This is a genomic window from Microbispora bryophytorum, assembly GCF_043197435.1.
Taxonomy (GTDB): Bacteria; Actinomycetota; Actinomycetes; order Streptosporangiales; family Streptosporangiaceae; genus Microbispora; species Microbispora bryophytorum.
Genome location: NZ_JBICTF010000003.1, coordinates 776,975 through 890,343 on the forward strand (window position 1 = coordinate 776,975; position 113,369 = coordinate 890,343).

Sequence of the window (113,369 nt, forward strand, 5' to 3'; positions counted from 1 at the left end):
CGGCGGCGTCGTCGTCCCCGTCCTCCTCGACGTGCCCCTCCAGCAGGCGGGCGTGCAGGGTGGAGGTGTCCAGCCACAGGCGGGTCGGCGCGCCCGGCAGGATCTCCTTGTGCCCGGCCAGAGTGCGGGGACGGCCGTCGGCGTCCCAGAAACGCAGGCGGTAGCACATGCGCCGCTGCCCGGCCGTCTCCCCGGGGACGAACAGGTTGAACGAGCCCCCGGCGATCGGCCGCCTGCCTCCGCACAGGTCGGCCTCGATCCAGCCCTCCGCCCTGGCCTCGTGCTCGGGCTCGGTCAGGAAGCGGTCGATGTCGTCGATCGTGATCGTGATGCGGAAGGCCATGGGGCGTCCGCCGGCTCCACTTCGGCGGGCCGCACCGCCGGGCGGGACGAGCGTCAGGAGCCCCCGCATCTCCTCCACGAACCACAGCGAGGTCCGGCCCTCGAACACGCTCGGCTCGTCCGCGCGTCCGGCCGCGAAGGGACGGCCGCCGGAGACGGCCTCCGTTCCCATCGACACGGTCTCCGCCCCCATCGGCACGGCCTCCGTCCCCACCTCGATCGGCGGCACGGCGGGCAACTCCACTGACTCGACCCCCACTGACTCGACCCCCACTGACTCGACCCCCACTGACTCGACCCCTGCGGCCCCGACCATCACGGCCCCGACCCCCGCCAAAGGCGTGGCGAGGGACGTACGGGACTCCAGGATCCGGGTGCTCATGCGGTCGGCGAGCGCGGCGATGGTCAGCGACGGATTGGCGCCGACCGGCCCCGGCAGGGCCGCGCCGTCCGCGACGTACAGCCCGGGGAAGCCGAAGACCTCTCCGTACGGGTCGCAGACCCCCTCGCCCGGATGGCGGCCCATCGGCGCGCCGCCCAGCGGATGCACGGTCATGACCCGCCTGCGCCACCACGGCGGGCTGTCGGCGTACTCCGCGCCGAGCACGTCGCCGATCCTGCGCATGATGGAACGCAACCGCTCGTAGTAGTCCTCGCTGCTCTCGGCCGTCCAGTCCACGTCGAGGCGGCCGTCGCGCAGGCGCAGCCTCCCGTCGGGGACGTCCCGGCCCATGCCGAGCAGCGGCAGCGAGGTGCCCGACAGCTCGCCCCGGCCGATCAGGTCGGCGAACTCCGCCGACAGGTTGGTGTCGTGGGTGAGGATGTTGCCCATTCGCCGCAGCAGGAACCGGGCGACCCTGCCCGGCCTCATGTCCGCGCCCTCGACCAGGTAGTCGACGAACTCGGGATAACCGCCGTCCTCGATGTAGGCGCCGCGCCCGTCCGCGCCGTCGTCGAGCCGGATCGCGCTGGTGATGACCGGTCCGCGGCTCGCCCGGATGGGCCGGGTCCTGCTCCGGTCGGTGGCCCGCAGCAGGAACGCCAGCATGTCCCCGTTGCCGCAGAAACGGCTGCCGATCGTCGCGCTCAGGCCGGGGAAGGCCGCCCGGTTCTTCAGCAGCAGGTAGGACGTGCCGTACGTGCCGGCGGCCAGGACGAGCCGGTCGCAGCTGATCGTGTGCGGCCCGGTCCGCCGGGGCGGCCCGTCGCCGTCCTCGCCCGCCTCGTCCTCGCGCGGCATGTGCTCGACGTACTGCACGTCGTAGCCGCCGCCCACGCGCGGCCCGATGCGCCGCACCTCGTGCAGCGTGCGCAGGTCGGCGCCGTGGTGCCGGGCGGCTGACAGGTAGGTGTGGTCGAGACTGTTCTTCGCGCCGTCGTTGCAGCCGAGGTCGCACTCGCCGCACAACCGGCACGTACGGCGCGGCACGCCGTGCAGGTTCCCGTACGCCGCCGCGGCGAGCGGCGCCCCCTGGGAGGGCTGCGCCCCCGGCGACGGCGCGAAGCTGACGGCCAGCGGCGGAAGCCGCCAGTCGAGCCCCAGCTCGGCTGCCGCGTCCCGCATGGCGAGAGTCTTCAGCGTGTCGTCGAAGCCGGGACTGGTCAGCGGGTAGGGCGAGACGCCGATCATGCGCTCGACCGCGTCGTAGTGCGGTTCGAGGTCGGCCCTGGTCACCGGCCACGACTCGTAGCCGCCGCCGGGCAGCGCCTGCTCGTGGACGAACCAGTCCTCGTCCTTGCGCAGCATGACGTTGGCGTAGACGAGCGAGCCGCCGCCGAGGCCGCTGGAGACCACCGAGTCGCAGCCGGAGAAGCTCCAGATGTCGAACATCCCGTACAGGCCCTCGGCCGGGTCCCAGAAGGCGCGGCCGAGCTGGGCCGGGCCGCGCGGGAACTCGCCCGGCGCGTACGCCCTGCCCCGCTCCAGCACGACCACGGACAGCCCCGCCTCGGCGAGGCGGCAGGCGGCGACCGCGCCGCCGAAACCCGAACCGACCACGACCGCGTCGACGTGTTCCATAAGTGGATGTCTCTCAGTGACGCGGTCAGCGACCGCTGTGCCGCTTCAGGAAGTCGAGGATGTGCGGGAAGACGTCCCGGTGCGCGTTCGCCCCGATCAGGGGGTCGATGTGCCCGTAGCCGGGCAGGATCCGCAGCTCGTGCCGTCCCGGCGCCGCCTTCGACAGCACGCGGTGGCAGACGATGTTGGAGTCGGTGAAGACCTCGTTGCGGTCGCCGGTGAGGAACAGGATCGGCGTGTCGACGTCGGCCGCGTTGACCAGGTAGTCGTCCGGCAGCGCGGCGTACCGCGGGTCGCCGACGTCGGACTTCACCGCCCGCCCGGCCGCCACCATCTTCCGCACGTGACGGTAGTAGTGCAGGTCGCAGGCGCCGTTGAGGTCGGCGAGCCGCTCGTGCACGTGCGTCCTTCGCGCGAGGTTGCGGTGGCGGTACATCGCGGGCCTGCCGCTGCCCCACATGAAGCTCTGCATGTGGCAGGCCGCCTCACGGCACTCGGGATGGAAGTAGGAGACGGCGCGGGCCAGCAGCCACCGCCGCGTCAGCGGGGGCGCGTCCCTGAACCGGGGGTCCAGGTAGGACAGGCCCGTGCCGTACTCCAGCAGCGCGGGACCGAGGGTGAGCTTGAGGCGGGCCCAGGGGTGCACCCGGGGCGTCAGCGCGACGCTGTTGGCCACCACGCTGGCGATCTCGCTCACGGCCCCGGAGAACAGGCTCATGTGGAAGGTCACCGACCCCAGGCAGTGGGCCACCACGTGGATCCGCCGCGCCCCCACGTGGCGGCGGATCTCGCGTAGTGCTGCCGGGTGGTCGTACTGGGCGATGTCGTCCAGCGTGTGCCTGCGAGTCTCCAGCGTGTACGGGAACCTGTTGCTCATCCGGAAGTCCAGCGCCCACACGTCGCCGAACCCGCTGTCGTGCAGGAACCTGACCAGGTTCGTGTGCTCCGGCATGATGAACATGTCGCTCGACGAGGTCAGGCCGTGCACGAGCAGCACGACGTCATCCTGCGCCCCCTGCGCCGGCGTGTGGTCGCGGCGGAACCGGGTGAGCTGCAACCCCAGCTCGTCCTCGGTGGCGAACGGATGGACCGTGACCTCGGCGTCCCGCACGCCGTCAAGCGTGAACCGGGGTATGCGGTGTTCCATCCGATCGCCTTTCTGCCGGGGCAACGATCCCAGGACCACCCATAGCGGCGGCATCGTGGAAAACCCGTACTTGTCGGCACTCAGCGCGTGAGGGCGGTCGCCACGCCGACCCGGGAGGTGACCTCCAGCTTGGTGAAGATCCGCGACAGGTGCGTCTCCACGGTACGGACGCTGAGGAAGAGCCGCTCGGCGACCTGCTGATTGGTCAGCCCTTCGGCCACCAGCTGCGCCACCTCAAGCTCCCGGGGCGACAGCCCGAACCTGGTCGCCTGCCCGCCCGGGGCCGTGGTCGCGCCGCCGCCCACCCGTACGCCGAGGCGGCGCAGCTCGCGCTCGGTGCGCGCCTTGAGCCCGCGGGCGCCGCAGGCGTCGAAGACCTCGGCCGCGGCACGCAGGTTCTCCCTGGCGCGGCTCCGGCCGCCGGGCGTCCCGAGATGCGCGAGCCCGGCGGTGAGCAGGGCCCGGCCCGCGTCGAGCCGCCGCTCGCCGGCGCCCAGCAGCCGGGCCGCCTCCTCCGCGGCCGCGGCCGCCGAGGACGGGTCCCGGCGAGACAGCGCGTGCGCGCGGGCGAGCGCGGCGAAGCCGCAGTAGGCCGGCAGGCGTGGATCCTCCAGCCGCACGGCGAGCGCCGCCCACTGCGCCGCCCGCGCGGACGCCTCCGTGTCGGCCCCTGCGCCGGTCCCCGTGGCGATCCCTGTGCCGATCCCTGTGCCGGCCTCCGTGCCCGTCTCCCGGGAGGCGTCCGCGTAGGCGAGCGTCTCGGACGCCTGGAGCAGCGTCCCCGGGTCCACACGGGGCGACTCGAACCGGTTGCACGCGTCCAGCACCGCCTCGACGCCGTCGGCGAACCGGCCCGCGTTGACCAGGGCCTGTCCCCGCGCGTAGCGGGCCGTGGCCTCCCAGGTCTCGCCCGCCCCGACGCCGCACCGCACGGCCTCCTCGCCGGCGCGCAGAGCCGCCTCGTCGTCGCCGCTCCACGACTCGGCCAGGCAGAGCTGGGTGAGCGCGAAGACGAGCTGCTGGCCGGAGTCGAGCAACCGGGCGCCCTCCACCGACTCCTCCGCGGTGGCCCTGGCCTCCGCCAGCCGACCCGTCGCCACCAGCGTCTTGGCCCGGCCCGCCAGCAGGTTGGTCAGGATGTAGGTCTGCCCGGTCGACCGCGCGACGGACGCCGCCCGGTCGAAGTGGCGCAGCGCCTCGCCGTACCGGCCCAGGTAGGACTCGGCCCAGCACAGCCACGCGATGGCGTCCAGCCACTCGGACAGGTGCTCGTCCGGGGCGTCGGCGAGCAGCTTGCCGGCGATCTCGGCGTAGCGCAGCGCGTCGTCCGTACGGCGGGCGGCCAGGGCGGGCATCGGGCGCAGCGCCGCCACCGCGACCGCGAGCCCGGGCTCCCAGTCGTCGGCATTGTCGGGCATCAGATCGAGCACCGCCTGGGCGGCCCGGAAGTCCACCCGCATCATGCTCTCGGCGACCAGGCGCATCCGCATCGGCACCGCGGCGGCCGCCCGCGGGTTGGGCAGTCGGCTCAGCTCGTCGAGCAGCAGCGCCCTGGCCTCCTGCGGGCGGTCGAGCTGGCGCTCCATCAGCGCGCAGACACGGGCCGCGCGTCCCCTGCGGGGGTAGTCGTCCTCGGGAAGCATGCGCAGCAGCTCGCGAGCGGTGTCGCGGCCCTCGGCGAGCCTTCCGCTGATCCCCTGGGCCCAGCTCAGCTCCAGCATCAGGGCGAGCCGATCCTCCCGGGCCCCGGCGTCGTCCGGCATGAGCCGCAGCGCCGCCTGCAGCCAGTGCGCCGAGGTGGCGGGCGCGTGCGCGGTCACCGCGCGGGCCGCGGCCACCAGCACCTCCACCGCCGGCAGGTCGCCGAACGACCCGGAATGCTCCACGTGGTGGGCCCGCACGGTCGCCGGGGCGCCCAGCTCCGCCAGGCGGGCCGCGATCCTGGCGTGCGCGCCCAGGCGCCAGCCCGCCGCCGCCGACTCGTAGACGGCACGCCGCACGAGGGGGTGGCGGAAGCGGAACCGCGCGCCCGCGCTGCGGACGATGTCGCGCTCGACCAGTTCGTCCAGCGCGGCCAGCGTGGCGTCGGGCGGCAGCTCGGCGGCCACGGCGGCCACGGCCGGCTCGAACTCGTCGGCGGCGACCGCGGCGGCCTGGGCCACCAGCAGCGCGCCGGGGGACAGGTCGCCCAGCTCGACCTGGAGCGCGGCGAGCACGGTCGGCGGCAGCTCGGTCACGTCGGTGCCGCCCATCCGGGCCAGCGCCTCCAGATAGAACGGGTTTCCGCCGCTGGCCTCGTACAGCGCCGTGCCGCGTCCCCTGCTGACGTCGGGGCCGAGGAACTGCCGGACCTCGGCCGCGCTGAGCGGACCGACCACGACCTCGTGCCCGCGCGGGCCGGCCGCCGCGGCCAGCGTGGCCACGCGCGGGGCGGCCTGGGCCGGACGGTAGGCCACGGCCATCAGCACCGGGCCGGCGGGCGGGTGCCGCACGACGTGGTCGAGGAACTCGAGCGTGCCGTCGTCGGCCCAGTGGACGTCGTCGAGGACCAGCAGCAGGCCGGTGGGCTCGGCCAGCGCGCCCACCAGGTGCCGTACGGCCCGGTAGAGCCGATATCGGGCCAGGCCGCTGCGGTCGTCGGCCAGCGCGGGCTCGTCGCCGGCTGGCGCTCCGCCGGCGGCCAGCCCGGGGAAGACGCCGGACAGCAGGGTGGCCTGCCCGGACCCCACGGTCCGGACGACCTCCTCCCGGCGTGCGTCGAGATGGTCGTCGAGCGCGTCCACCAGTGCGCTGTAGGGAAGCATCTGCTCGTACTCGGCGGCGCGTCCCCACAGGGCGGTGAAACCGTTCTCACCGGCCATCGCCGCGAGCTCGCCGAGCAGCCGCGTCTTGCCCGCGCCCGGCTCGCCGGCCAGCGCGAGGAACTGGAAGCCGTCGCGGTGGCTCGCGGCCATCGCGCCCCGCAGCGCGGTCAGCGCGTCCCGCCGTCCGACGAGTGGCACGGACATGCCCGTGACGACCGGACCGGCCGTGCGTCCGTCCATTCGCACCCCACACGCGAACACGCGGGCCGTCCCCGCCGGTCGCGCCGACAACACCCAGTAAATGCACCTTACAGATCACGAGACCCGGACAGGGGGCGGGTCCGGCATTGACACTCTATGGAAAGTATTCGAAAAGGGACCGGTCAGTTCGGGCGATTCCGGGATCAGAAGCGCATGGCACCGGGTACGGGACGCGTCGTTCACACATCGTCACCGCGGAGGTGCCAGGTGCTGGACCGGATCGCCGATCCCAGGGGGCGGCGCACGCCGTACGGACCTCCCGACGCGGTGGAACGGCTGGCCGCGGCCCTGCCGAGCCACATGCGCGACGCGCTCCCCCCGGTCATCCGCCTCGGCAGCCCCTGGCCGGTGCGTGTGGACGCGTTCCCGGAGGACGGCGTCGCCGAGCCGGACGTCGAGCGCTGGGTTCCCGCGGTCTCCGCGGCGGGTTCCAACGGAGACGCCCTCGACGTGGCCGTTCGCGGCGGACGGGTGGTGGGCGTGCGCGGCCGGGCCGGTGACCGCGTCAACCACGGCAGGCTCGACCCCCGGGAGTGGCACGCCTGGCAGCCGCGCGCGGCGCGGCTGACCCGCCCTCTGGTCCGGGAGGACGGGCGGCTGGTGGAGACGACGTGGGACGTCGCGATGAACCGCGTCGCCGCGAGGTCGCGGCAACTGCTCGCCCGCCCCGGCGGCTGGGGCAGCCTCGCCTTCCACACCGGCACGCGGCTGTTCCTTGAGGAGCACTACACCCTGGCCGTCATCGGCAAGGCGGGCATCGGCACCCCGCACATGGACGGCGACACCCGCTGGGGCGCGGCGGCGGCCGCGGCCGCGCTCGCGGCGAGCTTCGGCACCGACGGCCAGCCGGGCTCGTACACCGATGTGGACCACTGTGACGCGCTCGCGCTGTGGGGGCACGACTGCGCCGCCACCCATCCCGTGCTGTGGGAGCGCATGCTCGACCGGCGGCTCGGCTCCAGGCCGCCCGCCATGATCGCGACCGGCCCGGAGGGGACGGCGGCGGCCAGGGAGGCCGACGTCCACCTCGCCGTGCGTCCCGGCACCAACGTGGCCCTCCTCAACGGCCTGCTGCACGAGCTGATCGCGGGCGGTTGGTACGACACGGCCTACGTCGCCGCGCACACCGTGGGGTTCGAACGGCTGTGGCGCGTCGTCGAGGCGTACCCCGCCAAGCGGGCGGCGGAGATCTGCGCGGTTTCGGTCGCGCAGATCGAGCAGGCCGCCGAGATCCTGGGCGCCGCCGAACGGCTGGTGTCGACCGTGGGCCCGGCCCTCCTGGGCTCCAACCAGGCGACCGCCGCCGCCTGCCAGGTCAACAACGTCCACCTGCTGCGCGGCATGCTCGGCCGTCCGGGGGCGGGGCTGTGCCAGCTCGGGGGGCCCGGATGCGACGCGCTGGAGGCGGGGTCGGCCGCGGACCTGCCGGGGCTGCGCAACTGGGCCGACACGGGGCACGTGCGCGAGCTGGCGGACCTGTGGAACGTCGACCCCGCCGTCATCCCGCACTGGGGGCCGGCCACGCACGCCACCCAGATCCTCAGGTACGCCGAGGAGGGCTCGGTCGGGCTGTTGTGGATCACGGCGTCCGATCCGGCGGCCACGATGCCCGGTCTCGACCGGATCCTCGCGCGGGAGGACCTGTTCGTCGTTGTCCAGGACCCGTACCTGACCGAGACCGCGCGGCTGGCCGACGTGGTGCTCCCGGCGGCGGTCTGGGGTGAGAAGACCGGCACCGTCACCGGCGCCGACCGCACGGTGCACCTGTGCGAGAAGGCGGTCGAGCCGCCGGGGGAGGCCAGGGCGGACCTCGACATCCTGCTCGACTACGCGCGGCGGATGGATCTGCGCGACCGGGACGGCCTGCCGCTCCTGCGCTGGACCGACGCGGAGTCGGCGTTCGAGGCGTGGAAGGCGTGCTCCCGGGGCCGTCCGTGCGACCACACCGGGATCACCTACGACCGGCTGCGGGCCGGCGGCGTCCCGTGGCCCTGCCTGCCGTCCAGTTCCCACGGCGTCGAACGTCTGTACGCCGGCGGGCGCTTCAACACCGGGCCGGAGGACTGCCAGACGTTCGGAGCCGACCTCGCCACGGGGGCCGAGTACGGCGAGGAGCGGTACCGCGCGGAAAACCCCCGGGGACGGGCCTTCCTCCACGCGGCCGAATTCGAGCCGTCTCCCGAGGTCGCCGACGACGAGCACCCCTTGGTCCTCGTCACCCGCCCGGGGCCGTGCCGCTTTCCGGCCCGGCCGGCTCGTCCCGGCGACGCCGCGTCCGAGCCGTTCGCGGCCGAGCCGTGTCTGGAAGTCCACCCCGGCGACGCCGCGGCGCTCGGCGTCGAGGACGGCGACCTCGTCCGGGTCGAGTCGCCCCTCGGCGCGCTGGAGGCCGTCGCGCGTCTGTCGGGCGCATGCCCGGGGGCCGTGGTCCTGCCGCTCGACGGACAGGGCGAGGCCGTGGCGCGGGCGGTCGCGGAGTTGACGTTCACCGCATGGGACCCGGTGTCCCGCCGGCCGCTGTGCACGGCCGCGGCGGTCCGGCTGGTGAAGGCCGGGCGGCGCGGGGAGGCCGCCCTGGAGGATGGCCTGGAGGAGGACCTCTACTCGGCCGCCGCCACACGGCTCGGCTGCGGTGTGACCGCGCGGCCCGAGGTGACGGCCGTACCCGGAGGAGGGGAGGCGCCGGAACGATACGAGGAGGTCTGACGTCCGCGATCGCCGGAGACGAGGTGGGTCGGCCTACCGGAAGGAAGCGACGAAATGATCCTTGCAGGCACACGCACCGCTTGGGGGGACGCCGCCCGCGGGTGGGACGATCTGTGAGCGGGCATCTGGCGCGCTATCTGGAGACGCTGTCCCGCACGCAGCATGCGCTGTCGTCCGGGTTCCACGCGCTGCGGCGCGGCCATCCCCGTGAGTCCGACCTGTGCGGCGTCTGCGAGCGCCTCGCCGCGCAGTGCCGCGATCACGCCGAGCGGCTGGAGCCCTTCCTGCGGAGGTACCGCTCCGGGAGCCTGCGCGATCCGCGTCCCGCGCCGTCGCGAGCGCCGGGGAGGCCGCCGGGGCTGGAGGTACCGCGCCGTGAGGCCTCCGGTTTCGACGCGGCGGGTTTCGACGCCGGGGGTTTCGAGGGCGGGGCATTCCAGGCCGGGGGTTTCGAGGGTGCGGGTTTCGAGGGTGCGGGTTTCGACGCGAGGGGAATCGACGCCGGGGGTTTCGACGCGGGGGAATTCGACTCCGGGAGGTTCGATGCAGGAGGGCGCGATACCGGCGTCTTGGACACCGGCGGCGTGAATACCGGGGGCTTCGACAGCGGGGGTTTCGACAGCGGGGGTTTCGACGCGGCGGGTCTGGAGCCGGCGGACCTCCAGCGGGTGGTGCGCGGGGCCGTGGAACGGGAGCGGGCGGCTGCGGAGGGTGCGGAGGGTGCGGACTCCGGGACGGCGCGCCACCCCGGAGTGACGCCGGGCCTGGGCGGCGGGAATGGGAGCGGCCTCGCTCTGCTGCGAGACCTGCACGGGCTGTACCTTCTGGGCACCGAGTGCGACTTGTCGTGGAGCGTGGTCGCGCAGGCCGCGCGCGGGCTCAGAGACGACGACCTGCTCGGTCTCGCCCGGCACTGCGCCCCCGAGACGGCCATCCAGTTGCTCTGGCTGCGCACCCGGATGCACCAAGTCGCACCGCAGGTTCTCGTCGTCCCGTCCTGGTAGTTCAGAAAAGGTCGACAAATCCCGTCATTAAGAGGAAATCTAGACAAGAGACGTATGATTTCCGATTAAATGGATTGTGGCCGCGTGAGGGTAATTGATAGAAGATTATCTCGGCGCCGGCGACCGGCAGGTGGCGGCCGTGGCCCATCGTGATACCGGTGCTCTTGGCGGGGGCGCATCGGTGGTGGCGGGAATGCGTCGCCGGTAAAGGCGAGTGCAGTGCCGCGATTTCACGGGGGCGCCGGCCGTTTTCGGCTGCCGGCGCCCTTGTGGATCACACGACGCCCTGAGGACGGATGCCGCCCCGTCCCCCTTGTGCCGGGCCGGGTCTGGCCGCGCCGGACCGCGGCTCGCCGTCGACCGCCGCTTGGGCGCGCCGGAGCTCGGCGATCCGTTGACCGTGCCGGTCGAGCGATCGAGAGGCGACCGGCTCCATGACGATCCCGGGGGCCGTTCAACGCCGGACCCGCGTCCGCCGGACGCGACCAGACGGAGAAACGACGAAACCCCGGCCGCGGCCGGGGTTTCGGTGGGTGGTGGACGATACTGGGATTGAACCAGTGACCTCTTCCGTGTCAGGGAAGCGCTCTCCCGCTGAGCTAATCGTCCGTGCCCGGATCTCGTCCGGACTCCGAGCGGAAGACGGGATTCGAACCCGCGACCCTCACCTTGGCAAGGTGATGCTCTACCACTGAGCCACTTCCGCAGCCATCGCTCGGGTTTCCCCGGCGACGCGTGAACAACTCTAGCGGATTCCCAGGGGTGCCGGTGCCAACCGGCCTCGATTCCGCACGCGGACGCGCGGCCGTGACCGAAGCGGGCCGAGACGTTGACCTGCCGGGGAGGCCGCGCGCAGGATGAGGCCGCGACCATAAGAAGGAGGGGTTCCGTCATGGCGAAGGTGCTCATCATCACCGGTGACGCGGCCGAGGACCTGGAGGTGATGTACCCGTACCAGCGGCTCCTGGAGGAGGGCTACGAGGCGCACATCGCGGCGCCGTCCGCCAAGAGGCTCCAGTTCGTGGTGCACGACTTCGTCGAGGGGTTCGACACCTACACCGAGAAGCCGGGCCACACCTGGGCGGCCGACGTCGCCTTCTCCGATGTGAACCCGGACGAGTACGCCGCGCTGGTGATCCCCGGCGGTCGCGCCCCCGAGTACCTCCGCGGCGACCGGGACGTGCAGGAGATCGTCCGCCACTTCGCCGGCGCCGGGAAGCCGATCGCCGCGCTCTGCCACGGGCCGCTGGTGCTCGCGGCGGCCGGAGTGCTCAAGGGACGGGAGAGCAGCGCGTACCCCGCCTGCGCGCTCGACGTGGAGAACGGCGGCGGCACGTGGGTCGACAGCGAAGCCCACGTCGACCAGAACCTCGTGACCGGGCGGGCCTGGCCGGACCACCCGGCGTGGATGCGCGCGTTCATGAAGGTGCTGCGCGCCGTGGCCCCGGTGGCCTGATCATCGCACCGACCGGACGAGGGGCGGATCCGTTCGCTTATCCGCCCCGGCCCGGCTCGCACCCCACGACGAGGCGGCGGACGATCACGATCGGGAGCATGGTCGCGGGCGACTCCGCCCGGCCCTTCCGGCGGTGCGCGGCCCGTGAGCCGAGGGACTAGAGTCGCCCGCCGTGACCGAATCCGCTTCCTATCTCACCGCGACGGCGGAGGCCTACGACGCCGTCGCCGATCTCTACGCGGAGCTCTTCCGGGACTCGCTCGGCCGCCTGCCGCTGGACCGCGCGCTGCTCGACGCGTTCGCCGAGTCCGTACGGGCCGCCGGCGCCGGGCGCGTGGCCGAGGTCGGCTGCGGCCCCGGCTATGTGACCGCGCACCTGCGCGACCTGGGACTGGACGTCTTCGGCGTCGACCTGTCGCCGAGGATGATCGAGATCGCCCGTGAGGCCTATCCCGATCTGCGCTTCGAGGTCGGGTCCATGGACGCGCTGGACCTGGCCGACGGCGAGCTGGGCGGCATCCTGTCCTGGTACTCGGTCATCCACACCCCGCCGCGGGAGCTGCCGGCGTACTTCGCCGAGTTCCGCCGCGTCCTGGCCCCCGGCGGCCTCCTCCTGCTCGGCTTCTTCGAATCCGAGGGAGAACCGGTGACGGAGTTCGACCACAAGGCGGCGCCGGCGTACCGCTGGCCGATCGACGGCCTCGCCGAGCTGGCCCGCGAGGCGGATTTCCGCGAGATCGGACGGATGCTGCGCGCGCCTCTCGAAGGCGAGCGCTTCCGCCAGGGCCGTCTGCTGATGCGCCGACTCTAGATCCTCGTAGCCGGCCGGTCCGAGCCCGGCCGGGCCGGCCGCCGCTTCGGTCGCGCAGGCCCGCCCGGCGACTGTCGGGATGGCGCCGGGTGACTTTCGGGACTGATCCTGCCCGAAAACGGGCAGGAAACTTGTTAGTCGGCATCGGCACTGCGTTAGGGTCCTGCTCTGTGTCCACGGCACGGCATCCCTTCGAGGACCTGATCGGTCACCTCACCCGGACCACATCGCTGGGACCGGGAGAGGCGGCCCGCGTGGTGGCCGACGTTCTGGCGTACTTCGGCGAGCCCGCGGAAGAGTACGTGCGGCGCCGCCACGGCGAACTCAAGTCGAGGGGGCTGACGAACGACCAGATCTTCCCCAGAATCTCCGCCGAGCTCGCGGGAAGACGTGTCGCGGCACCGGAGCTGACCCTGCGCCAGCTCCGGCGGATCGTTTACGGATAGGAGCGGTTATGTGCGGAATCGTCGCTTATGTCGGACCGAAGGACGCGGCGCCCATCCTGCTCGAAGGTCTCCAGCGGCTGGAGTACCGCGGCTACGACTCGGCCGGCCTCGCCGTCGTGAACGCCAAGAGCCTCAAGACGCGCAAGGTCAAGGGCCGGGTCGCCGACCTGGCGGCGGCGGTTCCCGCCAAGTTCAAGGGCACGATCGGCATCGGGCACACCCGCTGGGCCACCCACGGCGCGCCGAGTGACGTGAACGCGCACCCGCACATCGACCAGGAGCAGCGCATCGCCGTCGTGCACAACGGCATCATCGAGAACGCCGACGAGCTGCGCCGCCGCCTGGAGGGCGAGGGCGTGAAGTTCGAGAGCGAGACCGACAGCGAGGTGCTCTCGCAGCTCATCGGGCGGATGGTCAAGGAGACCGAGTCGCTGCGGGAGGCCGTGCTGCGGGCGCTGAAGAGCGTGGTCGGCACGTACGGCATCGCCGTGATCGACGAGCAGCGCCCCGGCGAGATCGTGGTGGCCCGCAACGGCAGCCCGATCGTGCTCGGCCTCGGCGAGAAGGAGATGTTCGCCGCCTCCGACGTCGCCGCGCTCATCCGCTACACGCGCCAGGTCGTCCACCTGGAGGACGGCGAGCTCGCGGTCATCAAGGCCGACGGGTTCAACACGTTCACCAGCGACGCCAGGGAGACGGCCAAGGAGCCGTTCACCGTCGACTGGGACGCCGGCCACTACGACAACGGCGGCTACGAGCACTACCTGCTCAAGGAGATCTCCGAGCAGCCCGACACGGTCGCCCGCACGCTGCGCGGCCGAATCGACGACCGCTTCCACATCGCCCACCTCGGCGGCCTCAACATGGACGCCCGGGAGACCCGCTCCTTCCGCCGAGTGAAGATCATCGGCTGCGGGTCCGCCTACTACTCCGGGCAGATGGGCGCGCAGCTCATCGAGGAGCTGGCCCGCATCCCCGCCGACGCCGAGCCCGCCTCGGAGTTCCGCTACCGCAGCCCCGTCGTGGAGCCCGACACCTTGTACGTCGCGATCAGCCAGTCGGGGGAGACCTACGACACGCTCGCCGCCGTGCAGGAGCTCAAGCGCAAGGGCGGCCGGGTGCTCGGCATCGTCAACACCGTCGGCAGCGCCATCGCCCGGGAGACCGACGGCGGCATCTACCTGCACGCCGGTCCGGAGGTCTCGGTGGCCTCCACCAAGGCGTTCATCTCCACTGCCGTGGCGTTCGCGCTGCTCGCCCTGCACCTCGGCCGCGTACGCGACCTGTCGCCGGCCGACGGCCGCAGGATCTGCGAGGGCCTGCGCCGGCTGCCCGAGCAGATCAAGGAGATCCTCACGCTGGAGGACCGGATCAAGGAGCTGGCGAAGAAGTACGCCGACGCGCCGGGCATGATGTTCGTCGGCCGGGTGCGCGGCTACCCGGTGGCCCGCGAGGGCGCGCAGAAGCTCAAGGAGATCTCCTACGTCCACGCCGAGGCGTATCCGGCGAGCGAGCTCAAGCACGGCCCGCTCGCGCTGATCAGCCCCGAGCTGCCGACGGTCGCGATCGTCCCTGACGACGAGCTGCTGGACAAGAACCTCACCACGCTGGGCGAGATCCGGGCCCGGCACGGGCGCATCCTCATGGTCGGCCACCGCACCTCCGAGGCGGCCGACGACTGCATCGTGGTGCCCAAGAACGAGGTCGAGCTCGACCCCATCTTGCTCACGATCCCGCTGCAGCTGTTCGCCTACCACGCCGCCGTCGCCCTGGACCGCGACGTCGACCGCCCGCGCAACCTCGCCAAGAGCGTGACGGTCGAGTAGCCCTTGTTCCTCCCGTACGGCCCGCGCCCGCCCGGCGCGGGCCGTACGGCGTCGCGGCCCGGGTCTGCAGGCGGTGGTCAGCCCGAGGACGCCACATGCGTCCGGATGGCGGCGACGACCTCGCTTGTGTTCAGGCAGGCGATGCCCATCCCGGCCATCTCGCGGTCCGCGTCAGCGGTCCAGCCGGACAGCGCGTCGCGAACGGCGACGGCGCGCAGGTCACGTTCGGTCGCGTCGACGAGCGTGGCTCGCGGGCAGTTCGGGTAGTTGCAGCCGGCGACGACCACCGTGCTCACCGCGCGTTCGGCGAGGCGTTCCAACAGCCGGGTGCGGAAGAAGGCGCTCCAGCGGGGTTTGTACAGGATGTGCTCGTCCGGGCGGATCTCCTGCGCGTGTCCCGCCAGGAGCAGGTCCGGGTCGAGCTCGCTTTCCGTTAGTCCGTCGGCGAGCTGGGAACCCGGCGAGTGCGGGTTGACCTTGCCACGCAGCGTGCGCCGGCACAGGTCGGCGTTGCCGCCGTCGGGCAGGTACAGGCGCACGACATGCACGATGGGCCGCCCCGCCCGGCGGAACGCGTGCGTCAGGCGCCGGACGGCCGGCAGCGCCTCGGCGGTGCCGGCGATGTCGGCGACGAAGTCGCGCTGCAGGTCGATGGTGAGCAGGGCGCTGCGGGAGAACTCGGGGCTGGTGTGTTCGTCCACGCCGGAGACGTTAGGCGGGCGAGCCGCGCCGGTCTTGTACGTCGTTGCGCGCGAACCGGCCCGGGGTGGCCGCGAACGTGCGGCGGAAGTGACGGTGCAGGTGCGCCTGGTCGTAGAAGCCGCTCTCCGCGGCGGCGCGCGCGACGGTGTGCCCGGCGGTCAGGAGCTGCTGGGCACGGCGCAGGCGCAGCTGGAGCAGGTAGCCGTGCGGGGTGACGCCGGTCTCGCGGCGGAAGGCGCGTAGCAGCCGGAATCGCGGCAGGCCCGCCACCTCCGCGAGCTCGTCCAGGCTCGGGGTGAGCCGGAGGTCTTCGGCCAGGTGCCGCTGCACCCTGCGGACGGGTACCGGCGGCGCCGGAGCGATCCCGCGGCGCGTGTAGCGGACGAGGATCTCGGTGCACAGCGCTTCGAACTCCTCCTGCGCGGCCAGGGAGTCCTGGTCCCGGCGGCGGTGCAGCCGGATCAGGCGCGCGGCCAGCCGGGGGTCGTACGGAGTCGGTACGCGAAAGGTGGGCCGGTGCCCGGCGAGTTCCGCCAGCAGCACCGGCGGGAGGTAGAAGACCCGGTAGTCCCAGCCCTCGGCGATGCCGGGGCGGCCGGCGTGGATGGTGTCGGCGTCGAGAAGGAGCAGGCTGCCCGCGTGCGCGTGTTCGGTGGCGCCGCGGTAGCGGACGGCCTCCACCCCGCGCTCGATGGCCGCGACGGCGTACTCGCTGTGCGCGTGAGGAACGAAACGATGCGTACGGAAGGACGCCTTCACCAGCCGCATGTCGTCCCGGCCGTAACGGTGCTCGACGACATCGTCCATGGCTGCCTTTGTATCTGACGCCGTCCCGGATCCGGATCCACGGGTGTTGCGCAGGATGGACCACTCGCGCAAGAGCAGTCGCGTGTCGTCCGTCCGGATCCTCATTCTCGGCGCCCTGTGCGAGCGCGGCCCATGCACGGCCACCAGTTGCGCCTCCTGTTCGAGGAGGGGCGCCAACGCGCCCATCGATCGCCGCAGTCGTAGCGTCCGTTATGTGGTGACTTGGGGTAGTTGCTCATAGTCTGTGCGTGTAAGGGGCTCTTCGGGTAGGAGGGTGCCGACATGCGACGCCGTTCGGTCCTCGCGCTGGGAGCCCTGGCCCTGGCGGGCGCGTGCGGTGTTCAGGCGCCAAGACGCCGCGGGGAGCTCTCCCTGGCCGTCCCGGGCCCGCCCGGAGGCTGCGGGGATGACGTCGCCGCCGGGTTCAAGTCGCTCATCGAGGGGCGTGGGTGGGCCCGGGCCGTACAGATCAGGCGGGAGGCCCGCGACGGCGGGACGGCTCTCGCCCGGCAGGGCGGGCCGCGGGCCGACCTGGTGATCGCCGATCCCGCGCTGCTCGCCGCCTGCGCGCGGGCCCGCGACCCGCTCCTGGTCGCCAGGGCCGTCCCGCTCGCGCGGCTGACGGGGGAGTGGGAGGTGCTGGTCGCCTCGCCCGACTCGGGTTACCGCACGTTCGAGCAGTTCGCCGCCGCGCTGCTGCGCGACCCCGGGGGGCCCAGGGTCGCGGGCGGCGCCGACCGCGGCTCCGAGCACCTGCTGCTCGGCATGACCGCGCGGGGACTGGGGGCCGATCCCCGTCTGCTCGACTACGTCCCGTTCGGCAGCAGGGCGCAGGCCGTCGCCGCGGTCCTCGACGGCCGGCTCCCGCTCGGGTTCGGCAGCAGGCGCGAGGTCGCCCCCCACGTGCGCGCCGGACGGCTGTGGCCGCTCGCGGTCTCCTCCGCCGAGCGGCTGCCCGGGGTGGACGCGCCGACGCTGTCGGAGTCGGGCGTCCGGGTCGTGTACGCCGACTGGACGGGGCTGATCGCCCCGCGCGGCACACCAGGGCAGGACGCCCTGCTCGACCTGTGCCGGGCCGTCACCGACACTCCGGGCTGGCGGAGCCTGTGCGACCGCAACGACTGGACGCCGATGTGGCTCGACGGCGACGACTTCAGCCAATGGCTCGTCGGCGAGGCACGCCGTACGGCCCTGCTTCTCAATGATCTCGGAGTTCGGTGAGAAACACAACTTGTAGGGGTGCTTGCGGGAAGGGCCACAAGATGTAGGATCCATCGCGTTGCTGGTTCACCTGGGGTGAGGCAAGAGGGAACCCGGTGCGAATCCGGGACTGCCCCGCAGCGGTGAGCGGGAACGACCGCCGTCACACGGCACTGTGCCTCAGGCACCGTGTCGGCAAGCACTGGGCGCGAGCGCGCCCGGGAAGCGACGGCCAGTAGGACCGGCGGGCGCGAGCCCGTCCGGACGCCCGCGAGTCCGAAGACCTGCCAGTGACGCGCGCGCATGGGCGCGCGCCCCGCGCCGGGCCCCGAGGGTGGGCTCGCCGCTTCGTCACGGCACGGTTCCCTCTCGTGCGCGTGCGCCGCGGCATGCCTCCCCTCCGGTCCGGCCGGGACACGCAACGACGAGGAGAGGCATCATGACCATCACCGACCCGGCCTCCGCGTCCGCGGACCCCGCGTCAGGGCAGCGCGGCGGGCCGCGGGCTTCGGCGGGAGATCCCGGACCCGGCGCCCCGCGCCGCGCCGCCTCCGTCTCCGTAGCCTCTGCCCCTGCCGTACGGCAGGCCCACTCCCAAGCGGACGGCGCGGTGGACGCGGCGGGCGTCCGGCAGGCGATCGAGGAGGCGGCGGCGGGGGTCATCGCCGACCCGGAGAACTCGCGCCGGGCGGCCCGGCTGCTGAGCGGTCTGATCGCGGAGGAGGCCGCGGCCGAGGGGGTGCGCACCTTCTCGGAGTCGGTCGCCGCCGCCCACGCCGCCGGGCTGCTGGGCGATGCGATCGCCGCGTTCGTGGCCGGCGAGGCCGATGCGCTCGACGCGTTGATCGACCCGGCGGCCGACGACCGGTTCGAGTACTTCGGACTGCGCACGGTCTACGACCGTTACCTGCTGCGCCACCCGGTCACCCGGCGCGTGCTCGAACACCCGCAGCACTTCCTGCTGCGCGTCGCCTGCGGCCTGTCGGACACGGTGGCCGAGGCGGCCGAGCTGTACGGCCTGATGTCCACGCTGGCCTACCTGCCCAGCTCGCCGACGCTGTTCAACTCGGGCGCGCGCCGGCCGCAGCTGTCGTCGTGCTTCCTGCTCGACTCGCCCCGCGACGAGCTGGAGAGCATCTACGAGCGGTACGGCCAGGTGGCGCGGCTGTCGAAGTACTCCGGCGGCATCGGCGTCGCCTGGACGCGGGTGCGCTCGCGCGGATCCCTGATCCGGGGCACCAACGGCCTGTCCAACGGCATCGTCCCCTGGTTGCGCACGCTCGACGCGTCGGTGGCGGCCGTCAACCAGGGCGGCAGGCGCAAGGGCGCCGCGTGCGTCTACCTGGAGACCTGGCACGCCGACGTCGAGGAGTTCCTGGAGCTTCGCGACAACACGGGCGAGGAGTCGCGCCGCGCCCACAACCTCAACCTGGCCAACTGGGTGCCCGACGAGTTCATGCGCCGGGTCGAGGCGGACGGCACGTGGTCGCTGTTCGACCCCAAGGAGGCCCCCGAGCTGACCGACCTGTGGGGCGAGGCGTTCGACGCCCGCTACCGCGAGCTGGAGGCCGCCGGGCGGCACGTCCGGCAGGTGCCGGCCCGCGCCCTGTACGCCCGGATGATGCGCACGCTCGCCCAGACCGGCAACGGCTGGATGACGTTCAAGGACGCCGCCAACCGCGCCTCCAACCAGACCGCGCGCCCTGGAAACGTCATCCACCTGTCCAACCTGTGCACCGAGATCCTGGAGGTCACCAGCGACGGCGAGACCGCCGTGTGCAATCTCGGCTCGGTCAACCTCGCCGCGCACCTGACCCCCGAGGGCGACGCCGTGGACTACGGCAGGCTGCGCGCCACGGTCCGCACCGCCGTACGGTTCCTGGACCGGACGATCGACCTCGGCTTCTACCCGACCCCGGAGGCGGAGGCGGCCAACCGGAAGTGGCGGCCCGTGGGGCTCGGCGTCATGGGCCTCGCCGACGTGTTCTTCGCGCTGCGCCTGCCGTTCGACTCGCCGGAGGCGTTGGCGCTGTCGACCCGCGTCGCCGAGGAGATCGCGCTCGCGGCGTACGGCACCTCGGCCGACCTGGCCGCCGAACGCGGGCGCCACCCCGCCTACGAGGAGACCCGGGCGGCGGACGGCGTCCTGCACCTCGACCACTTCCCGTGCGCCCCGGCGCACCCCGAGGAGTGGGCCGCGCTGCGGGCCAGGATCGCGCGGACCGGGCTGCGCAACTCCCTGCTGGTCGCGATCGCGCCGACGGCCACGATCGCCTCGATCGCGGGTTGCTACGAGTGCGTCGAGCCGCAGGTGTCCAACGTCTTCAAGCGCGAGACGCTGTCGGGGGAGTTCCTCCAGGTCAACCGGTATCTCGTGCGGGATCTCCAGGCGCTCGGGCTGTGGACCAAGCCGATGCGCGACGCGATCAAGCTCAACGACGGCTCGATCCAGGACATCGCCGCCATCCCGGACGCGCTCAAGACGCTCTACCGCACCGCCTGGGAGCTGCCGCAGAAGGCGCTGATCGACCTGGCCGCCGCGCGGCAGCCGTACGTCGACCAGTCGCAGTCGCTCAACTTCTTCATGGCCGCCCCCACCATCGGCAAGCTCTCCTCGATGTACGCCTACGCCTGGCGGTCGGGCCTGAAGACCACCTACTACCTGCGCTCCCGCCCGGCGACGCGGATCGCCCAGACGACCGTGCCGGCCATGGCGCCGGTCGAGGCGGTCGCCTGCTCACTCGAAAACCCCGAAATCTGCGAGGCATGCCAATGAGAACGATGCTGCTCGACCCCGGTATGGACCTGACCCTGCGCCCGATGCGCTACCCGGGGTTCTACGAGCGGTACCGCGCGGCGATCCGGAACACCTGGACGGTCGAGGAGGTCGATCTCTCCTCCGACCTCGCCGACCTCGCGGCCCTCGACGAGGGGGAGCGGCACCTGATCAACCGGCTCGTGGCGTTCTTCGCCACCGGCGACTCGATCGTGGCCAACAACCTGGTGCTGAACCTCTACCAGCACGTGAACGCCCCCGAGGCGCGGCTCTACCTCAGCAGGCAGCTGTTCGAGGAGGCGGTGCACGTCCAGTTCTACCTGACCCTGCTGGACACCTACCTGCCCGACCACGACGAGCGGGTCAAGGCGTTCGCCGCCGTCGAGCACATCCCGTCGATCCGCGACAAGGCCGAGTTCTGCTTCCGCTGGATCGACTCGATCAGCGAGCTGAGCCGGCTGGAGACCCGGGAGGACCGGCGGGCCTTTCTGCTCAACCTCGTCTGCTTCGCCGCCTGCATCGAGGGACTGTTCTTCTACGGCGCCTTCGCCTACGTCTACTGGTTCCGCTCGCGCGGGCTGCTCGGCGGCCTGGCGACCGGCACCAACTGGGTGTTCCGCGACGAGTCGATGCACATGGAGTTCGCCTTCGAGGTGGTCGACACCGTGCGCCGCGAGGAGCCGGACCTGTTCGACGACGAGCTGGTGGCCCAGGTGACGCGGATGATCGAGGAGGCGGTCGCCGCCGAGCTCGCCTTCGCCCGCGACCTGTGCGGCGACGGGCACGGCGTGATGAGCGCCGACAACATGCGGCGCTATCTGGAGTACGTCGCCGACCGCAGGCTCACCCGGCTCGGCCTGCCCGTGCGATACGGCACGGACAACCCCTTCCCGTTCATGGAGTTCCAGGACGTGCAGGAGCTGGCGAACTTCTTCGAGCGCCGGGTCTCGGCCTACCAGGTGGCCGTCGAGGGGGACGTCAGTTTCGACGAAGCCTTCTGACTCATCCGGTTTTCGGCGCTCCCCTAAAGGGCAAAGGGAACGCCATGACGACGACAGGGGGCGCCGTCACAGCGGCGGCGTGGAACTGGGCGACCGTGGCGATCGCCGTGGCCGCCGCGATCGTCGCGGTGGAGCTGGTCCGGCGGGTGCTGAAATCGCGCCTGATAGGGGAGCGGTGGGCGCTCGCCGGGCCGTTCGTGCGCAGGTGCACCTGGCCGGGCTTCGCCTCGGCCGTGGTGGGCACCGTCAAGGCGGCCTACGACCCCGGCATGCCCGGGTCGGACTCCCGCGGCTTCCAGCGCCTGCTCGCGCTGCTGCTCATCGCCGGCGTGACCTGGCTGATGATCCAGGCGGCGTACGCGGTGACCGATGTCGTGCTCGACCGGCTGACGCGGGTCGAGGGCGAGCGCAACCGCCGCGCCCGGCGCATCCGCACCCAGATCGCGCTGGTGCGCCGGGTGTCGGCGGCGGTCGTCGTGGTGCTCGCGCTGGGGGCGATGCTGTTCACCTTCCCGCAGGTGCGGGCGCTCGGCGCGGGACTGCTCGCCTCCGCCGGGATCGCCGGCGTGGTGGGCGGCATCGCGGCCCAGTCCACGCTCGGCAACATGCTGGCCGGGCTGCAGCTCGCCTTCAGCGACGCGCTGCGGCTCGACGACGTGGTCGTGGTCGAGGACGAGTGGGGCCGCATCGAGGAGCTGACCCTCACCTATGTGGCGCTGCGCCTGTGGGACGAGCGGCGGCTCATCCTGCCGGTGTCCTACTTCACCACCAATCCGTTCGAGAACTGGACGCGCCACGAAAGCCGCATCCTCGGCAGCGTGTATCTCCGGGTGGACTGGTCGATCCCGGTCGAGGAGGTGCGCACCGAGCTCTACCGGGCGCTGCGGAACAACCCGCTGTGGGACCAGAAGGACTGGACGCTCCAGGTCACCGACATCACCCCGGAGGGGCTGGTCGAGCTGCGCGCCCTGATGAGCGCGGCCGACTCGGCGAGCGCCTTCGACCTGCGCTGCGACATCCGCGAGCACCTGGTGACGTTCATTCGCGACAAGCACCCCGAGAGCATCCCGCGCCTGCGCGTCGAGACCCCCGCACGCCGATGAGCGCGGCCGCGACCGGACCGGCGGCTCTGACGGGTGTCAGGGGGCGTTGGACGGCCGCAGGAGCCTGCTCGCTCCGGCGATGAGAGCGGTGGCGAGGATCCAGCCCGCGGCGATCAGGCCGTTCGCCAGCCACTGGGTCCATCCGGCCGGCTCCCAGGCGCCCCGCTGCTCGAACACGCTCACCGGCACGAGCAGGTCGAGCGTGTAGACGAAGGCGTTGAAGTGGCGCGACTCGTCCAGCCCGATCTGGTGCGGCGGCCACTGCGTGAAGATCGCCGTGCCCGTGGCGAGGAGCAGCGCGGCCCACAGACCGGCGAGCCAGGGCCGGTAGCCGTAGCCGACGAGCCCGTCGAGCAGCCGGCCCCACAGCCGCCCGGGCACCCGCAGCGTCCGCCGCCGCGCCCGTTGCCTGGCCAGCAGCACCCGGCGCGCGTCAGGCTCGTGCCCGATACGCCGGTAGTAGGCGGCCAGCTGCTCGTACGGCTGGGGGAGGTAGCCTCCGGGATCGCGCCGCAGCCAGGAGAGCCGGTCCGCCAGGGTCGCGGGCCCGCGCAGCGACTCGTACGTCAGCCCGTTGAGGCGCACGTCGCCGGGGTAGCTGTCCGGACGGTCGAACAGCACACCGAAGCGGGAGTAGCCGAGGTTGACCTCGCCCTCGATCGACTCGGGCAGCAGGATGAGCTCGTCGGCCTGCATGTGGCTCAGATGCAGCACCCGGCCCCGCGCCCGCAGCACCGCCCCGTGGAACGACAGGACCCCGTCGATGCGCGCGCCGCGCAGCCGCACGGTTCCGTGGGCGGTGAGACCCGCGCCGAGCTCGGCCGCCGCGGCCTGCATGTGGTCGGCGTGCACGGCGGGGGTGCCGTCCGCGGTGACGACGGCACCCTGGAGGTAGAGCCCGCTGGAGAAGCGGGCGCCGATCAGCCGCAGGCCGCCCGTGGCCCGCATGTCGCGTAAGAAGGCACTGCCGTCCACGGCGAGCCCACCGGCCCACAGCGCGACCGACTCCCAGGTCCGCGGCTCCTCGGAGCCCTCGGGCCCGTTCCAGGAGGCCGCCTCCGACGGGTCCGCCCCCGGTTCCCGGTACGGCGCCTCGCCGGGGGTGCCCACCCGCGTGCCGGAGAGCCGGAGCTGCCCGGTCACGTGGGCGTTGTCCAGGCGCACCCCCGCGTGGACCGTCGATCCGTCGAGGTCGAGAAGCCCGTCGATCGTGGCCCGGCTGGCCCGGAAGCGGAGGATGTCGCAGCGCCGCAGCCGTACGCCCCTGGTCCTGGCGTCGTTGAGCGAGACCGTTCCGGCGATGTGGCAGTCGAGCAGGTGGACCTTCGCCTCGATCGTGGCGTCGGAGAGGTTGAGATCGCCGATGATCCTGGCCCCGGCGAGCCGGACGCCCGGCACCCGGGCCGATCCGCCGACGCCCCGGTCGAGCACCAGGGCGGAGATCACCTCCGCCCGGACCACCCGGGAACGGCCCCAGGAACCGCCGGAGGAAGGGTCCACCTCGTGGCCCTCGCGCAGGTCGACCCAGGCGCCGGTGGGATAGGCCTCCCACAGCCGTCGCTCGGCGGAGGTGAGCCGGTGGAAAGGAGGCCGCGATCTTGCCATGGGGCCGACCATATATGTGCGCGATCTTCGGACGCGATCGAATCGGGCGCGATCGAATCGGCTGCGGCACCGGGCCGCTTCCGGAGATGACCCTGTCCGAAAACGCGGGGAGGGCGGGCCCGTTGTGGGCCCGCCCTCCTCGACCGTCAGGGGTGTGACCGGTTACTGCTGCGGCAGCGCGATCTTCCAGACGCTGCGGCCGAACGTCGCCGCGTACAGCGTCTTGCGGTCACCGGTGATCGTGATGTCGAGCACCGGCGTGTTGGGCAGGCCGGCGCCGAGCCGCTTCCAGTTCTTCTTGCCGTTCTTGTCGTAGAAGACGCCGAAGTCGGTCGCCGCGTAGAGCTGGTCGCTCGGCTGGTCGTAGGCGAGCATCTCGACCGGCGCGTTGGGCAGCTTGCCGCTGATGTTCTTCCAGCTGTTGCCGCCGTCGGTCGTCTCCCAGACGTTCGCCGCGTTGTCGCCCTCGCGGTAGCCCGAGTAGGCCACGTACACGTGGTCGGCGTTGGAGGGGTCGACCACGATCGAGTTGACCCACCGGACGGGCAGGCCCTTGCCGGTGAACTCGGTCCAGGTGGCGCCGAGGTCGGTCGTCTTCCAGAGCCGGCCGGTGTCGGTGCCGACGTAGATCGTGTTGCCGTCGGTCTTCGCCGGGCTGATCGCGGTGATCGTGGAGTACATGCCTCCGTACGACCCCGGGTCGTCCTGCTCCGCCGGCACCGGCCCGGTGAGGAAGTCCCCGGGCGGGCTGATCTGCGTGAAGGTCGTGCCGCGGTCGGTCGACCGGTCGAGCACGTTGCCGCCGAAGTACACGACCGACGGGTTGCTCGGGTCGAGGACGACCGGGGCGTCCGTCGTGATCCGCGAGGAGTGCCGCGTCCCGAACCGGATGTTGCGGGTGGTGCCGTTCGCGTCCTCGTGCCGCGTGCAGCTTCCGCCCTGGGAGCACTCGTAGTAGATGTTGTGGTCGCTCGGGTCGATCACGACGTAGTGGCCGTCACCGCCGCCGTAGGAGTTCCACTGCATCAGGTCCGAAGGCGCGGCGGTGGCGGTCCAGGTGCGGTGGCTTCCGTTGTCCTGCAGGCCGGAGGCGAGCCGGGTCGGGTCGTCGCTGGCCACCGCGAGGTGGTACGACTGGTTGAACGGCTGGTACGTCCCGTGGATCCACGAGCGGGTCGCGCCATTGGTGTCGGAGCGGTAGACACCGCCATCGTTCCCGAGGTAGACGCGGCTCGGGACGTTCGGGTCCCACTGCACCATGTGCTGGTCGGAGTGCGGTCCGCTGGAGGTGGCCCACGTCGCGCCGCCGTCCTTGGACTCGCGCAGGTTCACGTCGGCGTTGAACAGGTGGTTCTTGTCCTTCGGGTCGACCCACAGCCGCCCGAACCACCACTCGTAGCCGCTCGAGGCGCCCGCGCGGCCGCTCGGCGCGAACGAGTCGCCGCCGTCGTCCGAGACGTAGAAGCCCTTGTCGGCACCGTACGTGTTGCCGGAGATCACGTAGACCCGGTTCGGGTCGGTCGGGGCGATCGCGACTCCGATGCGGCCGAGGCTCGCGTCGCTCGTCAGGCCGGTGCCCGTGGCGTCCGAGGCATGCCGGCCGGTCACGTTCTCCAGCCGCTTCCACGTGTCTCCGCCGTCGTCCGAGCGGAACAGACCGGAGCCGACGCCGCCGTAGAGGCGGCGGCCGCTGTTGCGCTGGTGGTCCCACAACGTCGCGAAGATGCGCTTGGGGTTCGTCGGGTCGATCGCCAGGTCGACGCCGCCCGTGGTGGCGTTCGGCGTCGGCAGGACGAGCTTCCAGTCCTTGCCGCGGTTCGTCAGCCGGTAGATGCCGCGCTCACTCGCGGACCCGGACAGGTTCCCGGAGGCCGCGACGAAGACCGTCTGCGGGTCCGTGGGATCGACGACGATCTTGCCGATCGCCGCGCTGTCGGTGAGACCCCACTGCTGCCAGTGCTGGCCGCCGTCGGTCGACTTGTAGACGCCGTCGCCGAAGTAGGTCAGACCGCCGCCCGACGGGTTCGCCTCGCCGGTGCCGGCCCACAACGTGCCGTCGGGCCCCCTCGTGAGCGCGCCCACCGTCTGCGTGTTGTCGTTCGGCCAGGCCGGCTCGAAGGTGTCGCCGGCGTCCGTGCTCTTCCAGACGCCGCCGCCGGAGGCCGCGACGTACAAGGTGTCGGGGTGGGCGGGGTCGACGGCCAGGTCGGTGACGCGGCCTCCGATGTTCGAGGGGCCGAGGAGGTCCCAGGTGCCGCTGCCCGGCTTGAGCGCCTTGGACCGCTGGACCGCCTGCTTGATCTGCGCGGGCGTCACGTCCTGGCCGGAGGTGAACTTCTGGGTGAGGTAGTCCGCCGGCTGGGTGGGGCCGCCGTCCTCCTCCTCACCGGGAATTTGCAGGGAGGCGCTCGTCTGGCTTCCCGCGGACAGGGCGGCCTGACCCGAGAACGCGGGCCCCTGGAATGTCAGAGCCGACACGGCGAAGGCAAGCAACCCCGCCGCGCCGATCGCGGGCAGCGCATGCCGCCTCATCGGGACCTTACGTCTCATGCCAACGCCTCCTCGTCCCGTCCCCAGCGGACAGCCGGGGACAAAAGGTAAAGAGAGCGGCAGTATTTGGTCAATGCGACATCTGTCGAAGGTAGATAGTTCTTGACCGTAATCGGTCGTACCGGGCGGCCGCGTCGTACGGACAGACTGGCCCGTGCACCGCCTCCAGCAGCACGTTCCCGCCGACGGAGCCGACTGGATCGATGCGACAAATGTAGGAAGCGGCCACGGGCCGTGGGTCAGTCCGTTACGAGAGCGTGTACTTGACCCGGACCTTTCCTTCGCACAGCTGGATCACCTGGATGGCCACGTCGTGCGGTCCGGACAGGTGGGCCTCGGCCTCCGAGCCCTCTTCCTGGTCCTTGCGCTCGATCTTGTATCCGGCCTTGGCGAGCACGTCGGCGGCCTCGTCGCGAACACCGTCGAGGTTGGTGGGGTCAGCGTCCTTCGCGACGAAGAACAGCTCGGTCTTGCCGAAGGGGCCCTTGGACATGTAGAGCTGCCCGCCGGGCGGCAACGGCAGGTCCGCGGGCGGCTTCCGCTCAGGCGTGCCGGTCAGGTCGCCGGCCTGCGAGCAGGGGATGCCGTTGCCCGCCGCCGTGGCGCTCCCAGTCGAAGTGGTGGCGGGGCTCGCCGCCGAAGTGGTGGCCGGGCTCTCCTGGGCGGCGTCGTTCGACGTTTCCCCGCAGGCGGCGAGCGACGCCACGGCGGCGACGGCGATGCTGGCCGTAGCGATCAGTCGTGCGATGTTCATGAAACGGATTCCTCAGACGTAAGATAATGTCCTGCGCATGATCGGGCAGGAATCCCTCGAAACGGGCGGACCCGCCCGCGGGCGGCGACGCTATCAGGTTTACCGACGTGGCCACATGTCACGAATGGTGACGATGTGGCTCGCTTCGCTCCTCGTGCTGGTCGCGGCCTGCGCGGGCGGTGGATCAGGGGGGACGTCCGCCGACGAGTTCCAGGTGGTCGTCAGCGCGCCGATGTCGACCGAGCCGTGGATCGGTGCCTTCATCGAACGCGGGGCCCGGCTCGCGGTCGACGAGCTCAACGCACACGGCGGGGTCACCACCCCGTCGGGCGCCCGCAAGGTCGGGCTGACCGTGCTCGACAACGCCGGCTCGCCGGCCAAGGCCGCCGCGAACGCCCGTAAGGCGGTCGACGACCACGCGGCCGTCCTGCTCACCGACGGGACCGGGGCGGCCTCCGTCGCGCCGATCACCGACCCCGCGCACCTGCCGGTCTTCATCTGCTTCGAAGGCGGCGACGAGCTGATCGACCCGGTCCACCGGCCGAGCCTCTTCCGGATGGCGCCGGCCAACAAGCCCATGGCGCGCAGGCTCGCCGACTACATCGCCAACAGCCACCCCAAGGTGGGCCTGATCAGCGACGACTCCACCTACGGGGAACAGGGCCGGGCCGCGCTGCTGGCGGCCTTCAAGATCGACGAGGTGAAGGTGGTGGCGGATCAGAAAGCGCCGGCCCGCTCGTCCGACCTGACCACCCAGGTGCTCGCCGCGCGGCAGGCGGGCGCCGACAGGCTCGTGGTGTGGGCGAGCGCGAGCGACGTGATCGCCGTCGTCCAGGCCGTCCACGCGCTGGGCTGGGAGGTGCCCGTCTACACCGGGCCCACCGGTGAGGACCCGCTGGTCCGCCGGCGCCTGGCCGAGCATCCGGACTGGCTCGACCAGGTCACCTTCGCCTCGTTCCGGATGACCAGCGAGGTCGGCCCGGTGCCGTTCGAGCAGTTCCGCGCCGGCTATGAGGCGAAGATGGGCGTCGATCTGGTCGGTGTCCGCCAGGACGGCAAGCAGGTCGTGCAGCCGCCGGACTGGGCGATGTTCTCCTACGACTCGGTGCGCCTGGTCGCCGCGTCGCTCAGCGAGGCCGGCGCGCCGGGCGAGCCGCTCATGGAGGCTCTGAACAAGATCAGCATCACCGGCGCCAACGGCGACTACCGCGGCTACGCGGCCGACCAGCACGAGGGGGTCAACCCCAGCGACATGTACTTCGCTCGCTTCCACGGCTTTGTCTTCGAACCCGTCGGCGACGACCCGCTCTCCGACACCCTCCCCTCCGTGAACCAGCTGCAGGACTGACGGCGTCACCACGGGGAGGCGCGCCGGGACTCCCGGAAGCCCGGGCGGCTCACCGCGACTACCGGAGCAGGCCCGGTCCTCAGGAGGGGGAGGAGTGCCCCTGGCGCGTCTTGGGCACGACTCGATCCGGGGAGTCGCCGTCGCCGAAGTACATCCGGCCGATTCGCGGATCGGCCGCCACATCCTCGGTGGACCCGCTGAGGATCACGTGACCGTCCCGCAGCACGACGAGCCGATCGGCGAGTCGCAGAGCCAGCTGCAGGTGCTGCTCGATGAGCAGAACGGCCGTGCCCCCGGCTCGAATGGCGGCGATGTCCTCGCCGAGCGCGGCGACCGAGGCCGGAGCCAGACCGGCCGACGGTTCGTCGAGGACCAGCAGCGTGGGTGCGGACATGAGGCCGCGGCCGATGACGAGCATCTGCTGCTCTCCGCCGGACATGCTGCCGGCGCGCTGCGTGCGCCGCTCGGCCAGGCGCGGAAAAGTCCGGTAGACGCCCTCTCGGCGCTCGGCGACGACGTGCGTGCGGCGGCCGTCGAGGTAGGCGCCGAGAGTGAGGTTCTCCTCCACTGTGAGGCTGGGGAAGACGCGTCTGCCCTCGGACACGTGACTCAGCCCCCATCGCACGATCCGCCGGGGATCGCACCGGGTGATGTCCCGGCCGTCCAACGTCACCTCGCCCGAGCTCGGCCGGTGCAGCCCCGACACGCAACGGGCGACGGTCGTCTTGCCCGCGCCGTTGCCGCCGAGCAACGCGACGATCTCGCCGCGCCCGACATGGAAGGACACATCGTGCAGCACCGGTACGGCGCCGTGGCGGGCGCACAGCCCGCGGACCTCTAGCAGGGCCACGCAGTCTCCTCTCAGCGCGTCAGCCGCGCGCGGACGACGGGTCGGTGTCACCGAGGTAGACCCGGCGTACGGCGGGGTCGGCGGCGGTCGACTCGGGGGTTCCGGTCGCCAGCACCCGGCCGCGATCCAGGACGGTGATCCTGTCCGCGACGCCGTGCACCAGCGCCAGGTCGTGTTCGACCAGCAGAATGGCCGCGCCGCCTGCCGCAAGGCGGCGCAGGACACGGGCCAGGACGACGCGTTCAGGCCCGGTCATGCCGACGGCCGGCTCGTCGAGCAGGAGCACGCGCGCCCCGGTCGCCACGGCGCGGGCCACCTGCAGGAGGCGCTGCTCGCCGGCGCCGAGATCCCCCGGGCGGTCGGACGCGCGCCCGGCGAGCTCCGTCAGTCGCAGCGCCCTCCACGCCTCGCGGTCGGCGGCGGCCGCGTGGTCCCGCATCGACTCACTCGCGAAAAGGTGCCGGACGGCGGCGAACGGCACCGGTGACCCGCCGCGCACGCCGAGCAGCAGCTGACGGTAGGGACTGAGCCGCTCAAGACCGACGGTGCGCTGGAACGTCCGGGTCACCCCCCGCCTGACCATTTCGAGCTGGCCGGCCCGGGTGACGTCGGTCTCCTCCAGCAGGATCCGGCCGCCCTTGGGCCGCAGGGCGCCGGCGAGGGCGCGCAGGGCCGTCGTCTTGCCGCTGCCATTGGGCCCGATGAGCGCGTGGACCTGTCCGGCCCGCACCTCCAGGTCCACCCCCGTGAGGATGTCCGTCTCCCCGATGCCGACATCCAGCCCTCGGGCGGTCAGCACCACCGCCTCCCGGGAGGCCGCGGTGCGGGGGGCGAGGTCCTCGGTGTCCTCCACCGGCTCACCCGGGCGCCGCGTGCGCTCCGGCCACCGGCCCGCGAACCGTTCGACCGGCCCGCGGAGGAGCGGAACCGCGACCAGCGCCACGGCGGTGAGCACGCCGCCGGACGCCTCGGCCGGAAGACCGGCCGCGCCGGCGAGCCCGTCGGCCAGCGGCGGGATCACGGCGATCACGAGCAGGCCCAGCACCGGTCCCCACAGCCGCGCCGTACCCCCGATCAGCGCCGCCACGAACAGCTGGAGAGACAGCAGCGGCGAGACGTCGGACGGGGCGGCGACCCCGAGCAGCACGGTGATGCCCGCGCCGGACACCGCCGCGACGGCCGCGGTCGTGGCGAAGAGGGCGGCTCTGCGGCGAAGCACCGGCACCCCGAGGGAGGTGGCGAGCGCGGGGGCCTCGCGCAGGGCCGCCCACTCCAGTCCGGCCGGCCCGCGGGTCAGCCGGGCCACCATGGCCAGCGTCAGCAGGCACATCGATCCCGCCACGACGACGTGGGCCAGCGGGGTGAGAGTGACGGTCACATCGAAAACCGGTGAATGCAGGCGGGCCGGCGACGGGCGGACCAGCCCCTGGCTGCCGCCGGACACGGTGGGAAACGCATCGAGGACCGCGTACACGAGCCAGGCGAACGCCCACGTCGACAGCGCGACCGCCGCGCCGCGCAGCCGAGCCGTGAGCAGGCCGACCAGGTAGCCGGCGCACGCCGCGAGCACGGCGCCGACGAGCACGGCGCCGGCGAGCGGCAAACCCGCGCGTTCCAGATGGGCGACGCCGAAGCCGCCCACGGCCAGGAACGCGCCCTGGCACAGGACGGGTTGCCCTCCGTACGAGACGGACAGGGCGAGCCCGAGCACCGCGACCAGCAGATACAGGTGGTGTGCCAGCTCGACCATCATTCCGGGTCCTCACGCAGCGGTGATCGCAGGCCCTGCCGCCCGAGGGCGAGCACGATCAACAGGATGGCCAGCGGCACCACGTCGGCGAAGCGCGGGCCGAGAACGTCCGATGCGACGATCAACGACTCGATCACGCCGAGCGCCAGCCCTCCGGCCAGCGCGCCGCGCACCGATCCAAGGCCGCCCAGCAGCGCGGCCGCCATCGCCTTGAGGCCGAGGACGACGCCGTCGTCGACGCCGAGCGACCGGTCCGGCGCGATCAACAGCCCCGCCAGACCGGCCAGCGCGCCGGCCACCACGAAGGCGACGAGCACCAGCCGCCGTACCGGAAGGCCGAGCAGCGCGGCAGCGGTGGGATCGTCACTGACCGCCGTCATCGCCGTGCCGACCGGGGTGAGCACGAGCAGCCGCTCGACCAGGATCCCCACGGCCAATCCGATCCCGATGACACCGAGCGTGCGAACCGCAACCGTGCCTCCCCCGGGCAGTTGCAGCACCCCCGAAGGCGTCAACCGGCCGAGGCGCAACGGATCCGGCACCGCGTAGGCGTCCTGCGTGAGCACCAGCCCGAGAACCTCACGGATCAGCAGCCCGGCGGCCAGGCCACCCGCCACCCAGCCCAGGACGTCCCCGCCGGTGGACCGGTGCCCGGCTCCCGGCAGGAAGGGCCTCACGGCGATGAAATAGACACCTGCCGACAGTGCCGCTCCGGCGGCGACGACCAGCACCGCCAGCCCGGCGGAGCGCGCCAGGCCCGGGGCCGCCGCCACCGGCGTGGTCCCGAGCACCGCCAGCACACCGACGAAGACACCGCCGACCACGAGATCGCCGTGCGCGAAGGCGATCACCCTGGTGAGCCGGTAGACGAGGGTGAAGCCCATCGCGATCAAGCCGTAGGCCGCACCCAGAGCCAACCCGCTCAGGATCGCCTGCAGGGCCACTCCTCCACTCACCGGACACTGTCCTCCCGTCCTCGATCACATGACCCGGCGCCACTAGGAACCGCAGTCGCAGCAGCAGCCGTCCCCGCAGCAGCAGCCGTCGCCCGAGCAACAATCGGAGCAGGACGAGCAGCAGTCGCAGCAGTCGCAACAATCCGAGCAGTCGGGGCAGTCGCAGCTGTCACAGCAGCAGCGCTCGGTCCACGGCGCGTTCCGATGCTCGCTCCACGGTGGGCGGTAGAGCCCGCAGGTCAGGACGATCGCCGCCCAGGCCAGCGCCGTCAGCGCGATCCCCGGGCGGTCGCCGGGGCCCTCGGGGGAGCCGCCGGGCGGGGGTCCGGACGGCGCGGGGGAGGTGTCCCCGGCCGGTGTGCGGTGCGCCGCACAGGCGGAGCCGTGGGCACGCGGCCCGAACGCCCGGTCGACGGCGCGGCGGGTCTCGCCGCACAGCAGCGCCTCGGCCAGGTGCCGCTCCTCCAGGTCGAGGTCGCGTACGGCCAGGCGCAGCCCGTGCAGCGCCTCCTCGCACACGCGCCGGGCCTCGGCGGGCGAGGTGCCGGTCGCGTCCAGCGGGTTGTACGCCCCGCGGGCCCGATCCTCGGCGAGGTCCTCGACCGCGTCGATCAGGTGCGCGATCCGGCCGAAGAAACGGCCGGCCTCGCGCAGGCTCTCGGCGTTGCCCGGCCGGCCCGCGAGCGTGGCGGTGTGCGCGAAGGCCGCGGCCACCGCGGTCTCGGTGGGCTCGGTGACGTCGAGCAGCCCGCGTCCGGGAGACGCCTCCAGCAGCGCCTGGCGGGCGGAGACCTCGGTCAGGACGGCCGTGTCGAAGCCGATCGACGCCGCGCCGCGCCGGGCGGTCGAGGCCCAGATGGCGGCCGTGGCGCGCATCGGGGCGCCGGCCACGCGCCGGGCCGCGATCCCGTCGCCGTCGGCCGCGTGGTCGCGGATCTTGCCCGAGGCGAGGGCCAGCGAGACCACGGCGGCCAGGCGGGCGCCCCGGTCGTCCGACGGCACCACCTCCGCCCGCTGGAAGCCGCGCAGCGCGCAGGGCCCGGCGGTCCGCCGGTTCGCCCCCGCCCCGGCAACGGCCCCGGCCTGTGACTGTGACTGTGACTGTGACTGGGCCTGTGACTGGGCCTGTGACTGGGCCTCGGTCAGCACGGACAGGATGAGGCCGTCGTAGTTGGTCGCCAGGCGGGCCAGATGTCCGTGCCGGTCCCGCAGCGTCAGGCAGAGCCCGCACAGGTGCGCGCGCCAGGCCTCGTGGACGGACGGACAGGAGTGGCGGGCACACGGCCGGAGGATCCCGAACACCCAGAGACTCCTTGGGGGTCATGCGTACGGGATCATCCCGTTGCGCGGCGATTATGTCACTACGGGCCGGGACCCTGCCGGAGTAGCCGGGCGGGTGAGCCGGACAATCGGGGTATGGAAGTTACCGACGGGTTCGAACTGGCCATCGACGAGCACGTCGCCACTCTCACCATCAACCGGCCCGCCACCCGCAACGCCGTGACCGCCGCCATGTGGCGGGCGCTGCCGGGCATTCTCGCGGACCTCGCCGCCGAGCCGAAGGTACGTGTTCTCCTCCTTACCGGAGCCGGCGGAACATTTTGCTCCGGTGCTGATATTTCGGAAATTCATGAGCTTGGCGATAACGACGATGACACCGGTCTCACTGTTGTCGCAGAGCACGCATTGGTGACCTTTCCCAAGCCCGTGATCGCGATGATCGAGGGATACTGCGTCGGCGGCGGATGCCAGCTCGCGCTCGCCTGCGATCTGCGCATCGCGGCGACCGGGGCCCGCTTCGGCGTCACCCCGGCCAAGCTCGGGATCGTCTATCCGCTCAGCTCCACGCGGCGGCTCGCGGAGATCGCCGGGCCCGCCGCCGCCAAGCTTCTGCTCTTCTCCGCCGAGCTCATCGGCGCAGAACACGCCCTGCGCCTCGGTCTCGTCGACGAGGTGTGCCCGCCTGAGGACCTGCGCGAGCGGGTCTACGGCCTGGCGGCCACGATGGCCGGCCGGTCCCGGCTGACGATGATGGCGGCCAAGCAGATCATCGACGGCCGGGCCGGGGAGGCCGAGGTGCGCGCCTGGCAGCGGGAGGCCAGGGAGAGCGGGGAAATGGCCGAAGGTGTCCGGGCATATCGGGAGGGGCGTTCCCCTGGATTCTCTTGGGATGCAAAATAGGCATAAACGGGACTCGCAGTGGTAATGACCCTGTGAGGTGTGAGATGTCGCAGAATCCATTCGCCAGGTCCGCCCGATGGCTGGGGCTTGATAGGAATCCGCTTAGGCGCCGGTGTGACCGGGTCGAAGCGGTGATCCGGCTTGCCGCGGTGCTGGGAGTCGTGGCCGCGCTCGTGTTCGGCGTGATGCTCGGCATGCGCGAGTACGGTGACGGCCTGAGGACCGAGGCCCAGCAGGCGCACGCCCGGCATCAGGTCGCGGCCACGCTGACGGGCGAGGTGACGACGCCCCGGCTGTCGGTGGCCGGAGCGGCGGTCGGGCATGCCCAGGCCGTCTGGGTGGCCCCCGACGGCACGGCGAGGGCCGGAGTGATCGAGGCCCCGCCCAGCAGGCATGCGGGCGAGACCGTGCACATCTGGACCGACGACGCAGGCGTGATCGCGCCCCGGCCGCAGGACCGGGAGACCACGGTGGTCGCCGCGCTGACCGTCGGCACGGGCGTCCCGCTGGGCGCCGCCGCGATCCTCGCGCTGCTGGTGACCTGCACCCGCCTGGTCAACCAGCGCAGGGCCCGCCGGGTGTGGGAGGCCCAGTGGACCGTGGTCGAACCCATGTGGCGGATCAACGGCCGCTGAACGGACGCCCGGCGCGTCGCCCCGGCCGGCGATTCAGCCTCGGCGTTCGATCTCGGACGTCCCCATCGAGGTGATCCGGCCCGGGTGCGGTAGGCGAGGCCGTACTGCTCGCGCTGCGCGGTGTCGATCCGGGACGAGAAACCCCGGGATCGAGCAGGTCACTCGAACTCGTCAAGCGCATCGGCGCGCACAATCCCGGCTGTCCGCGATATGGCGGATTGTTCTTTGGAATCGGTAAGGCGCGAGGAAAATCGCCGACGTTCGGGACCGGTTCCGGGAAAGCGGGCTTGTCAGAAGGCGAGTGTCAGCCGCAGCCCGCCGTGGTTCCGGCCCGTTCACCCCGAGACGGAGACCGTCGCGCTTGATCCTTTCCGCGTTTACGGAGCATGGCTCGCCCAGCCGCGCTCTCGCCGGATGAAACTTTCAGCGACTCAGCGTGCGGCGAGCGCCGATCGTCACCGGAAACCGCTGTGACCATCGTCTACGTCCGGACATGGTGTCACGGCCGTACAGTGACGAATTACGACTAGATTGCCGAACGGGGCCTACGTGATAAAAAAGCCCACAATTAAGATCGTTTCACTGCGTACGTGACTTGTCCGCGTTTATGCCATCGAAGGGCCGTGTCACATGTCTGTGGCTGACCTGTCAGACGCCAAGCGGGAACTGCTCCGACGCAGGTTGCGGGCCCGTCTCGCACACGATCCCATTCCCCGGCGCCCGGAGGGCGTCGAACCCCCGCTGTCCCCGGCCCAGGAGCCGCTGTGGTTCATGGAGCGGTTCACACCTGGCACCACCACCTACACCCTGGTGATCGCCGTACGGTTACGTGAGCCGCTGGACGAGGACCGGCTGCTCCGCGCGCTCGCCGCGCTGCCGGTCCGGCACGAGGGCCTGCGCCACCGGTTCCCCGAGACCGAGGAGGGCAGCCCCGCCGTCCACGTCGTGGACACGACGGAGGTGCCGCTGAACCGCACCACGGCGGTCACGGACGAGGAGGCGATCGCGCTCATCGGCGCCGAGACCGCCGTCCCGCTCGACCTCGCCCGGGGCCCGCTGCTCAAGTGCGTCGTCGTCAGCAAGGGAGAAGACGAGCACATCGTCGCCCTGCTGGTGCACCACATCGTGGCCGACGGCCAGTCGCTGAATCTGCTCATGCGCGACCTGCTCGCCCTCTCCCGCGGCGAGGAGCCGCCCGCGCCCGCCGTGCGCTTCGGCGACGTCGCCCTGTGGCAGCGTGAGCGGTCTCCCGACCGCGAGCTGGACTACTGGCGGGGGGAGCTGGCCGGGCTGCCGCGCCTCGAACTCCTCACGGACCGGCCCCGTCCGGCCCTCCAGACGCTCGACGGCGTCACCCACGTGCGCTCCCTCGCGCCGGATCTGGTGGACGGCATCGCCTCGCTGGGCCGGGAGCACGGCGCCACCACGTTCATGACCCTCCTGGCCGCCTACCAGGTCCTGCTCTCCCGGCTGACCGGCCAGGACGACTTCGCCGTCGGCGTGCCGGTGGCCGGGCGGAGCAGACCGGAGTTCGAGGACGTCGTGGGCATGTTCGTCAACGTGCTGGCGATACGGGCCCGGCTGGACGGCGAGCCCACGTTCGCCGAGCTGCTCGCCCGCACCAGGGACACGGTCCTCGCCGCGGTCGATCACGAGCAACTGCCCTTCGCCCAGCTCGTCGACGCCCTCGGCGTGCCGCGGGACACCAGCAGGCCGCCTCTGATCGACACGATCTGCTCGATGCACGAGGCCACCCCCGGCGACGGGACCGAGACCCTCCCGCTGGCTCCCACGTCGGCCAGGCACGACGTGGAGCTGTACGTCGTGCCCGCCCCCGAGGGCGGCCTGCAGTGCGCGTTCACCTACCGGCCCGAGCTGTTCGGCGAGAGCACGGTCGCCCGGATGGCCGGGCAGTTCGTCGACCTGCTGCGCGCGATCGTGGACGACCCGCACGTCCCGATCGGCCGGCTGCCGCTGACGGGCGACGACGCGCTGATCGCCGGTTGGAACGCGACCGGCGCGGACTACCCGGACGCGGCCACCCTGCACGGCCTGATCGAGGAGCAGGTCGCCCGCACCCCCGAGGCCGTCGCGGTGACGTTCGCCGGACAGTCGTGGACGTACCGGCAGCTCGACGAGCGGGCCAACCGGATCGCGCACCGTCTCGCGGGGCTCGGCGTGGAGCCGGGCGGTCTGGTCGCGGTCTGCGCCGAACGGTCGTTCGACCTGGTCGCCGCACTGCTCGGCGTGCTCAAGACCGGCGCGGCGTATGTGCCGCTCGACCCCGGCTACCCCGCCGACCGGCTGGCGTTCATGCTGTCGGACTCGGGCGCGCCCGTCGTGCTGACCCGGCAGGACCTGGCCGAGCGGCTGGTCACAGGCGGCGCCGTCATCCTGCCGCTCGACCTTGACGCCGTATGGGACGGGCTGCCGGCGACCGCACCCGAGGTGCGGGGCGGGCCCGGCACGGCCGCGTACATGATCTACACCTCCGGCTCCACGGGCCGGCCGAAGGGCGTCCCCAACAGTCATCGCGGCATCGTCAACCGGCTCGACTGGATGCAGAAACGGTTCCGGCTGACCGGCGCCGACGTGGTGTTGCAGAAGACGCCGGCCGGGTTCGACGTCTCGGTGTGGGAGTTCTTCTGGCCGCTGCTCACCGGCGCGCGGCTCGTGCTGGCCGAGCCCGAGGGCCACCGCGACCCGGCGTACCTGCGTGACCTGATCAACGGCGAGCGGGTGACCGTCCTGCACTTCGTGCCGTCCATGCTCAGCGCGTTCCTCGACGAGGAGGGCGTGGAGACCTGCACGTCGCCGCGCGTCATCGTGTGCAGCGGGGAGGAACTGCCCGTCGACCTGGCCGAGCGCTGCCTGCGCACGCTCCCGGCCGAACTGCACAACCTGTACGGCCCCACCGAGGCGGCCGTCGACGTCTCCGCCTGGCAGTGCACGCTGCCCGCGCTGGCGGGCCGGGCGCGGGTGCCGATCGGCTCGCCCATCCAGAACATCACGCTGCACGTGCTCGATCGGCATGGCGAGCCGGTACCCGTGGGGGTGCCCGGCGAGTTGTACATCGGCGGCGTGGGCGTCGCACTCGGCTACCACGCCCGCCCGGAGCTGACCGCCGAGCGGTTCGCCGGAGGCCGCTACCGCACCGGCGACGCGGCCCGCTGGCTGCCGGACGGCACGATCGAGTTCCTGGGCCGCCTCGACGGCCAGGTCAAGCTGCGCGGCCTGCGCATCGAACTCGGCGAGATCGAGGCCGTGCTCCGGGAGAAGGCCGGTGTGCGCGACGCCGCGGTGATCGTACGCGAGGACGTGCCCGGCGGCCCGCGGCTGGTCGCCTACCTCACCGGCGACGCCGTGCCCGAGGCGGCGCAGGTGCGCGCGGCGATCAGGGGCACGCTGCCGGAATACATGCTGCCGTCGATGTTCGTCCCGCTCGACGCCCTTCCGCTCACGCCGAACGGCAAGCTCGACCGAGCCGCCCTGCCCGTCCCGCAGGTCCAGGCCGACGTGCCGTACGCCGAGCCGGAGACCGAGACCGAGCGGGCCGTCGCGGCCGTGTGGGCCGACGTGCTGGCGGCGGAGCGGATCGGGGCCGACGACGACTTCTTCGATCTCGGCGGCCACTCGCTGCTCGCCGTCCAGGTCGTCGCGAAGCTCCGCAGGGCGCTCCCCGCCGGGTCGGCGCAGGTGGGGCTGGTGGACATCTTCACCTACCGGACCGTGCGCGAACTGGCGGCCTACGCCGGTTCCGGCGAGGACGGCCCGCGCCCGCTGCTCCAGCGGCTCACCCCGGCACGCACGGCGAGCGTCACCTACGTGTGCGTGCCGTACGGGTCGGGCAGCGCGGTGGTCTACCAGCCGCTGGCCGACGCCCTGCCCGCCGACCAGGCGCTGTACGCGCTCGCGATCCCGGGCCACGACGTGGGCCTGGACGAGGAACCGATGGAGTTCGCCGAGCTGGCCGCCCGCGCCACCGAGGAGATCCTCGCCATCGAGGGCCCTCTGGTGATCTACGGCCACTGCGGGGTCGGCGCCGCGCTCGCGGTCGAGCTGGCGACCAGGGCCGAGGCGGTGGGCCGCGCGGTGGACGCCGTCTACACCGGGGCGATCTTCCCGTTCGCCCGGCCGCGCGGGCTCATGCGTGCGCTGTCCAGGATCGGGGAGTTCGACCGGCTCCGGAGCAGCCAGACCGACATCAACCGTCTCAAGGCCCGTGGGGTGGACCTCGAGGAGCTGGATCCCGGCGTGGCCGACCGCATCGTCCGGACGATGCGCCATGACAGCAAGGCCGCGGAGAAGTACTTCACCGAGCTCTTCGACGCCCCCGACCGGCCGCGGCTACGCGCCCCGATCATCTCGGTCGTCGGCGAGCGCGACCCCGCCACCGACTTCTACGCGGAGCGCTACCGCGAGTGGGGCTTCCTCACCGACGTCACGGCGCTCGTCGTACTGGACGAGGGCGGCCACTACTTCCTGCGCTACCGCGCCGAGGAACTGGCCGCCGCCCTGCGCACCCACACTCACATGGAGGTCTCCGACCGCTCGGGCAACCCCTCGTGGTGGGTGCACGCGGTCTCGCGCGGGTCCGCCCCGCCCGGGTCCGATAAGCAGGGGGTGCGTCCCAGCATGGGCCGCTTCCTCACGATCTCCGCCGGGCAGCAGCTCTCGATGATCGGCTCGGCGCTCACGGGGTGGGCCCTGCCGCTGACCGTCCTCATGGACTCCGGCTCGATCGGGCAGTTCTCCATGCTGGCCGTGCTCAACCTGGCCGGGCTGCTGATCTCCCCGCTGGCCGGGGCGATCGTGGACCGGGGGGACCGGCGGCGGGTGATGCTGTTCGCCGACTGCGCGTCGGCCGGGATCCAGGCCGTGCTGGCCGGGCTGCTCCTCTTCGGCGACGTACAGATCTGGCAGATCTACCTGCTGATCGTCAGTCTGTCGGTGGCGGCGAGCTTCCAACGGCTCGCCTACCAGTCGGCGGTGCCGCAGCTCGTCCCCAAGCACTACCTCGGCCACGCCATCGGCGTCACCCAGATGACCAACGGTGTCGCGCAGCTCGTCGTCCCCCTCGTCGCGGCCGGGTTGCTGGCCTGGATCGGGCTCGGCGGCATCGTGGCGATCGACATGGCGAGTTATGCGTTCGCCATCGTCACGGTGCTGCTGGTCCGCTTCCCCGACACGCTTCCCTGGCGGCCGCGCGAGCCGCTGAGCACGGAGATCGCCAAGGGTTTCACGTACACGTGGCACGACCGGGGGCTGCGCTCGACGCTGGTGTTCTTCGCCGTGCTCAACGTGTTCCTGTCTCCGCTGCTCCTGCTGGTCTCGCCGCTGGTGCTCTCCTTCGCCACGCTCAAGGACGTCAGCGTGATCTCGCTGGTGTCGGGGCTCGGCGTCATGCTCGGCGGGCTGACCATGTCGCTGTGGGGCGGCCCGCGCCGCGGGCGTTTCCGCGGCGTGCTGACCTTCGCCGTGGCAATCGCGGCGGGTGGCGTCGTCACCGGCCTCGCCCCGTCGCTGGTCGTGGTCGGCGTGGGGGCGTTCGCGCTCAGCTACTTCCTCACGCTGATGAACGGCATCTACGTCACGATCGTGCAGATCAAGGTGCCCGCGCGGTTCCACGGCCGGGTCTTCGCGCTCAACACGCTGGTCGCCTGGTCGACGCTGCCCGTCGGCATCGGCCTGGTCGCCCCGCTCGGCGCCGCGCTGTTCGACCCGATGCTGGCCCCGGGAGGGGCGCTCGCCTCGACCGTGGGCGCCCTGATCGGGGTGGGCCCCGGCCGCGGGATCGCCTTCCTCTATCTGGTGTGCGCACTGGGCATGATCCTCGTGGCGGCCGGCGCCCTGCGGGTGAGGCGGCTCGCCCGCCTCGACACCGAGATGCCGGACGCGCTGCCCGACGACCTCGTCGGGGTCGAGGCCATCCAGCGTCGCGTCGCCGCCTAGGTCCTCACTAGAGGCGCCGGGTCAGCGCGCCGAGGTTGGCCTCGACCCAGCGGAGCCGGGCGAGCGTGCCGGTGGGCTCGTTCCGCCCGGCTCCGTTGAGGAAGGCCAGATAGCCGCGCACCCATCCGCCGAAGACCCAGGGCTCCGCCGGGATGTCGCCACCGGCCTTGCGGTAGCCGGACACGGCGGCGTCGAACCGGTCGAAGTCGACGCTGCCGTCGAGGCGGGCCGCCCAGTCGAGGGCCATGCCCGCGGCCTCCTGCTCGGCGACGTACGGACCGGCGGTGTCCCAGTCGATGATCGTCAGGCTGCCGTCGAACCGGAGCAGTGCGTTCTTCGGGTGCAGGTCGCCGTGGGACATGGTCAGGGTGCCCACGCCGGCCGGTCGCGCGGTCGCGGCCTCGAGGTCGGCCGGTCCGGACGCCGGATCCGCGGCCGGGTGGCCGGCAGGGTCCGCCCGCGGTGGTTCCTGAGGAGCGATGTCACGACCGGCCGTGTGAACGGCGGCCACCAGCTCGCCCATCGTGGCCGACAGCTCGGGGCTGAGGTCGTCGAGGGCGGGCGCCTTCCCGTCGAGCCAGCGGTGCACCCGGACGGAGCCGTTCCCGACGGGGATCACGTACGCTCCTGTCGCGGGCGACGGGACCGGCTCGGGCATCGGGATGCCCGCCCGCCAGGCGGCGACCTCGATCTCCACGGCGGGCGCGGCCGACGGCGGCAGCCGCTTCACGGCGTACGCGCCGGTGATCGTGTCGACCCGCCAGACCTCGTTGTGGTAGTAGCCGGCCACCCGGAGTCCTCGCGTCACCGCCAGGCCGAGGCCGAACTCATCACAAACCAGGCCGATATCGAGATCCATCCGCACATTTTGCCGTGCTCAGGAGGATGGGGAAAGGCCGGCTCAGCGGTCGACGATCTCGTTCTTCCCGATCACGACCACACCGCTGCGGGTCACCGCGAAACGCTGGCGGTCGTAGTCCAGGTCGAAGCCGATCCGGGCGCCGTCGGGGATCACCACGTTCTTGTCGATGATGGCCTTGCGGACGATCGCGCCCCTGCCGATCTTGACCGAGCCCATCAGCACCGAGTCCTCGACGTGCGAGTGGGAGTGCAGCACCACGCCGGGGGACAGGATCGAGCGCAGCGCGGTGCCGCCCGACACGATCACGCCGGGCGACACGAGCGACTCCATCGCGTGTCCCACCCGGTCGCCCTCGTTGTGCACGAACTTGGCCGGCGGCAGCGGGTCGTTGCCCGTGTAGATCGGCCAGCGGTCGTTGTAGAGGTTGAAGACCGGCTGCACCGAGATGAGGTCCATGTTGGCCTCGTAGTAGGCGTCGAGCGTCCCCACGTCGCGCCAGTAGCCGCGGTCGCGCTCGCTGGAGCCGGGCACCACGTTGTTCGCGAAGTCGTACACCTCGGCGCCGCCGCTCTTGACGAACATCGGGATGATGTTGCCGCCGAGGTCGTGCTTGCTGCTGGGGTCGAGGGCGTCCTCGCGCACGGCCTCGATGAGGGACTGGGTCTTGAAGACGTAGTTGCCCATCGAGGCGAAGATCTGGTCGGGCGCGTCGGGCAGGCCCACCGCGTCCTTGGGCTTCTCGCGGAACGCGACGATCCGCCGGCCTGAGGGGTCCGCCTCGATGACCCCGAACTGGTCGGCCAGTTCGAGGGGCTGGCGGATCGCGGCGACGGTCACGTCGGCGCCCGAGTCGATGTGCTGGTCGACCATCTGGCGCGGATCCATCCGGTAGATGTGGTCCGCGCCGAAGACGATCACGTGATCGGGCATCTCGTCGTAGATCAGGTTGAGGTTCTGGAACAGCGCGTCCGCGGATCCGGAGAACCACCGCGGCCCGAGCCGCTGCTGCGCGGGCACCGGGGTCACGTAGTTGCCGAGCATCGACGACAGCCGCCACGTCCGGGAGATGTGCCGGTCCAGGCTGTGGTTCTTGTACTGCGTCAGCACCACGATCTGCCAGTAGTGCGCGTTCGCCAGATTCGACAGAACGAAGTCGATGAGCCGGTAGATGCCCCCGAAGGGCACCGCGGGCTTGGCCCGGTCCGCGGTGAGCGGCATCAGCCGCTTGCCCTCTCCACCCGCTAGCACGATCGCCAGGACCTTCATAGGCAGGACCTTAACCCGCGAAATGGCTAACAAACACCAGGGACACCGGCAAACAGGGCGGATCGGGGACTCTAAGCTCACTCGTATGCGTGTCGATCTGCTGAGCCGCGAGTACCCACCCGAGGTGTACGGCGGCGCCGGAGTCCATGTCGAGTACCTCGCGCGGGAGCTTCGGCGGCTGTCCGACGTGCGGGTCCGCTGCTTCGGCGCCCCGCGGGAGGAGCCCGGCGTGCGGGCCTACCCGGTCCCCGGGGGACTGTCCGGCGCGAACGCCGCCCTGCAGGTGCTCGGCGTCGACGTCGAGATGGCGGCCGGCTGCGAGGGCGCCGACGTCGTGCACAGCCACACCTGGTACGCGAACTTCGCCGGCCACGTCGCCAAGATGCTCTACGGCGTGCCGCACGTGGTGACCACGCACAGCCTGGAGCCGCTGCGCCCGTGGAAGGCCGAGCAGCTCGGCGGCGGCTACACGCTGTCGTCGTGGGCGGAGCGGACCGCGCTCCAGGCGGCGGACGCGATCATCGCGGTGTCCGAGGGCATGCGGCGCGACGTTCTCACGGCCTACCCGGAGGTGCCCGCCGAGCGCGTGCGCGTGATCCACAACGGCATCGACACCGAGGAGTACGCGCCGTCGCGGGGCACCGAGGCCCTGGTCAGGCACGGCATCGATCCGGCCGTGCCGTACGTCGTCTTCGTGGGGCGTATCACCCGGCAGAAGGGCCTGGTGCACCTGCTCCACGCGGCCCGGTCGTTCGACCCGGCGGCCCAGCTCGTGCTGTGCGCCGGCGCGCCCGACACGCCGGAGATCGCCGAGGAGGTCGCGGCGCTCGTGCGCGAGCTGTCGGCCTCCCGCAAGGGCGTGGTGTGGATCTCCGAGATGCTGCCCAGGCCCGAGGTGATCCAGATCCTCACCCATGCCACCGTTTTCGTGTGCCCCTCGGTGTACGAGCCGATGGGCATCGTGAACCTGGAGGCGATGGCGTGCGAGACCGCCGTCGTTGCGACCGCGACCGGAGGCATCCCCGAGGTCGTCGCCGACGGAGAGACGGGCCTGCTCGTCCCGATCGACCAGGGCGGCGACGGCGAGCCGAACGACCCGGAGGCGTTCGCCGCGGCGCTGGCCGACCGAGTGAACAGGGTGCTCGGCGACCCGCGCCTCGCGGCCGCGATGGGCGAGGCCGGGCGCGTGCGCGCGATCGACCACTTCTCCTGGCGGCGGATCGCCGAGCGGACCCACGAGCTCTACGCGTCGCTCACCCGGCCGGGGACGACCCAGGGATGATCATGGTGACGCCCGGGTGCGCGCCCGGCCGGGTCAGCGCGTCCGGCGCGTCGTCCAGGCCCACGGTGCGGGTGACCAGCAGGTCGGGGCGGAGCACTCCCGCCGCGATCAGCTCCAGCATCGGGGGATAGGCGTGGGCGGCCATGCCGTGGCTGCCCACGATCTCCAGCTCGTGCGCGATCACCCTGCCCATCGGCAGGGCGGTCTGCCCGGGAAGCAGGCCCACCTGCACGTGGCGGCCCCGCCTGCGCAGGCCGCCGATCGACGCGGCGCAGGTGGCGGTGCCGCCCAGCGCGTCGAGGGAGACGTCGGCGCCGTCGCCCCCGGTCGCCGCCCTGACCCGCGCGGCCGACTCCTCGGGACCGGCGCCCTCGCCGAGCAGGACGCACTCGGCCGCGCCGAACCGGCGGGCCAGGTCGAGCGCGGCGGGGGACACGTCCACGGCGACGACCCGCGCCCCCACGGCGGCGCCGATCATCACGGCCGACAGCCCGACCCCGCCGCAGCCGTGGACGGCGAGCCACTGGCCCGCCCGGACCCGCCCTTGCTCGACGACGGCGCGGAACGCGGTGGCGAAGCGGCAGCCCAGGCTCGCCGCCGTGGCGAACGCCATGCCGTCCGGCAGCCGCACGAGGTTCACGTCGGCGTGGTCGATCGCCACCAGCTCGGCGAACGATCCCCAGTGGGTGAACCCGGGCTGGGTCTGCCGCTCGCACACCTGCTGGTTGCCGGTCGTGCACTCGCGGCAGCTTCCGCAGGCGCAGATGAACGGCACCATCACCCGGTCGCCGGCCCGCCAGCGGCTCACCCCCGGGCCGGCCGAGTCCACCACACCCGCCAGCTCGTGCCCGGGCACGTGGGGCAGGACCGTGATGTCCGCGTCGTGGCCCATCCACCCGTGCCAGTCGCTGCGGCACGCCCCGGTCGCCTCGACCCTGATCACCACGCCGTCCGGCGGCGCCACCGGGTCCGCCACCTCGCGCACCTCGGCCCGCCCGCCGAACTCCTCGTACACAACCGCGCGCATGTCACGCTCCTTCCCAGGCCGTACGCTAATCGGGTGATTGCGATCGACCGGATACGGATGGCCTTCACCGACCGGCACGGCGGCGTGAGCGCCGGGCCGTACGGCACGCGCAACCTTGGCGGGGCGGTGGGGGACGACCCGGCGGCGGTCGCCGAGAACCGGGCGAAGACGGCCGCGGAGTTCGGGCTCGACCGGGTGGTCTTCATGCGTCAGGTCCACGGGACCGACGTCGCCTACGCGGAGGAACCGTTCGGGGACGAACCGCCCGCCCTGGACGGGGTGTTCACCGACCGTCCCGGGCTCGGCCTGGCGGTCCTGGTCGCCGACTGCGCGCCCGTGCTGGTGGCCGATCCGGTGGCCGGCCTGGTCGGCGCCGCGCACTCGGGGCGGCCGGGCACGGAGGCGGGCGTGGTCCCCGCCCTGGTCGAGGCGATGGCCGAGCGGGGCGCACGGCCGGAGCGGACGGTGGCCGTGATCGGGCCGTCGGCCTGCGGGCTGTGTTACGAGGTGCCGGAGGACCTGCGCGAGCGCGTCGCCGCCCGCGTGCCCGAGACCTGGTCGCGAACCCGGCACGGCACGCCCGCGCTCGACATCAGGGCCGGGATAGCGGCCCAGCTCGTCCGGGCCGGCGTGGCCGACGTCCGCCACGACGACCGCTGCACGATCGAGACGGCCGACCTCTACTCCTACCGCCGGGAGCAGCGCACCGGGCGCTTCGCCGGTTACGTCTGGCTCACCGGCGCGTGAGGCCGCCCCGCGCGTGAGATCGCTCCGGGTATGAGGTCGCTCGGACGCGGGACTGCTCCGCGTGTGAGATCGTGCGGACACCGGACCGCTCCGCGTGTGAGGCCGCTCCGGGTGTCGGATCGCTCTGGGTGGCTGCGTGGGCGACCAGCTTTCGCGATGGCCGCCGGAGGCCTCTCAGGCCCGTGCCCGCGGCTCCAGCCCGGCGTACGCCTTCCGGAGCAGCGCGTGCAGGCTCGCCCGCTCGTCCTCGTCCAGCGCGGCGAGTAGCTCGTCGCGCGCCTCGCCGGCCTCGCGCAGGGACGCCTCCAGCGTGGCCCGGCCCGCGGGGCTGACGGCGACGCGGTATCGCCGCCGGTCCTCGGGGTCGCGCTCGCGCTCCACGAGGCCGAGCGGCACGAGCGTGTCCATCACCGCCACGAGGTCGCTGGGGTCGATGCCCAGCCGCTCGCCGAGCTCACGCTGGGACGCCGGGCCGAAGTCGCGCAGCGCGGCCAGGACGGCCATGTCCCACAGGCCGATGCCGTGCCCGCGCAGCCGGTCGCCCATACGGCGTCGCCCGGCGACGCCCACCTTCGACAGCAGGAAGGCGGTGACTCCGAGCAGGGACGGGGGAAGTTGCGGCAGGTCGCTCACGAGAGCAGGATAGGGCACGACCAATAGTTGGTACTCACCAAGGGATTTCCATGGACGCTCTCTATCCTCGCGTGCTCGCCTCCCGGTTCGCCGAGTGCTTCCGCTTCTACGACGGCCTGCTCACCGCGGTGGCGGGCGCGCACCTCGTCAAGGGCGCGGAGACGGGGCCGTACGCCAACTGGGACCGCGACGAGGAGGCGGTGCTGGCCCTGCTCGACCGCGAGATGCTCGCGAAGGTCACCGGCGTGGATCTCGACGGCGGAGGCGACGGGACGATGCTGGTCCTGACCGTGGACGACGTCGACCGGGCCGCCGCCGTGGGGACCGCCAACGGCGGCCGGGTCGTGGCGCCGCCGAGCGCCCGGCCCGAATGGGGGCCGACCTCCCGCACCGCGCACCTGCGCGACCCCGACGGCAACCTGCTGGAGCTCCAGTCCTACTGAGCGCCGCCGCGCCGCCCGCGCAGCGCGGCCAGGAGACCGAGGGTCCGCGCCCGCTCGCGCGCGTCTCCGAAGGGGCTCACCACGAGTTCGGTCGCGCCCGCCTCGGCATAGGCCCGCACGGCGCGCTCGACCGCCGACTCGTCCCCGGCGACGACCGTCTCCTCCACCCCCGACCTGCCCTGGCGGTCCAGGATCGCCCGGTAGCCGGGCAGGTCGCCGACGGGTCCGAGGGACTCCGCGACCCGCCGCCGCACGCCCTCGGGGTCCGCGGTCACGCTCACGATCACACCGGCGACGACGCGTGGGCGCGGCCGCCCGGCGGACGCGGCGGCGCGGGTGACCGCCGGCGTCACATGGTCGGCGATCGTCTCCGGGCCGGTCCAGACGGTCACCGCGCCGTCGGCGAGTTCGCCGGCCAGCCGCAGCATGACCGGCCCGAGGGCGGCCAGCAGGGCCGGCGGCGGCTCGGCGCCGGGCACCTCGACCCGCCCCGCCGCGGTAGTCGACCCGCTCGCCCCGCAGCAACGGCACCAGCGCGGACAGGTATTCGCGGACGTGCCGGGCCGGTCGGTCGTACGACAGCCCGAAGTGGGTCTCGATGAGCGGCCCGTGGCTCGGCCCGATGCCGAGTGTGAAGCGGTTGCCGCTGGCCGCCTGGGTGGTGAGCGCCTGCCCGGCGAGCGCCAGCGGATGTCTCGGGTAGGTCTGGGTCACCGCCGTGCCTACGGCGATCCCGGGCACCTCGCGGGCGGCGAGCGCCGCGAGCTGGACGGCGTCCCATGACAGGACCTGGGTGAAGTAGGCGCTGTCGAGGCCGGCCTCGGCCGCCTCGCGCACCCGTCCGATCAGCTCGTCCAGGCCCAGGCCGTTCCCTCCGGCGAGCACTCCGAGTTTCATCGCGCCTCCAACATGAATCGGAGACTCCGGTTCCGTTTGCGCACGCTCTACCGCCACTTCCCGGACCGGCGGGGCCTGTTGGAGGAGATCGCGGCCGGCACGCTGCGGACCCTGCTCGAGGCCGCGCGGGACCACGCCGCCCGCCCGGTGAGCCGGTGGGACGCGCTGCTGGCGTGCGTCCGGTGCGGCGCCGACCTGCCTCTGGCCCTGGTCAAGTCGCTGTCGGACGGTGCCGAGGCCCATCCGGAGCTGGGCCCGCTCGTACGCGACCTCGACGCCACGCTCGAAGACCTGGCCGCGGGAGCCCAGCGGGAGGTTGCCGTCCGCGGCGACATCACTCCGCGCGAGGTCGTCGAGCTGCTCAGCGTCGCCGTGTGCCGCCCCGGCGCCCGGCCCGACGACGCGCTGACCACCGTCATCCTCGACGGACTCGCCACACGGGTGGCCTCGCGCGGGGCCCGGACCTGACCGGCGCACGACGCGACCGGCGCCGGGCTTGCTGGCGGCTTGCAGCGGTTGCGGAAAGCCTGCGGCAAGGGGCGTGCAGGCGAGCGGGCCTATCACTGAGGTGCACCGACCCGGCGGCGACGGCCAGACCGGACAAGCACCCTCACCCCGCACTTCGAGGAGACAGTCATGAAGCGCACCCTGCTCGGTCTGGCCGCCGCCGCGATCTCCGGCCTGGCCGTCACCGTCCCCGTCACCCTCATGGCCGGTCCGGCCTCCGCGAGCGGCGACTACGGCCCGGACACCTGCGTCGAGGGTTACGTCTGGCGCGAGGCCGGCCCCAGCGACCACGTCTGCGTGACCTCGGCCGCCCGCACCCGGACCCTCGCCGACAACGCCGCCAAGGCGTCCCGCTGGACCCCCGGCCCGTACGGCCCGCACACCTGCAAGACGGGCTACGTGTGGCGCGAGGCGTTCACCGGCGACGACGTGTGCGTCACCCCGGCCGCCCGCGCGCAGGCCAAGCTCGACAACGGCAAGGCGGCCGAGCGCAAGGTCTCGGCCAAGCTGTGGATCACCCGTTACACCGTCCCGCCGGTGGACAACGGCGACGGCACCGCCACCAGCACCTCCGTCGACGACATCCCGCGGCTCAAGATCAACGGCGACCACTTCAACCACGGGCAGGTCAGGCTCTACATCCGGTACACCAGCGGCAAGCTCTACTGGAGCGGCACGGTGACCGCGAGCGCGCACAGCGGTTACGTCGCCGGGAGCTTCGGCAAGAAGACCGGCGTGTTCGACTGCGCCTTCGGGGGCAAGCCGGCCAACGCCTACGCCCAGGCGCAGGACGTGATCTCCGGCCGCTGGTCGGCCAAGGTCCCCGTACGCGTCGGCTGCGCCGTCCTGTGACGGCGGGCGCCGCGACGGTGACCCGGAGGACCGGCCCGGTCGGGCCGGTCCTCCGGCATGTCCGGGAGAGCCGTCGCCCAGGTCAAGGGATCTTCTGATCGGCCTGGCGTTCCAAGCATCGTGATCGGGGTAGTCGGTGGGTCTGCGGGGACCCGCCGGGGGCCGGCCCGCGACCCGCCCCCCGGCGGCTCCCACCCCCTGACGATGTGAGGATTGACATGGGAACCGCGACCCCGGTGCCGGAGACCAGGAGCATGAGCGGCGACGAGCTGTCTGCCGACGACGCCTACGCCGCCATACGGCGGTACGGCGGCTGGCACCTCATCCGCGACGCGTACGTCCGGTTCAGGTACGGCGACGGCACGAGCAACGCCCGCTCCCTCGCCTTCCAGACCTGCCTCGCGATCATCCCGGGAGCGATCGCCCTTGTGGGCCTGAGCTCGGTGCTGCACCAGGAGCGCTTCGGCCGCCTCCTTGAGCTCACCCTGCGGCAACTGACCCCCGGCGCGGGCTCGCGGGTCATCCAGGAGACGCTCGACCAGAGCCACCACGCCTCGGGCGCGGGGGGGAAGCTGGCCCTGTGGCTCGGTCTGCTGACCGCACTGGTGTCGCTGACGACCGCTATGGGCCAGTTCGAACGCGGGGCCAACCGCATCTACGGAATCGAGCGGGACCGCCCCTTCCTGGCCAAGTACGGCAGGGCGCTGCTGATGGCCGTCACGGCGGGCCTCCTCATGAGCGTCGGCTTCGTCATCCTGGTCGGCGGCGCCGCGGTCGGGGAGGCCGCGGCGCACGCCTACGACTGGAGTGAGACGACGCAGAGGCTCTGGGGCTGGCTGCGCTGGCCGATCGGTTTCCTGCTCGCGGTCCTGTCGATCTCGGTGTTGTTCCGCTCCTCGCCCCGGCGCGAGCAGCCGGGGCACAGCTGGCTTGCGGTCGGGGCCACGGTCGCCGTGCTGCTGTGGACGCTGTTCACCTGGCTGCTCGCGCTCTACACCGCCAGCAGCGGCACCTTCGGCGCGACGTACGGCCCGCTCACGGCGGTCATGGCGCTGCTGCTGTGGTCGTTCCTCAGCTCGATGGCGCTCTTCCTCGGCCTGTCCTTCTCGGCTCAGCTGGAGGCCTGCCGCGCGGGCCGCGGCGAGCCGGCCCAGCCCGACCCCGGCCCCGCCCCGGTCTCCCCGCGGGAGCGGCAGCCGGCCGGGAGCAGCCGATGATCCGGTGGCGCGGGCGGCGCGGGCGGCGTGACGCCGAGCACGGACTGGGTCTGCGGCTGACGGTGGCGACGGCGGCGCTGGTGCTGATCGCGGTGCCGTTCACGGTGCTGCTGGTCTTCGTCAAGACCTCCTTCGGCCCGCTCACCGAGATCGACGAGGGCGCGGCGTGGGACCTGCACGCCTACGCGATCGGCAATCCCGGGTTCGCCCGGCTGATGGAGCTGGTCAGCGACGTGTTCGCGCCGCTGACCTGGCGGATCGCGGTCGGCGCCGCGGTCGCCTGGCTGGTCTGGCGCCGTGCCTACCACCTGGCCCTGTGGGCGGTCACCACGATCACCGTCGGCGGCCTGCTCGGCCTCGCCCTGAAGGTCATCGTCGCGCGGGCCCGGCCCAGCCTGCCGGACCCCGTCGCCATCGCACCCGGCGCGTCGTTCCCCTCGGGGCACACGGTCAACGCCGTGCTCGGCACCGGGATCCTGCTGCTCCTCGTCCTGCCTCTCGTGCGGGAGCGCGGGCGGGTGCTCGCCTGGGCGCTCGCCGTGCTGATCCCGCTGGCGGTCGGCTTCAGCCGGATCGCGCTCGGCGTGCACTGGTTCAGCGACGTGGTGGGAGGGCTGGTGTTCGGCGTGGCAGTGGTGGCCGCCACGGCCGCCGCCTTCGAGACCTGGCGCCGCCACGATGTGGGCCGCCGGCCCGCCCAGCCGTTACGCGAGGGCGTCGGGCCCGAGACGAAGAGGGAAATCGCTCCCGAAGGAGGACGAATTGCACGCCGACCGTAATCGTGGCACGACCCGGAGCGCCCGGTCGTCCTCGGCGCCGCCTCGGCGGGCGCCCGACCAGCGGGTCCCCGACCGGCAGGTGCCCACTCGACGGGTGCCCACTCGACGGGTGGCCGCGGAGGCGGCGCGGCGGATCCTGCTCCCGCTCGCGCTGATGGCCCTGGTGACCCTCGGGCTCGGCCTGCTGATCACGAAGGTCCTGGAGCACTCGACGCTCGTCGCGCAGGACGAGGCGGTCAGCCGCGAGATCGCCCAGGAGCGCACGCCGTTCTGGAACGAGGTGACCCACTACGGCTCGATGCTGTCCGACACGCCTGTGATCATCGTGGTGACGACGATCATGGCGATCCTCTTCCGGGTCGTCTACGGGCGCCTGCGGGAGTCGGTCTTCCTGGTGGCCGTCGTCTGCGCCCAGTCGGCGATCTTCCTGCTGGCCACGGTGTTCGCGCAGAGAGCCCGCCCGCACGTGCCGCATCTCGATCCCGCGCCGCCCACGTCCAGCTATCCGTCGGGGCACACCAGCGCCGCCGTGGCGTTCTACTGCGGCACCGCACTAGTGCTGACCCTGCACACACACCGCCACACGATCCTGAATGCGCTGTGGTGGCTGCTCGGCGCGGGAGCGGCCCTGGCGGTCGGCCTGTCCAGGCTCTATCGAGGCATGCACCATCTGACGGACGTGAGCTGGGGCTACGTGCTCGGGATCTTCTGTGTGGTCGTGCTCGCCCAGGCCCTGCTGCTACAGCCGATCACGGCGTCGCGACGCGCCGCGACGAAACGGGCCGTACGCGGGGCCGCGCTGACCTGACCGGCTCCCGGCCACCGGCTCGGAGCCGAGCCGGTGGCCGGGGCGGTCAGCTCGACACGCCGGTGAGGCGGCAGGCATCCGCCCAGCGCGCGGGATCGACAGCGGCGGGGTCGGTCCCGACGGCGGTCCCGGCATCGATTCCGGTGTCGATTCCGGTGTCGATTCCGGCGGTGGGACGCAGCAGGGCCCAGCAGTCGTCGATCGCGTCGGCCAGCAGGCCGCGCAGCAGCAGATCGGGGTCGGGCACGCACGCCTGAGCGACGCCCCGCACCGCGAGCTGCACGGTGTTCGGCGCGGCGTACCTGCGGAAGCCCTTGGGCGAGACCCGCACGCCGCGCCCGAAGGTGCGGGCCCAGCGAGCGGCGTCCGGCACCTGCGCCAGTGCCTGGCTGCTGCGCTCGTCCAGATCACCGGCGGGGCGGCCCTCCAGCTCGGTGAGCACGTGCTCGGCCGACAGGATCGAGACCGCCATCGCGAGCTGGCGCTCGTGCGCGACGACCGGCAGCGCGGCCCTGGCCGCGCACAGGGCGATCCGCGCGTCGAGACGCGGATCGTCGCCCGTCAGGCCGATCACCGACGGGATCAGCTCGGCCAGGCGGGGCCGGGCGTCGTCGGAGGTGTGGTCGTTGACGAGGCGGGCGAGCCCGGCGAGCAGCGGATGTGTGCACGACGGATGGTCGCTCCACCGCTCACCTGCGAGATAGGACGCGAACTCCATGAAGCAGGCGCCCTTGCTGGGATTGCGATGCTTGCCACGAGAGAGCATGGGCATCGCTGGAGGCATCTGAGCGTGCACGAGCTACTCCAAGCTGAATCGCCTGTTGTCTCTCTTTCAGTGTGCGCCCGTTATGCGGCGTTGAGAAGAAGCCTTACCTCGACTTGTCCCTCGCATGCCGGAATGCGCCAGTGGCGGCCAGGTGGCCGGTGTCGCCGCACTCCCACCCGGTGCCGGACCAGAAGGTGGGGCGCCGGCGCTCGCGGAGGTGTCGTGCGTCGCATGACGCACACACGCCGACGTCCGGAACCGGATCGGAAAAACAGAGGTGGAGACGGGATTTGAACCCGTGTACGCGGCTTTGCAGGCCGCTGCCTCGCCTCTCGGCCACTCCACCAGAGCGAGGTCCACATTCGCGACCTCTCGGAGCGGAAGACGGGATTCGAACCCGCGACCCTCACCTTGGCAAGGTGATGCTCTACCACTGAGCCACTTCCGCGTCCGCCTTGCGGCGACGTCGCTACTGTACCGGGTTTTCGACTGCGGTGTGTACTCAGAAAGGCCGGGCGCTCGGTCCTCGGAACGCGCGGTCGGCTCCCCGCTCGATCGCGGGCAGGGTCAGGAAGATCTCGAGGATCCGGGTGAGCCGGTGCACCTCGTTGCGGTGGAAGTCCGGCCCCTCCGCCCTGGCCAGCATCAGCGACAGCGCCAGCGGCGGCAGCGGCGCGACGATCACGTGCGGGCCGGACGGCAGCGTGGCGGCCGTCGGCCGGGGCGGGGTCACCTCGGGGAACGGAATGTCCTCGGGCGCCCGCCAGCTCGCGTACACGGTCACGCGCGGGTCCTTCTCGGTCGCCGCCGCCGCCCAGTCGGCGCTGAACAGCACCGGCATGGAGTCGATCAGCGTGCCGAGCGCACGGTCGCCCGCCGTGGTGAGGAACTTCAGGATCTCCAGCTCCGGATAGGTGCCGGGGGCTTCCCTGGTGCCCCAGATGCCCACGATCCGGACCTCGTCCAGGTCGCGCAGGACCCGTACGAGTTCCTCGCGGGGAGCGGCGTCGGGCCAGTAGACGGTGAAGTCGTCGAGGGCGCGGCCGTCGCCGCGGTCGAGCACCGTCACCTGCGTGATGTCGGCGCCCGCGGACCCGAGGATCCCGGTCACCTGGCTCAGCGAGCCCGGACGATCCGGCAAGGCGATTCTCAGCCGCAGTAGCATGACGACCTCCCTCACCGTTGGTCCAGGTCAGATTAACCGGGGCATAAGCCTCGCGTCCATGATCTTGTACGGCTCACCGCCGGCAGCGGGGAGAATGAACGGGTGAAAGTCGGCGCGCTCGAGGTCTGGCCCCCGGTGGTGCTCGCTCCCATGGCGGGCATCACGAACATCGGATTCCGCACGCTGTGCCGGGAGCAGGGCGGCGGCCTGTTCGTGTCCGAGATGATCACTTCGCGGGCGCTGGTCGAGCGGGTGCCGCTGACGTTCCAGATGATCAGGTTCGGCCCGGAGGAGTCGCCCCGCAGCATCCAGCTGTACGGGGTCGATCCGGCCGTCATCGGCAAGGCCGCGCGGATGATCGCCGAGGAGGACCTGGCCGACCACATCGACCTGAACTTCGGCTGCCCGGTGCCCAAGGTCACCCGCAGGGGCGGCGGGTCGGCCCTGCCGTACAAGCGGAACCTGCTGCGCGCCATCCTGCGCGAGGCGGTGGCCGGCGCCGGGCCGCTGCCGGTCACGATGAAGATGCGCATGGGCATCGACGAGGACCATCTGACCTACGTCGACGCGGGCCGGATCGCCGTGGAGGAGGGCCTCGCCGCCATCGCCCTGCATGCCCGTACGGCCCGCCAGCACTACGGCGGCACCGCGCACTGGGACGCGATCAAGCGGCTGAAGGACGCGGTGCCGGAGATCCCGGTGCTCGGCAACGGCGACATCTGGAGCGCCGACGACGCGCTGCGCATGGTCGCGGAGACCGGCTGCGACGGCGTGGTGATCGGGCGGGGCTGCCTGGGGCGGCCGTGGCTGTTCCGCGATCTGGACTTCGCCTTCCGGGGCTCGGCCGAGCGCGTCCGGCCCCGCCTCGGGGAGGTAGGTGCGATGATGCTGCGCCACGCCGAGCTGCTCTGCGAGGTCATCGGCAGCGAGCCGCACGGGCTCGCCGACTTCCGCAAGCACGTCGGCTGGTATCTCAAGGGCTTCGTCGTCGGAGCCGAGACCCGCCGCACCCTCACCGCGGTCACCCGCCTGTCGGAGATGGCCGAGCGGGTGGCCGAGCTCGACGCGGACCAGCCGTGGCCGGAGGAGGCCGACGGCCCGCGCGGCAAGAGCGGTGAGAGGTCGAAGGTGTCGCTGCCGCACGGCTGGCTCGACGACCCCGAGGACATGACGATTCCCGGCGCCGGAGCCGAGGACCCCACCTCCGGCGGCTGAGCGTCCCATGTCGCTCGCCGCGCTCAGGCGGGCGTGTCGGCCTCGTGTGAGGCGGGCGTGCGGCGGGCCCCCGTCCGCCACAACCATCGCATGAGCAGGACGACCGGCAGCAGGATCGCGAGCGCGACCCCCGCGTGGGCGGCCCAGGCTCCCACCAGGGTGGTCCCGCCCCACGCCCCGTCCAGCAGCGGGTCGGAGGTGAGCGGATGCCCGAGCGTGGGAAGGAGATCGGGCCGCAGGAAGGGATACAGCAGGCCCGAGGCCGCCGTGAAAGCCGCGAAGGCGCCGAGGATGACTGCGGGAACCCTCAGTAACACACGCACTGGCCCACCTCCACCGATACTCCGGAAGATCCACGCTACGTGCTCGCGTGCGGCGGTGGGCGGCCCCGGGACGGACGGACCGGGGGGCGGCGCTCGCGCGTAGGCTCTGGGCATGTCGAACGCGATCATCACGGCCCGCGGGGTGGGGCTGGACCTGGGCGGAGTGCCCGTGCTGCGCGGCGTCGATCTCACCGCCGCCCCGGGTGAGATCGTCGCCGTCATGGGGGAGAACGGCGTCGGGAAGTCCACGCTGCTGCGCTGCCTGGCCGGCCTGCACCCTTCGCCGCGCGGCGAGATCGACGTCCTCGGCGGGCCTCCGGCGGACCTGCCCGACTTCTGGCGGCACGTCGTGCAGGCCGGCGACGAGCCCGCCTGGTATCCGGGCCTGAGCGTCCGCGAGCACCTCGAGCTGATGGAGGCCGTGCACCAGGACGCCCGCCTGACGGTCGGCGAGGCGCTGGAGACCTTCGAGCTGACCGCCAGGGCCGATCTCGCCCCGCTGTCGCTGTCCACCGGTCAGCGGCAGCGGCTGTCGCTGGCGATGGCGCTGCTCCGGCCGAGCCGCCTGCTCCTGCTCGACGAGCCGGAGCGTGGCCTGGACGCCGGGTTCAGGCAGCGCCTCGCGGAGATCCTGCGCGGCTACGCCGCCGACGGCGGCACGGTCGTGATGGCCACCCACGACGCGCGGCTGGCGCAGGACGCGGGAGCCCGTGTGATCACTCTGCGGGCGGCGTCGTGATCCCCGCGGCCGCGCGGACGCATCCCGCCTTCGCCTACCTGCGCGCTCACCGTGGGCGGCCGGCGACCTGGTCGGATCGCTACACCAGCGTTTTCGGCCTGCTCGTCGCCTCCGCGGTGCTCGGCCGCCCGGTCGCCGAGGCGATCGGCGGGCTGGCCCGGCACGCCGACCCGGGACGGATCGGCGCCGGATTCGCGCTGGTCGCGGCGGCCTACGCGGGTTTCCTCGTCCTGGCGCGGGCGCTCGGCCCCGTCGTGCTGCCCGCCGCCGACGCCGCGTGGCTGGTGACCTCGCCGCTGCCCCGCCGGGCCGTGCTGAGCCGTACGGCGCTGCTCCTGCTGTCGGCGGCGGCGCTCGCCGGGGCGGCGCTCGGGCTCGCGGCGCTGTCGGTGTTCGGAGCCCCCGGCGAGCTGGGTGTGCGCCTGGCGGCGGCGCTGGTGCTCGGCGTGGCCGCGGGCGCGGGAGGCATGGCCGCGGCGGTGCTCGGCCAGCAGTCCCCCGCGGCGGACACCCGGCTGCAGTTCCTGATCGCCGGAATCTTCTCCGTGGCCGTGCTCGCGGCCGTGTCCGGCGCGGGCCCCGGCCGGCGGATGCTCGCCGCCGTCGCCGGGGCGCCCGCGTCCCTGGGCGCGGCGGTCGCGGGCGTCGCCTCCGTGGTGGCCGCGATCCTGGTGCGGCGGGCCTGGGCGGCGCTCGGCCGCATCCCCGCCCGGACGATCCTGGCCTCCTCGACCCGGACGGCGCGGGTGACCTCGGCTGCGACCACGCTGGATCCCGGGATGCTCACCTGGGTCGCGGAGGACGTCCACTGGCGCGGCCGGGCGCTGCGCTCCCGCCCCTGGCCCCGGCCGGTGTCGCGGCTCGGCCCGGCGCCCGCGCTGGCGTGGCAGGAGTGGCTGCGGGTGGGCAGGCGACCGGGCCGTCTGGCGGCGCTGCTCTGCGCGGCGGCGTTGCCCGCCGTCTGCGCGAACGCTGTCGGCGCGAACGCTGTCGGCGCGAACGCTGTCGGCGCGAACGCCGTCTGCGCGAACACGGCCGGCGGTGCGGCGCCGGCGGCCGGGGTGCTGCTGTGCGGAGCGCTGACCGCCGCCGCGATGTGCACCGGAGGGGTCCGGCGCGACGGCGGCGACCCGGCCCTGGCCCGGATGCTGGCCGTGGACGGCAGGGCCGCCACGGCCGCCCGGGCGGTGCTGCCCGCGCTGCTGACCGCGGCCTGGTCGGCGCTCGCCCTGGTGGGCCTCCAGGCCGTGGGCGCGCTCCCGGCCGGGCCCTGGTGGGCGCTCGGACCGGCGGCCGCGCCCGCGCTGGCGGCGGGGGCGCTGCGGATGGCCAGGCGGCGGCCCGTCGACCACTCCATGCCGGTCATCGACACTCCCGGCGGCGCGGTGCCGACCGGCCCGCTCATCTGGGCGGCGACGGGGCCGGACATCGCGCTGCTCGGGTCCCTGCCCACGCTCGCGGCGCTGGTCACGCCACCCGCCGACGTCCTGCCGTACGTCGCGGCGCAGGCCGTCGCCGGGGCCGCGGTGCTCGCCGCCTACATTCTGCGGCCGGGCCGCGGGAGCCGCCCGTAGCCGCGCCCGGCCGGTGAGAGCGGTGCTACGGTCCGTGACCGGACTGTGATCCGGATTGTGACTGCGCCGAGTCAGATCTCGGCGTACTTTCGGTCAAGGGCTTGCCGTACCGCAGGGGAGGCGCGTGACCGAGACCCGGCACGAGACGTCGGCGGAGGACCTCGTCGCCGAGTTCGACGCGGAGCGTCCCGCCCGGCGCCTTCCGGGCCGCCCGGCGGCACTCGTCACGATCGTCGCGCTCGCCCTGTCGCTCTACGCGCTCTACCAGACCTTCCGGCCGGGGCCGGTCCTGCCCTACCGGATGGCGTTCCTCGCCGTGGTGCTGCCGCTGGCCTTCGTCTGCTACAAGGCGCGGCGCGGGGGCCGGGACCGGCCCCGTGGTGATCGAATCAGCGTGCTCGATTGGGCGCTCGCGGCGCTGTCCCTGGCCGTCTGCGCGTATCCGCTCGTCGTCTTCGACGACCTCATCCGCCGGGCGTACGCGCCGACGCCGCTCGACGTGGCGGCGGGCGCGCTGCTCACGCTGCTGCTGCTTGAGGCGTGCCGGCGGACCGTGGGCTGGATCCTGCCCGTCGTCTGCGCGGTCTTCTTCGCCTACGCCTACTACGGCGGCTACCTGCCCGCCGACTGGGCGCTGGGCCACCGGGGCTATGACCTGGACCGGATCGTGGCGTCCTTCACGATGGGCACCGAGGGCGTGTACGGCGTGCCCCTCGACGTCGCGGCGACGTACATCATCCTGTTCACGATCTACGGCGCGGTGCTCGACCACTCGGGGGCGGGGCGGTTCTTCGTCGACGTCTCCTTCGCCGCGTTCCGCCGCTCGCGCTCCGCGCCGGGACGCACCGTCACGCTCGCGGGGTTCCTGCTCGGCACGGTGAGCGGCTCCGGCGTGGCGACCACGGTGAGCGTGGGCAGCGTGGCCTGGCCGATCCTGCGCCGGGCCGGCTACCCGCGCGAGCAGGCCGGGGGAGTGCTGGCCGCGGCCGGCATCGGCGCGATCCTGTCGCCCCCCACCCTGGGCGCGGCGGCGTTCATCATCGCCGAATACCTGCGGGTGAGCTACCTGACCGTGCTCGTCTACGCCACGATCCCGACCCTCCTGTACTACCTGGGCGTCTTCCTCGCGATCGAGATGGACGCCCGCAGGTACGGCACGCGCGCCGTTCCGGTGGACGTGGGGAGTCCCTGGCCGCTGATCAGGCGCTTCGGCTACCACTTCAGCTCGCTCTTCATGATCATCATCCTGATGGCCCTCGGCCAGTCGCCGTTCCGCGCGGTCGTGTACGCCACGCTGCTGGCCTTCGCGCTGTCGTTCCTGGACCGCACTCCCGGCGGCGAGCACCGGCTGACCCCGCGTCGTGCGGTGCGGGCCCTGGCGGCGGGCGCCACCGGCGTGCTGCCGGTTGCGGTCACCTGCGCGGCGGCGGGCACGATCGTCGGCGTGGTCACGCTCACCGGGCTCGGGCTCAAGGCCGGCTCGCTGATCGTCGGCCTGTCCGGGGGGAACCTCGCGGCCACCGCCGTGGCCTGCGCGCTGGCCGTGCTGCTGCTCGGGCTGGCCGTGCCGGTCACGGCGTCCTTCGTCATCGCCGCCGTGATCATCGGCCCCGCGTTGCTGAACCTCGGCGTCACCCCGGCCGAGGCGTACATGTTCATCTTCTACTACGCCGTGCAGTCCGAGGTGAGCCCGCCGACGGCGCTGTCGGCCTTCGCCGCCTCGGCGATCACGGGAGGCAACGCGCACCGCACGATGTGGGCCACCTGGAAGTACACGCTCCCGGCGTTCCTCGTGCCCTTCGCGTTCGTGCTCACCCCGTCCGGTGCGGCTCTGCTGGCGCAGGGCCCGATCGGCGGGATCCTGCTCGCCGCGGCCGTGTCCACGCTGGCCGTGGCCGTCCTCGCGGTGGCCACCGGCGGCTGGATCAACGGCCCCGCCGGCCCGGCCGAGCGGGGCCTGTGCGCGCTGGCGGCGGTCCTGCTGCTCGTCCTGTCGCCCTGGCCCGTGCTGGCCGGGCTGGGCGTCGCGGCCCTGGCACTGGCCGTCCACTTCGTCCGCAGACACAGGGAGGCGCATCCGTGAGGTTCAGGCTCGTGACGGCGCTGGCCGTCACCGCGGCTCTGCTGGCCGCCGGTTGCGGAGGCGACCGGTCGGGCGCGGGGGGCGGCACGGGCGGCGGGACCCGCCTGTCGATCGCCACCGGCAACACCACCGGCGTCTACTACGTGCTGGGCGGGGGGCTCGCCGAGCTGATCGACAAGCACCTGCCCGGCCACCGGGCGACCGCGGAGGCCACCGGCGCCTCGGTCGAGAACATCCAGCGGGTGGTCAGGGGACAGTCGGACATCGCCTTCACGCTGGCGGACACGGCCGCCGACGCGGTCAAGGGCACCGGCGCCTTCACCGCCCCGCAGCCGATCCGCGCGCTCGCCCGGCTGTACGGCAACTACACGCACGTGATCGCACGGACCGACGCCGGGATCACCTCCGTCGCCGCCCTGCGCGGCAAGCGCGTGTCCACGGGCTCGCCGAACTCGGGAACGGAGGTGATCGCGCTGCGGATGCTCGCCGCCGCCGGGCTCGATCCCGGCAAGGACGTCGAACGGCAGGCGCTGTCGCTGCCCGAGACCGTGCAGGGGCTCAAGGACGGCACCCTCGACGCGCTGGTGTGGTCGGGCGGGCTGCCCACCTCGGGCATCACCGACCTGGTGACGAGCATGGGCGACGAGGTGACCTTCGTGCCGCTGAACGACGTGCTGCCCGCCATGCGCGCCGCCCACGGTCCCGTCTACGCGGAGGGTGTGATCCCCAAGGCGGCGTACGGCACGCCGTCCGACGTGCCGACCATCGTCGTGCCGAACCTCCTCGTGGTGAACGCGGGGATGGACGCGAAGCTCGCGGAGGACCTCACCCGGCTGGTCTTCGACCACAAGGCCGACCTGGAGAAGGTGCACGCGTCGGCCAGGGACATCACCCTCGCCGACGCGCCGGAGACCGACCCGGTGCCGCTGCACGAGGGCGCCAGGAAGTTCTACGGCTGACCGCCGCGGCGCGGCTCACAGACGGGTGAGACCGGTGACGTGGAGGACGGCGTAGCCCTCCTCGTCGGAGGCGGCCAGGTCCACCTCGGCGCTGATGCCCCAGTCGTGGTTGCCCGCCGGGTCGTCGACGATCTGACGCACCCGCCACAGCTCCTTCTCCTCCTCGATGAGCAGGAGGGCCGGGCCGCGGGCGGCCGGACCGGTGAGGACCTCGCCGTGCTCCTCGTAGTAGGCGTCCATGGCCGCGCCCCAGTCGACGTCCGGGTAGAGCTCGGCCAGCTCCTCCTCGCGGTCCAGCGCGATGAGCTCCACCATGCGGAACATCGCGTTGCGGACCAGCACCCGGAAGGCGCGCGCGTTGGCGGTGACCGGCCGGGTCCTGGTCTCCAGCTCCTGCCCGGCCGCCAGCGCCTCGGCGGGGTTGGCCAGCTTCTCCCACTCGTCGATCAGGCTCGAGTCGACCTGGCGCACCAGCTCGCCGAGCCATTCGATGAGGTCCACCAGGTCGTCGGTCTTCAGGTGCTCGGGCACCGTCTTCGACAGCGTGCGGTAGGCGTCGGCCAGGTAGCGCAGCACCGTGCCCTCCGAGCGGGCCAGCTCGTAGAACTGGATGTAATCGGTGAAGGTCATGGCCCGCTCGTACATGTCGCGCACGATCGCCTTGGGGCTGACGACGTGGTCGCCGACCCACGGGTGCCCGCGCCGGTAGGTCTCGTAGGCGCCGAAGAGCAGGTCGGCCAGCGGCATCGGATGGGTGATCTCGGCGAGGCGCTCCATCCGCTCCTCGTACTCGATGCCGTCGGCCTTCATCTGGGCGACCGCCTCGGCCCTGGCCTTGTTGAGCTGGGCGTGCAGGATCTGACGGGGGTCGTCCAGCGTCGACTCGACGATCGAGACCATGTCCAGCGCGTACGTCGGGGAGCCGGGGTCGAGCAGTTCGAAGGACGCCAGCGCGAAGGTGGACAGCGCCTGGTTGAGCGCGAAGTCCTCCTGCAGGTCCACGGTGAGCCGGGCCATCCGCCCGTGTTCGTCGGGCTCGGCGAGCTTCTCCACGATGCCGCCGGCCAGCAGAGAGCGGTAGATCGCGATGGCGTGGCTGATGTGGCGGCGCTGCGCCTTGCGGTCCTCGTGGTTGTCGGTGAGCAGCCGCTTCATCGCCTGGAAGCAGTCGCCGGGACGGTTGATGATGGACAGCAGCAGGGCGTTGCTGACCTTGAACCGGGAGGTCAGCGGCTCGGGCTCGGCCGTCTGGAGCTTCTCGAACGTCTCCTCGCTCCAGCCGACGAACCCCTCCGGGGGCTTCTTGCGCGCGTAGCCGCGACGGCGCTTGGGATCGTCGCCGATCTTCGCCAGCGCCCGCTCGTTCTCGATCACATGGTCGGGCGCCTGGCAGACGACGTATCCGACCGTGTCGAACCCGGCCCGGCCGGCGCGCCCGGCGATCTGGTGGAACTCCCGCGCCCGCAGCCGCCGCACCTTGGTGCCGTCGTACTTCGACAGCGCGGTGAACAGCACGGTGCGGATCGGGACGTTGACCCCCACGCCGAGCGTGTCGGTGCCGCAGATGACCTTCAGCAGGCCGGCCTGGGCCAGGCGCTCCACCAGGCGGCGGTACTTCGGCAGCATGCCCGCGTGGTGCACGCCGATGCCGTGCCGTACGAGCCGGGACAGGGCCCGGCCGAAGCGGGTGGTGAAGCGGAAGTTGCCGATGAGGGCGGCGATGGCCTCCTTCTCGGCCCTGGTGCACATGTTGATGCTCATGAGCGCCTGGGCGCGCTCCATCGCCGCGGCCTGCGTGAAGTGCACGACGTACACCGGGGCCTGCTGGGTGGACAGCAGCTCCTCCAGCGTCTCGTGCAGGGGAGTGGTCCGGTAGGAGTAGATGAGCGGCACCGGGCGCTCGGCGTGCTTGACCACGCTGGTGGGGCGGCCGGTGCGGCGGGTGAGGTCGGTCTGGAAGCGCTCGACGTCGCCGAGCGTGGCCGACATCAGCACGAACTGCGCCTGCGGCAGCTCCAGCAGCGGCACCTGCCAGGCCCAGCCGCGGTCGGGCTCGGCGTAGAAGTGGAACTCGTCCATGATCACGGTGCCGACGTCGGCCTGCGCGCCGTCGCGCAGCGCGATCTGGGCGAGGATCTCGGCGGTGCAGCAGATGACGGGCGCGTCGGCGTTCACGGTGGCGTCGCCGGTCATCATGCCGACGTTCTCGGTGCCGAACAGCGCGCACAGGTCGAAGAACTTCTCCGACACCAGCGCCTTGATCGGCGCGGTGTAGAAGCTGATCTCGTCGCGGGCCAGCGCCGCGAAGTGCGCCCCGGCGGCGATCAGGCTCTTGCCCGAGCCCGTCGGCGTGGACACGATCACGTTGTTGCCGGAGACGACCTCGATCAGCGCCTCCTCCTGCGCTGGATAGAGGGTGAGCCCGCGATCGGCGTTCCAGGACACGAACGCGTCGAACAACGCGTCCGGCTCGGCGCCGGGATCTGAGCCGGACGGAAGACGGCGGAGGAGGCTCATGCTTTCGCTCACGCTCTTATCCTGCCCAAGACCCATGACTGTTTCGACCGGCCCGACGTACGGCAAGATGTGGCACAGCTACGTCAAAGGGGCGTGGCGCAGCACGAATCCGCAGGTCAAACTCACAAACTAGCGATATGGGGGAGAAGTGGGCCGGGCTCGGCACGCGCCGGGAGGCGGCGGTCGACGTGCTGCTCGCCGTCGCCGTGCTCGCCTTCGCGGTTCCGGCGGTGGTGTTCGGCCGCTCCGTCCCGGACCTGCCGTTCCTCACCGTGCCGTGGTGGGCGCAGCTCGCCGCGGTGGGAGCGGCGGCCGTGTCCATGCTGACCCGGCGCAGTACGGCGTGGCCGATGATCGTGGCCACCGTCGCCTGCGCACTGCTCGTCGGCCAGACCATGCCGCTGATGCTGGCGGCCTACTCGATGACGGCGCAGAACACGGTGCGCCGATGGCCGTGGGTGTCCGCCGCGCTCGCCGGGGTCTACGCGCTGACCGACTGGGCGAGCCCCTACACCGACCGGCTGCCCGTCGCCGTGGCGGTGCGGGCGATCACGCTGGTCGTGCTGCCCGCGCTGGTGGGCACCTGGGTGTGGCGCTACCGCTCGGCGATCCGGGAGCTGCGGGCGGGCGTGCGGGCGCGTGAGGAGCGCGCCGCCGCCCAGGAACGCCGCCGCATCGCGGGCGAGCTGCACGACACGGTGACGCACGCGGTCACCGTCATGGTGCTGAACGCCGGTCTCATCCAGGACGCCGACGAGCTCGACGAGATCCGCAAACTGGCCAGGAACATCGAGGACAAAGGCGTGCGGGCGCTGACCGAGCTGCGCGAGTTGCTCACCGCGCTGCGGCGAAGGGACCTGCCGCCCTCGGCGGAGAGCGTGGAGGGGATCCCACGCCTGGTCGAGGAGGGCAGGGCCACCGGCCTGCGCGTCGCCCTGCACTACGACGTGCCGGAGGAGAAACTGCCGCGGCAGGCCGGCCACGCGTGCTACCGCGTCGTCCAGGAGGGCCTCAACAACGTGCGCAAACACGCGCCCGGAGCCGACGTGCAGGTGGTCTGCGAGGCCCACGGCGGTGTGCTGAACGTGTCGGTGGTCAACAGCGGCAAGAGCCGGGCCGTGCCGGTCCGGGTGCCCGCCGGCGCGGGAGGCGGCTACGGGCTGCCCGGCCTGCGCGAGCGTGTCGCCCTGGTGGGCGGGCGGCTCGCGTACGGCCCGACCGCCGAGGGCGGATTCGCGCTCACCGCCAGCATCCCCTGCTGCCCGCCCGACCAGCACGAGACGTGACCCGTACGCGTCACAGGCCGAGGTCGTCGATCTCCTTGAGCAGGGCCGCCCTGGAGCCGGGCGGGGCGGCGTCGCCGGGGGCCGTGCTCCCGGTCGCGTTTCCGGTCGTGCCCCCGGTCGCGCCCCTGGCCCGCCGGTCGCGGAACAGGTAGCCGCCGAGGATGCCGCCCGCGAAGCCGAAGACGTGGGCCTGCCAGCCGATGCCCTCGGCCGGCAGCAGCCCGGCGAACTGGTAGGCGAAGCACAGGCCCATGACCAGGCCGATGACGATGTCGATCAGGTGCCGGTCGAAGGCTCCGCGTACGAGCACGTAGCCGAAGTAGCCGAACACGAGCCCGCTCGCGCCCGCGCCGACCGTGGAGGAGTCGGCGGTGAACCACGAGCCGAGCCCGCTGACGACCGCGATCAGCCCGGTCACCCCCAGGAAGCGCCGTACGCCCCGGTAGGCCGCGAGGAACCCGAAGATGAACAGCGGCCCGGAGTTGCCCTCGATGTGCGCCCAGCTCCAGTGGAGGAGCGGCGCGGAGACGATCCCGGGCAGCCGCTCGACGTTCCACGGCCTGATTCCGTAGCTGTAGCTGAGCGAGTAGGCCGAGGCCCAGTTGGCCACCTGCACGACCCAGATCAGCGCCAGGAATCCGACCATGACCCAGAAGGCCTTCCGGGCCTCGGCGATCATGATTTCGGCGGTGCGGCCGTCGCTGACAGAACCTTTCCCGTCACTGAGCATCACGCGGGAAAGATACCGCCGACGGCCGCACGAGTCACTGGGTTCGCCGGGGGCCGGCCGGCTCCTGACCGCCGCCGCCCGGCGCGCCCCCCGGGTGCCTACGCGCGTTCGATGACGACAACCGGGATCTCCCGGTCGGTCTTGGTGACGTACTCGTCGTAGGCGGGCCAGGTGGCGGCCATCGTCCGCCACATGTCCGGTCGTTCCTCGGCGGTCGCCGTACGGGCACGCGCCTTGAACCGGTCCCCCTTGATCTGGAACTCCACCTCCGGATCGGCTTGGAGGTTGACGTACCACAGGGGGTGCTTGTCGGCCCCGCCCTTGGAGGCGACCACCAGGTAGGCGTCGCCGTACGGCTGGTAGATCAGCGGGGTGCTGCGAGGCTGCCCCGACTTGCGGCCCCTGGTGGTGAGGATGGCCACCGTGGTGCCCTCCCAGTCGTGGCCTTCCTCACCGTCGGTCTCGATGTAGCGCTTGACGTGTTCCTGTCCGAAAAGCATGTCGGTCACCTTCCCACCGGAGGGGCATCAACGCAGAGAGGGAGCAATTCAGGCCTGATCAACATCAGGGCAGATCAACATCAGGGCAGATCAACATCAGGGCTGAGCGGTTCGGGGCGGATCGATCAGGGGATCAACCGCCCGAGGCTTCGGCCAATTCCAGGGCAACCTGCAGTCCCGCCGCGGTCCGCTCCTCCTCGGTCATCGACTCGTCGCGGATGAGGAACCAGGCGGCGTGCATCGCGAACAGCGCCATCGAGCGCCGCAGCCTGACCGGCAGCGGGTCGTCCGGCTCGCACAGCGCCTGCATCAGCTCGCCCATGCGCTCGCGCATCAGGTCGACCTTGGCGTGGCCCTGCAGCGCCGTCTTGTTGCGGTCCATGAACTGCATGACCTCGTGGTGGCGCCCGCGGGTCATCTGGGCGGAGTAGCGGCGGATGAGCTCTCCGCGGATCTCCGGGGTGTGTGGGTGCCCGCCCGCCCACGCGATGAGCTCGTCCAGTGCCTTGACGCGGTCTTCGATCAGGCTGGCGACGATGTCCTCCTTGGTCCGGAAGTGGTAGTAGAGTGCCGCTTTGGTCACGCCGAGGGCCTCGGCTATCTCCCGGAGCGACGTCGCCTCGTACCCCTGCTCGGTGAAGAGCCTGATCGCGACCTCCTGGATGCGGCTGCGTGTGTCGGTATGAGCGCCCATTCCCTGCTGTCCCTAATTAACTTGACGGCCGGCAAGTAAGGACAATACCGTGCCTCGGGCACTAGCCTGTCGGCAAGTAAGTAATTTCCTTCAAAGGGGGCACCCATGACTACGGAGACCGCGGCCGCGCCCGGCCGGTCCCGGGAAGTGATGATCGTCTTACCCGGTCTCATGCTGGCGATGATGCTGGCGATGCTGGACAACATGATCGTCGGCACGGCGATGCCGAGGATCGTCGGGGAACTGCAGGGCCTGGACTACTTCACCTGGGTCACCACCGCGTACGTGCTGGGCACCACGGTCTCGACGCCGATCTGGGGCAAGCTCGGCGACCTGTACGGCCGCAAGAACGTCTTCCTGAGCTCGATCGTCATCTTCCTGGTCGGTTCCGCGCTCTGTGGCATGGCGGGCTCGTCGCTGTTCGGCGGCACCGGCGACGGCATGATCGAGCTGATCGCCTTCCGCGCGCTGCAGGGCCTCGGCGCGGGCGGGCTCATCGTCGGCGTGATGTCGATCATCGGGGATCTGGTCCCGCCCCGTGAGCGGGGTCAGTACCAGGGCATCATGGCGGCGATCATGTCGCTCGCCATGATCGCGGGGCCTCTCGTCGGCGGCTTCATCACCGACAACCTCAACTGGCGCTGGGCCTTCTACGTGAACCTCCCGCTCGGCGGCGTGGCGCTGATCTGGCTGATCCTCAAGCTGCACCTGCCCAGGCACCGCACCCAGCACCGCATCGACTGGCTCGGCGCGGCCGTCCTCACCGTGGCGATCACCGCGATCGTGCTGATCACCTCCTGGGGTGGCCAGAAGCACGGATACCCGTGGGGCTCCTGGCAGATCCTGGGCCTGGCCGCCCTGGCGGTCGTCACGCTGGCCGCGTTCATCCCCATCGAGCGCCGGGCGGCCGAGCCGATCCTGCCGCTGCACGTGTTCGCCAACCGCAACTTCACGCTGATCAACGTGCTCGGCTTCCTGCTCGGGTTCGCGATGTTCGGCGCGATCACCTTCCTGCCGATCTTCCAGCAGATCGTGCAGGGCTCCTCGGCCACCAACTCCGGTCTGCTCCTGCTGCCGATGATGGCCTCGTCCATGGTCGTTTCGCTGTTCGTCGGCAGGACGATCACCAAGACCGGCAGGTACAAGAGCTTCCCGGTGATCGGCGGCGTGGTCATGGCCATCGCCGTGTGGCTGCTGTCGACACAGGACGTCCACACCCCGTCCTGGCGGACCGGCGTCTACATCGCCGTCCTCGGCCTCGGCATGGGCTTCCTGATGCAGACGACCATGCTGATCGCGCAGAACAGCGTCGAGCAGAAGGACATCGGCGTGGCCAGCAGCGCCTCGACGTTCTTCCGCTCCATCGGCGGTTCGTTCGGCATCTCGCTGTTCGGCGCCATCTTCAACAGCCGCCTCGCCGACGAGATCGCCGCCAAGTTCGGCGCGCAGGGGTCCGCCCTGGCGTCCGGCGGCCCCCAGGTCGACCCGAAGCTGCTCGAGCAGATGCCACCGGCGGTCAAGGCCGGGTTCCTGGAGGCGCTCGCCAACGCGATCGGCTCGGTCTTCCTGTGGGCGGTTCTGTTCGCCGTGATCGTCCCGGTGATCGCCGCCTTCATCAAGCACGTCCCGCTGCGCAGCGGCGCTCCCGGCGCCGCCGACGGCGAGAAGGCGGAGCCGCTGGCGGCCGCCGCCTTCGAGTGACCTGATTCAGAGCCGGTACGGCGCACGCCCCCACGAGGGCATGCGCCGTACCGCTTTTTTCGGGCCGGTCAGCACACCGGTCAGGCGGACCGCTCGGCCCGGTCAGCCGACCAGTCGGTGTGGAAGGAGCCCTCCCGGTCGACCCTCCGGTAGGTGTGGGCGCCGAAGAAGTCGCGCAGCCCCTGCAGCAGCGCCGCCGGCAGCCGGTCGCGGCGCAGCCCGTCGTAGTAGGCGAGCGCCGAGGAGAAGCCCGGCGTCGGCACGCCGATCGTCGCCGCCGTCGCCACGACCCGCCGCCACGACTCCTGGGCCTCCTCCAGCGCCTGGGCGAACGTCGGGTCCACCAGCAGCGTCGGCAGGTTCGGGTCCGCGTCGTAGGCCGCCCGGATCCGGTCGAGGAAGCGGGCCCTGATGATGCAGCCGCCGCGCCAGATCGTGGCCATCGCGCCCAGGTTCAGGTCCCAGCCGTACTCCGCGCTCGCGGCGGCCATCTGGTCGAACCCCTGGGCGTACGCCACGATCTTGGAGGCGTACAGCGCCCGGCGCACGTCCTCGACGAGGCCGGAGTCGCCGGCCGTGCCCGAGGGGCCGGTGAGCGAGCGGGCGGCCGCCCGCTGCTCGGGGTGACCCGACAGCGCCCGCGCGAACACCGCCTCGGCGATGCCGGTGACCGGGACGCCGAGGTCGAGGGCGCTCTGCACGGTCCAGCGGCCGGTGCCCTTCTGCTCGGCCTGGTCCTGCACGACGTCCACGAACGGCTTGCCCGTGGCGGGGTCGGTGTGGCCGAGCACCTCGGCGGTGATCTCGATCAGGTACGACTCCAGGTCGCCCTGGTTCCACTCGCGGAAGACGCCGGACAGCTCCTGCGGGCTCAGCCCGAGGGCCTGCCGGAGCAGGTCGTACGACTCCGCGATGAGCTGCATGTCGGCGTACTCGATGCCGTTGTGCACCATCTTGACGAAGTGGCCCGCGCCGTCGGGGCCCACGTGCACGCAGCACGACACCCCGTCGACCTTCGCCGCGACGTCCTCGAGCAGGGGGCCGAGGGTCTTGTACGCCTCGGCGTCGCCGCCCGGCATGATGCTCGGGCCGTTGAGCGCGCCCTCCTCGCCACCCGAGATGCCGGTGCCGACGAAGTGGATGCCCCGCTCGCGCAGCGCGGCCTCCCGGCGGCGGGTGTCCATGTAGTGGGCGTTGCCACCGTCGATGATCATGTCGCCCGGCTCCATGACGGCGGCGAGCTCCTCGATCACCGCGTCGGTGGGCGCCCCGGCCTTGACCATGATGATCGCCTTGCGGGGCCGTTCGAGGGAGGCCACGAACTCCTCGACCGTGCTCGCCGGGAGGAACGCGCCTTCGTCGCGGTGCTCCTCCATGAACCGGGTCGTGCGGCTCTCTGTGCGGTTGTGCACCGCGACCACGTGACCGTGGTGGGCGAAGTTCCGGGCGAGATTGCGACCCATGGTCGCCAGCCCCGTCACTCCGATGTCTGCCTTGTCCATGTCTACAGTCATACCGTTCCACGTACGTGCGATCGGCCCCGGGTGGGCGTGTCCCGCGGCCGTCGCGATCAGCTGCGCCGATCAGTAACCGTAGCCGCCGGACGGTGTGAGCGCGATGGCGCCGGTCCGGCGAACTCGTGGCCCGCTCTTCCGCAGGTAGGAGGCGTGGGCAGGGGAAGGTCTGCCCTATCCTGACAAAACCCGCAAAGCAAGCGGGTTTTGTATAGACATGGCCGTCCGATGGCGAGGAGACTTGGCCTCCCGCCGGGCCGCTGGTAATTCACTACAGCCAAGAAGGGCTGGTTCCGAGCCGGTCCCGCCCACCGTCGTCGCTCACTACGGAGAAGAGACGTGTTCGCACCGAAGCCGGAACGGTCAGTCGTCGCGGTTCCTCCGCCCGGAGACGGGCCCGGATTCTGGGCGGGCGCGCCCAGTGCCGTGAGCCGGGACGGATGGATCTACCTGGCCTATCGGCTGCGCCGGCCGCTCGGTGACGGCCGTGGGTACGCCGTGGAGATCGCCCGCTCCGCCGACGGCGAGCGGTTCGAGAAGATCCTCACGATCACCAAGGAGGAGATGAAGACCGAGTCGCTGGAGCGCCCGACGCTCGTGGTGACGCCGGAGGGCAGGTGGCGCCTGTACCTGAGCTGCGCCACGTACGGCACCAAGCACTGGCGGGTCGAGATGATCGAGGCCGCCGGGCCGGCGGAGCTCGACCCCGCCGACGCGCGGGTGGTGCTGCCCGGCGACCTCAAGACCGGCGTCAAGGACCCCGTGATCCTCCACCACGGCGGCGTGTGGCACCTGTGGGCGTCCTGCCACCCCCTGGAGGACCCCGAAGAGGCCGACCAGATGGTGACCGACTACGCCACCAGCGTCGACGGCGTCGAGTGGACCTGGCAGGGGACCGCGCTCGACCGGCGGCCCGGCGAGTGGGACTCGCGTGGCGTACGGGTGAGCGCGGTCACGTTCAGTGGCGAGACCGTCATCGCGTACTACGACGGCCGCGCGTCAGCGGAGGAGAACTACGAGGAGCGCACGGGCGTGGCCATCGGTCCCGGCCCGTCCACGCTCACCGCCACCGGAACCGCCCCCGTCGCCCGGTCGGAGCACGCCGGGGGAGGACTGCGCTACCTGTCGATCGTGCCAGTGGCGGGGGGCCACCGCCTGTACTACGAGCTGACCCGCGCCGACGGGGGCCACGAGTTGCGCACCGAGCTGCGCTGACAGTCGCGGGGCGGGCGGCGGCGGGGGCCCCGAGTGGGGTCACGCTCCGACGGGATCGCCTCCCGGCGGGCCGTCCATGCCCGGGGGCCGGGCGGCCCGCCGGGAGGCGCCGCTCACGCGGCCGTTGCGGGCCTGCCGCTGGCCGGACGGCCGGGCTCCGACCAGGCCGCCCGACCGCTCCCGGGGGCGCAGCCAGTCGCCGAAGTCCTCGCCGAAGGAGTCGCGGCCGAGCACTTCGCGCAGCAGCGCGATGTCGGCGGCGAAGTAGGCGAGCAGTTCCTGGCGCTGCTCCCAGGTGAGCGGCCGCCGGGGCTGCCCGTCGCGCTGCAGCACCCGTTCCAGCGGTGTGGTGAGCCGCCGGCCCAGCACCGGATCGCCGAGCCGGGCGAGCCGGGCCAGGATCCGGTGCCTGCGGCTGTGCCGCGGGTGGGCCGTGACGTTCTCCCTGGGCACCTCGCTCACCAGCCCCTGCTCCACCCCGAGGAACGCGCAGATGCGATCGAGCGTGGCGGCGGGGCGGTCCACGAGGTCCCGATAGCGGAAGACCAGCACCTGCTCGCGGGGGAACAGGGCGAACAGATCCGCGAGCTGCTCGCCGTACCGCCCCAGGCCGACGTAGTGCCAGAACGGCGACCAGTCGTCGGCGATCCGCTGCTTTTCGGCCGCGCACGCCTCGATGACGTCGCCGATCGGCTCCAGGCCGGCCGACCACAGGTGGGTCCAGTTGGAGTGCGCGCGCTCCACGGGGTCGCGCAGCGAGATGATGAGCTTCGCGTCCGGGATCGCCTCGCGGATCCGCCGCTGCGCGGTGCGGTCGTACAGGTAGAAGGGGGTCGACTCGCCGCGCAGCGCGCCGGGCGCCGCGTCCGCGAACAGCGCCTCGTAGTCGGCGCGCCGCCACACGTGCTCGCGGTAGGTCTCCGCGTCTCCCGGCCCGCCCTTCGCCGGGGGCGGGCCGTCGGTGAGGAAGAACTTGGGCTCCTTGACGGGAGACATGAACAGGCGCGGGTGGCGGGCCAGCGCCGAGTGCAGGGCGGTGGTGCCGGCCTTCGGCACCCCGATGACCAGGAAGTCGGGCAGGGCCATGGGAGTCCTCCTACTTTCCCGATTGATTAAGTTGGTTTTGCCCCTTCCTTGTCAAAAGAAATCACCCGATGTCGGGGTAGTACCACCGAAATGGCCGCTAATGCCGTATCGCGGCCGGTGAGTGCCACGGCTCCCCGTCCGGCGCCCGGAGGGCCGCCCCCGGCCGGGACGCCCGGGAGGATCGGGTCGGCCCGGGAGGATCGGGTCGGCCCGGGAGGATCGGGTCAGCCGGAGGTCGCGCCGGCCTGGCCGCGCGCCGCGACCGCGGGCCGCACCCATGCGGCAGGCCGGTGACGGGCGAGTGCGGCGGCCCGCCGGTCGCCGTCGGACCAGACCTCGAACCACACCTCGTTGCGGCCGGACTCGCGGACCAGCCCCCATCGGTCGGCCAGCAGGTCCAGCAGCGGAAGGCCGCGACCGCCCTGGCTCGACCCGTGGGGGAGCGGATGCCCGGCGCACGGCGGCCCGGCCGATCCGTCGTCCTCCACGCAGACCCGCACGCGGTCGGGCAGGCACGAGACGGTGACGGTGAAGGTGCCGCCGTCCCCGGAACGGGAGTGGACGACCGCGTTCGTCGCGATCTCGCTGGTCAGCAGCACGCAGTCGTCATGCCGGGGATGGCCGCGCCCGAGCGCGGCCGACACGAGCCTGCGCGCCCGCCCCACCTGGTCCCGCCCACCCGCGAGCCGGGCCACGCGGTTTCCCGCGCCGTCCCCCGAGATCTCCATGAGCTCCTCCCAACGCGTGACCGTTGTGGCCGCCGCAGGAGAGGACGTCCGCACCCTCGCCCGCGATGTCACGGGAAGGTAGGAGTGTCCTTGCCCCGGTATGCCGGGAAAGTGACCCCGCCAGGTGAACCGGCCGCTCCGGTGCCGGGCCACGCCCCCCAGGCGCTGGGGAAGAAGGCGACAGCGAGGCCTGCTCCCCGGAGGCTGTCCGGGCGTCGCGCAGAGGCCTCTGGGGTCATGGTGGTCCGGGGATGACTTGTCAGCGGCTGTAGTCCAGGAACAACGTGCCGTTCTTGCCGCGTTCGACATCAAGCAGCGTCCACGACTGGACGCCGTCGCCCTCGAACACCCGCCTGCCGTGGCCGACCACCGCCGGTGCGACGACCAGCCGAAGTTCGTCGACGAGCCCGGCCTGCAGCAGTGAGCGGGCCAGTGCGATGCTGCCGTGGATGCCGATGTCGCCGCCGGACCCCTGCTTCAGGGCGGTCACGTAGTCGTGCGCGGGGGTGGTGACCAGGGTGGAGTTCGCCCATTCCTCGGTGGGCGCGCTGGAGGTGACGACGTGCTTGCGGGTGCCGTTGATGAAGCCGGCGAACGGCTGGAAGTCCGACGTGGGCCAGTGCCCGGCCCAGTAGTCGTAGGTCCCGCGTCCGAGCAGGACGTCGTCCTGGGTGGCGATGACCCGGCTGAGGTAGGCGACCAGCTGGGGGCCGTCGTCGGCGAGCCAGTCGCCGTCTTCGTAGGCGATGCCGTCGAGCGACATCAGGTGGTAGAGCACGACCTTGCGCATGGCGTTCTCCTGGTGGTCGGTCGAGTGGCGCATCGAGAGCTCCTCCGGCGGGGGCGTCGTCGCGGGCTCCATGATGTCGCCTGATCGCGAGCCCCTGCGATACGTCCGGCCGGAAAAGCGACGAAGCGGCGGGACCGGTCCGTCCGGTCCCGCCGCCCCGTTTCCGTCGATGACGCCGGGCAATGTCCCCGTCAGGAGTCGTGTGCGGCCGCTCCCGACGCGGAGCCGTTCACGACGAGCACGCGCTCGCGCTCGGGCACTTCAATGGCCGGGAACGTGCCGGTGTCGACGATCCCGTGCTCCCGGTAGGCCGCCTCGATCAGCGCGTACGCCCGGGGTTCGAGCTTCCACAGCGCCCGCCACTCCTTCGCCGCGAGGAGCGGGATGCCCACCTCCTGGGCGATGTCGGCGGCCCGGGGGACGTACTTGCGCGCGATCTGCTGGTCCCAGTAGTGCCGGGCGGCCCGGAGCTGAGCCGCGCGCTGGGCGGTGCCGACGACGGGCGGCGCCGGCACGGCCGGGACGTCCTCCTCCTCGTCGTCGATCAGCTCGGCGATGGCCGCGGCGGGCAGCGCGGGGGGAGCGGGCTGCTCGGGCTCGGGCGCCCAGGGGACCGGCGGAGCGAGGTCGATCAGCGCGGCGGTGTTGTAGAGCGCGCCGATCTGGGACAGCAGGGCCTCCTGCCGCTTCTCGTCCACGGCCAGGCCGGTGTATTCCACCGCCTGGTCCATCGCCTTGTCGAGCCTGGCCATGGCGGCCCGCAGCTTGCGGCCGGACACCCCGGCCTCGCGCAGCGCGCGGACCCGCTTGGCGGCCAGCGCCACCCTGGTCAGCCGGCGGTGGGCGTCCACCTCGCTCGCCGTACGGTCGCTCGCCTCGGCCAGGCCGATCCGGACCAGCACGCGCTCGGGGGTGAGCCGCCAGTTGATGCGGCCCCGGCCGGTGATGCGCACCCGCTCGATGGCCATGCCGCGCTCCCACAGCCAGGCGGCCACGAGCGGGGCGGCGAGACGGAAGACGGCCTCGGCGACGCTGCGGGCGTCCATGCTCGACAGGACGGCCGACAGGGACGTCAGGACCCACACGGCCAGGCCGTCGATGCCGGCCGAGTAGTTCTCCCGCATGTTGCGGCGCGCGCGTACGGCGCTGGTGATGACGGCGACCTCGATGAAGGCGAACAGCAGCAGCCGCAGCGGCCCGTCGAACCCGAGGACGTCGCCGGAGAAGCGCCACATGCCCTGGGCGGAGACGCCCGTGGCGATGCTGGCGGCGACGATGGTGAGAACGTCCTCGGTGGGCCGGCCGACCGCCCAGCGGCGGAACAGGCGGATCAGGGCGCGCAGGGCGAAGAAGGCCAGGACCAGCAAGACCAGGGCGATGACGCTGATGATGATCGTTTGGATCGTATGGGCCGACGCGAAGGCGGTTATTTGGTCAATGGGGGGCATCAGTCACGGTCTCTCGACGTCCGATGGTTTTCCCCGAGATCATTCCAGAATGGCGTCGTCCTTTGGTGCGAAACACGCCTCTCCGTGAACACCCCGTCGCCGGGGGTTCGGAGCCGATGTCCCGGGTTCTCAGATGTCGAGGTCGAGGCGGGCGATGGGCTCCACCAGCTCCTCCTCCTCGTAGCGCAGGTGCGACAGCAGCACGTCCGACAGCAGGTCCACCTGCTCGCGCACGCCGTCGAGCCGGTCCGGGTCCTCGATCATCGCGACGAGGGCGGCGTCCAGCTCCGTCAGCACGCCGGCGATGACCTCGTGCTCCTGCTCCAGGCGGGCCACGACCGGCGCCAGCGACTCCTGCGCGGCCGTCAGCATCGGGAACATGTGCTCGTCCTCGATCGTGTGGTGGGTGGTCAGCAGGCGGCAGTACGACGCGCAGAACGTGCCGAGCGTCCAGTAGTTCTGCCGCAGGGTGAGCTCATTGATCATCGAGCGGAGCGCGGCGGCGTCGGAGCGTCCCGCGGCGACCTGCTCCAGGGCGTCCCTGATCTGGGCCAGCTCCTGGCGCAGGTGGTCGTGGATGAGCACGAGCCGCCGGCCGTTCGCCTGCTGCCTGCGCGGGAGCGCGGTGATGTCCCGCTTGGGCAGCCGCGGCCGGGTGGCCTCGTCGAGCACCGCCCTCGCCGGTGCCGCCCCGGCGACCTCGATCGGGTCGCCGGCGTCCTCCCGGGGCCCCCAGGCGCGCTCGCGCGACACCGCCTCGCGTACGGCGGGGGCGACCTCCTCGGCGAAGACCTTGAGGTCCCTGTCGTCGTCCACGGCCAGCACGAACACGCTCATGCCGTGGCGGAGCGCGAGCTCGGTGAGCTGCTCGGCCCACAGGGCCGGCGGCCCGTCCAGGAACCCCTTCCCGGCGGCGCCGGAGAACCGGCCCTCGATGTTGTAGACCCGGCGGATCCCGGCGGGGTCGCGCCCGGCCCGCTCGGCGGCGGCGTCCAGGGTCGCGCTCATCGCGCCCAGCTCGCCGGGCGCGGCATACCCCGAGGAGGGCACCCACCCGTCGCCGAGCCGCCCGGTCAGCTCCAGCATGCGCCGCTTGTACGCGCCGAGCCACAGCCCGACCGGATGCGGGGGGAACGGCCCCGGCCGCGCGCCCTCCAGCCGGTAGTGCCTGCCGTCGAGCCGTACGCCCTCGTCGCCCGGAGTCCACAGCGCGCGCAGGACCGCGATGGCCTCTTCCAGCGCGTCCACGGCCTCGCCGGGGCTGCGGCGCGGGCCGCCCATGGCCGCGATGCCGTCCCAGAACGCCCCGGAGCCGAGCCCCAGCTCGACCCGGCCCCCGCTCAGGATGTCGAGGGACGCGGCGGCCCTGGCGAGCACCGCCGGCGGTCGCAGCGGCAGGTTCACCACGTCGGGGAACAGCCGCACCCGCTCGGTGCGCCCCGCGAGGGTGGACAGCAGCGTCCAGGTGTCGAGGAACGCCGGCAGGTAGGGGTGGTCCTGGATGCCGATGATGTCGAGCCCGATCTCGTCGGCGAGCACGGCCTGCCGGACGATCCGGTGGTGCCCTGCCGCGTCGGGGGTGAGAAACGCCCCGAACCACAGCTCATGTCCGAAGTCGGCCATAAAATCGCTACCTTTCCGCGTTCCGGACCGGGAGCCTACCGTCGTGACAAGATCTGGCGACATGACCCTGACCGTCCCCGGCGGCACCGTCCTGTCGGTCGTCATCGGCTCGCGCGCGTACGGGCTGGAGACGGAGGAGTCGGACGTCGACAGGCGGGGCGTGTTCGTGACGCCCACACCGTTGTTCTGGCGGTTCGACAAGCCGCCGGACCACGTGGAGGGGCCGCTGCCGGAGCAGTTCTCATGGGAGGTCGAGCGGTTCTGCGTGCTCGCGATCGAGGGCAATCCGGCCGCGCTGGAGTGCCTGTGGTCGCCGGTCGTGGAGCTGGTCACCCCGGTGGGCGAGCGGCTGCTGGCCCTGCGCCGCGCGTTCCTGTCGGAGAAGGCGGAGCGGGCGTTCGCGGGATCGGCCGCCCGGCAGTTCCGCCGTCTCGGGCCGGAGGACCCGCCCCAGCCGGGCGGCGACGTCAGGCGCTGGAAGATGGCCATGCACATGATCCGGCTGCTGCTGAGCGCCGCCCACCTGGCCGGGCATGGGGAGCCGCTGATCGAGGTGGGCGGCCACCGCGACCGGCTGCTCGCCGTACGGTGGGGGAAGACGCCCTGGGCCGAGGTGCTGGAGTGGCGTCGGCGGCTGCTCGCCGAGCTGGACGAGCGGCCCGGGAGCGTGCTGCCCGGACGACCGGACCGCGCGGCCGTCGAGGAGTTCCTCGCCGACGTGCGGAGGTCGGCTCTGTGACCGAGATCGAAGGAGGGGCGCCGTGACCGCCGTCCTGCCGTCCTGGCTGCCCGAGGTGGCCGCGGGTGAGCGGCACCCGCTCGCGTTCGCCACCGTGAGCGGCGCGCATCTGTACGGCTTCCCCTCGGTGGACTCGGACGTGGACCTGCGGGGCGTGCACGTGCTGCCGGTCGAGCAGGTCGTCGGCCTGCGCACGGGTGAGGAGACCGTGACCCGCTCGTGGATCCGCGAGGGCGTGGAGGTCGACCTCGTGACCCACGACCTCGCCAAGTTCTGCCGGCTGCTGCTCGGCCGCAACGGCTACGTGCTGGAGCAGCTCCTGTCGCCGCTGGTCGTGACCACATCCCCGCTGCACGAGGAGATGCGTGCCCTCGCGTGGGGCTGCCTGACCCGGCACCACGCCCACCACTACCTCGGTTTCGCCCGCACCCAGCGCCGGCTGTTCGACCGCACGGGGGAGCTGAAGCCGCTGCTGTACGCGTTCCGGGTGCTGCTCACAGGCACCCATCTCATGCGTACGGGCGAGCTCGTCGCCGACCTCACCCTGCTCCTGGACGGCGGGCCGCCGTACCTGCCCGGCCTGATAGAGGCCAAGCGGGCGGCCGAGCACGGCGGGCTGCCGGACGGCGCGCCCGGCGGGGAACGGCTCGCGGCCGACCTCGACGCGCTCACCGCCCGCCTGGAGGACGCCCGGGACGCCTCCGCACTGCCGGACGTCCCGTCGGCCCACGACGCCGTGCACGACCTCGTCGTACGGACCCGGCTCGCCGGAACGCCCGTCGGGGGACCGAACTGGTGAAACAGGACGGGGACACGCGAAAAACGCGGGGTGCCGCACCGGACGCGGGGGCCATCGCGGATAATGGGCGAAGCCGCCACCATCCCAGGAGAACGCTTTGACCACCAAGTTCGGCAAAGACAACCTCGACCTGGCCGCGAGCGCGGAGGCACTGGCCGACAGCGCGCCCACCGGATCGTTGCGTCACGCCGCCGCCAAGTCCGTCGCGATCACCTTCGCCACGACCCGTGACGCCGCTCAGGCCCGCAGCACCCTGGACGGCATCTCGCCCGCAGACGTTCGCCAGGCGGCGCTGGAGATCTTCGACGAGCTCTCCGCCCGCGCCGACTGACCCGCGCGACGTGCGGGAACCGGCCGCCCGGTGTGCCCGGGCGGCCGTCCGGCCGCGCCCGGGAACCCCCGCCTCGTCCCGGTAATGCGGCCATGCCAACAAGAAGATGTTTTGTTCGGCGGTCGGGCGTAAACTATTAGAAGCGAAATCGAGCACTTCACGGCGTGACGACCCGACGCGTGCGAACAGGTGGCAGTGGACCTCGCGGCATCCCCCCCGGGCGCGGAATGGCCAGCAACTCTCGACGTTGCCGGACTTCACAATGAGGGCTGGCGTCCCACCCCGTTCCAGACCTTCGTGCTGAAGATCCACAGCAGGTGCGACCTCGCGTGCCGCTACTGCTACATGTACGAACTCAAGGACTCGCGCTGGGTGGACCAGCCCCGCTCCATGTCCACGGCGGTGGCGAGGCGGGCGGCCGGCCGGATCGGCGAGCACGTCCGCGCACACCGGCTGTCCTCCATCGAGGTCGTGTTGCACGGCGGGGAACCGCTGCTGGCCGGGTCCGAACGAATAAGGGCGCTGGTCGAAATCCTGCGAACCGATGTCGACTGCCCCGTGCGCATTACCGTTCAGACGAACGGGCTGCGCCTCTCCGATGAGTACCTCACCTTATTCGAAGAATTGAATGTCCGAATCGGCGTGAGTCTGGACGGAGACGCCACGGCAACCGGTCGCCACCGGCTTTTCCGGAACGGGGAGTCGAGTCATGAACGGGTCGTCGAGTCGTTACGGCGGCTCACGGGCGAACACAGCGGTCTGTTCGCCGGCCTGCTCTGCACGATCGATCTCAGGAACGACCCGCTCTCCACATACGAGGCGTTGCTGGAGTTCGACCCGCCGAGCATCGACTTCCTGCTGCCCCACGGCACCTGGTCCGATCCCCCGCCGGGGCGGCCCCCCGACGCGTCCACGCCCTACGCCGGCTGGCTGATCGAGGTCTTCGACCACTGGTACCGGCGCCCGCGGACCTCGATCCGGCTGTTCGCCGAGATCATGCACCTGCTCCTGGGGGGCGCGTCCACCATCGAAAGCATCGGTCTGTCGCCTGTCGGAGTCCTCGTCATCGAGACGGACGGCTCGATCGAGCAGTCCGACTTCCTCAAGGCCGCGTACGACGGCGCCACCGTCACCGGTCTGCACGTGCGCACCGACCCCCTCGATCGAGCGCTCGCCCTCCCGGGCTTCGCCGCCCGCCAGATCGGACTGACGGCCATGTCACCGGAGTGCCTGGCCTGTCCCGTGGTGGAGGTGTGCGGCGCGGGCCTGTACGCGCACCGCTACCGGGCAGGAGACGGCTTCAAGAACCCGTCGGTCTACTGCACCGATCTCCGCGCTCTGATCGACCACATCCGGCGGACGATGGAACGCGATCTGGAGGCGTGGAGATGAGCCTTCCCTGCCACGAGCTGTCCGAGGACGCCCTCATGCTCCTCGCCACGGGGGACTCGACGCCGGAGATACTCCGCGAGCTCGTCGCGGCCCAGCGCAGCAAGCAGGCGCTCCTCCTCTGGGGCGTCGAGCGTCTCACCCGCGCCGTCGATCATCCCGACGCACCGATCACGGCGCAGGCCTACGATCTGCTGACGCACTTCCTGCGCCGCCACTCCGCGATCGCCGCCGACGTCGTCTCCAACCCCGCAGTCTCCGCCTGGGCGCTGAGCACCATCCGCGATCTGCGGGCGGGCGCGTCGTGCGCCCGCCCCGGGCAGCTCGCCGCCATGGTGGCCGCGATCGCCGTACGGACCGGATGGCCCTGCCGGATACGGGTCCCGACCACGGCGGGCCGGCTCCTCCTTCCGACGGTGGGCTCCACGAGCCCGGTGGCGGCCGACCGGGTCGGCATGGTCACGGTCGAGCACGGGAGGGCGCTCGTGGAGGTGGGCGAGGAGCGGATCCGCATACCCGCCGACGCGTCCTGCGACGCGCCCGGCTGGCTCGGCATGCGGACGCTCGGGCTGGGAGGCACCGACACGGGGATCTCCCTCCTCCTGGACGACCTGCACCCCGCCCGGATGCCCGGGGAGGACCTGGAGGACCGGCTGCCCGGCGACGTCGTGGCCGACTGGCGTGAGGCTCTGGACGGCGCGTGGGGGCTCCTCACCGAGCATCACCCTGTGCCGGCCGAGGAGGTCCGGTCCCTGGTGACGACGATCACCCCGTTGACGCCCGTGCCCGTCGGGCTGCGCAGCGCGAGCTCACGGGAGTCGTTCGGCTGTGTCGCGCTGTCGTTCACGCGAGACCGTCTCATGACCGCCCTGACGCTCACGCACGAGGTGCAGCACGTCAAACTGTGCGCCGTTCTCGACATCGTCCGGCTCGCCGGTCCCGATCGGGGCACCCGCTACTACGCGCCGTGGCGGGAGGATCCGCGGCCGGTCGAGGGGCTGCTCCAGGGCAGCTACGCGTTCCTCGGCGTCACCCGGTTCTGGCGCCGGCAACGCCACCTGCAGAGCGGCGAGGCGGCCGAGGCGGCGCATTTCGAGTTCGCCCGCTGGCGGGAGGCGGCCGAACTGGTCGCGACCACGCTTCTCGACACCGGCGACCTGAACCACGAAGGCAGGATCTTCGTCTCGGTGATGCTCAAGACACTGGAGTCCTGGTCCGCGGACCACGTGCCCGCGACGGTGGCCTCTGCCGTACGCCGGGTGTCCCGGGACCATCGGCGTCAGTGGCTGGAGCGCAACCCCGGCTTCGCCTGAGGGCGAGGCCGGGGCCGCGTCGGCGGAGTCAGAAGCGCGGGGGATCGAAGTCGAAGTCCAGACGGCCACCCGACCTCGCCAGGACGGTGTCGGGATGCCGGACGCCCAGTCTCTTGTCGTAGACGGCGAGCGTCGCCCTGTGAAGGGCGTGCGCGTCCTCGGTCTTGCCCGCCGTCCTCAGGCTGTCGGTCAGGTTCGCGGCCGACCCGAGGGTCATCGGATGCTCGGCGCCGAGCAGCTCCTGCAGGAGCGCGTGGGTCCGCGTGTCCAGATCGAGGCCCGCTTCGTGCTCACCGAGCTCGTGCAGGTCGTTGGCCAGGTTCATGGCGACGGTCAACGAGTAGTGGTGCTTTCGGCCCAGGTTCTCGTCGAGGCTCTGGAGCACCTGCTCGTTGAGCGTCCTGGCCGCCGCCGGGTCGCCGTTGACGCGCTGCAGAAGAGCGAGGTTGCCGCGCCCCGCCAGCGTGAACGGGTGGCCGGGCCCGTAGATGCGTGGCAGCCCCTCCACGACGACCCGGGTCAACGCCAGGGCGTCCTTGAGCCGGCCGTCGGTCCGCAGCGCGTTGGCCAGGCAGATCGCCGCCGACACCGTGTGCGGGTGCGCGGCCGTCAGGATCGACTCGTACCGGTTGTAGGTGTCGCGGGCCAGCTCCAGAGCGTCCTCGATCCGGCCCAGCCGCCGCATGGCGATCGCGAGGTCGACCGCGACCGCCAGGGTGTGGACGTGGTCCGCGCCCACTTCGGCCCTGCCGTACTCCAGGGCGTCGACGCCGAGGTCGTACGCCGCCTGGTAATCCCCGTCCAGGCGGACGGCCTGGCACAGGCCTCCCAAGGAGACGAGCAGGTCCAGCTTGCTGCCGACTCCCGGCCTGTTGCGGACATCGTGGACCTGCGTCTGGAGCTTGACCGCCTCGCCGTAGTCGCTCACCAGTGCGTAGCCGAGGGCCAGGTTGTTGATCGTGCGCAGGGTGCGGGGGTCGTCCTCCCCGTACTTCTTCGCGTGCCGGCGCCGTGAATCCTCGTCGTGGGCGACGGCCTCCCTGAACATGCCCTTGGCCCGCAGGCTGGCCCCGAACGAGTTGGTCAGGAGCAGCACCACGTCGTCGTCGTCGCCGAGAACGCGCCGCCCCCGTTGCAGCGTCCCTTCGAGGAGGGCGAACGCGTCGTCGAAACGCCCGTCCTGCCGGAGGCTGTTGGCCAGGTGGTGTTCCGCGGTCAGGACGTGGTGGTCGTCCATGCCGGACAGGTCGCTCCACTCGTCCCGGAACCTGGCCGCGAAGGTCCGGGACGACTCCGTGTCACCGACGAGGTAGAGGTAGCGGACGACGTTGAGGGCGAGATCGCGCAGCCGGGCGTTCGTCGTGGTCGCGGCGCCGACGGGGTCGAGATGGGGCACGAACCTGCTGAAGACGCCCCAGTTGGCCTCGTTTTCCGGCTGGAGCCCACGCGCGGCGGCGAGCAGCATCTGCGCCTCGCGTACGTACACCTGCGTCTGCTCAGGCTCGAGGTCGGCCCTGAGCAGCCTCTGGACCAGCCGGTGGATCTGGATGGCGCGGTCGTCGATCCGCCCGAGGGCGAAGTTGTTGATCGCGCGAAGCGCCCGTGTGCGGAGGATCGGGTTGCCGAGGATGGGGGCGAGCAGCGGGCCCACGCCTGCGGAGCTCCCCCAGCGGAACAGGTCGGTGGGAATCGGCTCGGGGCCGAAGAAGGCGGCGCACCTGAGAACCTGCAGGGCCTCCGGCAGCTGGTCCTCAAGGGCGTTGATCGACAGACGCCATGCCGCGGTCATCGACCGCGGGTACTCCATCGGCTGGTTCTCGTCCATCACCTCGAGCGGCTGCCTGCCCAGCAGATCCAGGTACTCCTCGGTGGAGATGCCCGTCTCCACCTGCAGCGCCCCGGCCTGCTCCAGCGCCAGCGGGAGATCGCCGAGCTCGTGGGCGAGCCGCCTCGCCTCTTCCGGCGGCATCCTCCCGGCGCGCTTGCCGAGGAATTCGATGCTCTCCTCGCGATCGAAGACGTCGATCACCATGGTGTTCGCGACGCCCTCCCAGCGAGGGTTGCGCGAGGTGATCAGTACGTGTCCCTGTTCCGGCCGTCCGGCCGGAATCAGCTTCATGATGTCCTCGGCCTTGTTGACGTTGTCGAAGATCAGGAGCCAGCGCTTGTAGGGGTCGCCCCTGCGCAGAGCGTCCAGCACGGACCGGCTCGCCTCGTCGATGCCGACGACCTTGGCGGGAGGGAGGCCCAGCTTCTCCGCCAGCGCGCCCAGGGCGCCGGGAATGAGCAGGGGAATGTCGGAGGCGATCCACCAGACGACGTCGTAGTCGCCCTTGAACCGATGCGCGTATTCGATGACGAGCTGCGTCTTGCCGACGCCCCCCATGCCGCGAAGAGTATGCGGGAGGATCGCGGTCGGCCCTTCGAACATCTGCCCGCGCAACTCACCGAGAGCGGCCTCGCGGCCCGTGAAGTTCGCGTTGCGGAGCGGAATGCGACTTCCCCAGATGCGAGGTTCCGGACCAGGAGTCTCAAGCGCCGGCACCAGCGTCCTCCTACCCGTGAAGAAGTCTATTGTTCTTCAGTATGCAACCTTTGCCGCCCATATTCTTGGATCGCTTTTTTCGGCCTCCGTGGGCAATGTAATAGGGTCGGCCGAATCGGAACGTTCCCGATGGATGCCAGTCTCGACACTCGCGGAAATGATGCCTATAGTTTAGATACGGTCCATGAGATCTCAGGACCTGTTCTCGGATCAATCGGGCGGGAGTGGGCGCGGTGTTCGAACAGGCCGTTATTCAACGCTCCGGGACGATCGGCCTGCCGAAGCTCGATCCGAAAATGTTGGACGGCTGCGACGACTCCGCCCTGTTCCTCGCGTTGCAAAGGATCCTCGCCGACACCGAGTCGGCGGCGCCCGTCGCCGGTTTCCAGTCCGTCGCGGGTCCGGCGCGGCGTGATGGGGCCGACCCGGCCGATGATCGCTCATGACGCTCCCGGGAGCCAACGGCATCCCTATCCCGGAGCCACCCCTTTCCAGACGGACGACGCCGCGGTCTTCTTCGGCCGGGCTGAGGAGTCGCGGGAACTGACCCGGTCGTGGTCACGGTTTCCGTTGACGGTCCTCAGCGGGGACACCGGATCCGGTAAGACGTCGCTGCTGCGGGCGGGCGTTCTCCCAGGACTCCCGCACGCGCGTGTCGGACGGGTCGGCCGATTCATCGGCGGTCCGGTCGCGGCCCTTCCGCCCGGCCACAACCCGTGGACGCTCTCGTTGCTCACCACATTGGCGCCGCTGGAACCCGCCGGCGTTCTGGCGGGCATGAGCCTGACGGACTATGTGACCCGCCTGCTCCGCAGGCAGCCGGGCCCCCTGTTCGTCGCGGTCGAGCAGTTCGAGGAGTTCTTCCTGGGGGGCCCCTACCGTGCGCAGTTCCGGGAGTCCTTCGTCGAGGAGCTCGTCGACGCGCTCGACAGCCATCCGGAGCTACGGCTGCTCCTAATCGTCCGGGAGAGCCGGCGCGACGACCTGGGCCACTACGGCGCGCTCGTCGGCCGGGCCGCGTGGCTGACGCTCGGACCCCTGGGCGCGGAAGCCGCGATGGAGGCGATCAGCCGCCCGGCCGAGGGGACCACACGGAGGTTCACCGCGGGGGCCGCCGCCCAGCTCCTCGACATACTGGGCGGTGACGCGGTCGAGCCGGTCGTCCTGCAGATCGTCTGCCGGTGGCTGTGGGCGAGGCTCCCTCCGACGCTCCAGCTCATCCGCCCCGAGCACGTGTTCAGGCTCGCCGACTCCGGCAACGCCCTCGCGCACTTCCTGGGTGGCGTGCTCGCCGAGGTGGGGGGCGCCTTCGGGCAGGATCCCGCCTCGCTGCACGCGTGGGCTGTGGCGGCCTTCGCGGACGGGCACTCCGTCAAACAGGGCACGGCGGAGACCGCCGGAATGAGCAATCCGATCGTGCACGCCCTTGAGGACCGGCATCTCCTGCGGTCGGTTCTGGGCGACGGGATACGCCTCCTGCACGACGACTTCCGGTCCGCTCTCACCCGTCTCCAACCGATCGCTCCTCCCGGCACCTGGGCAGGGGTGGAATCCGCCGTGACCGCTCTCACCGCGGGCGATCTGGACAGCGCGGAAGAACAGGCCTTCAACGCCCTGGAGGTCGCCGAGGCGACCTCGGTGGCGGAGATCCACACCCTGCTCGGCGACATCCAGATCGAACGTGCTCGTGCCGTTCAGGCGATCCTTTCCGAGGCGGACGCTCCTTCGGATCGTGCGCACCAGGAGGAGACGGCCCGGCAGCATCTCGACAAGGCGCTCTCCTGGTATCGGCTGGCGCTGCAGTGCCATGCCGACCTCGGCGACTCCGCGGCGGCGGGCCGGATGCTGAGCGCGATCGGGCAGGTGATGGCCCAGATGGGCGAGCTCTCGTCGGCGGTGCGCAAGTTCGAGGAGGCCAAGAGCCTCCTGCCGCGGGACCTCGCCCTGCGCACCGAGCTGGCGCGAGCGCTCTGGCTGACGGACCACCGGAGCCGGGCGATGACGGAACTCGACAGCGTCCTGCGAGACGAGGGCGATCAGTTGACGGCCCTGCGGGCGCGCGGGGAGTTCAACGCCGAGCAGGGCCGGGCCGAGGCCGCCATGCGCGACCTGCGGCGGGTGAGCAGCCGCACCTGGCCCGCGACCCGGGCCGCCCGTGCGCTCGCCCTGGCCACCCTCGAACAGCTCGGCCCCGCGGAGGCAGAGCGCGAGGTCGACGCCATCGTGGCCGAGGGGCCGACGAACGGGCCCGCTCTCCTCTACGCGGCCCGGGTCGAGACCCTCAGCGGCGACTCCGGCAAAGCGGCGAAGCTGGCCCGGCAGGCTATCGCGGCCACCGGGCCGCCCCTATCGCCGCGGCAGAAGGAGTCGGCGAGGAGCCTTCTCGACCACGGGCACGATCACTGAGCCGTGGGCTGCCAGTGCGAGGAACTCGTCCAGCCGTTCGTCGAACGGACGGAAGGGGATAAGGCTCCGCAGTTCCCCCTCGGGGCCGACCGCGGCGGCCACCTCGGCGGCCAGCTCGACGGCGATCTTCGACAGGGCGCGTGCCGCTCTGATGGTGTCCGGGTCCTCGTGCCGGGCGGTGATCCCCGACGCGACGGAGACTTCGGTGGCGAGTTCCTCCAGCCGCGCGAGCCGCGCGTCCATGTCCGGCCAGCGTGATCTTCCGATGAACTCCAGATGGGCACGCAGCTTCATGGCCGCCTCGATCAGCCGTTCGTGGCACTCCCTGCGCTCGCGATCCGCGGCGTCCTGTCGTTCTCGCTCCTTGGCCGCCGCCTCGCGTCGCGTGGTGGCCGACTGAGTCGCGATCACCGCTAAGACGGCACTCGTGCCGGTGATGAGCGAGGTGATAAGGCCGATCCAGACAACCACGGGCCAATGCTCCTATCCGAGCCCTCCCGAGACAACGGTGCCTGCCCGGGTTTGTGCAGACTCTGGTCGCTCCACTGCAAGTTGCGCCAGCCCCTGGCGAAGTTCAGCGCCAGGAGAGCGGTCGCCGTCCCGGCGGTGGCCATGGCGATCGTCGTCGGGCCGAGGGTCTCGATCGCGACTCCGCCGAAGATGTGCGCCAGCGGAAAGACGGCGCCATGGGTCAGGAACTGGTTGAAGCCGCTCACCAGGCCCTGCCATTCCGGCCGTACGACCCTCGCTTGGTAAGTCCCGCGCAACACGCTCATCTGCGACCCGATGAATCCGACCGCCGCCCAGGCGATGAGCCACCCCAGGGGATGATGCACGGCCGCGAAGAGGCACAACGCGAACCACCAGCCGATGACACATGCGCTCACGGCCCTGCCGGGCTGTTTCAGCCAGCCGAGAAGTCTGGGCGCGAACGAGGCGCCCAGCAGACCGCCGACCCCGGAGGCCGCGAGCAGGACGCCCACCAGGGCCGCGGAGACCTCGTCCTGCCTGGCCATCACGATCATGTCGAGGGTGACGACCTGGAACAGGAAGTTGGTGAGCGCGCAGATCACCACCGTACGCCGGAGCAACGGGTCGTCGCGGAGGATCCTGAAGCCGACCAGTGCCCGGCGCCGGAACCCCGTGGTGCGGTCACGCGGCGGAAGCGGAACGAGGGGATCGCGCCGGCCGAGCCGGCAGAAGAGACCCGTCGAAACCAGCAGCGCCCCCGCCGCGGCGAAGAAGGGGAAACCCGCGCCCAGCGCGCTGAGCGTGCCGCCGAGGGGACGCCCGGAGAGGGTCGCCACGAAATTGCGGCCCTCGTTGCGTGCCGAGGCCTCGTCGAGATCGTCCCTCTGGACGACCTGCGACACTATCGACATCTCCGCGATTTCGAAGAGCGCGGCGAAGGAACCGTCGAGGACGACCCCCGCGATCAGCCACCCGATCGTGCAATTCCCGGACAACAGCGCGAATCCGAGCGATATTGCCACTACAAATCGCCCGAGTTGGGCAAAGGCCAGCACCTTGCGCCGGTCCACCCGGTCCGCGATGAAGCCGGCGGGAATATGCATGACGAGGCGTGGCAGCGTTCCGGCGAACCCCGCGAGACCCGCGTCGAACGCGGACCCGGTGAGCATGAGCGCCACAAGGGGAACCGCGACGGTGGTGTTGACGGTTCCGACCAGGGATATGACGGAGCCTGACCACAGTAGCCCGAAATTGCGCCCCAACTTGCGGCGGCCAGGCCGCCGGGCCACACCGTGCATCGCTGGATCCCACCGCTTCGCTCATAGTAGGTGGGCTGCCTGCCTCACGGTTCGCCACCCAGATAGGGAAGTGTAGCGATAGTGGTCATGCCCAAAGACGTGTTCGTGCCTCGCAGGGTTGCTATTTAATCAACCTTAATGTCCCACTTGTGCCAAGTAGGGATGTTTTGCGACAGCATCCCGCAAATGGTGCAATCGATTTATAAGGGCCGGATCGGGGATGTAGCGGCTGATCTTGGTTCCTGGGCCGGTGCGGGCCGCGGAGACGCCGCGCCGCCACCTCCACTCCCGCGCGAGCGGAGGCGGGGGCGGGGGGCAGGTGCCGGCTGAACGACCGAGAGGCCGGATTCCTAGGGGAATCCGGCCTTCGTCGTGTTGCCTGGTGGGCGATACTGGGATTGAACCAGTGACCTCTTCCGTGTCAGGGAAGCGCTCTCCCGCTGAGCTAATCGCCCTTGGACGAACCAAGAGGTGGAGACGGGATTTGAACCCGTGTACGCGGCTTTGCAGGCCGCTGCCTCGCCTCTCGGCCACTCCACCGTGTCGAGCCGCACAGTGTGAAGCTCCACAGTGTCAAGCTCCGAGCGGAAGACGGGATTCGAACCCGCGACCCTCACCTTGGCAAGGTGATGCTCTACCACTGAGCCACTTCCGCGTTCCCGGCTCTGTCCGGCCGGGCTCACGGGAAGACTTTATCCAATGTCTCGCCCACTCCCCAAATCAACGACGTTCTCCCTGCTCACGCCGCGGGTTCCGGCCGATGCTTCCATCTCCGTCGAACCGTCCCCGCGTTAGCGTCAAAGCATGTCTGTGACACATGACCGCACACACGCCGCTGTCCCCGGCGCCGCAGGGGACGCTGCGGAGCCCGGGACGGCCGAGATCGGGGAGAACGCCGAGATCGCGGGGGACGCCGACATCGCCCCCGTCGCGGCCCTGATCGCGGACGGCGCCCGCGCGGCGATGCTCACCGCGCTGCTCGACGGCAGGGCGCTGGCGGCGGGGGAGCTGGCCAGGATCGCGGGGGTGAGCGCCCCCACCGCGAGCTCCCATCTGGCCCGGCTCCTCGACGGGGGTCTGGTGACCGTGGTCAAACAGGGACGGCATCGCTACTACCGCCTCGCCGGCCCCGACGTCGCCCGCACCCTGGAGGTGCTGGCCCGGATCAGCGGGCGCGTCGCCGTGCGGTCCCTGCGGCAGTCGCGGCAGGCGCGGCTGCTGCGGGAGGCCCGCAGCTGCTACGACCACCTGGCGGGCCGGGTGGGGGTCGAACTGTACGACGCGCTGGTGCGCGAGGGGGGCCTGATCGAGGCCGACGGCGGCTGCCTGCTGACCGCGAGCGGCGCGCAGGCGCTGACGGAGCTCGGCGTGGACGTGGACCGGGTGCGCCGCGCCCGCCGCAGGTTCGCCCCCGACTGCCTCGACTGGCTGGAGCGCCGCCCGCACCTGGGCGGAGCGCTCGGCGCGGCGGTCCTGGACCGGCTCCTGGCGCGGGAGTGGCTGGTGCGCGGCACCGTGCCCCGTGCCCTGCGGCTGACCGGCACGGGACGGGAGGGATTGGAAAGGATCTTTGGCTGTAAGGACCTAAACTGAGGTACGCTAGTTACTCGCCACGCGCGCAGGGTGCGAGCGGCACGACGTGAAAGAGTGGGACGATGCACGACAGCGAGGTCGTGGCCGTCGGCCCGGGACCGCTCGCCTTCGACGACGTGGTACGGGTAGCGAGATACGGCGCACAGGTCCGCCTGACGGACGACGCGATCGCCGAGATGGCCGCCTCGCGGGGGCGGATCGAGGAGCTCGCGGAGGCCGACACCCCGGCCTACGGCGTCTCCACCGGGTTCGGCGCCCTCGCCACCCGGCACATCGACCCTTCGCTGCGCGCCCGGCTCCAGCGCAGCCTCGTCCGCTCGCACGCGGCCGGCTCCGGGCCGGAGGTGGAGCCGGAGGTCGTGCGCGCCATGATGCTGCTGCGCCTGCGCACGCTCGCCACCGGGCACACCGGCGTGCGCCCGGCCACGGCCCAGGTGCTGGAGGCCCTGCTGAACGCCCGGCTCACCCCGGTCGTCCACGAGTACGGCAGCCTCGGCTGCTCGGGTGACCTCGCCCCGCTCTCCCACGTCGCCTTGACGATCATGGGTGAGGGCGTCGTGAGGGACGCCGAGGGACGCCTGCTGCCCACCGCGGAGGCGCTCAAGGAACACGGCGTCGAGCCCGTCGAGCTGGCCGCCAAGGAGGGGCTCGCGCTGATCAACGGCACCGACGGCATGCTCGGCATGCTCGTGCTCGCGCTGCACGACCTGTCGCGGCTCCTCACCACCGCCGACATCAGCGCCGCGATGAGCGTGGAGGCGCTGCTCGGCACCGACTACGTGTTCGCGGCCGACCTGCAGGCGCTGCGGCCCCATCCCGGCCAGGCGCTGGCGGCGGCGAACATGCGGACGCTGCTCGCCGGCTCGGGCGTGATGGCCTCCCACCGCGACGGCTCCTGCACCCGTGTCCAGGACGCCTACTCCCTGCGCTGCGCCCCCCAGGTCGCCGGCGCCGCCAGAGACACCCTCGCCCACGCCTCCGCCGTCGCCGCCCGCGAGATCGCCAGCGCCATCGACAACCCCGTCGTGCTCGCCGACGGCCGGGTGGAGTCCAACGGCAACTTCCACGGCGCCCCGGTGGCGTACGTCCTGGACTTCCTGGCCATCGCGGCGGCCGACCTCGCGTCGATCGCCGAGCGGCGCACCGACCGCATGCTGGACGTGGCGCGCAGCCACGGCCTCCCGGCGTTCCTCGCCGACGACCCGGGCGTCGACTCCGGCCACATGATCGCGCAGTACACCCAGGCGGCGATCGTGTCCGAGCTGAAGCGGCTGGCGGTGCCGGCGAGCGTGGACTCGATCCCGAGCTCCGCCATGCAGGAGGACCACGTCTCGATGGGCTGGTCGGCGGGTCGCAAGCTGCGCCGCGCCGTCGACGGGCTCACCCGCGTGCTCGCGATCGAGCTGCTGACCGCCGCCAGGGCGCTCGACCTGCGCGGGCCGTACGCGCCCGCGCCGGGGACCGGTGCGGTGGTCGAGGCGCTGCGCGAGGCGGTGGCGGGGCCGGGGCCCGACCGCTTCCTCGCGCCGGAGATCGAGGCGGTCGTCCGGCTCGTCGAGACCGGCGCCGTGGTCGCCGCCGCCGAGTCCGCCGTCGGCCCCCTGGGCTGAGACCTCAGGGGGCGGTGACCACCTCGACCCCCTTCGCCGGCTCCGGCCGGAACAGCCGTCCGGCCCGCACGGTCGCGCCGGCGGACGGCTCGCGGGTGACGAACCGGCTGAGGACCGGGCCGCACTCGTGCGGCCGGTCCATGCCGGTCGGGAACGTCCTGATGTTCAGGACTCGGTGGGGGTTCGCGCGGTCCGGGACGCCGCGAACGGAACGACGGCGGTGAGGTCGTGCCCCGCCAGCCCGGCCGCGACCGCGTCCGCGAGCAGGTCACGGGCGGCGGCGGTCACCGTCTGGTGGCTTCCCGGCCCCTCCGTGGCCAGCCGCAGGTCCTTGGCGGCCAGGCCGAGGGCGTACCTCGTCTCGAAGGGGCCCGACTCGACCACCGGCCGCAGCCGCTCCGCCAGCCCGGCGAGCGGCGTCGCCCCGAGGACGTCCAGGAGGGCGGTGCGGCCGACCCCGAGGCCGTCCGCGTAGGCCAGCGTCTCCGCGAGCCCTGCCTGGGCGGTCACCAGCGCGCTCATCACGGCGAGCTTGGTCGCGGCGCCCGATCCCGGCCCGCCCGCCTCGTGGACCGTCCCGAAGACCCCCAGCACCTCCGACACGCGGTCGAGGTCCTCCGCGCGGCCCCCGGCGAGCACGGCCAGCGTTCCCTCGGCGGCCGGGCCCACGCTGCCCAGCACGGGGGCGTCGACCAGGCCCACACTCTCGGGGAGCAGGCCGCGCAGCCGCCGCACCGCGTCGGGGCCGATCGTGGACATCTCCACCAGCACCGATCCCGGCCGCAGCCCCGGCAGCGCGGCCAGCACCACCTCGGACACGGCATCCGGATCACTCAACATGGTGATCACGATGTCCGCTCCGGCGACGGCCGCGGCGGGGGAGGGGGCCGCCTCCGCGCCCGGCATCTCCCGTGGCGTACGGTTCCACACAATCACCTTGTGACCGGCGGCGACGAGGCGGCCGGCCATCGGGACACCCATACGCCCCAAACCAAGAAAAGCAATCATGTCCTGGACATTATTGGAGGGAGAAACCACTCCACCAGCGACTAGATTGCATGGCGTCCATTCCCTTCGCTTGTGGATCCCCTGCCTCACGGATGGAGCATGTTCGACACCGACGCGCTTGTTCTGCTCGACGTCGTGGCCCGGACGGGGTCGTTCACGGCCGCCGCGATCCAGCTCAACTACACCCAGTCGGCCGTGTCCCGGCGCATCGCGTCCCTGGAGGCCCAGGCGGGCGGCCCGCTGTTCGCACGGCTGCCCCGGGGGGTACGGCTGACGCCGGCGGGCCGGACGCTGCACCGCTACGCCCGCGAGGTGCTGGAGCGGCTCGGCCGGGCGGCGGAGGAGCTCGCCGCCATCCACCAGGGCAGCGGCGGGCGGCTGCGGGTCGGCGCGTTCGCCACGGCCAACGCCGTGCTGGTCCCCGCCGCCCTGCGCGACCTGCGGGCCGCCCGCCCCGAGGTGACGGTCGGCATGGTGGAGGGCCTGAGCACCGTGCTCATGGACGGACTCGGCCGCGCGGAGATCGACATCGCGGTGGTGAGCGACTACCCCTCCGGGCTGGGGGCCGGTCCCGAGGTGGAGGTCACCCGCCTGATGGACGACGAACTGCTCGTCGCCCTCCCCGCCGACCATCCGCTGGCCGGGTGCGAGAAGGTGGACCTGCGCGACCTGCGTGACGAGAGCTGGATCGAGGGCGCACCTCCCGGCACCGTGACCATGCTCGGCGCCGCCTGCGCCCGGGCCGGCTTCGCGCCCAGGGTCGAGCTGCGGATCGGGGAGTGGACCGGCAAGCTCGGCTATGTGGCCGCCGGGCTCGGGGTGACGCTGGTGCCGGCCATGGCCGCGCCCGCCGTACGCGGGGACGTGGCGCTGCGATCGCTCGGCGAGTTCGCGCCGCGCCGCACCGTGTACGCCGCCCTGCCGCGCAGGGCCCCGCTCCCGGCCGCCCGCGCGCTGCTCGGCCTGCTGACCCGGCGGGCCGTCTGATTCACGGCTCCGGGAGCCACCCGGCCGCCCGGGGACGCGACAATGGACACGTGTACGACGCATTCGCCCACATCGGGGGATACCTGGCCACCGGCCTGCGGGAGGTGACCACCGACCTGGCCGCTCTCGACGGCTCCGGCTGGTGGGCGGTGGTCGTGTCGTACGAGGGGAAGGTCGTCTGCGCGCGGTTCGACACGGTGCGGCCCGCTCCGCTGCCCACGCCGCGCGGCCGGTGGCGGGGACCCGACCCCGGCGCCTGGGCCACGTCCCTCGACCGGGAGGGGTATGAGCGGGGCGTCCGGCGGATCAGGGACTACATCGAGCGGGGAGAGGTCTACCAGGCCAACCTCTGCCGCATCCTGTCCGCGCCGCTGCCCGCGCCGGACGTGGACCCCCTCGCCCTCGCCGTACGGCTGGCGGAGGGCAACCCCGCGCCGTACGCGGCCGTGGTGGGCGTGCCGGGGCTGACGGTCGTGTCGGCCTCGCCGGAGCTGTACCTGTCCAGGAGCGGCGCGGTGGTCGAGTCCCGGCCGATCAAGGGCACCGGCGTGACGGCGGACGACCTCCTCGACAAGGACTACGCCGAGAACCTCATGATCGTCGACCTGGTCCGCAACGACCTCGGCCGCGTGGCGGAGGTAGGCTCGGTGAGCGTGCCCTCGCTGTTCGTGGTCGAGGAGCACCCCGGGCTCGTGCACCTGGTGTCCACGGTGAAGGCGCGGCTGGCCGGCGGCGCCGGCTGGCCGGAGCTGATCACCGCCACCTTCCCCCCGGGTTCGGTGACCGGAGCGCCGAAGTCCTCGGCGCTGCGGATCATCAACGAGCTCGAACCGGAGCCCCGCGGGCCGTACTGTGGGGCCGTGGGCTGGGTCGACGCCGACCGGCGCGAGGGGGCGCTGGCGGTCGGCATCCGCACCTTCTGGATCGAGCACGACAGGATCCGGTTCGGTACGGGCGCGGGCATCACCTGGGGGTCCGACCCCCGGAGGGAATGGCACGAGACCGAGCTCAAGGCCGCCCGGCTCATCGGCCTCGCGTCCGCGGGCGGGCCGCGACATCGGTAACGAACGGAGCAGGAGATGTCTGTACCCATCTGGGTGAACGGGGAGCTGTACGAGCCCGACAAGGCCGTGGTCTCGGTGTACGACCACGGGCTGATGGTCGGCGACGGCGTGTTCGAGACGGTCAAGGCGGTGAACGGGGAGTCCTTCGCGCTGACCCGCCACCTCGACCGGCTGGCGCTGTCGGCCAAGCGGATGGACCTGCCCGAGCCCGACCTCGCCGCGATCGCCGACGGCGTGCGCCGTTGCCTGGCGGCCGCGCCGAAGTGGCCGCTGGCGCGCATCAGGATCACCTACACCAGCGGCCCCGGGCCGCTCGGCTCCGACCGGGGGTCGGCCGGCACGAGCGCGATCGTCATCGTGGGCGAGCAGGCGCCGTTCCCCGCCACGGCCGACGTCACCGTGGTGCCCTGGCCCCGCAACGAGCGCGGCGCGCTGGCCGGAGTCAAGAGCACCTCCTACGGCGACAACGCCAAGGCCCTGGCCTACGCCAAGGAGCGCGGCGGCGCCGAGGCGATCTTCGAGAACCTCGCCGGAAACCTGTGTGAGGGCACCGGAAGCAACATCTTCTTCGTCACCGGCGGCCGCCTGATCACCCCGACGCTCTCCTCCGGCTGCCTGGCCGGCGTCACCCGCGCGCTCACCCTCGAATGGTGCGGCGGCGAGGAGGCCGACGTGCCGATCTCGGCGCTGTACGAGGCCGAGGAGGCGTTCCTCACCTCCACGACCCGTGACATCCAGCCGATCAGGGCCGTGGACGGCAAGGTGCTGCCGCAGGCACCCGGGCCGGTCACGCTGGAGGCCATGAAGGTCTTCGCGGAGCGTTCGGCGGCCGACCTCGACCCGTGATCCTCAGTACGGGCGCTGGCTCTGGGCGTTGAGCTCCTCCAGGCGCACGGCCTTGGCGGGATCGGTCCGGGGGTCGTCTAAGCGCAGCACGTCGAGGCCCTTGGTGATGTCGCTGGAGTAGATGTAGCCGTTGTAGTAATAGGCCGACCAGGAGCCGCCGAGGTGAAGATCCGGCGGCAGCGGCCCTCGCTCGAAGTAGGCGATCTCCTGGGGATGGGCGGAGTCGGTGAAGTCCCAGACCGAGACTCCGCCCATGTACCACCCCTGGACCATCACGTCGCGGCCCGGGACGGGCACCAGCGCGCCGTTGTGGGCCACGCAGTTCTCCTCGGCGCTCTGGACCCGCGGGATCTTGAAGTAGCCCTGCCGGACGAGCCTGCGCTCCGGCGTCAGCGTGTAGATCGCGTCCGCTCCCTTGGTCGCGCTCACCGAGGGCAGGCAGGTGGCGGCCATCCCGCCGCCCATCTCGTCGCTGAAGACGACCTTGGTGCCCTCGTTGTCGAACGTGGCCGAGTGCCAGATGGAGAAGTTCTTCTCGTCGCGCACGGTCTGCAGCAGCGTGGGGTGCACCGGGTCGGAGATGTCCAGCAGGACGCCGTCGCCGAAGCAGGCGCCCGCGGCCAGGTCCTTGTCGGGGTAGACGGTGATGTCGTGGCAGCCGCCCGTCTCCTCCTCGCCCGCCGGCCTGCCCGCGAACAACTCGGGCTTGGCCACGACCCGCGCCTGCCCGGGGTCGGCGACGGGAACCTCGACGATCGAGATGTTCTGGTGGGGCGGCCGGCAGTTCGTCGTGTCCGGTTCCGGGCCGGGGGAGGAGACGTACAGGTAGACCGTGCCCGCGTCGCTGCCCGGCACGACGGCGTGCGTGTGGGAGCCGCACTCGGTGCGTACGGCCTTGAGGTAGCGCGGGTGGGTCTTGTCGGAGATGTCGAAGACGCGGATGCCCTCCCACGCTCCCGCGGCCGCCGGGTCTCCGGCGTCGCTCGCGCAGGTGTCGTCCGTACGGGGTTCGTCCACCGACAGGAACAGCAGGTCGCCGGAGACCGAGATGTCGTTCTGCCCGCCGGGGCACCGCACCCGGGCGACGGCCTTGGGGTGCTCGGGGTCGCCGATGTCGTGCACCGTGAAGCCCCCGTAGTTGCCCACGAACGCGTAGCGGCCCTGGAAGGCCATGTCGGTGCCCCAGTCGTCCGGGCCGTCGAACGGCGCCGCCAGGGGGACGTTGGCGACCAGCGTCATGTTGGGGCTGTGCCGGATCTCGTCCTGGCCCGGGATGCCGGTCGGGGCGGCCGCCGGGGACGACGCGGGCTCCGCTTCGGAGGCGCAGGCCGGGGCCAGGAGGACGACGGCCGCCACCAGCACGGCCTTCAGCCTCGCTCTGCTCACATCGCCCCCAAGTCAGCGGATCATCACCCACTATGGAAGTTATGTCGAGCCCGGGGCCGGTGCGGACCGGATTGGTAACGGTTGTGCTGGCAGTTGCGCCGGTGCTGGCCGCCTGCGCGCCCGAGGCCGCTCCACCGGCGCGCGCCGACGCACCGGTGATCGCCCCCGGCGCCCCCGGGCAGTCCGAGTCCCCGCCGGCCCGCCCACGGGCGGCGGAGGGGCCGGTGGCGGCGGACGTGCGGTTCGCCGAGGAGATGATCCCGCATCACCGGCAGGCGCTGGAGATGGCCGGCCTGGCCGCGGCGCGCACCGGGGACCCGCTGGTGACGGCGGTGGCGGACCGGGTGGTGAACGGGCAGCGCCCGGAGATCGCCGTGATGGAGTCGTGGCTGCGAAGCCTGGGCCGCACCCCGCCGCCCGCGCACGATCACAGTACGGGCGATCACAGTACGGGCGATCACGGGATGAGCGGCTACGGCATGGCGAGCGAAGAGGAGCTCACCCGCCTGCGTACGGCGCGGGGGCGCGCCTTCGACACGCTGTTCCTCACGCTGATGATCCGGCACCACGAGGGCGCGGTCGGCATGGCGGCGCTGGAACTGCGCCGAGGACGGGACCGGGCCATGCGGACGATGGCCCAGGACGTCGTCTCCGGCCAGCAGATCGAGATCGCGCGGATGCGGGGGATCGAGCGGAGGCTGGGCCAGGGAGTGTCTGACAAATGCTGCCCGTCGCCGCCTGTGCCAGGCACGGCTGGGCGCGATTCGTCAGACACCGCCTGAGTCGTTAGGAGCTCCGTCGCTAGGAGCTCCAGAGCATGTTGGTGAGCTCCTCGTCCAAATCCATGAAGTCGGTCTCACGACCGGCTGAGACGAGCTCGTAGGTCCGATGCAGGAACTCGGTGAGAGGGGCCAGAGGCACCTCGAACAGGGCCTGGCCGAAGGGCGAGGTGAGGCTGATGTTGAGCGTTCGCTCACCGTCCGAACGGGCCGGCCACACCTGGACGTCTCCGTCTCCCACGCGCCGCACGATGCCCACGGTCAGCAGCTCACGGGCGAAGATCCACTCGACCGGCTCGTCGTTCCCCACGTGGAAGGCCATCCGGATGGCGTACGGGTCCTCGGCCGTGTAGCTGAGGCCGGCGAGCAGGGGGACGGTCGTACGGTCGGGGACCACAAGCCGAAGGCCCAGCTCGGCAGAGACGGTGGTGCTGTTCATCGTCAGCCAAACCTTTTCGTCGTCGGGTCCCCTGTCAGGGGCTTTCACTGCGTCTTCACTGTGCGGTCGGGCCTCGCCGGGCGTTGGTGCTACGAGACGAACGAAGAGACCCGTAGGAAAGATTCCGCCTCCAGGCCCTTCTGTAACGCAGATCACAGCTTGACATTCGGTCATCTACCAGCTCAAACATCACCAACAGGCTTGTCCTTACCTCTGCTTTGCGTGTCGGCGGGGCCGCGCCGGCGATGCCATTGCGGGCGAATGATCTCAGGTCGTGCGTATAGGTCGAGCATGGAGCATCACGATGCTATGACACCACACCCCCACGCCGGGGATGGTCTGGCGAACCTTTCGAAGGTGTTGACGAAGGCGGGACGATCGAGCCGACCGGTCCGTGCTTTCGCCACCACCCCCTCGAGTGCGGTATGGTTTTCCCCGTCGGCGCCGCAAGGCGCAGACGATCCCGGGCGATTAGCTCAGCGGGAGAGCGCTTCGTTCACACCGAAGAGGTCACTGGTTCGATCCCAGTATCGCCCACACGATCAAGGCCCGTCGGAGACCACATCTCCAACGGGCCTTTTCGCTGTTCAAAGCTTTGGCCTCTAGCCGCTCGGGCCGCCCCCCCGTAGAGATCAGCGGCGGGGAGGACTGTTTGATCCAGGTCGGCGGTCTGGCCGATCTGCTTCACACCGAAGAGGTCACTGGTTCGATCCCAGTATCGCCCACCATGTTCGTGCAGTTCAGGAGGCCGGGCCGCTGTCCAGCGGGTCGGCCTTTCACTTCGTCTGGGTGACTACTGTTCCGGTGCTCTATGGATCGGTTGCGTCATCAGTCCATCCAGTGGAACCAGACGTCGAAGATCGAGTGGGGCGGTCCGTCGTCGAGGTTCGTGTCGATCCTCAGGTGGGGCAAGGCCGGTCGGCTGAGGAGACGAGGACCGACGAGGGCGATGCGGTGTCGATCCAGGACCTGGAAGATCTGTTCGCAGCCCTTCTCCCATCCGGAGATCGGCATTTCGGTGACGGCGTTGAGGCAAGGCATGGAGTGGTACCCGTGACCGTCGGGGTGATGGGAGCGCTCGTCGGGCGACAGCACGCACGCGATCGGGGCGAGGCGGCACAACGCCACTGATAATCCTTGAACCGTCGTGTGGCCGTCTAGATCGACGCGACGAGCGGATCCGTTACGCCGGGTCAAGAAGACGTCCACGAACGACGCGTAGCCGGAGCCGTAGTGTCCGAACTCCGCGTGCTCCACGACCAGTTCGGGAACTCGATTGAGATTGGCGACCACCCGGCGCAGGTACCCTTCCGCGGCCCGCACCCCACCTGCCCAGGCGCCTTCACGGCCTACCAATTCGTCCCGGGAAGCGCGGATCTGCGAATCGCGATCGAAGAGGAAGGCCTCGACGTCGGCAGGTACGTGATCGTCCTTGCGCATGCCGACAGTCTGCCGGACGATGTGAGCTGATCGATTCGGCGGAACATTCGGGGTGCCCCAGGCCGCGGCGGTAGCCTGATGGCATGACAGCCGAGCCGGTGCATCACGCCGAGGACGACCCTGCGGAGATCTTGCGTGTGCTGCCGGAGCGGTGGCACGAGCAGTTCCTCAGCGAGTACCACAGCGCGTTGGACGCGGCCCACGAGGTATGGCGGTTCCAGCAACTCCGCGAGCTGTTGCGTGTGTGGCGACTGCATGCGGCCGCGGTGTCCAATCCGGACTTCGCCCGTGCCGAGCAAGCGGTTCGCGAGGGCCGGCGTGACGAGTTCGTGTCGATGGACGATGCTTTTCCTGGCTGGGCCGACCGCCGATGAGCTACCGTGTGGAGCTCCACGTGGCGGCGCTGTCTCAGATGAAGGGCCTGCCAGGAGAGGCGCTTGATGCCCTGATCTCACGCACGACGGATCTTCTGGAAGAGCCATGGGATGCGCGCTCCCTTTACAAGGACGAGCCCGAATTCCGGATGACTACCTTTGGAGAGTTCGGCGTCATGTATTTCAAGGTGGACGAGGCCGACGAGCTCATCACCATCTTCAATGTGACATGGGCGGGGTAACGGCGAGACGTAGCAGCAAGTCGGATCGCGTCGGTCATCGGATGATCTGCTTCACACCGAAGAGGTCACTGGTTCGATCCCAGTATCGCCCACCAGCATCACAGCAGGTCAGAGCCCGGACGGCGACACAGCCGCCGGGCTCTTTTTTTGATCGTGCGTTGCTCGTGCGTTATCGCGTTCGCCGCACGCACCGCGTCGTGGGCGTTCGGCGCGAGGTGGGCGTACAAGGGCCGTTCCTTCCGGCGGTCGCAGCGCGTACAGCGAACTCATGCTGCCCGAGAGCACACAGTCCGAGCCGCACGCACCCCACGGCTTGACGGGTTCAAGGGCTTGACTCAACATTTCAAAAGATGTTTGAAACTCCCGCCATCGTGCTGGTACACGGTGCCTTCGCCGATGGTGCCAGCTGGGCGCCAGTGACGCTGCGGCTACTTGACCAGGGCGACAAGGTCCTCGTGCCACCCGTCTTCAACCACCGCCTGTCCGGCGACGCGGCTTACATCGAGGCGTTCGCGGTATCACAGTGGCCTCTGTCGACGATCGCGTTAGGGGAGCCCGCATCGGTGGCCGCGTGGAAGACAAGCCGGGCTGGGAATCGTCTCCAGCGCCGACCGCACCATCAATCCCGATGTCGAGCGTGTCGGTTACAAGCGGGCCGGGCTGCGGAAGGTGATTGAGATCGATGCTCCTCACCTGGTGATGCAGACCCACCCGTCCGAAGCGGCGACCTCCATCACCGACGCGATCGCCGAACTCGGCTGAGATTCAACCTGGCACACAAGGAGCAGAGGTATGACCATGGCAGGAAACCCTTTGGGCATCTCGCTTGAGAAGGCGGCGCAGGGGTTCATCGATGCGACCGCGGAGCCCCCGTTTCTCCACCAGCTTGCTCCAGAGGCGGGTCGCAAGGCCGTCGACGCAGTGCAGGACAGTCCGATCTTCAAACCCGAGATCGACGAGGAGTGGATCAGCGTCGACGGCGGCCCCACCGGTTCGGTGAAGGTCCGCATAGTCAAGCCCAAAGGCGCCGTCGGAACCCTTCCAGTGATCATCTACACCCATGGCGGCGGCTGGGTGTTCGGCGGTGCGCACACCCACGACCGCCTCGTACGCGACCTGGCCGTCGGCGCGAACGCGGCCGTGGTCTTTCCCGAGTACGACCGTTCCCCGGACGTGCAGTACCCGGTCGCGAACGAGCAGTCCTACCGTGTGGCTCAGTGGGTCGACACCGATGGCGCCGGGAAGGGGCTGGACTCTTCGAAGATCGCTATCGCGGGCGACTCGGTAGGGGGCAACATGGCCATCGCTTTGACGCTTATGGCGAAAGAACGCGGTGACGTCTCGTTCGTCCAGCAGGTGCTGTTCTACCCGGTGACCGACGCCAACTTCGACACCCCTTCGTACACGGAGTTCGCCGAAGGCTACTTCCTCACCCGCGAGGCGATGAAGTGGCTCTGGGATCAGTACACCATCATTGAGCAGGACCGCGCACAGGTCACGGCCTCGCCGCTGCGCGCCACCGCCGAGCAGCTGACCGGCCTGCCGCCCGCGCTGATCATCACCGCTGAGGCCGACGTTCTGCGGGACGAGGGGGAGGCGTTCGCGGGCAAGCTGCGTGAAGCGGGCGTTCCAGTCACGCAGGTGCGGTACGGGGGGATCATTCACGACTTCGTAATGGTCAACGCCATGCACGACACTCACGCGGCCAAAGCTGCCGTCGCGCAGGCCGTCGCCGTTCTCAAGGAAGCCCTGCACGGCTGAGCCAGTCGTCGGTGCCGGGCCGACATCACCGGTCCGGCACCAACCACGTGATCAGGTTTATGTGCCCGCGACCGGCGACATTCGGGTGTATCTCCGGCCAACCAGTGCCAGGGCTGTTCGGAGTTGGGATCAGAGGGTTGTCGATGGACGTGCCCTTGACACAAAATTCAACTCAGTTGATCATCCTTGTGTTAAGTCTTCACGCGGATCCGGGCCGTCGGCTCGGTGGAGTTGTCGAGCCCGCCAACGCCCCCGGGGACACAAGTAGCGGGGCGTCGCCCGATCGACTCAAGGAAGTGGGAGCGACCATGATCACCCCGTATGACGACGAGGACGGCACGTTTCTCGTCCTGATCAATGACGAGAGTCAGCAGTCGCTCTGGCCACAGACGTTCGGTGCCGAGCCGGACGGATGGCGTTCCTCCAGCACGCCTCCGGCTCGGCGAACACCCCCAAGGGTGTGACGATCGCCGACGGCGCCTTGACCGCGAACCTGTAAATGGTCATCACGACCGTCGGCTCATGCCGCCGATGGACTTGCTACGTGTTGCGAGCCGCTGCCGGGCCACCGGCACCGCCGCGCCCATTTCCGGCTACGAGTCGTGCGTCCGCCGCCTCGGCGACCGCGACCCGGCGACGGTCGGCGTCCCAGGCACCACCTGAGCGGCGAGCCATTCGCCGCGTCCGCGGCGTACGTCCCCTCCAGCCGGCTCTTCTGAGAGCTCCGGCCGGTGGAATCAGCCACCCATCACTCCGGGAGAGACCAGTGGACATCGTGAGGGCAAACGACCTGCTCATGCTGGGCGACGAAGAGCTGAAGCTGTACGCCCCGGTCGAGCACGAGGCGAACTTCCAGTACCAGGAAATCTTCGAGCACGAATGCTACGACCAGTTCTCCCTCTCGGAGAGACCCACGATCGTCGACGTCGGCGCGAACATCGGCCTGTTCACGGTCTTCGCCAAGCGGCAGTGGCCGAGCGCCTCGATTCTTGCCTTCGAGCCGGTGCCGCGAACCGCCGACTACCTGTGCCGCAACATCGAGCTGCACGGGCTGACCGGGGTCCGCGTCGTCCGGGAGGCCATCGGTGAGCGTGTCGAGGACACGTCCTTCGTGCACTATCCGAACATGCCAGGCAACTCCACGCGCTATCCCGAGGATAAGGAGTTGCAGGTCAGCGTCGTCCGTCAGCGGCATCCCGACTGGGATGTGACCGCGCAGTACGAGCCCGAGTACCTCACCGTGCCGGTCCGCCGTCTGGAGAGCCACCTGTCCGGCCTGGCGCACATCGACCTTATGAAGGTCGACGTGGAGGGCGCGGAGCTGGAGGTGCTGCGCGGCATCGCCGACGACCAGTGGGACCGCATCGACAACGTGGTGATGGAGGTCCAGGACCTGCACGGCCGGATGGCCGAAATCAGGGAGGTGCTGGAGGCGCGCGGCTTCCGCTGCGAGATCCGGCCGTCCCCGATGGTCTACCCGGAGATCTTGACCTACCTGCTGTCGGCGCAGCGCGGCGCCTGACCCCGGTGCGCCCCGGCTGCCACTCCGGACAGCATGTGGGCGACCTGCGTTGCCGCGCCTGCTGCGGCTCCGCCGGGCATCGGCGGGGCCGCGACCGTCCTTGAGCCGGGCGCGGCGCGCCGGTCTCATTCGCCGTATTTCTTCGCTCAGCACCACCGGTGTGTCCGTCGGCACCTTCTTGCCTGCGGTGGGTCCCGGGGTCGCCTGGGTGCCCGCGCCTTCACGCGTCAGGCCGCCGGGCTCTCCGGTGTCCTCGAAGCCGTTGCCCCCGTGCGGGGCGATGGCCCGGGGTCGAGGCGGGCGGCGTGGTCGTACGACTCGCGGGCGTCGAGTAGTTCGTCCCAGTGCTCCGCCGTCCAGGCGCAGGCGGCCGCCAACGGTTCGAGCAGGCTGCGCCCGAGCGGGGTCAGTTCGTACTCGACCCGGGGGGTGGCCTCCGCGTAGACGGTGCGCCTGACCAGACCGTCCCGTTCGAGGGACCGCAGCGACTGGGTGAGGACCTTGGGAGTGACGCGCTTCAGCGGCACGCGCAGCTCGGAGAACCGGCGCGGCCCGTGTTCGAGGCAGCGGATGATCAGCGGCGCCCACTTGTCGCCGATTCGGATCGGATTGAGCGAGGACGGACACAGCTCGTCGAACAGGTCGGCGGGCAGGGGTTCCCTCATGGCCTCACGATAACCGGTATCCCGGTGGTAACCGCGGCGCCGGATAGCGTCCGGGCACCGGCCGGGCGCACGGGCCCCGGCCCTGGTGAGAGGTGGTTCACCATGAACATCGTGATCTTCGGCGCGGGGGGCCGGGCCGGGCGGCAGGCGGTCGCGGAGGCGCGCCGGCGCGGTCACCAGGTCACCGCTGTGGTGCGCGACCCCGCGGGCCACAGCGACCTGGGCGACGTGCGGGTGGTGGCGGGCGACGTCACGGACCCGGTGAGCGTCGAACGCGCGGCCGCCGGGCACGACGCCGCCATCAGCGCCGCCGTGGACCTGTCCGTGTCACCGCACGGCTTCTTCACCGCGTCGGCCCGTGCCCTGTCCACCGGCCTGGCGAAGGCGGGCGTACCCCGCCTGGTGGTGGTCGGTCTCGCATCGGTCATGCCCGGGGCGTCCGGTGTTCCCCTGATGGACGAGCCCGGCTATCCGAACGAGTACCGCGACTTCTTCCTCGGCCACGCAGCGGGCCTTGACGAGCTTCGGACCCGCGACCTGGACTGGGTGTACGTGGCGCCCGCGGGCGACTTCGACCACGAAGGCACCCGCACCGGCCGGTACCTGCCCGCCGACCACGGCGACGTGGCCAGCCGGATCACGTACGCGGACTTCGCGATCGCGCTGCTCGACGAGGTCGACGCCCCCCGCCACCACCGCGCCGCCATCAGCATCCGGGAGGCGTGACGCCCGGGGCGCACGACGACCCGCGCCCTCGGGCCGCCAGTTCAGCCGTGCAGGTTGCGGCGGAGGAAGGTGTGCCAGGTCTGCTCGAACGAGCGGGCCAGGGTCGACGTGGCCGCGAAGCGGTCCCAGGCGTGGAACGCGCGGGCGTAGAGGTGCAGGTCGACCGGCACTCCGGCGGCGGTCAGCCGGCGGGCGAAGTCGATGCCCTCGTCCCGCAGCACATCGAACTGGGCGACGGCGACGAAGGTGTCCGGCAGGTCGGCGAGGTCTGTGGCGCGGCCGGGTGCGGAGTACGGGTGCACGTCGCCGGTGTCCAACCGGTCGCCCAGGACCGCGGCCCAGGCGAGCCGGATGTCCGGACGGGCGAAGACCACCTCGGAGACGGCCTCGAAGCTCGACGGCGTCTCCAGGCGGTCGTCGAGCATCGGGTAGAGCAGGGACAGCGAGCACGGCCGTACGGCCTGCCGGTCGCGCACCATGAGCGCGGTGGCCGCGGCGGGCGCTCCGCCGCCACTGGCACCGGCGAGTCCGAGCCGGTGCGGGTCGATCCGGAGCTCGACGGCGTGCTCGGCGAGGTGGGTGTAGGCGAGGTATCCGTCCTCGGCGGCTCCGGGAGCCGGGGTCTCCGGGGCGAGCCGGTAGACAACGGCGGCCAGGACGCAGCCGAGGTCCAGGGCCAGAGCGGTGTGGTAGGCGTCGTCGTCGCGGGCGTTGTCGCCGAGGACCTGGGCGCCGGCGTGGAACCAGACCAGGGCCGGTAGGGCGTGCTCGGCACCGGCTGGGCGATAGAGGACCACCTCGAGTTCGGTCCGATCGGCTCGGGGGATGCGCAGCGTCTCGATCGTGACCCGCGGGTCCGCCGGGGCCGGGGCCACGTGGGCGCGGGCCGCGCGGAATTGCGCACGCAGGCCGGGGATGTCGGAGAGTTCGAGCAGGGTGCCGTTCGCGGCCTTGGGCATCGCGGCGAACGCGGCGGCGAGTTCGGGGTCGAGCGCGTCGATGGTTCCAGGCATGGGAGGTCCTTTCAGAACAGGGAGGGCTGGCCGCTGCCGGCGGTGATGCCGCCGTCGACGGGCAGGATGGCGCCGGTGATGAAACGGGCGTCGTCCGAGGCGAGGAAGCTGACCGCGGCGGCGATGTCGGCTGGGGTGCTGAAGCCGGCCAGTGCCCGGCGCTGGTTGAAGCGTTCGATCAGGTCGGCGTGCTTCGTCGCCAGTTCTTCCGGTCCGGTCAGTGACGGGGCGACGGTGTTCACCCGGATGCCGAACTGGCCGAGGTCGAAGGCGAGCCCGCGGGTGAAGTTCACGACCGCACCCTTGGCCGCGTTGTAGGCGGTGAGCCGGCGGTCGCCGCCGAGGCCAGAGGCCGAGGCGATCTGGACGATGCTGCCGCGACTGTCCTTCAGGTACGGCAGTGCCGCCTGCGCGCCGAAGAAGCAACTGTCGACGTCGGTGCACATGACCAGCCGCCAGTCGGCCAGCGTCGTCTCGGCGAACTCCTTGCCGAGGCCGACGCCGGCGTTGGAAACCAGGACGTCGATGCCGCCGAACCGGGCGGCGCCGGCGTCGATCATCGCCTGTACCTCGTCCTGGCTGGTGACGTCGGTGGCGACCGGGAGCGCACGGTGGGTGCCGAACTCGGCCGCGAGGGCCTCCAGCCGGTCCTTGCGCCGTGCGGCGAGGACGACGTTGGCCCCTTCGGCGGCGAACCGCCGCGCGATGCCCTCGCCGATGCCGGAGCCGGCTCCGGTGACCACGACGGTCTTGCCGGTGAAACGCTGTTCCACGGTGACCTTCTTTACGTCAGGAACTGACGCATTTGCGTCAGTGGCTGACGGTACGCCGCGTCAGTGACTGACGCAAATTCATGTCAGTCACTGACGCTCGTGGTAGCGTCAGAGCCGTGCCACGAAACGGGGATGATGTGCGGCTGCGACTCCAGGAGGCCGCGCTCGAGCTGTATCTGGAGCGTGGCTACGACAAGACCACGACCGGGGACATCGCCGCCCGCGCCGGGGTCACCGAGCGGACCTTCTTCCGCCATTTCGCCGACAAGCGTGAGGTCTTCTTCGACGGCGAGGCGCAGCTACGGGACCTGCTGACCGGCGCGGTCGCAGCGGTGCCGACCGGCACCAGACCACTGCCCACCCTGCGGGCCGCGTTCCACCAGACCGTGCCGCTGATCGAGCGCAACCTCCCGATCACCCAGCGGCGGGCTCCGGTCATCGCCGCCACGCCGGCCCTGCAGGAACGGGCGCTGGCCAAGAGCGCGGCCCTCGTCGTCGCGCTCACCGACGCCCTCCGGGCCCGCGGCGTCGCCGAGCCGCTCGCGGCCCTGTGCGCCCAGGTGGGCATGGACACCTACTCGATCGCCATCCGCCGGTGGGGAGCCGACCGCACCGACGACCTGCACACTCACCTCGACCGGGCCTTCACCGATCTACGGCTCGCCGCGAACGCCCTGAAGTGACCGGCCAGGCGTGATTTCGCGCCCTTGATGGGGGCGCGGTCCCGGCGCCGCGTCGTGGACGGACACGGGCCGCCCGGACGAGGGCCGCCCGGGCCGCAGCGGCGGCCGGTCTCCGGGCGCATACCGCGTGTTTGGGTCTCCTACCTGCGGGTACTGCGCCGCGGACGTGTCCGAATCGCTCCATGGAGGATCTCGCCGAATGGATGCCAGCAAGCCTGCCAAGGCCGTCAAGGACGTCGTGGAGAACGCCACCGAGAAGGTGGCCGACTTCCTGACGCCGGACGTTCCCGGCTCGCCGGGCAGCGCTCCGGCGACCGTCGAGGAGCCGGCGACTCCACGTGATCCACTGCAGCCGAAGAAGGAACAGGGCGCTCCCGCCACCGTCACGCCGACCGGAGCGGAGACCGGAGCACCTGCCACGTCGAAGGGCCAGCAGGGCGCCTACCTCACCACCGCGCAGGGGGCACGGCTGCGTGACACCGACCACTCGCTGAAGGCGGGCGAGCGCGGTCCGACCCTGCTGCAGGACCACCACCTGCGCGAGAAGATCACGCACTTCGACCACGAGCGCATCCCCGAGCGCGTCGTCCACGCCCGGGGCGCCGGCGCCCACGGCGTGTTCGAGGCCTACGGCACCGCCTCGGCGGTGACCAGGGCCGGCTTCCTCAAGAAGGGGCGGAAGACCGACGTCTTCGTGCGGTTCTCCACCGTCCTCGGTTCGCGCGGCTCGGCCGACACGGTCCGCGACACCCGCGGCTTCGCGACGAAGTTCTACACCGACGAGGGCACCTTCGACCTCGTCGCCAACAACATCCCGGTGTTCTTCATCCAGGACGGCATCAAGTTTCCCGACGTCATCCACGCGGGCAAGCCGCACCCGGACAGGGAGATCCCTCAGGCGCAGAGCGCGCACGACACGTTCTGGGACTTCGTCTCCCTGCACACCGAGGCGCAGCACCACACCATGTGGAACATGTCCGACCGGGGGATCCCGCGCTCCTTCCGGATGATGGAGGGCTTCGGCGTCCACACCTTCCGGCTGGTGAACGAGGCCGGGGAGACGGTGCTGGTCAAGTTCCACTGGAAGCCCAAGCTCGGCGTGCACTCCCTGACCTGGGAAGAGGCGCAGATGCTCGGCGGCATGGACCCCGATTTCCACCGTCGCGACCTGTACGACGCGATCGAGGCCGGCGCCTACCCCGAGTGGGAGCTCGGCATCCAGGTGTTCCCCGACACCCCGGACCAGACCTTCGAGGGCATCGACCTGCTGGACCCGACCAAGATCGTGCCCGAGGAGCTCGCGCCGGTGCAGCCCGTCGGACGGATGACGCTCAACCGGACGCCTGCGAACTTCTTCGCCGAGGTCGAGCAGGTCGCCTTCCATGTCGGCCACCTGCCGCCGGGCATCGACGTCACCAACGACCCGCTGCTGCAGACGCGGCTGTTCTCCTACCTCGACACCCAGATCACCCGGCTGGGCGGCCCGAACTTCGCGCAGATCCCGATCAACCGGCCGCACTGCCCGGTCAACGACATGCTCCGTGACGGCTTCCACCAGCACGCCGTGCACGCCGGGGTCGCGCCGTACCGGCCGAACTCCCTGGACGGCGGCAACCCGTTCGTCGCCGGTGACGCCGAGAACGCGTTCGTCGACACCCCGGTCGAGGTGGCCAGATCGAGGAAGGTCCGCGCCAACCCCGTGTCCTTCGACGACCACTTCAGCCAGGCCCGCCTGTTCTGGCGGAGCATGTCGCCTGTGGAGAAGGAGCACATCATCCGCGCCTACACCTTCGAGCTGGGCAAGTGCTACGAGCAGGCGATCAAGGAGCGTCAGCTCCAGTGCCTGGCGAACATCGACCCGGTCCTCTGCCGGGAGGTCGCCACCGGGCTGGGCCTGCCCGCGCCCGAGCCGGCCCTGCCGCTCGCCGACCCGGCGCCGAGCCCCGCGCTCTCGCAGGTGGGCAAGGAGTGGCCGGCCGACGGCCGCATCGTCGGCATCGTCGTGGACGACGGCGCCGACCTCGACGGCGTACGCGACCTGCGCAGGGCCGTGTTCGCCGCCGGCATGGTGCCGCTGTTGATCGCCCCGCACGGCGGGATGCTGGCCGACATGCCCGTACAGCGGACCTTCGCCACCGCCCGGTCGATCGAGTTCGACGCCCTGCTCGTGGCGGCCGCGCCGGCGCCGGCCCCCGACGCCCTGCCCGCGCGGGACGCCAAAGCGGGCGCTGGCGACTCCGTCGCAGCCGACCCGCGGGTGACGCTCATGATCGAGGAGTGCTGGCGGCACGCCAAGGCGATCGGCGCCTGGGGCGCGGGCGCGAAGCTGCTCGCTCAGTCAGGGGTCTCCGGCACACCGGGCGTGGTCTCCGGTGACTCGGCCACGGAGGTCTTCACCGCTGTGCGGCGGCTGATGGCCGCCCACCGCGTCTGGGAGCGGTTCCCCGCCTCGGTGGCCTGACGCTCCACATCGGACGTCGGCAGGGCCTCCTCCCTCGATTCAAGACCCGGGGGAGGAGGCCGCCGGACCTCGGTCTTTGCGACGCATCCAGGATCGAACCCTCGCACGACGCTGCGGGCCGCGAGCGCGGCTTCGATCTCGACCTGGTCGAGCACGGTTCGGTGATGGGCCGGTGAGGAGCCGGTAACGCCCTCGCAATAAGAAACATCGCAGTAACACTCCCGAATACGCCATGAAACCGCCAACGGTGAGTCTCATGGTGCGGTCGTGGCGGAACCGCCGGACGACCATCCTGAGGAGTGTGAGGCGATGACATGCCGGTGAAGGTAGATGGTGGCGCGACCGCCTGGCTCCTGGCCTGTACCGCGCTCGTCCTGCTGATGACGCCGGGCCTGGCCTTCTTCTACGGCGGGATGGTCAGGGCCAAGAGCGTGCTCAACATGATCATGATGAGCTTCGTCTCGATCGCCCTGGTCACCCTCGTCTGGCTGGCCGCCGGATACAGCCTGGCGTTCGGCCCCGACATCGGGGGACTGATCGGCGGCCTGGCCCACGTGGGGCTGCACGACATCACCACCGAATCGGTCACCGGGCAGGTGCCCACACTGCTGTTCGCGACGTTCCAGCTCACCTTCGCCGTCATCACCGCGGCACTGATCAGCGGCGCCATCGCCGACCGGGCCCGCTTCTCGGCCTGGATGGTCTTCGTCCCGGTGTGGGCGCTCGTGGTCTACGCGCCCATCGCCCACTGGGTGTGGGGCCCCGGCGGCTGGATCCACGCCATGGGCACTCTCGACTACGCGGGCGGCCTGGTCGTGGAGATCACCTCGGGGGCCTCCGGGCTGGCTCTGGCGCTGGTGCTCGGGCCGCGGATCGGATTCAAGGCCGAGGCCATGCGACCGCACAACCTGCCCCTGGTGCTGCTCGGCGCCGGGCTGCTGTGGTTCGGCTGGTTCGGGTTCAACGCCGGTTCCGCGCTGGCCGCGGACGGCACCGCCGCCGCCGTCTTCCTCAACACCCTGGCCGCGGGGTGCACCGGCCTGCTGGGCTGGCTGCTGGTGGAGCAGCGTCGTGACGGCCGCCCCACCACGTTCGGGGTCGCCTCGGGCGTCGTGGCCGGGCTGGTCGCGATCACACCGTCGTGCGGCTCGGTCGACGTGCTCGGCGCCCTGGTGATCGGCCTGGCCGCGGGCATGATCTGCTCGCAGGCGGTCGGCTTGAAGTTCCGGCACGGCTACGACGACTCCCTCGACGTGGTCGGCGTGCATCTGGTCGGGGGCATCGTCGGCACCCTGCTCATCGGGTTGCTGGCCACCCGTACGCTCACCGGCGCCGACGGCCCCCGGGGCCTGCTGTACGGCGGCGGGCTTGCCCAGCTGGGCAAGCAGGCGATGGCGGTCCCGGTGGTGGCGCTGTACGCCTTCGTCGTCACCTACGGGATCGGCAAGCTGATCCACCGGCTGATGGGTTTCCGGGTGAGCGAGGAGGAGGAGGTGTCCGGCGTCGATCTGGCGCTGCACGCCGAGACCGCCTACGACCACGGCGTGCTCGACCACGCCGTCCGGCTGCGCACCCACCGCCCCGCGCCGGCGCAGCCTGATCCGCGTCCCACGACCTGATCGCCGAGGGCTCCACCGGCAGGCCGGGGCGTGGCAGGCGGTGCCGGCCTGCGGGCGGGCGGGCACGGCGGCGCCCTCGACGGTGGCCGCCGTGCGGGACGCCTACCAGGTGATCGGCATGGTGGTCAGGCCGTGCACGACGGTGAAGGAGCGGAACAGGGGTTCGCCCGCCGGTCGCAGGCCGGGAAACCTGCGCAGCAGGGCGGGGAAGGCAATGCGCATCTCCATGCGGGCCAGGGGAGCCCCGAGACAGTGATGGATGCCGTGCCCGAACGCGATGTGGCCGACGGCATCCCGGCGGATGTCCAGGTCGTCTGGGTTCGGGATGAACCCCGGGTCGCGGTTGGCGGCGGGAAGCGAGCAGATGACGGTCTCGCCGGGGCCGAGGGTCCGGTCGCCCAGCCGGACCTCGGCCGTCGTGATCTTGGCCGTTCCTGAGTGCACGATGCTCAGCCACCGCAGCAGTTCCTCGACGGCGGCGTCCACGCGGTCGGGCTCGTCGCGCAGCAGCGCGAGCTGGTCGGGGTGCCGCAGCAGGGCGAGTGTGCCCAAGGACAGCATGTTGGCCGTGGTCTCGTGCCCGGCGAGCAGCAGCAGGGTGCCGATCCCGGTGAGTTCGGCGTCGCTCAACTCGTCGCCGTGCTCGCGTACGAGCATCCCGAGCAGATCCTCACCGGGATCTTTGCGAATCGCCTTGATCAGGCCCGCGATGTACGCCCGAGCCTCCGCCGCCGCGGCCGCGCGTTCGTCCGGAGGCAGGGACACGTCCAGCATCCGCTTGGACGTTCCCTGAAAGCCGGCCCGGTCGGCGTACGGCACGCCCAGCAGTTCGCAGATCACCAGGGAGGGAACCGGGAGGGCGAAGTCCGTCACCAGATCGGCGGGCGGTCCGCCGCGCTCCATGGCGTCCAGATGGTCGTCGACGATCTGCTGGACCCTGGGCTCGAGCCGGCGCATACGTCGGACGGTGAACTGGGCCGTGAGCATCCGGCGCAGCCGGGTGTGCTCGGGAGGGTCGGAGCCGAGCAGATTGCCGGCGCGCATCGCGGCGGTCTCCTCCTTGCTCGGCGGCGGTGCGCCGGGCGGCCGGAGCGGAGGCACGAGCGCGTTGCTGAACAGATCGGGACGGCTCAGCACCGTACGGACATCCTCGAATCCGGTGACCAGCCAGGCGTCGGTGCCGAACACGGTGCGAATCCGGGTCACCCCCTCGTCGTCCCGCAGCGCGGAGAGCTCCGGGACGGGATGGAATCCGTCCCGTCGCATGTGCAGGGGTGGGGACACGTCGCGCACGCGACCTCCTCGGGTCACCGGCATTCTGATGATCGCTTTGCCGTAATCCGACGATAGCCGTCCCGTGTCCGCAGTGGACAATCGCGACACGACTGTGGCGGCCCCGCCGCCCGGGCCGGTCACATGATCAGGCGAACCGCCCGAGGGCGGCGGTGCAGCTCTCGACTGCCTCCTCGATCCGGTGGACCAGGCAGTACTCGTCGGTGACGTGCGCCTGCTCGGGCTCGCCAGGTCCACAGACGACCGGGGGCGCCTGAGGCGAACTCGGTGCCGTGACCGACGAGATCGGCCCGGACGGAGCGGTGTCCGAAGTCGTGCGCGGGCGGGGGCTCAGCTCGGCCGGGCACGGAGGCCTTCACACACGACCGTGACGAGCCTGTTCAGCGCGGTGCCGTGGGTGTCGTCGACGTCCCGCGACAGGCAACCGGTCATCAACGCCTTCACGTCCTGGTACGTGATGTCGGGCCTTACCGCTCCCGCGTCCTGAGCAGCGACGAGCATGGTCCGCAGGCGGCCCGTCATGTCGTAGCCGGCCCGGGCGGCGGCGGTCTCCACGTCATATCCCGTGCCGCGCAGGGTTTCGGCCAGCCCGCGGTGGGCCGCGCCCTCGTGGACCAGCATGGCGAAGAGGGCGAAGAACGCCGTTGCGGCGTCATTGGTCTCGGCGAGTGCGTCCGCTCGCTCGGTGAGTTGCTTCATGCGGTCGATCAGGATCGCCGCGAACAGCGCTTCTTTCGAGGGGAAGTGCCTGCTGACGGTCCCGGTGCCCACGCCGGCGCGACGCGCGATTTCGTGCACCGGCACAGACAGCCCCTCGGTCGCGAA

The 113,369-nt window shown here is 71.5% G+C and carries 95 protein-coding genes, 8 tRNA genes, 1 pseudogene and 1 riboswitch (2 of these 105 running past the window's edge); of the genes and pseudogenes, 54 read left to right on the top strand and 50 right to left on the bottom strand.

The genetic code is table 11. From position 1 onward, the window contains the following. The 3 genes from ACGFIB_RS12775 to ACGFIB_RS12785 form a co-directional block, all read right to left on the bottom strand. A protein-coding gene (locus ACGFIB_RS12775) for a GMC oxidoreductase (protein ID WP_393371235.1) crosses the window boundary here: on the bottom strand, window positions 1-2,362 show its 5' portion. Its footprint begins 152 nt before the window's first position; 2,362 of the gene's 2,514 nt are visible here — the first part of the coding sequence; its start codon is at window positions 2,360-2,362; the stop codon falls past the left edge of the window. A 25-nt stretch (window positions 2,363-2,387) separates the two neighbouring features. Beyond that, the gene (locus tag ACGFIB_RS12780; protein ID WP_393371238.1) at window positions 2,388-3,509 is read right to left on the bottom strand and encodes an alpha/beta fold hydrolase; all 1,122 of its coding nucleotides are present in this window, start codon (window positions 3,507-3,509) and stop codon (window positions 2,388-2,390) included. Window positions 3,510-3,589: 80 nt separating this feature from the next. Next, window positions 3,590-6,553 carry a helix-turn-helix transcriptional regulator gene (locus ACGFIB_RS12785; RefSeq protein ID WP_393371241.1) on the bottom strand — a complete coding sequence of 988 codons (2,964 nt, stop codon included), beginning with the start codon at window positions 6,551-6,553 and terminating at the stop codon, window positions 3,590-3,592. A gap of 228 nt (window positions 6,554-6,781) precedes the next feature. Here ACGFIB_RS12785 and ACGFIB_RS12790 point away from each other — a divergent pair, with 228 nt between their 5' ends. Both ACGFIB_RS12790 and ACGFIB_RS12795 read left to right on the top strand, forming a co-directional pair. Beyond that, on the top strand, window positions 6,782-9,280 hold the full coding sequence (locus tag ACGFIB_RS12790) for a molybdopterin oxidoreductase family protein (RefSeq protein WP_393371244.1): 2,499 nt from the start codon (window positions 6,782-6,784) through the stop codon (window positions 9,278-9,280). 113 nt (window positions 9,281-9,393) lie between these two features. Then, the gene (locus ACGFIB_RS12795; protein ID WP_393371247.1) at window positions 9,394-10,284 is read left to right on the top strand and encodes a hypothetical protein; all 891 of its coding nucleotides are present in this window, start codon (window positions 9,394-9,396) and stop codon (window positions 10,282-10,284) included. Window positions 10,285-10,818: 534 nt separating this feature from the next. Here ACGFIB_RS12795 and ACGFIB_RS12800 read toward each other — a convergent pair. Both ACGFIB_RS12800 and ACGFIB_RS12805 read right to left on the bottom strand, forming a co-directional pair. Continuing rightward, window positions 10,819-10,893: transfer RNA gene (locus ACGFIB_RS12800), tRNA-Val, on the bottom strand. A 25-nt stretch (window positions 10,894-10,918) separates the two neighbouring features. After that, window positions 10,919-10,990: transfer RNA gene (locus ACGFIB_RS12805), tRNA-Gly, on the bottom strand. Between the two features lie 186 nt (window positions 10,991-11,176). Here ACGFIB_RS12805 and ACGFIB_RS12810 point away from each other — a divergent pair. The 4 genes from ACGFIB_RS12810 to glmS all read left to right on the top strand — a co-directional run bounded on the left by ACGFIB_RS12810 (window position 11,177) and on the right by glmS (window position 14,823). Further along, a complete protein-coding gene (locus ACGFIB_RS12810) occupies window positions 11,177-11,740 on the top strand; it encodes a DJ-1/PfpI family protein (RefSeq protein WP_393371250.1) in 564 nt (187 codons plus the stop codon). Between the two features lie 172 nt (window positions 11,741-11,912). Further along, entirely contained in the window at window positions 11,913-12,551 is a 639-nt protein-coding gene (locus ACGFIB_RS12815; RefSeq protein WP_393371253.1) for a class I SAM-dependent methyltransferase, read from the top strand. Between the two features lie 170 nt (window positions 12,552-12,721). Beyond that, the gene (locus tag ACGFIB_RS12820) at window positions 12,722-12,997 is read left to right on the top strand and encodes a hypothetical protein (protein ID WP_030505148.1); all 276 of its coding nucleotides are present in this window, start codon (window positions 12,722-12,724) and stop codon (window positions 12,995-12,997) included. Between the two features lie 8 nt (window positions 12,998-13,005). Then, the gene (glmS, locus tag ACGFIB_RS12825) at window positions 13,006-14,823 is read left to right on the top strand and encodes a glutamine--fructose-6-phosphate transaminase (isomerizing) (protein WP_357164364.1); all 1,818 of its coding nucleotides are present in this window, start codon (window positions 13,006-13,008) and stop codon (window positions 14,821-14,823) included. Between the two features lie 77 nt (window positions 14,824-14,900). Here glmS and ACGFIB_RS12830 read toward each other — a convergent pair whose 3' ends face one another. Both ACGFIB_RS12830 and ACGFIB_RS12835 read right to left on the bottom strand, forming a co-directional pair. After that, window positions 14,901-15,524, bottom strand: a complete 624-nt coding sequence (locus ACGFIB_RS12830; protein WP_393371256.1) for a cysteine hydrolase family protein — start codon at window positions 15,522-15,524, stop codon at window positions 14,901-14,903. A 10-nt stretch (window positions 15,525-15,534) separates the two neighbouring features. Further along, entirely contained in the window at window positions 15,535-16,332 is a 798-nt protein-coding gene (locus ACGFIB_RS12835) for an AraC family transcriptional regulator (RefSeq protein WP_393371259.1), read from the bottom strand. Window positions 16,333-16,614: 282 nt separating this feature from the next. Between ACGFIB_RS12835 and ACGFIB_RS12840 the strand changes: the two genes are divergently transcribed. The 4 genes from ACGFIB_RS12840 (at window position 16,615) to ACGFIB_RS12855 (ending at window position 22,412) form a co-directional block, all read left to right on the top strand. Then, the gene (locus tag ACGFIB_RS12840; RefSeq protein ID WP_357244016.1) at window positions 16,615-17,553 is read left to right on the top strand and encodes a Bug family tripartite tricarboxylate transporter substrate binding protein; all 939 of its coding nucleotides are present in this window, start codon (window positions 16,615-16,617) and stop codon (window positions 17,551-17,553) included. A gap of 45 nt (window positions 17,554-17,598) precedes the next feature. Then, a riboswitch (cobalamin riboswitch) is annotated at window positions 17,599-17,838 on the top strand. A gap of 133 nt (window positions 17,839-17,971) precedes the next feature. After that, window positions 17,972-20,308, top strand: a complete 2,337-nt coding sequence (locus tag ACGFIB_RS12845; protein WP_393371263.1) for a ribonucleoside-diphosphate reductase subunit alpha — start codon at window positions 17,972-17,974, stop codon at window positions 20,306-20,308. Then, a complete protein-coding gene (locus ACGFIB_RS12850; RefSeq protein WP_223853273.1) occupies window positions 20,299-21,309 on the top strand; it encodes a ribonucleotide-diphosphate reductase subunit beta in 1,011 nt (336 codons plus the stop codon). Before ACGFIB_RS12845 ends, ACGFIB_RS12850 begins: the two co-directional genes overlap by 10 nt. A 44-nt stretch (window positions 21,310-21,353) precedes the next feature. Next, on the top strand, window positions 21,354-22,412 hold the full coding sequence (locus tag ACGFIB_RS12855) for a mechanosensitive ion channel family protein (RefSeq protein ID WP_393371267.1): 1,059 nt from the start codon (window positions 21,354-21,356) through the stop codon (window positions 22,410-22,412). Between the two features lie 36 nt (window positions 22,413-22,448). Here ACGFIB_RS12855 and ACGFIB_RS12860 read toward each other — a convergent pair whose 3' ends face one another. From ACGFIB_RS12860 to ACGFIB_RS12870, 3 genes are all read right to left on the bottom strand, one after another. Beyond that, complete coding sequence (locus ACGFIB_RS12860; protein WP_393371270.1) at window positions 22,449-24,017, bottom strand: hypothetical protein; 1,569 nt, start codon at window positions 24,015-24,017, stop codon at window positions 22,449-22,451. Window positions 24,018-24,179: 162 nt separating this feature from the next. After that, window positions 24,180-26,567 (bottom strand): WD40/YVTN/BNR-like repeat-containing protein, encoded by a 2,388-nt coding sequence (locus ACGFIB_RS12865; protein WP_393371272.1) that lies wholly within the window; start codon window positions 26,565-26,567, stop codon window positions 24,180-24,182. Between the two features lie 247 nt (window positions 26,568-26,814). After that, window positions 26,815-27,321: a hypothetical protein gene (locus ACGFIB_RS12870; RefSeq protein WP_357244001.1), complete on the bottom strand. Its 507-nt coding sequence runs from the start codon at window positions 27,319-27,321 to the stop codon at window positions 26,815-26,817. Between the two features lie 115 nt (window positions 27,322-27,436). Between ACGFIB_RS12870 and ACGFIB_RS12875 the strand changes: the two genes are divergently transcribed. After that, window positions 27,437-28,669, top strand: coding sequence for an ABC transporter substrate-binding protein (locus tag ACGFIB_RS12875; protein ID WP_393371276.1), 1,233 nt, complete (start codon window positions 27,437-27,439; stop codon window positions 28,667-28,669). A 79-nt stretch (window positions 28,670-28,748) separates the two neighbouring features. On the opposite strand, the gene ACGFIB_RS12880 is transcribed toward ACGFIB_RS12875, so the two are convergent. Genes ACGFIB_RS12880 through ACGFIB_RS12895 form a run of 4 tightly spaced genes read right to left on the bottom strand, consistent with a single transcriptional unit; the run spans window position 28,749 to window position 33,527 of the window. Further along, the gene (locus ACGFIB_RS12880; protein WP_357164394.1) at window positions 28,749-29,519 is read right to left on the bottom strand and encodes an ABC transporter ATP-binding protein; all 771 of its coding nucleotides are present in this window, start codon (window positions 29,517-29,519) and stop codon (window positions 28,749-28,751) included. Between the two features lie 19 nt (window positions 29,520-29,538). Next, a complete protein-coding gene (locus tag ACGFIB_RS12885; RefSeq protein ID WP_393371279.1) occupies window positions 29,539-31,272 on the bottom strand; it encodes a branched-chain amino acid ABC transporter ATP-binding protein/permease in 1,734 nt (577 codons plus the stop codon). After that, window positions 31,269-32,225, bottom strand: a complete 957-nt coding sequence (locus ACGFIB_RS12890; protein ID WP_357256549.1) for an ABC transporter permease subunit — start codon at window positions 32,223-32,225, stop codon at window positions 31,269-31,271. Before ACGFIB_RS12890 ends, ACGFIB_RS12885 begins: the two co-directional genes overlap by 4 nt. A 42-nt stretch (window positions 32,226-32,267) precedes the next feature. Then, window positions 32,268-33,527 carry a DUF5685 family protein gene (locus tag ACGFIB_RS12895; protein ID WP_393371283.1) on the bottom strand — a complete coding sequence of 420 codons (1,260 nt, stop codon included), beginning with the start codon at window positions 33,525-33,527 and terminating at the stop codon, window positions 32,268-32,270. Window positions 33,528-33,641: 114 nt separating this feature from the next. On the opposite strand from ACGFIB_RS12895, the gene ACGFIB_RS12900 reads away from it, so the two are divergent. From ACGFIB_RS12900 to ACGFIB_RS12910, 3 genes are all read left to right on the top strand, one after another. After that, window positions 33,642-34,406 carry an enoyl-CoA hydratase/isomerase family protein gene (locus ACGFIB_RS12900; RefSeq protein WP_393371286.1) on the top strand — a complete coding sequence of 255 codons (765 nt, stop codon included), beginning with the start codon at window positions 33,642-33,644 and terminating at the stop codon, window positions 34,404-34,406. Between the two features lie 44 nt (window positions 34,407-34,450). Further along, on the top strand, window positions 34,451-35,041 hold the full coding sequence (locus tag ACGFIB_RS12905; protein WP_425280121.1) for an Rv1733c family protein: 591 nt from the start codon (window positions 34,451-34,453) through the stop codon (window positions 35,039-35,041). A gap of 630 nt (window positions 35,042-35,671) precedes the next feature. Further along, entirely contained in the window at window positions 35,672-40,993 is a 5,322-nt protein-coding gene (locus tag ACGFIB_RS12910; protein ID WP_393371290.1) for a non-ribosomal peptide synthetase/MFS transporter, read from the top strand. A gap of 7 nt (window positions 40,994-41,000) precedes the next feature. On the opposite strand, the gene ACGFIB_RS12915 is transcribed toward ACGFIB_RS12910, so the two are convergent. Then, window positions 41,001-41,852 carry a phosphotransferase enzyme family protein gene (locus ACGFIB_RS12915; RefSeq protein WP_393371293.1) on the bottom strand — a complete coding sequence of 284 codons (852 nt, stop codon included), beginning with the start codon at window positions 41,850-41,852 and terminating at the stop codon, window positions 41,001-41,003. 42 nt (window positions 41,853-41,894) lie between these two features. Further along, entirely contained in the window at window positions 41,895-43,202 is a 1,308-nt protein-coding gene (glgC, locus tag ACGFIB_RS12920; RefSeq protein WP_393371296.1) for a glucose-1-phosphate adenylyltransferase, read from the bottom strand. A gap of 4 nt (window positions 43,203-43,206) precedes the next feature. Here glgC and glgA point away from each other — a divergent pair, with 4 nt between their 5' ends. Beyond that, entirely contained in the window at window positions 43,207-44,403 is a 1,197-nt protein-coding gene (gene glgA / locus ACGFIB_RS12925) for a glycogen synthase (protein ID WP_393371299.1), read from the top strand. Here the strand turns inward: glgA and ACGFIB_RS12930 are convergent. After that, a complete protein-coding gene (locus ACGFIB_RS12930) occupies window positions 44,375-45,430 on the bottom strand; it encodes a zinc-dependent alcohol dehydrogenase family protein (RefSeq protein WP_357243973.1) in 1,056 nt (351 codons plus the stop codon). The genes glgA and ACGFIB_RS12930 overlap by 29 nt on opposite strands. Before the next feature lie 57 nt (window positions 45,431-45,487). Here ACGFIB_RS12930 and pgeF point away from each other — a divergent pair, with 57 nt between their 5' ends. Beyond that, on the top strand, window positions 45,488-46,177 hold the full coding sequence (gene pgeF, locus ACGFIB_RS12935) for a peptidoglycan editing factor PgeF (protein WP_357244322.1): 690 nt from the start codon (window positions 45,488-45,490) through the stop codon (window positions 46,175-46,177). A gap of 174 nt (window positions 46,178-46,351) precedes the next feature. Here the strand turns inward: pgeF and ACGFIB_RS12940 are convergent, their stop codons facing one another. Then, a complete protein-coding gene (locus ACGFIB_RS12940) occupies window positions 46,352-46,810 on the bottom strand; it encodes a MarR family winged helix-turn-helix transcriptional regulator (RefSeq protein ID WP_208762160.1) in 459 nt (152 codons plus the stop codon). Between the two features lie 50 nt (window positions 46,811-46,860). Here ACGFIB_RS12940 and ACGFIB_RS12945 point away from each other — a divergent pair, with 50 nt between their 5' ends. After that, window positions 46,861-47,253 carry a VOC family protein gene (locus ACGFIB_RS12945; RefSeq protein ID WP_393371304.1) on the top strand — a complete coding sequence of 131 codons (393 nt, stop codon included), beginning with the start codon at window positions 46,861-46,863 and terminating at the stop codon, window positions 47,251-47,253. On the opposite strand, the pseudogene ACGFIB_RS12950 reads toward ACGFIB_RS12945, so the two are convergent. Next, a pseudogene (locus ACGFIB_RS12950) lies at window positions 47,247-48,150 on the bottom strand (TIGR03564 family F420-dependent LLM class oxidoreductase). The gene ACGFIB_RS12945 and the pseudogene ACGFIB_RS12950 sit on opposite strands and share 7 nt — an antisense overlap. Before the next feature lie 36 nt (window positions 48,151-48,186). Between ACGFIB_RS12950 and ACGFIB_RS12955 the strand changes: the two are divergent. The 5 genes from ACGFIB_RS12955 (at window position 48,187) to ACGFIB_RS12975 (ending at window position 52,313) form a co-directional block, all read left to right on the top strand. Next, the gene (locus ACGFIB_RS12955; RefSeq protein WP_393371307.1) at window positions 48,187-48,618 is read left to right on the top strand and encodes a TetR/AcrR family transcriptional regulator; all 432 of its coding nucleotides are present in this window, start codon (window positions 48,187-48,189) and stop codon (window positions 48,616-48,618) included. A gap of 168 nt (window positions 48,619-48,786) precedes the next feature. After that, the gene (locus ACGFIB_RS12960; RefSeq protein ID WP_393371309.1) at window positions 48,787-49,509 is read left to right on the top strand and encodes a hypothetical protein; all 723 of its coding nucleotides are present in this window, start codon (window positions 48,787-48,789) and stop codon (window positions 49,507-49,509) included. 218 nt (window positions 49,510-49,727) lie between these two features. Continuing rightward, the gene (locus ACGFIB_RS12965) at window positions 49,728-50,726 is read left to right on the top strand and encodes a YihY/virulence factor BrkB family protein (protein WP_357243955.1); all 999 of its coding nucleotides are present in this window, start codon (window positions 49,728-49,730) and stop codon (window positions 50,724-50,726) included. Continuing rightward, window positions 50,723-51,505: a phosphatase PAP2 family protein gene (locus ACGFIB_RS12970; RefSeq protein WP_142570474.1), complete on the top strand. Its 783-nt coding sequence runs from the start codon at window positions 50,723-50,725 to the stop codon at window positions 51,503-51,505. Before ACGFIB_RS12965 ends, ACGFIB_RS12970 begins: the two co-directional genes overlap by 4 nt. A 94-nt stretch (window positions 51,506-51,599) precedes the next feature. Beyond that, window positions 51,600-52,313, top strand: a complete 714-nt coding sequence (locus ACGFIB_RS12975; protein ID WP_357243951.1) for a phosphatase PAP2 family protein — start codon at window positions 51,600-51,602, stop codon at window positions 52,311-52,313. 46 nt (window positions 52,314-52,359) lie between these two features. Here the strand turns inward: ACGFIB_RS12975 and ACGFIB_RS12980 are convergent, their stop codons facing one another. The 4 genes from ACGFIB_RS12980 to ACGFIB_RS12995 form a co-directional block, all read right to left on the bottom strand. Then, a complete protein-coding gene (locus ACGFIB_RS12980; protein ID WP_393371313.1) occupies window positions 52,360-53,085 on the bottom strand; it encodes a hypothetical protein in 726 nt (241 codons plus the stop codon). A gap of 269 nt (window positions 53,086-53,354) precedes the next feature. Continuing rightward, window positions 53,355-53,425, bottom strand: a tRNA-Cys gene (locus tag ACGFIB_RS12985). Window positions 53,426-53,455: 30 nt separating this feature from the next. Further along, window positions 53,456-53,527 (bottom strand) — tRNA-Gly (locus tag ACGFIB_RS12990). 54 nt (window positions 53,528-53,581) lie between these two features. Next, entirely contained in the window at window positions 53,582-54,244 is a 663-nt protein-coding gene (locus tag ACGFIB_RS12995; RefSeq protein ID WP_142570477.1) for an ACT domain-containing protein, read from the bottom strand. 102 nt (window positions 54,245-54,346) lie between these two features. On the opposite strand from ACGFIB_RS12995, the gene dusB reads away from it, so the two are divergent. Continuing rightward, window positions 54,347-55,459, top strand: coding sequence for a tRNA dihydrouridine synthase DusB (dusB, locus tag ACGFIB_RS13000; protein WP_357243945.1), 1,113 nt, complete (start codon window positions 54,347-54,349; stop codon window positions 55,457-55,459). A gap of 23 nt (window positions 55,460-55,482) precedes the next feature. Here the strand turns inward: dusB and ACGFIB_RS13005 are convergent, their stop codons facing one another. Continuing rightward, window positions 55,483-55,782 carry a hypothetical protein gene (locus ACGFIB_RS13005; RefSeq protein ID WP_142570479.1) on the bottom strand — a complete coding sequence of 100 codons (300 nt, stop codon included), beginning with the start codon at window positions 55,780-55,782 and terminating at the stop codon, window positions 55,483-55,485. A 112-nt stretch (window positions 55,783-55,894) separates the two neighbouring features. On the opposite strand from ACGFIB_RS13005, the gene ccmA reads away from it, so the two are divergent. The 4 genes from ccmA (at window position 55,895) to ACGFIB_RS13025 (ending at window position 61,137) form a co-directional block, all read left to right on the top strand. Then, window positions 55,895-56,521, top strand: coding sequence for a heme ABC exporter ATP-binding protein CcmA (gene ccmA, locus ACGFIB_RS13010; RefSeq protein ID WP_393371317.1), 627 nt, complete (start codon window positions 55,895-55,897; stop codon window positions 56,519-56,521). Then, complete coding sequence (locus ACGFIB_RS13015) at window positions 56,518-58,095, top strand: DUF6297 family protein (RefSeq protein ID WP_393371319.1); 1,578 nt, start codon at window positions 56,518-56,520, stop codon at window positions 58,093-58,095. Before ccmA ends, ACGFIB_RS13015 begins: the two co-directional genes overlap by 4 nt. Before the next feature lie 124 nt (window positions 58,096-58,219). Beyond that, the gene (locus ACGFIB_RS13020; RefSeq protein WP_393371322.1) at window positions 58,220-60,178 is read left to right on the top strand and encodes a TRAP transporter permease; all 1,959 of its coding nucleotides are present in this window, start codon (window positions 58,220-58,222) and stop codon (window positions 60,176-60,178) included. Continuing rightward, the gene (locus ACGFIB_RS13025) at window positions 60,175-61,137 is read left to right on the top strand and encodes a TAXI family TRAP transporter solute-binding subunit (RefSeq protein WP_393371325.1); all 963 of its coding nucleotides are present in this window, start codon (window positions 60,175-60,177) and stop codon (window positions 61,135-61,137) included. Before ACGFIB_RS13020 ends, ACGFIB_RS13025 begins: the two co-directional genes overlap by 4 nt. Window positions 61,138-61,152: 15 nt before the next feature. On the opposite strand, the gene ACGFIB_RS13030 is transcribed toward ACGFIB_RS13025, so the two are convergent. Further along, complete coding sequence (locus tag ACGFIB_RS13030; RefSeq protein ID WP_191054536.1) at window positions 61,153-63,654, bottom strand: DEAD/DEAH box helicase; 2,502 nt, start codon at window positions 63,652-63,654, stop codon at window positions 61,153-61,155. A 137-nt stretch (window positions 63,655-63,791) separates the two neighbouring features. On the opposite strand from ACGFIB_RS13030, the gene ACGFIB_RS13035 reads away from it, so the two are divergent. Next, a complete protein-coding gene (locus ACGFIB_RS13035; protein ID WP_357243929.1) occupies window positions 63,792-64,940 on the top strand; it encodes a sensor histidine kinase in 1,149 nt (382 codons plus the stop codon). Window positions 64,941-64,950: 10 nt separating this feature from the next. Here ACGFIB_RS13035 and ACGFIB_RS13040 read toward each other — a convergent pair whose 3' ends face one another. From ACGFIB_RS13040 to ACGFIB_RS13050, 3 genes are all read right to left on the bottom strand, one after another. After that, window positions 64,951-65,670 carry a rhomboid family intramembrane serine protease gene (locus ACGFIB_RS13040; RefSeq protein WP_357244319.1) on the bottom strand — a complete coding sequence of 240 codons (720 nt, stop codon included), beginning with the start codon at window positions 65,668-65,670 and terminating at the stop codon, window positions 64,951-64,953. A 98-nt stretch (window positions 65,671-65,768) separates the two neighbouring features. Beyond that, window positions 65,769-66,170, bottom strand: a complete 402-nt coding sequence (locus ACGFIB_RS13045; RefSeq protein WP_357243926.1) for a nitroreductase family deazaflavin-dependent oxidoreductase — start codon at window positions 66,168-66,170, stop codon at window positions 65,769-65,771. A 133-nt stretch (window positions 66,171-66,303) separates the two neighbouring features. Next, the gene (locus ACGFIB_RS13050; RefSeq protein ID WP_357243923.1) at window positions 66,304-66,864 is read right to left on the bottom strand and encodes a TetR/AcrR family transcriptional regulator; all 561 of its coding nucleotides are present in this window, start codon (window positions 66,862-66,864) and stop codon (window positions 66,304-66,306) included. A 105-nt stretch (window positions 66,865-66,969) separates the two neighbouring features. On the opposite strand from ACGFIB_RS13050, the gene ACGFIB_RS13055 reads away from it, so the two are divergent. Then, window positions 66,970-68,565: an MDR family MFS transporter gene (locus ACGFIB_RS13055; protein WP_357243920.1), complete on the top strand. Its 1,596-nt coding sequence runs from the start codon at window positions 66,970-66,972 to the stop codon at window positions 68,563-68,565. An 80-nt stretch (window positions 68,566-68,645) separates the two neighbouring features. Here the strand turns inward: ACGFIB_RS13055 and gndA are convergent, their stop codons facing one another. Further along, window positions 68,646-70,067, bottom strand: a complete 1,422-nt coding sequence (gene gndA, locus ACGFIB_RS13060) for an NADP-dependent phosphogluconate dehydrogenase (RefSeq protein ID WP_142570494.1) — start codon at window positions 70,065-70,067, stop codon at window positions 68,646-68,648. A 351-nt stretch (window positions 70,068-70,418) separates the two neighbouring features. Here gndA and ACGFIB_RS13065 point away from each other — a divergent pair, with 351 nt between their 5' ends. Then, entirely contained in the window at window positions 70,419-71,294 is an 876-nt protein-coding gene (locus tag ACGFIB_RS13065) for a hypothetical protein (RefSeq protein WP_142570496.1), read from the top strand. A 39-nt stretch (window positions 71,295-71,333) separates the two neighbouring features. On the opposite strand, the gene ACGFIB_RS13070 is transcribed toward ACGFIB_RS13065, so the two are convergent. From ACGFIB_RS13070 to ACGFIB_RS13090, 5 genes are all read right to left on the bottom strand, one after another. Further along, the gene (locus ACGFIB_RS13070; RefSeq protein ID WP_357243917.1) at window positions 71,334-72,380 is read right to left on the bottom strand and encodes a sulfotransferase family protein; all 1,047 of its coding nucleotides are present in this window, start codon (window positions 72,378-72,380) and stop codon (window positions 71,334-71,336) included. Window positions 72,381-72,604: 224 nt separating this feature from the next. Next, on the bottom strand, window positions 72,605-73,108 hold the full coding sequence (locus ACGFIB_RS13075) for an ATP-binding protein (RefSeq protein ID WP_357243914.1): 504 nt from the start codon (window positions 73,106-73,108) through the stop codon (window positions 72,605-72,607). A gap of 259 nt (window positions 73,109-73,367) precedes the next feature. Then, window positions 73,368-73,970, bottom strand: coding sequence for a dihydrofolate reductase family protein (locus ACGFIB_RS13080; RefSeq protein ID WP_357243911.1), 603 nt, complete (start codon window positions 73,968-73,970; stop codon window positions 73,368-73,370). Window positions 73,971-74,089: 119 nt separating this feature from the next. Beyond that, complete coding sequence (locus ACGFIB_RS13085; protein ID WP_357169384.1) at window positions 74,090-75,346, bottom strand: hypothetical protein; 1,257 nt, start codon at window positions 75,344-75,346, stop codon at window positions 74,090-74,092. A gap of 129 nt (window positions 75,347-75,475) precedes the next feature. Continuing rightward, window positions 75,476-76,969, bottom strand: coding sequence for an LLM class flavin-dependent oxidoreductase (locus ACGFIB_RS13090; RefSeq protein ID WP_393371333.1), 1,494 nt, complete (start codon window positions 76,967-76,969; stop codon window positions 75,476-75,478). A 61-nt stretch (window positions 76,970-77,030) separates the two neighbouring features. Here ACGFIB_RS13090 and ACGFIB_RS13095 point away from each other — a divergent pair, with 61 nt between their 5' ends. The 5 genes from ACGFIB_RS13095 (at window position 77,031) to ACGFIB_RS13115 (ending at window position 81,540) form a co-directional block, all read left to right on the top strand. Next, window positions 77,031-77,708 (top strand): nucleotidyltransferase domain-containing protein, encoded by a 678-nt coding sequence (locus ACGFIB_RS13095; RefSeq protein ID WP_393371336.1) that lies wholly within the window; start codon window positions 77,031-77,033, stop codon window positions 77,706-77,708. 22 nt (window positions 77,709-77,730) lie between these two features. Then, entirely contained in the window at window positions 77,731-78,507 is a 777-nt protein-coding gene (locus ACGFIB_RS13100) for a nucleotidyltransferase domain-containing protein (RefSeq protein ID WP_393371339.1), read from the top strand. A 97-nt stretch (window positions 78,508-78,604) separates the two neighbouring features. After that, entirely contained in the window at window positions 78,605-78,838 is a 234-nt protein-coding gene (locus tag ACGFIB_RS13105; protein WP_142570507.1) for a hypothetical protein, read from the top strand. Window positions 78,839-79,135: 297 nt separating this feature from the next. After that, window positions 79,136-80,230: an FxsB family cyclophane-forming radical SAM/SPASM peptide maturase gene (locus ACGFIB_RS13110; protein ID WP_357243899.1), complete on the top strand. Its 1,095-nt coding sequence runs from the start codon at window positions 79,136-79,138 to the stop codon at window positions 80,228-80,230. Continuing rightward, on the top strand, window positions 80,227-81,540 hold the full coding sequence (locus ACGFIB_RS13115) for an HEXXH motif domain-containing protein (RefSeq protein ID WP_393371342.1): 1,314 nt from the start codon (window positions 80,227-80,229) through the stop codon (window positions 81,538-81,540). The genes ACGFIB_RS13110 and ACGFIB_RS13115 overlap by 4 nt, the downstream gene beginning before the upstream one ends. 28 nt (window positions 81,541-81,568) lie before the next feature. On the opposite strand, the gene fxsT is transcribed toward ACGFIB_RS13115, so the two are convergent. Beyond that, window positions 81,569-84,085, bottom strand: a complete 2,517-nt coding sequence (fxsT, locus tag ACGFIB_RS13120; RefSeq protein ID WP_393371345.1) for an FxSxx-COOH system tetratricopeptide repeat protein — start codon at window positions 84,083-84,085, stop codon at window positions 81,569-81,571. Window positions 84,086-84,318: 233 nt separating this feature from the next. Between fxsT and ACGFIB_RS13125 the strand changes: the two genes are divergently transcribed. Together ACGFIB_RS13125 and ACGFIB_RS13130 are read left to right on the top strand one after the other, a co-directional pair. Next, a complete protein-coding gene (locus ACGFIB_RS13125) occupies window positions 84,319-84,531 on the top strand; it encodes a hypothetical protein (RefSeq protein WP_357243890.1) in 213 nt (70 codons plus the stop codon). Further along, window positions 84,518-86,491 (top strand): nSTAND1 domain-containing NTPase, encoded by a 1,974-nt coding sequence (locus tag ACGFIB_RS13130; RefSeq protein WP_393371349.1) that lies wholly within the window; start codon window positions 84,518-84,520, stop codon window positions 86,489-86,491. The genes ACGFIB_RS13125 and ACGFIB_RS13130 overlap by 14 nt, the downstream gene beginning before the upstream one ends. Here ACGFIB_RS13130 and ACGFIB_RS13135 read toward each other — a convergent pair. From ACGFIB_RS13135 to ACGFIB_RS13155, 5 genes are all read right to left on the bottom strand, one after another. Continuing rightward, entirely contained in the window at window positions 86,432-86,902 is a 471-nt protein-coding gene (locus tag ACGFIB_RS13135) for a hypothetical protein (RefSeq protein WP_357243884.1), read from the bottom strand. The two genes, ACGFIB_RS13130 and ACGFIB_RS13135, sit on opposite strands and share 60 nt — an antisense overlap. Before the next feature lie 2 nt (window positions 86,903-86,904). Further along, the gene (locus ACGFIB_RS13140; RefSeq protein ID WP_357243881.1) at window positions 86,905-88,260 is read right to left on the bottom strand and encodes an MFS transporter; all 1,356 of its coding nucleotides are present in this window, start codon (window positions 88,258-88,260) and stop codon (window positions 86,905-86,907) included. A 380-nt stretch (window positions 88,261-88,640) separates the two neighbouring features. After that, a tRNA-Val gene (locus ACGFIB_RS13145) sits at window positions 88,641-88,715 on the bottom strand. Between the two features lie 14 nt (window positions 88,716-88,729). After that, window positions 88,730-88,800 (bottom strand) — tRNA-Cys (locus ACGFIB_RS13150). Window positions 88,801-88,843: 43 nt separating this feature from the next. After that, window positions 88,844-88,915, bottom strand: a tRNA-Gly gene (locus tag ACGFIB_RS13155). Window positions 88,916-89,064: 149 nt separating this feature from the next. Here ACGFIB_RS13155 and ACGFIB_RS13160 point away from each other — a divergent pair. Beyond that, on the top strand, window positions 89,065-89,853 hold the full coding sequence (locus ACGFIB_RS13160) for an ArsR/SmtB family transcription factor (RefSeq protein WP_393371353.1): 789 nt from the start codon (window positions 89,065-89,067) through the stop codon (window positions 89,851-89,853). Between the two features lie 62 nt (window positions 89,854-89,915). Then, window positions 89,916-91,463 carry a histidine ammonia-lyase gene (hutH, locus tag ACGFIB_RS13165; RefSeq protein ID WP_357243875.1) on the top strand — a complete coding sequence of 516 codons (1,548 nt, stop codon included), beginning with the start codon at window positions 89,916-89,918 and terminating at the stop codon, window positions 91,461-91,463. A 4-nt stretch (window positions 91,464-91,467) separates the two neighbouring features. Here hutH and ACGFIB_RS13170 read toward each other — a convergent pair whose 3' ends face one another. Together ACGFIB_RS13170 and ACGFIB_RS13175 are read right to left on the bottom strand one after the other, a co-directional pair. Next, window positions 91,468-91,605: a hypothetical protein gene (locus ACGFIB_RS13170; protein WP_357243872.1), complete on the bottom strand. Its 138-nt coding sequence runs from the start codon at window positions 91,603-91,605 to the stop codon at window positions 91,468-91,470. 23 nt (window positions 91,606-91,628) lie between these two features. After that, window positions 91,629-92,444, bottom strand: a complete 816-nt coding sequence (locus ACGFIB_RS13175) for an NAD(P)-dependent oxidoreductase (protein ID WP_357243869.1) — start codon at window positions 92,442-92,444, stop codon at window positions 91,629-91,631. Between the two features lie 126 nt (window positions 92,445-92,570). Here ACGFIB_RS13175 and ACGFIB_RS13180 point away from each other — a divergent pair, with 126 nt between their 5' ends. From ACGFIB_RS13180 to ACGFIB_RS13190, 3 genes are read left to right on the top strand one after another with little or no spacing between them, the layout of a single operon-like run. Then, window positions 92,571-93,458 (top strand): LysR family transcriptional regulator, encoded by an 888-nt coding sequence (locus tag ACGFIB_RS13180; protein WP_357243866.1) that lies wholly within the window; start codon window positions 92,571-92,573, stop codon window positions 93,456-93,458. Window positions 93,459-93,508: 50 nt separating this feature from the next. Further along, window positions 93,509-94,522 carry a chorismate-binding protein gene (locus tag ACGFIB_RS13185; protein ID WP_357243863.1) on the top strand — a complete coding sequence of 338 codons (1,014 nt, stop codon included), beginning with the start codon at window positions 93,509-93,511 and terminating at the stop codon, window positions 94,520-94,522. Between the two features lie 15 nt (window positions 94,523-94,537). Beyond that, window positions 94,538-95,368 carry an aminotransferase class IV gene (locus ACGFIB_RS13190; protein WP_357243860.1) on the top strand — a complete coding sequence of 277 codons (831 nt, stop codon included), beginning with the start codon at window positions 94,538-94,540 and terminating at the stop codon, window positions 95,366-95,368. A gap of 3 nt (window positions 95,369-95,371) precedes the next feature. Here the strand turns inward: ACGFIB_RS13190 and ACGFIB_RS13195 are convergent, their stop codons facing one another. After that, the gene (locus tag ACGFIB_RS13195) at window positions 95,372-96,754 is read right to left on the bottom strand and encodes an LVIVD repeat-containing protein (RefSeq protein WP_393371360.1); all 1,383 of its coding nucleotides are present in this window, start codon (window positions 96,752-96,754) and stop codon (window positions 95,372-95,374) included. 83 nt (window positions 96,755-96,837) lie between these two features. Between ACGFIB_RS13195 and ACGFIB_RS13200 the strand changes: the two genes are divergently transcribed. After that, window positions 96,838-97,536, top strand: coding sequence for a DUF305 domain-containing protein (locus ACGFIB_RS13200; protein ID WP_393371363.1), 699 nt, complete (start codon window positions 96,838-96,840; stop codon window positions 97,534-97,536). A 19-nt stretch (window positions 97,537-97,555) separates the two neighbouring features. Here the strand turns inward: ACGFIB_RS13200 and ACGFIB_RS13205 are convergent, their stop codons facing one another. Continuing rightward, entirely contained in the window at window positions 97,556-97,972 is a 417-nt protein-coding gene (locus ACGFIB_RS13205) for an SsgA family sporulation/cell division regulator (protein ID WP_139575157.1), read from the bottom strand. Window positions 97,973-98,437: 465 nt separating this feature from the next. On the opposite strand from ACGFIB_RS13205, the gene ACGFIB_RS13210 reads away from it, so the two are divergent. Continuing rightward, window positions 98,438-98,509: transfer RNA gene (locus ACGFIB_RS13210), tRNA-Val, on the top strand. 291 nt (window positions 98,510-98,800) lie between these two features. Here the strand turns inward: ACGFIB_RS13210 and ACGFIB_RS13215 are convergent. Beyond that, window positions 98,801-99,412: a hypothetical protein gene (locus tag ACGFIB_RS13215; RefSeq protein ID WP_393371366.1), complete on the bottom strand. Its 612-nt coding sequence runs from the start codon at window positions 99,410-99,412 to the stop codon at window positions 98,801-98,803. An 83-nt stretch (window positions 99,413-99,495) separates the two neighbouring features. Here ACGFIB_RS13215 and ACGFIB_RS13220 point away from each other — a divergent pair, with 83 nt between their 5' ends. The 6 genes from ACGFIB_RS13220 (at window position 99,496) to ACGFIB_RS13245 (ending at window position 103,311) form a co-directional block, all read left to right on the top strand. Further along, window positions 99,496-99,786 (top strand): DUF6247 family protein, encoded by a 291-nt coding sequence (locus tag ACGFIB_RS13220; RefSeq protein ID WP_142570526.1) that lies wholly within the window; start codon window positions 99,496-99,498, stop codon window positions 99,784-99,786. A gap of 8 nt (window positions 99,787-99,794) precedes the next feature. Beyond that, complete coding sequence (locus ACGFIB_RS13225) at window positions 99,795-100,028, top strand: hypothetical protein (RefSeq protein ID WP_142570528.1); 234 nt, start codon at window positions 99,795-99,797, stop codon at window positions 100,026-100,028. A 792-nt stretch (window positions 100,029-100,820) separates the two neighbouring features. Further along, window positions 100,821-101,789, top strand: coding sequence for an alpha/beta hydrolase (locus ACGFIB_RS13230; RefSeq protein WP_373292533.1), 969 nt, complete (start codon window positions 100,821-100,823; stop codon window positions 101,787-101,789). 308 nt (window positions 101,790-102,097) lie between these two features. Further along, window positions 102,098-102,253, top strand: coding sequence for an MbtH family NRPS accessory protein (locus ACGFIB_RS13235; RefSeq protein ID WP_357293904.1), 156 nt, complete (start codon window positions 102,098-102,100; stop codon window positions 102,251-102,253). A 67-nt stretch (window positions 102,254-102,320) separates the two neighbouring features. Beyond that, window positions 102,321-102,452, top strand: a complete 132-nt coding sequence (locus tag ACGFIB_RS13240; protein ID WP_393371372.1) for a hypothetical protein — start codon at window positions 102,321-102,323, stop codon at window positions 102,450-102,452. 112 nt (window positions 102,453-102,564) lie between these two features. After that, window positions 102,565-103,311 carry an FkbM family methyltransferase gene (locus tag ACGFIB_RS13245; protein WP_393371375.1) on the top strand — a complete coding sequence of 249 codons (747 nt, stop codon included), beginning with the start codon at window positions 102,565-102,567 and terminating at the stop codon, window positions 103,309-103,311. A gap of 227 nt (window positions 103,312-103,538) precedes the next feature. Here the strand turns inward: ACGFIB_RS13245 and ACGFIB_RS13250 are convergent, their stop codons facing one another. Beyond that, complete coding sequence (locus tag ACGFIB_RS13250) at window positions 103,539-103,976, bottom strand: winged helix-turn-helix transcriptional regulator (RefSeq protein ID WP_357256469.1); 438 nt, start codon at window positions 103,974-103,976, stop codon at window positions 103,539-103,541. Between the two features lie 102 nt (window positions 103,977-104,078). Between ACGFIB_RS13250 and ACGFIB_RS13255 the strand changes: the two genes are divergently transcribed. Further along, complete coding sequence (locus ACGFIB_RS13255; protein ID WP_357256467.1) at window positions 104,079-104,702, top strand: NAD(P)-dependent oxidoreductase; 624 nt, start codon at window positions 104,079-104,081, stop codon at window positions 104,700-104,702. A 41-nt stretch (window positions 104,703-104,743) separates the two neighbouring features. On the opposite strand, the gene ACGFIB_RS13260 is transcribed toward ACGFIB_RS13255, so the two are convergent. Continuing rightward, a complete protein-coding gene (locus ACGFIB_RS13260) occupies window positions 104,744-105,715 on the bottom strand; it encodes an alpha/beta hydrolase fold domain-containing protein (protein ID WP_393371380.1) in 972 nt (323 codons plus the stop codon). An 11-nt stretch (window positions 105,716-105,726) separates the two neighbouring features. Then, window positions 105,727-106,488, bottom strand: a complete 762-nt coding sequence (locus ACGFIB_RS13265; protein WP_191054471.1) for a meso-2,3-butanediol dehydrogenase — start codon at window positions 106,486-106,488, stop codon at window positions 105,727-105,729. A gap of 116 nt (window positions 106,489-106,604) precedes the next feature. Here ACGFIB_RS13265 and ACGFIB_RS13270 point away from each other — a divergent pair, with 116 nt between their 5' ends. The 3 genes from ACGFIB_RS13270 (at window position 106,605) to ACGFIB_RS13280 (ending at window position 111,251) form a co-directional block, all read left to right on the top strand. Then, a complete protein-coding gene (locus tag ACGFIB_RS13270) occupies window positions 106,605-107,171 on the top strand; it encodes a TetR/AcrR family transcriptional regulator (protein WP_393371383.1) in 567 nt (188 codons plus the stop codon). A 199-nt stretch (window positions 107,172-107,370) separates the two neighbouring features. Beyond that, on the top strand, window positions 107,371-109,632 hold the full coding sequence (locus ACGFIB_RS13275) for a catalase (RefSeq protein ID WP_393371386.1): 2,262 nt from the start codon (window positions 107,371-107,373) through the stop codon (window positions 109,630-109,632). Between the two features lie 314 nt (window positions 109,633-109,946). Further along, window positions 109,947-111,251 (top strand): ammonium transporter, encoded by a 1,305-nt coding sequence (locus ACGFIB_RS13280; protein ID WP_393371389.1) that lies wholly within the window; start codon window positions 109,947-109,949, stop codon window positions 111,249-111,251. A 102-nt stretch (window positions 111,252-111,353) separates the two neighbouring features. Here ACGFIB_RS13280 and ACGFIB_RS13285 read toward each other — a convergent pair whose 3' ends face one another. Together ACGFIB_RS13285 and ACGFIB_RS13290 are read right to left on the bottom strand one after the other, a co-directional pair. Then, window positions 111,354-112,544, bottom strand: coding sequence for a cytochrome P450 (locus ACGFIB_RS13285; RefSeq protein ID WP_357243752.1), 1,191 nt, complete (start codon window positions 112,542-112,544; stop codon window positions 111,354-111,356). Window positions 112,545-112,874: 330 nt separating this feature from the next. Next, window positions 112,875-113,369: the 3' portion of a TetR/AcrR family transcriptional regulator gene (locus tag ACGFIB_RS13290; RefSeq protein WP_393371393.1), read on the bottom strand. It continues 111 nt past the right edge of the window; only the last 495 of its 606 coding nucleotides appear in the window; its start codon lies off the right edge, out of view; its stop codon occupies window positions 112,875-112,877.

Excerpts from the sequence above, each read along its gene's own strand:
- ACGFIB_RS12780 (WP_393371238.1), bottom strand. The coding sequence starts at position 3,509 with ATGGAACACCGCATACCCCGGTTCACGCTTGACGGCGTGCGGGACGCC.
- ACGFIB_RS12785 (WP_393371241.1), bottom strand. The coding sequence starts at position 6,553 with ATGGACGGACGCACGGCCGGTCCGGTCGTCACGGGCATGTCCGTGCCA.
- ACGFIB_RS12810 (WP_393371250.1), top strand. The coding sequence starts at position 11,177 with ATGGCGAAGGTGCTCATCATCACCGGTGACGCGGCCGAGGACCTGGAG.
- glmS (WP_357164364.1), top strand. The coding sequence starts at position 13,006 with ATGTGCGGAATCGTCGCTTATGTCGGACCGAAGGACGCGGCGCCCATC.
- ACGFIB_RS12835 (WP_393371259.1), bottom strand. The coding sequence starts at position 16,332 with ATGGACGATGTCGTCGAGCACCGTTACGGCCGGGACGACATGCGGCTG.
- ACGFIB_RS12840 (WP_357244016.1), top strand. The coding sequence starts at position 16,615 with ATGCGACGCCGTTCGGTCCTCGCGCTGGGAGCCCTGGCCCTGGCGGGC.
- ACGFIB_RS12845 (WP_393371263.1), top strand. The coding sequence starts at position 17,972 with ATGACCATCACCGACCCGGCCTCCGCGTCCGCGGACCCCGCGTCAGGG.
- ACGFIB_RS12850 (WP_223853273.1), top strand. The coding sequence starts at position 20,299 with ATGCCAATGAGAACGATGCTGCTCGACCCCGGTATGGACCTGACCCTG.
- ACGFIB_RS12855 (WP_393371267.1), top strand. The coding sequence starts at position 21,354 with ATGACGACGACAGGGGGCGCCGTCACAGCGGCGGCGTGGAACTGGGCG.
- ACGFIB_RS12860 (WP_393371270.1), bottom strand. The coding sequence starts at position 24,017 with ATGGCAAGATCGCGGCCTCCTTTCCACCGGCTCACCTCCGCCGAGCGA.
- ACGFIB_RS12865 (WP_393371272.1), bottom strand. The coding sequence starts at position 26,567 with ATGAGACGTAAGGTCCCGATGAGGCGGCATGCGCTGCCCGCGATCGGC.
- ACGFIB_RS12870 (WP_357244001.1), bottom strand. The coding sequence starts at position 27,321 with ATGAACATCGCACGACTGATCGCTACGGCCAGCATCGCCGTCGCCGCC.
- ACGFIB_RS12875 (WP_393371276.1), top strand. The coding sequence starts at position 27,437 with ATGTCACGAATGGTGACGATGTGGCTCGCTTCGCTCCTCGTGCTGGTC.
- ACGFIB_RS12885 (WP_393371279.1), bottom strand. The coding sequence starts at position 31,272 with ATGATGGTCGAGCTGGCACACCACCTGTATCTGCTGGTCGCGGTGCTC.
- ACGFIB_RS12900 (WP_393371286.1), top strand. The coding sequence starts at position 33,642 with ATGGAAGTTACCGACGGGTTCGAACTGGCCATCGACGAGCACGTCGCC.
- ACGFIB_RS12905 (WP_425280121.1), top strand. The coding sequence starts at position 34,451 with ATGTCGCAGAATCCATTCGCCAGGTCCGCCCGATGGCTGGGGCTTGAT.
- ACGFIB_RS12910 (WP_393371290.1), top strand. The coding sequence starts at position 35,672 with ATGTCTGTGGCTGACCTGTCAGACGCCAAGCGGGAACTGCTCCGACGC.
- ACGFIB_RS12915 (WP_393371293.1), bottom strand. The coding sequence starts at position 41,852 with ATGGATCTCGATATCGGCCTGGTTTGTGATGAGTTCGGCCTCGGCCTG.
- glgA (WP_393371299.1), top strand. The coding sequence starts at position 43,207 with ATGCGTGTCGATCTGCTGAGCCGCGAGTACCCACCCGAGGTGTACGGC.
- ACGFIB_RS12930 (WP_357243973.1), bottom strand. The coding sequence starts at position 45,430 with ATGCGCGCGGTTGTGTACGAGGAGTTCGGCGGGCGGGCCGAGGTGCGC.
- pgeF (WP_357244322.1), top strand. The coding sequence starts at position 45,488 with ATGGCCTTCACCGACCGGCACGGCGGCGTGAGCGCCGGGCCGTACGGC.
- ACGFIB_RS12945 (WP_393371304.1), top strand. The coding sequence starts at position 46,861 with ATGGACGCTCTCTATCCTCGCGTGCTCGCCTCCCGGTTCGCCGAGTGC.
- ACGFIB_RS12960 (WP_393371309.1), top strand. The coding sequence starts at position 48,787 with ATGAAGCGCACCCTGCTCGGTCTGGCCGCCGCCGCGATCTCCGGCCTG.
- ACGFIB_RS12965 (WP_357243955.1), top strand. The coding sequence starts at position 49,728 with ATGGGAACCGCGACCCCGGTGCCGGAGACCAGGAGCATGAGCGGCGAC.
- ACGFIB_RS12970 (WP_142570474.1), top strand. The coding sequence starts at position 50,723 with ATGATCCGGTGGCGCGGGCGGCGCGGGCGGCGTGACGCCGAGCACGGA.
- ACGFIB_RS12980 (WP_393371313.1), bottom strand. The coding sequence starts at position 53,085 with ATGCCCATGCTCTCTCGTGGCAAGCATCGCAATCCCAGCAAGGGCGCC.
- ACGFIB_RS12995 (WP_142570477.1), bottom strand. The coding sequence starts at position 54,244 with ATGCTACTGCGGCTGAGAATCGCCTTGCCGGATCGTCCGGGCTCGCTG.
- ccmA (WP_393371317.1), top strand. The coding sequence starts at position 55,895 with ATGTCGAACGCGATCATCACGGCCCGCGGGGTGGGGCTGGACCTGGGC.
- ACGFIB_RS13030 (WP_191054536.1), bottom strand. The coding sequence starts at position 63,654 with ATGAGCCTCCTCCGCCGTCTTCCGTCCGGCTCAGATCCCGGCGCCGAG.
- ACGFIB_RS13035 (WP_357243929.1), top strand. The coding sequence starts at position 63,792 with ATGGGGGAGAAGTGGGCCGGGCTCGGCACGCGCCGGGAGGCGGCGGTC.
- ACGFIB_RS13040 (WP_357244319.1), bottom strand. The coding sequence starts at position 65,670 with ATGCTCAGTGACGGGAAAGGTTCTGTCAGCGACGGCCGCACCGCCGAA.
- ACGFIB_RS13045 (WP_357243926.1), bottom strand. The coding sequence starts at position 66,170 with ATGCTTTTCGGACAGGAACACGTCAAGCGCTACATCGAGACCGACGGT.
- ACGFIB_RS13050 (WP_357243923.1), bottom strand. The coding sequence starts at position 66,864 with ATGGGCGCTCATACCGACACACGCAGCCGCATCCAGGAGGTCGCGATC.
- ACGFIB_RS13055 (WP_357243920.1), top strand. The coding sequence starts at position 66,970 with ATGACTACGGAGACCGCGGCCGCGCCCGGCCGGTCCCGGGAAGTGATG.
- gndA (WP_142570494.1), bottom strand. The coding sequence starts at position 70,067 with ATGGACAAGGCAGACATCGGAGTGACGGGGCTGGCGACCATGGGTCGC.
- ACGFIB_RS13070 (WP_357243917.1), bottom strand. The coding sequence starts at position 72,380 with ATGGCCCTGCCCGACTTCCTGGTCATCGGGGTGCCGAAGGCCGGCACC.
- ACGFIB_RS13075 (WP_357243914.1), bottom strand. The coding sequence starts at position 73,108 with ATGGAGATCTCGGGGGACGGCGCGGGAAACCGCGTGGCCCGGCTCGCG.
- ACGFIB_RS13080 (WP_357243911.1), bottom strand. The coding sequence starts at position 73,970 with ATGGAGCCCGCGACGACGCCCCCGCCGGAGGAGCTCTCGATGCGCCAC.
- ACGFIB_RS13085 (WP_357169384.1), bottom strand. The coding sequence starts at position 75,346 with ATGCCCCCCATTGACCAAATAACCGCCTTCGCGTCGGCCCATACGATC.
- ACGFIB_RS13090 (WP_393371333.1), bottom strand. The coding sequence starts at position 76,969 with ATGGCCGACTTCGGACATGAGCTGTGGTTCGGGGCGTTTCTCACCCCC.
- ACGFIB_RS13095 (WP_393371336.1), top strand. The coding sequence starts at position 77,031 with ATGACCCTGACCGTCCCCGGCGGCACCGTCCTGTCGGTCGTCATCGGC.
- ACGFIB_RS13115 (WP_393371342.1), top strand. The coding sequence starts at position 80,227 with ATGAGCCTTCCCTGCCACGAGCTGTCCGAGGACGCCCTCATGCTCCTC.
- ACGFIB_RS13130 (WP_393371349.1), top strand. The coding sequence starts at position 84,518 with ATGATCGCTCATGACGCTCCCGGGAGCCAACGGCATCCCTATCCCGGA.
- ACGFIB_RS13140 (WP_357243881.1), bottom strand. The coding sequence starts at position 88,260 with ATGCACGGTGTGGCCCGGCGGCCTGGCCGCCGCAAGTTGGGGCGCAAT.
- ACGFIB_RS13160 (WP_393371353.1), top strand. The coding sequence starts at position 89,065 with ATGTCTGTGACACATGACCGCACACACGCCGCTGTCCCCGGCGCCGCA.
- hutH (WP_357243875.1), top strand. The coding sequence starts at position 89,916 with ATGCACGACAGCGAGGTCGTGGCCGTCGGCCCGGGACCGCTCGCCTTC.
- ACGFIB_RS13170 (WP_357243872.1), bottom strand. The coding sequence starts at position 91,605 with ATGGACCGGCCGCACGAGTGCGGCCCGGTCCTCAGCCGGTTCGTCACC.
- ACGFIB_RS13175 (WP_357243869.1), bottom strand. The coding sequence starts at position 92,444 with ATGGGTGTCCCGATGGCCGGCCGCCTCGTCGCCGCCGGTCACAAGGTG.
- ACGFIB_RS13180 (WP_357243866.1), top strand. The coding sequence starts at position 92,571 with ATGTTCGACACCGACGCGCTTGTTCTGCTCGACGTCGTGGCCCGGACG.
- ACGFIB_RS13190 (WP_357243860.1), top strand. The coding sequence starts at position 94,538 with ATGTCTGTACCCATCTGGGTGAACGGGGAGCTGTACGAGCCCGACAAG.
- ACGFIB_RS13205 (WP_139575157.1), bottom strand. The coding sequence starts at position 97,972 with ATGAACAGCACCACCGTCTCTGCCGAGCTGGGCCTTCGGCTTGTGGTC.
- ACGFIB_RS13215 (WP_393371366.1), bottom strand. The coding sequence starts at position 99,412 with ATGCGCAAGGACGATCACGTACCTGCCGACGTCGAGGCCTTCCTCTTC.
- ACGFIB_RS13220 (WP_142570526.1), top strand. The coding sequence starts at position 99,496 with ATGACAGCCGAGCCGGTGCATCACGCCGAGGACGACCCTGCGGAGATC.
- ACGFIB_RS13230 (WP_373292533.1), top strand. The coding sequence starts at position 100,821 with ATGACCATGGCAGGAAACCCTTTGGGCATCTCGCTTGAGAAGGCGGCG.
- ACGFIB_RS13235 (WP_357293904.1), top strand. The coding sequence starts at position 102,098 with ATGATCACCCCGTATGACGACGAGGACGGCACGTTTCTCGTCCTGATC.
- ACGFIB_RS13240 (WP_393371372.1), top strand. The coding sequence starts at position 102,321 with ATGGACTTGCTACGTGTTGCGAGCCGCTGCCGGGCCACCGGCACCGCC.
- ACGFIB_RS13250 (WP_357256469.1), bottom strand. The coding sequence starts at position 103,976 with ATGAGGGAACCCCTGCCCGCCGACCTGTTCGACGAGCTGTGTCCGTCC.
- ACGFIB_RS13255 (WP_357256467.1), top strand. The coding sequence starts at position 104,079 with ATGAACATCGTGATCTTCGGCGCGGGGGGCCGGGCCGGGCGGCAGGCG.
- ACGFIB_RS13260 (WP_393371380.1), bottom strand. The coding sequence starts at position 105,715 with ATGCCTGGAACCATCGACGCGCTCGACCCCGAACTCGCCGCCGCGTTC.
- ACGFIB_RS13275 (WP_393371386.1), top strand. The coding sequence starts at position 107,371 with ATGGATGCCAGCAAGCCTGCCAAGGCCGTCAAGGACGTCGTGGAGAAC.
- ACGFIB_RS13280 (WP_393371389.1), top strand. The coding sequence starts at position 109,947 with ATGCCGGTGAAGGTAGATGGTGGCGCGACCGCCTGGCTCCTGGCCTGT.